Origin of the sequence: Vibrio penaeicida (assembly GCF_019977755.1) — a bacterium.
Classification (GTDB): Bacteria; Pseudomonadota; Gammaproteobacteria; order Enterobacterales; family Vibrionaceae; genus Vibrio; species Vibrio penaeicida.
In genome coordinates this window covers 1,897,791-2,013,133 of the sequence record NZ_AP025144.1, presented here as the reverse complement: position 1 = coordinate 2,013,133, position 115,343 = coordinate 1,897,791, and the positions used below count along the sequence as shown (strand labels likewise).

93 protein-coding genes, 2 tRNA genes and 3 pseudogenes (2 of these 98 cut by a window edge) are annotated in these 115,343 nt (G+C 43.3%); 35 read left to right on the top strand and 63 right to left on the bottom strand.

All coding sequences use genetic code 11. The annotated features are described in order from the left end of the window. Window positions 1–909, top strand: the 3' portion of a protein-coding gene (locus LDO37_RS09015; protein ID WP_126607091.1) for a sensor histidine kinase. It extends 804 nt beyond the left edge of the window; only the last 909 of its 1,713 coding nucleotides appear in the window; its start codon lies off the left edge, out of view; the stop codon is at window positions 907–909. A gap of 131 nt (window positions 910–1,040) precedes the next feature. Here the strand turns inward: LDO37_RS09015 and LDO37_RS09010 are convergent, their stop codons facing one another. The 8 genes from LDO37_RS09010 to LDO37_RS08975 form a co-directional block, all read right to left on the bottom strand. Then, window positions 1,041–2,006 (bottom strand): formate dehydrogenase subunit gamma, encoded by a 966-nt coding sequence (locus LDO37_RS09010; protein ID WP_126607092.1) that lies wholly within the window; start codon window positions 2,004–2,006, stop codon window positions 1,041–1,043. A 9-nt stretch (window positions 2,007–2,015) separates the two neighbouring features. After that, window positions 2,016–2,624 (bottom strand): formate dehydrogenase FDH3 subunit beta, encoded by a 609-nt coding sequence (gene fdh3B / locus LDO37_RS09005; protein WP_101113830.1) that lies wholly within the window; start codon window positions 2,622–2,624, stop codon window positions 2,016–2,018. 11 nt (window positions 2,625–2,635) lie between these two features. Next, complete coding sequence (locus LDO37_RS09000) at window positions 2,636–5,491, bottom strand: formate dehydrogenase subunit alpha (protein WP_126607093.1); 2,856 nt, start codon at window positions 5,489–5,491, stop codon at window positions 2,636–2,638. Window positions 5,492–5,502: 11 nt separating this feature from the next. Continuing rightward, complete coding sequence (locus tag LDO37_RS08995; protein WP_101113828.1) at window positions 5,503–5,697, bottom strand: transcriptional initiation protein Tat; 195 nt, start codon at window positions 5,695–5,697, stop codon at window positions 5,503–5,505. 68 nt (window positions 5,698–5,765) lie between these two features. Then, a complete protein-coding gene (locus LDO37_RS08990) occupies window positions 5,766–6,395 on the bottom strand; it encodes a TorD/DmsD family molecular chaperone (protein ID WP_126607094.1) in 630 nt (209 codons plus the stop codon). Window positions 6,396–6,404: 9 nt separating this feature from the next. Then, complete coding sequence (locus LDO37_RS08985; RefSeq protein ID WP_126607105.1) at window positions 6,405–8,096, bottom strand: 4Fe-4S dicluster domain-containing protein; 1,692 nt, start codon at window positions 8,094–8,096, stop codon at window positions 6,405–6,407. A gap of 205 nt (window positions 8,097–8,301) precedes the next feature. After that, window positions 8,302–8,934 carry a DUF3306 domain-containing protein gene (locus LDO37_RS08980; protein ID WP_126607095.1) on the bottom strand — a complete coding sequence of 211 codons (633 nt, stop codon included), beginning with the start codon at window positions 8,932–8,934 and terminating at the stop codon, window positions 8,302–8,304. Then, window positions 8,924–9,355, bottom strand: a complete 432-nt coding sequence (locus LDO37_RS08975) for a DUF3305 domain-containing protein (protein ID WP_126607096.1) — start codon at window positions 9,353–9,355, stop codon at window positions 8,924–8,926. The genes LDO37_RS08980 and LDO37_RS08975 overlap by 11 nt, the downstream gene beginning before the upstream one ends. Window positions 9,356–9,517: 162 nt before the next feature. On the opposite strand from LDO37_RS08975, the gene LDO37_RS08970 reads away from it, so the two are divergent. Together LDO37_RS08970 and LDO37_RS08965 are read left to right on the top strand one after the other, a co-directional pair. After that, a complete protein-coding gene (locus LDO37_RS08970) occupies window positions 9,518–10,345 on the top strand; it encodes a formate dehydrogenase accessory sulfurtransferase FdhD (RefSeq protein WP_185829751.1) in 828 nt (275 codons plus the stop codon). Window positions 10,346–10,625: 280 nt separating this feature from the next. Beyond that, window positions 10,626–12,533, top strand: coding sequence for a methyl-accepting chemotaxis protein (locus LDO37_RS08965; protein ID WP_185829752.1), 1,908 nt, complete (start codon window positions 10,626–10,628; stop codon window positions 12,531–12,533). Between the two features lie 94 nt (window positions 12,534–12,627). On the opposite strand, the gene LDO37_RS08960 is transcribed toward LDO37_RS08965, so the two are convergent. The 18 genes and pseudogenes from LDO37_RS08960 to LDO37_RS08875 all read right to left on the bottom strand — a co-directional run bounded on the left by LDO37_RS08960 (window position 12,628) and on the right by LDO37_RS08875 (window position 41,090). Further along, entirely contained in the window at window positions 12,628–13,110 is a 483-nt protein-coding gene (locus LDO37_RS08960) for a GNAT family N-acetyltransferase (RefSeq protein ID WP_126607098.1), read from the bottom strand. Between the two features lie 13 nt (window positions 13,111–13,123). Next, window positions 13,124–13,429, bottom strand: coding sequence for a DUF6506 family protein (locus LDO37_RS08955; RefSeq protein ID WP_126607099.1), 306 nt, complete (start codon window positions 13,427–13,429; stop codon window positions 13,124–13,126). A gap of 69 nt (window positions 13,430–13,498) precedes the next feature. Further along, window positions 13,499–14,014: an HAD family hydrolase gene (locus tag LDO37_RS08950; RefSeq protein ID WP_126607100.1), complete on the bottom strand. Its 516-nt coding sequence runs from the start codon at window positions 14,012–14,014 to the stop codon at window positions 13,499–13,501. Window positions 14,015–14,143: 129 nt separating this feature from the next. Then, complete coding sequence (locus LDO37_RS08945) at window positions 14,144–14,593, bottom strand: GNAT family N-acetyltransferase (protein ID WP_126607101.1); 450 nt, start codon at window positions 14,591–14,593, stop codon at window positions 14,144–14,146. A gap of 124 nt (window positions 14,594–14,717) precedes the next feature. Continuing rightward, window positions 14,718–15,020: a hypothetical protein gene (locus LDO37_RS08940; protein ID WP_126607102.1), complete on the bottom strand. Its 303-nt coding sequence runs from the start codon at window positions 15,018–15,020 to the stop codon at window positions 14,718–14,720. A gap of 112 nt (window positions 15,021–15,132) precedes the next feature. Continuing rightward, on the bottom strand, window positions 15,133–24,300 hold the full coding sequence (locus LDO37_RS08935) for a hypothetical protein (RefSeq protein WP_126607103.1): 9,168 nt from the start codon (window positions 24,298–24,300) through the stop codon (window positions 15,133–15,135). Between the two features lie 554 nt (window positions 24,301–24,854). Further along, window positions 24,855–26,531 (bottom strand): methyl-accepting chemotaxis protein, encoded by a 1,677-nt coding sequence (locus LDO37_RS08930; protein WP_126607104.1) that lies wholly within the window; start codon window positions 26,529–26,531, stop codon window positions 24,855–24,857. A gap of 227 nt (window positions 26,532–26,758) precedes the next feature. Beyond that, complete coding sequence (locus LDO37_RS08925) at window positions 26,759–27,664, bottom strand: AraC family transcriptional regulator (protein ID WP_126609522.1); 906 nt, start codon at window positions 27,662–27,664, stop codon at window positions 26,759–26,761. Continuing rightward, on the bottom strand, window positions 27,651–29,144 hold the full coding sequence (gene xylB / locus LDO37_RS08920) for a xylulokinase (protein ID WP_126609523.1): 1,494 nt from the start codon (window positions 29,142–29,144) through the stop codon (window positions 27,651–27,653). Before xylB ends, LDO37_RS08925 begins: the two co-directional genes overlap by 14 nt. A gap of 71 nt (window positions 29,145–29,215) precedes the next feature. Then, a pseudogene (locus tag LDO37_RS30340) lies at window positions 29,216–30,026 on the bottom strand (L-iditol 2-dehydrogenase). Further along, complete coding sequence (locus LDO37_RS08910; protein ID WP_126609525.1) at window positions 30,023–31,402, bottom strand: mannitol dehydrogenase family protein; 1,380 nt, start codon at window positions 31,400–31,402, stop codon at window positions 30,023–30,025. Before LDO37_RS08910 ends, LDO37_RS30340 begins: the two are co-directional and overlap by 4 nt. Beyond that, complete coding sequence (locus tag LDO37_RS08905) at window positions 31,392–32,501, bottom strand: ABC transporter ATP-binding protein (protein ID WP_126609526.1); 1,110 nt, start codon at window positions 32,499–32,501, stop codon at window positions 31,392–31,394. Before LDO37_RS08905 ends, LDO37_RS08910 begins: the two co-directional genes overlap by 11 nt. Continuing rightward, window positions 32,498–33,310 carry a carbohydrate ABC transporter permease gene (locus LDO37_RS08900; RefSeq protein WP_126609527.1) on the bottom strand — a complete coding sequence of 271 codons (813 nt, stop codon included), beginning with the start codon at window positions 33,308–33,310 and terminating at the stop codon, window positions 32,498–32,500. The genes LDO37_RS08905 and LDO37_RS08900 overlap by 4 nt, the downstream gene beginning before the upstream one ends. Window positions 33,311–33,318: 8 nt before the next feature. Then, a complete protein-coding gene (locus tag LDO37_RS08895; RefSeq protein WP_101113812.1) occupies window positions 33,319–34,179 on the bottom strand; it encodes a carbohydrate ABC transporter permease in 861 nt (286 codons plus the stop codon). A gap of 91 nt (window positions 34,180–34,270) precedes the next feature. Then, window positions 34,271–35,584: an ABC transporter substrate-binding protein gene (locus LDO37_RS08890; RefSeq protein WP_101113811.1), complete on the bottom strand. Its 1,314-nt coding sequence runs from the start codon at window positions 35,582–35,584 to the stop codon at window positions 34,271–34,273. A gap of 261 nt (window positions 35,585–35,845) precedes the next feature. Further along, the gene (locus LDO37_RS08885) at window positions 35,846–37,438 is read right to left on the bottom strand and encodes an ABC-F family ATPase (protein WP_101113810.1); all 1,593 of its coding nucleotides are present in this window, start codon (window positions 37,436–37,438) and stop codon (window positions 35,846–35,848) included. 138 nt (window positions 37,439–37,576) lie between these two features. Then, window positions 37,577–39,613 (bottom strand): sensor histidine kinase, encoded by a 2,037-nt coding sequence (locus LDO37_RS08880; protein WP_224055417.1) that lies wholly within the window; start codon window positions 39,611–39,613, stop codon window positions 37,577–37,579. Then, entirely contained in the window at window positions 39,603–41,090 is a 1,488-nt protein-coding gene (locus LDO37_RS08875) for a sigma-54-dependent transcriptional regulator (protein ID WP_185829882.1), read from the bottom strand. The genes LDO37_RS08880 and LDO37_RS08875 overlap by 11 nt, the downstream gene beginning before the upstream one ends. A gap of 318 nt (window positions 41,091–41,408) precedes the next feature. Between LDO37_RS08875 and LDO37_RS08870 the strand changes: the two are divergent. From LDO37_RS08870 to LDO37_RS08845, 6 genes and pseudogenes are all read left to right on the top strand, one after another. Beyond that, window positions 41,409–42,227: pseudogene (locus tag LDO37_RS08870) on the top strand (substrate-binding domain-containing protein); the annotation flags it as partial. Window positions 42,228–42,298: 71 nt separating this feature from the next. Next, the gene (locus tag LDO37_RS08865) at window positions 42,299–42,997 is read left to right on the top strand and encodes an ABC transporter permease (protein ID WP_101113808.1); all 699 of its coding nucleotides are present in this window, start codon (window positions 42,299–42,301) and stop codon (window positions 42,995–42,997) included. An 11-nt stretch (window positions 42,998–43,008) separates the two neighbouring features. Beyond that, the gene (locus tag LDO37_RS08860) at window positions 43,009–43,713 is read left to right on the top strand and encodes an energy-coupling factor ABC transporter ATP-binding protein (RefSeq protein WP_126608899.1); all 705 of its coding nucleotides are present in this window, start codon (window positions 43,009–43,011) and stop codon (window positions 43,711–43,713) included. Next, window positions 43,691–44,275, top strand: coding sequence for a molybdenum cofactor guanylyltransferase MobA (mobA, locus tag LDO37_RS08855; RefSeq protein ID WP_126608900.1), 585 nt, complete (start codon window positions 43,691–43,693; stop codon window positions 44,273–44,275). The genes LDO37_RS08860 and mobA overlap by 23 nt, the downstream gene beginning before the upstream one ends. Further along, window positions 44,272–46,086 carry a bifunctional molybdopterin-guanine dinucleotide biosynthesis adaptor protein MobB/molybdopterin molybdotransferase MoeA gene (locus tag LDO37_RS08850; protein ID WP_126608901.1) on the top strand — a complete coding sequence of 605 codons (1,815 nt, stop codon included), beginning with the start codon at window positions 44,272–44,274 and terminating at the stop codon, window positions 46,084–46,086. Before mobA ends, LDO37_RS08850 begins: the two co-directional genes overlap by 4 nt. A gap of 92 nt (window positions 46,087–46,178) precedes the next feature. Next, entirely contained in the window at window positions 46,179–46,445 is a 267-nt protein-coding gene (locus LDO37_RS08845; RefSeq protein WP_101113804.1) for a DUF2960 domain-containing protein, read from the top strand. 93 nt (window positions 46,446–46,538) lie between these two features. On the opposite strand, the gene LDO37_RS08840 is transcribed toward LDO37_RS08845, so the two are convergent. From LDO37_RS08840 to LDO37_RS08820, 5 genes are all read right to left on the bottom strand, one after another. Then, entirely contained in the window at window positions 46,539–46,841 is a 303-nt protein-coding gene (locus LDO37_RS08840) for a c-type cytochrome (protein ID WP_126608902.1), read from the bottom strand. Between the two features lie 77 nt (window positions 46,842–46,918). Next, window positions 46,919–49,615, bottom strand: a complete 2,697-nt coding sequence (locus LDO37_RS08835; RefSeq protein WP_126608903.1) for an arsenate reductase (azurin) large subunit — start codon at window positions 49,613–49,615, stop codon at window positions 46,919–46,921. Window positions 49,616–49,617: 2 nt separating this feature from the next. After that, window positions 49,618–50,217, bottom strand: a complete 600-nt coding sequence (locus tag LDO37_RS08830) for an arsenate reductase (azurin) small subunit (RefSeq protein ID WP_126608904.1) — start codon at window positions 50,215–50,217, stop codon at window positions 49,618–49,620. Continuing rightward, complete coding sequence (locus LDO37_RS08825) at window positions 50,214–51,431, bottom strand: cytochrome-c peroxidase (protein WP_126608905.1); 1,218 nt, start codon at window positions 51,429–51,431, stop codon at window positions 50,214–50,216. The genes LDO37_RS08830 and LDO37_RS08825 overlap by 4 nt, the downstream gene beginning before the upstream one ends. 10 nt (window positions 51,432–51,441) lie before the next feature. Further along, entirely contained in the window at window positions 51,442–52,524 is a 1,083-nt protein-coding gene (locus LDO37_RS08820) for a cytochrome-c peroxidase (protein WP_224055441.1), read from the bottom strand. Window positions 52,525–52,915: 391 nt separating this feature from the next. Between LDO37_RS08820 and LDO37_RS08815 the strand changes: the two genes are divergently transcribed. The 3 genes from LDO37_RS08815 to LDO37_RS08805 all read left to right on the top strand — a co-directional run bounded on the left by LDO37_RS08815 (window position 52,916) and on the right by LDO37_RS08805 (window position 59,203). After that, complete coding sequence (locus LDO37_RS08815; protein ID WP_185829883.1) at window positions 52,916–55,213, top strand: HEAT repeat domain-containing protein; 2,298 nt, start codon at window positions 52,916–52,918, stop codon at window positions 55,211–55,213. A gap of 134 nt (window positions 55,214–55,347) precedes the next feature. Then, window positions 55,348–57,870 (top strand): PAS domain S-box protein, encoded by a 2,523-nt coding sequence (locus LDO37_RS08810; protein WP_126608908.1) that lies wholly within the window; start codon window positions 55,348–55,350, stop codon window positions 57,868–57,870. A gap of 4 nt (window positions 57,871–57,874) precedes the next feature. Further along, on the top strand, window positions 57,875–59,203 hold the full coding sequence (locus LDO37_RS08805) for a sigma-54-dependent transcriptional regulator (RefSeq protein ID WP_126608909.1): 1,329 nt from the start codon (window positions 57,875–57,877) through the stop codon (window positions 59,201–59,203). A gap of 103 nt (window positions 59,204–59,306) precedes the next feature. Here LDO37_RS08805 and nagK read toward each other — a convergent pair whose 3' ends face one another. Both nagK and LDO37_RS08795 read right to left on the bottom strand, forming a co-directional pair. Further along, the gene (gene nagK, locus LDO37_RS08800) at window positions 59,307–60,215 is read right to left on the bottom strand and encodes an N-acetylglucosamine kinase (RefSeq protein ID WP_126608910.1); all 909 of its coding nucleotides are present in this window, start codon (window positions 60,213–60,215) and stop codon (window positions 59,307–59,309) included. 261 nt (window positions 60,216–60,476) lie between these two features. Beyond that, a complete protein-coding gene (locus LDO37_RS08795) occupies window positions 60,477–61,271 on the bottom strand; it encodes a tRNA-uridine aminocarboxypropyltransferase (RefSeq protein WP_126608911.1) in 795 nt (264 codons plus the stop codon). 117 nt (window positions 61,272–61,388) lie between these two features. On the opposite strand from LDO37_RS08795, the gene LDO37_RS08790 reads away from it, so the two are divergent. Then, window positions 61,389–62,177, top strand: coding sequence for a sterol desaturase family protein (locus tag LDO37_RS08790; RefSeq protein WP_126608912.1), 789 nt, complete (start codon window positions 61,389–61,391; stop codon window positions 62,175–62,177). Window positions 62,178–62,250: 73 nt separating this feature from the next. Here LDO37_RS08790 and LDO37_RS08785 read toward each other — a convergent pair. Then, window positions 62,251–63,564: pseudogene (locus LDO37_RS08785) on the bottom strand (methyl-accepting chemotaxis protein). Between the two features lie 108 nt (window positions 63,565–63,672). On the opposite strand from LDO37_RS08785, the gene LDO37_RS08780 reads away from it, so the two are divergent. Next, a complete protein-coding gene (locus LDO37_RS08780) occupies window positions 63,673–64,161 on the top strand; it encodes an NlpC/P60 family protein (protein ID WP_126608913.1) in 489 nt (162 codons plus the stop codon). A gap of 112 nt (window positions 64,162–64,273) precedes the next feature. Here the strand turns inward: LDO37_RS08780 and LDO37_RS08775 are convergent, their stop codons facing one another. The 3 genes from LDO37_RS08775 to LDO37_RS08765 all read right to left on the bottom strand — a co-directional run bounded on the left by LDO37_RS08775 (window position 64,274) and on the right by LDO37_RS08765 (window position 66,676). After that, entirely contained in the window at window positions 64,274–64,618 is a 345-nt protein-coding gene (locus LDO37_RS08775) for a DUF3802 family protein (RefSeq protein ID WP_126608914.1), read from the bottom strand. Window positions 64,619–64,757: 139 nt separating this feature from the next. Further along, a complete protein-coding gene (locus tag LDO37_RS08770) occupies window positions 64,758–65,714 on the bottom strand; it encodes a sensor domain-containing diguanylate cyclase (protein ID WP_126608915.1) in 957 nt (318 codons plus the stop codon). Further along, window positions 65,714–66,676 (bottom strand): response regulator, encoded by a 963-nt coding sequence (locus tag LDO37_RS08765; RefSeq protein WP_126608916.1) that lies wholly within the window; start codon window positions 66,674–66,676, stop codon window positions 65,714–65,716. The genes LDO37_RS08770 and LDO37_RS08765 overlap by 1 nt, the downstream gene beginning before the upstream one ends. Before the next feature lie 258 nt (window positions 66,677–66,934). On the opposite strand from LDO37_RS08765, the gene LDO37_RS08760 reads away from it, so the two are divergent. Next, window positions 66,935–67,795 (top strand): fructosamine kinase family protein, encoded by an 861-nt coding sequence (locus tag LDO37_RS08760; RefSeq protein WP_126608917.1) that lies wholly within the window; start codon window positions 66,935–66,937, stop codon window positions 67,793–67,795. Window positions 67,796–68,170: 375 nt separating this feature from the next. Beyond that, the gene (locus tag LDO37_RS08755) at window positions 68,171–68,374 is read left to right on the top strand and encodes a CPXCG motif-containing cysteine-rich protein (RefSeq protein WP_101113796.1); all 204 of its coding nucleotides are present in this window, start codon (window positions 68,171–68,173) and stop codon (window positions 68,372–68,374) included. Between the two features lie 115 nt (window positions 68,375–68,489). On the opposite strand, the gene LDO37_RS08750 is transcribed toward LDO37_RS08755, so the two are convergent. Further along, entirely contained in the window at window positions 68,490–69,098 is a 609-nt protein-coding gene (locus tag LDO37_RS08750; protein ID WP_126606698.1) for a riboflavin synthase subunit alpha, read from the bottom strand. A 159-nt stretch (window positions 69,099–69,257) separates the two neighbouring features. Between LDO37_RS08750 and LDO37_RS08745 the strand changes: the two genes are divergently transcribed. Together LDO37_RS08745 and LDO37_RS08740 are read left to right on the top strand one after the other, a co-directional pair. Then, a complete protein-coding gene (locus LDO37_RS08745; RefSeq protein ID WP_399481217.1) occupies window positions 69,258–70,571 on the top strand; it encodes an MATE family efflux transporter in 1,314 nt (437 codons plus the stop codon). A gap of 122 nt (window positions 70,572–70,693) precedes the next feature. After that, on the top strand, window positions 70,694–71,707 hold the full coding sequence (locus tag LDO37_RS08740) for a DUF3080 family protein (RefSeq protein WP_126606700.1): 1,014 nt from the start codon (window positions 70,694–70,696) through the stop codon (window positions 71,705–71,707). Window positions 71,708–71,722: 15 nt separating this feature from the next. Here LDO37_RS08740 and LDO37_RS08735 read toward each other — a convergent pair whose 3' ends face one another. Beyond that, window positions 71,723–72,565, bottom strand: a complete 843-nt coding sequence (locus LDO37_RS08735) for a DNA ligase (RefSeq protein WP_126606701.1) — start codon at window positions 72,563–72,565, stop codon at window positions 71,723–71,725. A 485-nt stretch (window positions 72,566–73,050) separates the two neighbouring features. Here LDO37_RS08735 and LDO37_RS08730 point away from each other — a divergent pair, with 485 nt between their 5' ends. Further along, window positions 73,051–75,006 (top strand): hypothetical protein, encoded by a 1,956-nt coding sequence (locus LDO37_RS08730; protein ID WP_126606702.1) that lies wholly within the window; start codon window positions 73,051–73,053, stop codon window positions 75,004–75,006. A 216-nt stretch (window positions 75,007–75,222) separates the two neighbouring features. Next, entirely contained in the window at window positions 75,223–75,462 is a 240-nt protein-coding gene (locus LDO37_RS08725; RefSeq protein ID WP_126606703.1) for an RNA recognition motif domain-containing protein, read from the top strand. An 82-nt stretch (window positions 75,463–75,544) separates the two neighbouring features. Here the strand turns inward: LDO37_RS08725 and LDO37_RS08720 are convergent, their stop codons facing one another. The 3 genes from LDO37_RS08720 to LDO37_RS08710 form a co-directional block, all read right to left on the bottom strand. Beyond that, window positions 75,545–75,913: a hypothetical protein gene (locus LDO37_RS08720; RefSeq protein ID WP_126606704.1), complete on the bottom strand. Its 369-nt coding sequence runs from the start codon at window positions 75,911–75,913 to the stop codon at window positions 75,545–75,547. A 212-nt stretch (window positions 75,914–76,125) separates the two neighbouring features. Next, window positions 76,126–76,202: transfer RNA gene (locus LDO37_RS08715), tRNA-Val, on the bottom strand. Window positions 76,203–76,255: 53 nt separating this feature from the next. After that, window positions 76,256–76,332, bottom strand: a tRNA-Val gene (locus LDO37_RS08710). Between the two features lie 322 nt (window positions 76,333–76,654). Between LDO37_RS08710 and LDO37_RS08705 the strand changes: the two genes are divergently transcribed. The 4 genes from LDO37_RS08705 to LDO37_RS08690 all read left to right on the top strand — a co-directional run bounded on the left by LDO37_RS08705 (window position 76,655) and on the right by LDO37_RS08690 (window position 81,195). Next, window positions 76,655–78,988: a GGDEF domain-containing phosphodiesterase gene (locus LDO37_RS08705; RefSeq protein WP_126606705.1), complete on the top strand. Its 2,334-nt coding sequence runs from the start codon at window positions 76,655–76,657 to the stop codon at window positions 78,986–78,988. Then, complete coding sequence (locus tag LDO37_RS08700) at window positions 78,975–79,553, top strand: hypothetical protein (RefSeq protein ID WP_126606706.1); 579 nt, start codon at window positions 78,975–78,977, stop codon at window positions 79,551–79,553. Before LDO37_RS08705 ends, LDO37_RS08700 begins: the two co-directional genes overlap by 14 nt. Before the next feature lie 54 nt (window positions 79,554–79,607). Then, a protein-coding gene (locus LDO37_RS08695; protein ID WP_224055501.1) for an IS3 family transposase occupies window positions 79,608–80,719 on the top strand; the annotation gives its coding sequence in 2 pieces (ribosomal slippage) (window positions 79,608–79,860 and window positions 79,860–80,719; 1,113 coding nt in all). A 29-nt stretch (window positions 80,720–80,748) separates the two neighbouring features. Beyond that, complete coding sequence (locus tag LDO37_RS08690) at window positions 80,749–81,195, top strand: GGDEF domain-containing protein (RefSeq protein ID WP_126606084.1); 447 nt, start codon at window positions 80,749–80,751, stop codon at window positions 81,193–81,195. Between the two features lie 102 nt (window positions 81,196–81,297). Here the strand turns inward: LDO37_RS08690 and hppD are convergent, their stop codons facing one another. Together hppD and LDO37_RS08680 are read right to left on the bottom strand one after the other, a co-directional pair. After that, window positions 81,298–82,371 (bottom strand): 4-hydroxyphenylpyruvate dioxygenase, encoded by a 1,074-nt coding sequence (gene hppD, locus LDO37_RS08685; RefSeq protein ID WP_126606085.1) that lies wholly within the window; start codon window positions 82,369–82,371, stop codon window positions 81,298–81,300. Window positions 82,372–82,609: 238 nt separating this feature from the next. Beyond that, a complete protein-coding gene (locus LDO37_RS08680; RefSeq protein ID WP_126606086.1) occupies window positions 82,610–83,278 on the bottom strand; it encodes an SH3 domain-containing protein in 669 nt (222 codons plus the stop codon). Window positions 83,279–83,509: 231 nt separating this feature from the next. Here LDO37_RS08680 and LDO37_RS08675 point away from each other — a divergent pair, with 231 nt between their 5' ends. After that, window positions 83,510–84,616 carry a M20/M25/M40 family metallo-hydrolase gene (locus LDO37_RS08675; protein WP_126606087.1) on the top strand — a complete coding sequence of 369 codons (1,107 nt, stop codon included), beginning with the start codon at window positions 83,510–83,512 and terminating at the stop codon, window positions 84,614–84,616. 127 nt (window positions 84,617–84,743) lie between these two features. Here LDO37_RS08675 and LDO37_RS08670 read toward each other — a convergent pair whose 3' ends face one another. After that, complete coding sequence (locus LDO37_RS08670; RefSeq protein ID WP_224055415.1) at window positions 84,744–85,115, bottom strand: ATP-binding protein; 372 nt, start codon at window positions 85,113–85,115, stop codon at window positions 84,744–84,746. Window positions 85,116–85,281: 166 nt separating this feature from the next. Further along, entirely contained in the window at window positions 85,282–87,258 is a 1,977-nt protein-coding gene (locus LDO37_RS08665; RefSeq protein ID WP_126606089.1) for a GGDEF domain-containing protein, read from the bottom strand. Between the two features lie 381 nt (window positions 87,259–87,639). On the opposite strand from LDO37_RS08665, the gene LDO37_RS08660 reads away from it, so the two are divergent. Then, window positions 87,640–88,470, top strand: coding sequence for a DUF481 domain-containing protein (locus LDO37_RS08660; RefSeq protein ID WP_126606090.1), 831 nt, complete (start codon window positions 87,640–87,642; stop codon window positions 88,468–88,470). 62 nt (window positions 88,471–88,532) lie between these two features. Here the strand turns inward: LDO37_RS08660 and LDO37_RS08655 are convergent, their stop codons facing one another. The 3 genes from LDO37_RS08655 to LDO37_RS08645 are packed head-to-tail and all read right to left on the bottom strand — an operon-like array spanning window position 88,533 to window position 90,291. After that, window positions 88,533–88,895, bottom strand: a complete 363-nt coding sequence (locus tag LDO37_RS08655) for a hypothetical protein (RefSeq protein WP_126606091.1) — start codon at window positions 88,893–88,895, stop codon at window positions 88,533–88,535. A 54-nt stretch (window positions 88,896–88,949) separates the two neighbouring features. Next, complete coding sequence (locus tag LDO37_RS08650; protein ID WP_126606092.1) at window positions 88,950–89,684, bottom strand: oxygen-binding di-iron domain-containing protein; 735 nt, start codon at window positions 89,682–89,684, stop codon at window positions 88,950–88,952. After that, window positions 89,662–90,291: a chemotaxis protein gene (locus LDO37_RS08645; RefSeq protein ID WP_126606093.1), complete on the bottom strand. Its 630-nt coding sequence runs from the start codon at window positions 90,289–90,291 to the stop codon at window positions 89,662–89,664. The genes LDO37_RS08650 and LDO37_RS08645 overlap by 23 nt, the downstream gene beginning before the upstream one ends. Window positions 90,292–90,478: 187 nt before the next feature. Here LDO37_RS08645 and LDO37_RS08640 point away from each other — a divergent pair, with 187 nt between their 5' ends. Continuing rightward, the gene (locus LDO37_RS08640; RefSeq protein ID WP_126606094.1) at window positions 90,479–91,354 is read left to right on the top strand and encodes a glycerol kinase; all 876 of its coding nucleotides are present in this window, start codon (window positions 90,479–90,481) and stop codon (window positions 91,352–91,354) included. A 50-nt stretch (window positions 91,355–91,404) separates the two neighbouring features. Here LDO37_RS08640 and LDO37_RS08635 read toward each other — a convergent pair whose 3' ends face one another. After that, on the bottom strand, window positions 91,405–92,061 hold the full coding sequence (locus LDO37_RS08635; RefSeq protein ID WP_101113776.1) for a DUF2726 domain-containing protein: 657 nt from the start codon (window positions 92,059–92,061) through the stop codon (window positions 91,405–91,407). 194 nt (window positions 92,062–92,255) lie between these two features. Here LDO37_RS08635 and LDO37_RS08630 point away from each other — a divergent pair, with 194 nt between their 5' ends. Then, window positions 92,256–92,657: an A24 family peptidase gene (locus LDO37_RS08630; protein ID WP_185829696.1), complete on the top strand. Its 402-nt coding sequence runs from the start codon at window positions 92,256–92,258 to the stop codon at window positions 92,655–92,657. A gap of 162 nt (window positions 92,658–92,819) precedes the next feature. Here the strand turns inward: LDO37_RS08630 and LDO37_RS08625 are convergent, their stop codons facing one another. The 3 genes from LDO37_RS08625 to LDO37_RS08615 form a co-directional block, all read right to left on the bottom strand. Continuing rightward, window positions 92,820–93,584, bottom strand: a complete 765-nt coding sequence (locus tag LDO37_RS08625) for a substrate-binding periplasmic protein (RefSeq protein ID WP_399481124.1) — start codon at window positions 93,582–93,584, stop codon at window positions 92,820–92,822. Window positions 93,585–93,602: 18 nt separating this feature from the next. Beyond that, window positions 93,603–94,403: a hypothetical protein gene (locus LDO37_RS08620; RefSeq protein WP_126606097.1), complete on the bottom strand. Its 801-nt coding sequence runs from the start codon at window positions 94,401–94,403 to the stop codon at window positions 93,603–93,605. A 90-nt stretch (window positions 94,404–94,493) separates the two neighbouring features. Continuing rightward, window positions 94,494–95,303, bottom strand: coding sequence for an EAL domain-containing protein (locus LDO37_RS08615; RefSeq protein WP_126606098.1), 810 nt, complete (start codon window positions 95,301–95,303; stop codon window positions 94,494–94,496). 481 nt (window positions 95,304–95,784) lie between these two features. Between LDO37_RS08615 and LDO37_RS08610 the strand changes: the two genes are divergently transcribed. The 3 genes from LDO37_RS08610 (at window position 95,785) to LDO37_RS08600 (ending at window position 99,592) form a co-directional block, all read left to right on the top strand. Then, the gene (locus LDO37_RS08610) at window positions 95,785–96,738 is read left to right on the top strand and encodes a phosphate/phosphite/phosphonate ABC transporter substrate-binding protein (RefSeq protein ID WP_185829709.1); all 954 of its coding nucleotides are present in this window, start codon (window positions 95,785–95,787) and stop codon (window positions 96,736–96,738) included. Next, window positions 96,735–98,888, top strand: a complete 2,154-nt coding sequence (locus LDO37_RS08605; RefSeq protein WP_126606332.1) for an EAL domain-containing protein — start codon at window positions 96,735–96,737, stop codon at window positions 98,886–98,888. The genes LDO37_RS08610 and LDO37_RS08605 overlap by 4 nt, the downstream gene beginning before the upstream one ends. Window positions 98,889–99,184: 296 nt before the next feature. Beyond that, the gene (locus tag LDO37_RS08600) at window positions 99,185–99,592 is read left to right on the top strand and encodes a DUF6795 domain-containing protein (protein ID WP_126606331.1); all 408 of its coding nucleotides are present in this window, start codon (window positions 99,185–99,187) and stop codon (window positions 99,590–99,592) included. Window positions 99,593–99,619: 27 nt separating this feature from the next. On the opposite strand, the gene LDO37_RS08595 is transcribed toward LDO37_RS08600, so the two are convergent. Further along, a complete protein-coding gene (locus LDO37_RS08595; protein ID WP_126606330.1) occupies window positions 99,620–101,176 on the bottom strand; it encodes a methyl-accepting chemotaxis protein in 1,557 nt (518 codons plus the stop codon). Between the two features lie 629 nt (window positions 101,177–101,805). Between LDO37_RS08595 and LDO37_RS08590 the strand changes: the two genes are divergently transcribed. Beyond that, complete coding sequence (locus tag LDO37_RS08590) at window positions 101,806–103,776, top strand: sensor domain-containing protein (RefSeq protein WP_126606329.1); 1,971 nt, start codon at window positions 101,806–101,808, stop codon at window positions 103,774–103,776. A 447-nt stretch (window positions 103,777–104,223) separates the two neighbouring features. Further along, window positions 104,224–105,108, top strand: coding sequence for an AEC family transporter (locus LDO37_RS08585; protein WP_126606328.1), 885 nt, complete (start codon window positions 104,224–104,226; stop codon window positions 105,106–105,108). On the opposite strand, the gene rlmF is transcribed toward LDO37_RS08585, so the two are convergent. From rlmF to LDO37_RS08570, 3 genes are all read right to left on the bottom strand, one after another. Continuing rightward, window positions 105,100–106,104 carry a 23S rRNA (adenine(1618)-N(6))-methyltransferase RlmF gene (gene rlmF, locus LDO37_RS08580; protein WP_185829708.1) on the bottom strand — a complete coding sequence of 335 codons (1,005 nt, stop codon included), beginning with the start codon at window positions 106,102–106,104 and terminating at the stop codon, window positions 105,100–105,102. The two genes, LDO37_RS08585 and rlmF, sit on opposite strands and share 9 nt — an antisense overlap. A gap of 3 nt (window positions 106,105–106,107) precedes the next feature. After that, window positions 106,108–106,692 (bottom strand): M48 metallopeptidase family protein, encoded by a 585-nt coding sequence (locus tag LDO37_RS08575; RefSeq protein ID WP_185829707.1) that lies wholly within the window; start codon window positions 106,690–106,692, stop codon window positions 106,108–106,110. 260 nt (window positions 106,693–106,952) lie between these two features. Further along, window positions 106,953–107,567: a glutathione S-transferase gene (locus LDO37_RS08570; protein WP_126606327.1), complete on the bottom strand. Its 615-nt coding sequence runs from the start codon at window positions 107,565–107,567 to the stop codon at window positions 106,953–106,955. A 124-nt stretch (window positions 107,568–107,691) separates the two neighbouring features. Here LDO37_RS08570 and LDO37_RS08565 point away from each other — a divergent pair, with 124 nt between their 5' ends. Next, the gene (locus LDO37_RS08565) at window positions 107,692–108,279 is read left to right on the top strand and encodes a TetR/AcrR family transcriptional regulator (RefSeq protein ID WP_126606326.1); all 588 of its coding nucleotides are present in this window, start codon (window positions 107,692–107,694) and stop codon (window positions 108,277–108,279) included. Between the two features lie 19 nt (window positions 108,280–108,298). Here LDO37_RS08565 and LDO37_RS08560 read toward each other — a convergent pair whose 3' ends face one another. The 6 genes from LDO37_RS08560 to LDO37_RS08535 are packed head-to-tail and all read right to left on the bottom strand — an operon-like array spanning window position 108,299 to window position 114,932. Next, complete coding sequence (locus LDO37_RS08560) at window positions 108,299–109,423, bottom strand: response regulator (RefSeq protein ID WP_126606325.1); 1,125 nt, start codon at window positions 109,421–109,423, stop codon at window positions 108,299–108,301. A 2-nt stretch (window positions 109,424–109,425) separates the two neighbouring features. Next, complete coding sequence (locus LDO37_RS08555) at window positions 109,426–112,647, bottom strand: response regulator (protein WP_126606334.1); 3,222 nt, start codon at window positions 112,645–112,647, stop codon at window positions 109,426–109,428. Next, complete coding sequence (locus tag LDO37_RS08550; protein ID WP_126606324.1) at window positions 112,640–113,227, bottom strand: SpoIIE family protein phosphatase; 588 nt, start codon at window positions 113,225–113,227, stop codon at window positions 112,640–112,642. The genes LDO37_RS08555 and LDO37_RS08550 overlap by 8 nt, the downstream gene beginning before the upstream one ends. Then, entirely contained in the window at window positions 113,224–113,649 is a 426-nt protein-coding gene (locus LDO37_RS08545) for an anti-sigma regulatory factor (protein WP_126606323.1), read from the bottom strand. The genes LDO37_RS08550 and LDO37_RS08545 overlap by 4 nt, the downstream gene beginning before the upstream one ends. Window positions 113,650–113,651: 2 nt before the next feature. After that, window positions 113,652–114,017, bottom strand: coding sequence for an STAS domain-containing protein (locus LDO37_RS08540; RefSeq protein WP_126606322.1), 366 nt, complete (start codon window positions 114,015–114,017; stop codon window positions 113,652–113,654). 18 nt (window positions 114,018–114,035) lie between these two features. Continuing rightward, window positions 114,036–114,932, bottom strand: coding sequence for a protoglobin domain-containing protein (locus LDO37_RS08535; protein ID WP_126606321.1), 897 nt, complete (start codon window positions 114,930–114,932; stop codon window positions 114,036–114,038). A gap of 216 nt (window positions 114,933–115,148) precedes the next feature. Here LDO37_RS08535 and LDO37_RS08530 point away from each other — a divergent pair, with 216 nt between their 5' ends. After that, window positions 115,149–115,343, top strand: the 5' portion of a protein-coding gene (locus LDO37_RS08530) for a glutaredoxin family protein (protein ID WP_126606320.1). Its footprint extends 33 nt past the window's final position; only the first 195 of its 228 coding nucleotides appear in the window; the start codon lies at window positions 115,149–115,151; the stop codon falls past the right edge of the window.

Genomic DNA, 115,343 nt, shown 5'->3' with positions numbered 1-115,343 from the left:
GAACAAGTGTCCACCCAATTGAATTCGAGCTTCGAAAGGCGCTATGCCATCACGGAAACAAGCCATAAGTATCAAGAGGCACAGGATTCACTAAGCCACATTCAATCGGATAATGAAGATCAAATCCAATCAGAGAAAATGCATTCCTTAAGCAGCATTGCCGTTGGTCTTTTGCACGAAATGAATAACCCTATTAGTTCTACTCTTGGGAATTTCGAGCCTCTAAAGCAATACATCGAGTCGATTCTTGCGCTTTTAGCGCTCCACAAACAGTTGTTTATTGAACCAAATAATGAACAAAAACATGAAATTGTTGCAACCTTTTATGAAGAGACGGATATCGCTGAAGTACTGGATGACATACACGCGGTGATTCAAGATTCAGAAGCAGGTTTATTGCGTGTCAAAGACGTGCTTCTTAGTTTGCGAGTTTTCGCAGATAAAGCGTTGGATGCAAAACTGACTCCCTTTAAGCTCCAGAGCGTCTTTTCTGACAACGACCTCTACATGAAGCCAGAAGGCATTGAGGTGATTAAGCAAATAGATGAATCACTTGTCGTAGTAGGCAACCGTAATATGGTACGCAAAGTCCTTGAGGTAGTGTTTAGGAATGCCATCGAGTCGATCGACAATAAGGGCCCCCAAGACAATGCGAAAATTGAGGTGGCAACTTCGTCTGATAACCAGTTTGTTCGGTTGTCGATAAAAGATAACGGTACGGGTATCGATGAAGAAACCCTGACCAAGGTATTCGACCCTTTCTACACCAACAACGGAAAGAAGAATGCATCAGGGCTGGGATTAACGATCGCGCAATTTGTAATGCAAAAATTACACGGCTCAATACGAATAGAGTCAGAACTGAATGAATTCACAAACGTGACACTAAAAATCCCTAAAGCCCAATGATGTTCAGTCAAACCATAGTCGCCATGCTTTGCGTAACAAATTTGAACGATTTGGCATGGAAAGCAGCATGCATCAAAAAAACGGTCCTAATTTAGGACCGTTTTTTTAAGTGAGAACGCGCAAGCTGAATATTAGCTTTCGCCCTCTTGCTTCTTCACCTTTTTATACCAGATGTTGTGGTGCTGTTTTGCCCATGTTTCATCAACATAACCTGTCTTCATGCCTTCTAGTGCCCCTTCTGTCCCGACAGTACCGATGTAAATATGCCCCAATGAAGCGGCTATCAGCCCTAGAGACGATATGGCGTGAAGCACATTAACAATCTGCATGAGTTCGCGAGTTTGGTTGAACATTGGGAAATCCATGATTAACCCTGTCACACAAACGGTCACGCCTGCCGTGGCGAGCAACCAAAACCATATCTTTTCACCGCCGTTACAAAAATCTGCCTCAGGGTGCTTACCATTGGGTAGAATGCCTCCACCTTGCCTAAACCATTCAAGATCGACTTTGTTGAAGAGGTTGTTTTTCATCCATTTGATGAGCATACCAACCAAACCAAATACAAATAGTGGTCCTAAATAGTTATGCGAAATCTTCGCCGCGCTAATGATAAATCCCCAAACGCTAGACGATACAACGGGCATCATAATGTATTTTCCATACATCAGCATAAGCCCAGATAACGCCAAAATGAGAAACAATGAAGCGGTATACCAATGGAGCGCACGCTCAAAAGGTGTCCAGCGCAGTACTTTATTGCCAGTCCGCTCCTTAGACAGTTTGATTTGCCCTGCCCATAGATAGAAGGCCAGCAGTGCACCAAATGCACCTAAGATCATGTAGCCGCCAATGGGTGTTATCCATTTATTTCTTATTTCACGCCATAGTTGCCCAGTCGTATTGATGAGCATACCGTGCTCCAATCCCTTGGACGTGGTGTACCCTTCTTCGCCATCTTTAACTTGTCGCCAGTAATCGGCACCCGCCAATTGGGCTATTTCTCTTTCCGCGTTGGCGGATTCGTCAGCAAATATAGGGTTGCTGACGAACACCAGAAACAACGCAAAAGTAGCGATCAATATGCGATGTAACATTATGCCTCTCTAACTTTTGGTCGCGTCAAATGCCAAATCTTCACCATTAGTCCAGCCTGCGCCTCTTCCGCCGCGCTCAACCATCCTCTGACGGAAAATGTCCGAAACGGTATTCGCATCGCCAGCCAACAAGGCTTTCGTCGAGCAAAGTTCTGCACACATGGGCAATTTCCCTTCAGCAACGCGGTTTGCACCGTATTTTGCGCGCTCCTCTGTAGAGCCATTTTCTGTCTCAGGACCTCCAGCACAGAAGGTACATTTGTCCATTTTCCCACGCTCGCCAAATGCCGACGTGCTAGGGAATTGTGGCGCACCAAACGGGCAGGCAAACAGACAGTAGCCGCAACCAATACAAAGATCTTTATTGTGTAGAACAATGCCATCTTCGGTTTGGCTGAAACAATCTGTAGGGCACACCGCCATACAAGGCGCATCGGTACAGTGCATACACGCAACAGAAATGGAGTTCTCACCGGATTGCCCATCGTTCAATGTGACAACACGGCGGCGTTGAATGCCCCATTCAAGGGCATCATCGTTTTCATTTTTACAGGCGGTGACACAACCATTACATTCAATACAACGCTTGGTGTCACATAGGAATTTCATCTTAGCCATTTTATGACTCCTTACGCTTTACTGATGTTGCAGAGAGTCACCTTACTCTCCTGCATTTGAGTAACGGGATCATAACCGTAGGTGGTCGCGGTATTCGCAGCTTCACCCACAACATACGGATCCGTGCCTTCAGGGTACTTATCGCGTAGGTCCTTACCCTGGAACTTGCCACCAAAGTGGAAAGGAACAAACGCCATACCTGGTTTCACTCTGCGTGTAACCATGGCTTTCACGTGAATTCTTCCTTTCTCAGCACCTTCTACCCAGACCATATCGCCATCTCTGAATCCTAAGTCGTTCGCGTCTTTCGGATTCACCTCAACAAACATTTCTTGTTGAAGTTCAGCTAGCCAAGGGTTTGAACGTGTTTCCTCGCCCCCTCCTTCGTATTCAACCAAACGCCCAGACGTAAGGATGATTGGGTACTTAGCGGATTTATCTTGGTCCTGAATGGATTTGTACATCGTCGGCAAACGATAGATGGATTCTTTGTCGTCCCACGTTGGGTAGTCGGCAACCAAATCACGACGTGGCGTGTAAAGGGGTTCTCTGTGCAATGGCACTCTATCGGGGAAAGTCCAAACGACGGCGCGTGCCTTCGCGTTACCAAAAGGAATACACCCATGACTGATTGCGACTCTTTGAATGCCCCCAGAAAGATCGGTTTTCCAGTTTTTTCCTTCCGCTGCGGCTTTCTCCGCTTCGGTGAGATCATTCCACCAACCTAGAGATTTCAGTAGTTTGTCGCTGAATTCTGGGAACCCATCTTCCAGTTCACAGCCTTTCGAGTAACTGTCTTCTGCGAGCAGGTTTTTGCCCTCAAACTCCACTCCGAATCGAGCGCGGAAATTACCACCACCTTCAGCCACGGGTTTGGATGTGTTGTAAAGGATGTGAGTTCCAGGGTGTTTCATTTCTGGTGTTCCCCAACAAGGCCAAGGTAGCCCGTAGGTTTCACCATGAGCGGGTCCCCCTTCCGCTTCTAGCGATGTTTTATGGAACGTGTGCCAGTTTTTCTGGTGATCTTTCAAACGCTCTGGGCTTTGTCCTGTATAGCCTATCGTCCACATACCGCGGTTGATCTCACGGGTGATGTCCTCCACCAAAGGTTCGTTCTTATTCACTTTGATGTTTTTGAACAGCTGATCAGAAAAGCCGAGCTTTTTAGAAAGCAGATACATGATTTCGTGATCGGGTTTCGATTCAAACAAAGGCTCAACCACTTTGTCTCGCCATTGCAAGGATCGGTTAGACGCCGTTACGCTGCCATAGGTTTCGAATTGTGTGGTGGCAGGCAACAAGTAGATACCGTCTTTACGATCATTCATTACAGCAGCAACGGTTGGATAAGGATCGACAATCACCATCATGTCCAACTGTTCCATCGCTTTCTTCATTTCAACACCACGAGTTTGGGAGTTTACGGCGTGCCCCCAATAGAACATGGCGCGAATGTTGTCTTTCTGCTCGATGGCGTCTTTGTTTTCTAGTACGCCATCAATCCAACGCGAAACAGGGATACCCATGTTGTTCATCGGCTTTTTACCGCGGTATTCGTCTTGATCGAAGCGCTTTTGTACCCAGTCGTAATCCAAATCCCACACCTTTGACCAGTGTTTCCAAGCGCCATTCGACAGCCCGTAATATCCTGGTAGCGTATGAGAAAGGACGCCTAAGTCTGTCGCGCCTTGTACATTATCGTGACCACGGAAGATATTCGCGCCACCGCCACTCTTACCGATGTTGCCCAGCGCCAATTCAAGCACGCAGTAAGCACGAGTATTGTTGTTACCTGTGGTGTGTTGAGTTCCGCCCATACACCATACTACGCACCCGGGTCTGTTCTCTGATAGGAGTTTGGCTGTTTTATAGACTTCTTTTTCACTTACGCCAGCAACACGCTCAACTTCTTCCGGTGTCCAGCGAGCGACTTCTTTCTTGATTTCGTCCATGCCAAAAACGCGCTGGCGAATGAACTCTTTGTCTTCCCAGTTGTTTTTGAATACATGCCATAAAATGCCCCAAATGAACGCGACATCAGAGCCAGGACGAAGGGATACGTAATGATCGGATTTAGCTGCGGTACGCGTACGGCGAGGATCCGCAACCACGATCTTACAGTTGTTCTTTTCTTTTGCGATGAGAATATGCTGCATCGCAACGGGGTGTGCTTCCGCTGGGTTAGAGCCAATAAACAGCATGGACTTGCAGTTATGCATGTCGTTAAAGGAGTTGGTCATCGCACCGTAACCCCAAGTGTTCGCTACACCAGCGACCGTGGTGGAGTGACAAATACGCGCTTGGTGGTCGACGTTATTGGTTCCCCACAAGGAGGCCATCTTACGGAACATGTAAGCTTGTTCGTTGCTGTGTTTTGCACTGCCTAAGAAGTAAACAGAATCAGGACCCGACTCTTTACGAATTTCGAGCGTTTTATTACCAATTTCTTCGATGGCATCTTCCCAGCTCATTTGCTTCCATTTACCGCCTTCTAACTTCATTGGGTATTTGAGGCGTCTTTCCCCATGTCCGTGCTCACGCAGAGCTGCACCTTTGGCGCAGTGCCCACCCGCATTAAATGGGTGATCAAACGCAGGTTCTTGCCCTGTCCACACGCCATTTTGTACCTCGGCGTAAATGCCGCAACCTACAGAACAGTGTGAACAGATGGTGCGCTTAATTTCGGTGGGTACCGTTGAGGCGACGGTTTTTGCGTTTGCCTTGCGCATCATCCCCGGCGCAAACATAGAAGCGCCGACAGCGGCTCCCCCTGCTGCCAGTGTCGAGTTCTTCATAAAAGAACGACGGCTCAATCCGATTTGGCTTTCTTCCTTGTTTACGCTATCGGAACGCTTGGTAAGTTTCATTCCATTGCTCCTTATAGGGTGTCGTAATAATCACGGATATGTTGAGTTTCTTTATATCCAGTGGTTGTCTCTTCCACCTCTGGCTTAGCTTCGTTTGCTGAAGCGGCCGTAGATGTCCCTGCGGCAAGCGTGCCGGCTACTGCTGCCGTACTTAATCCCTTAAGCAGATCTCGGCGGCGTGTATCGATGGCTTGTTTATCTTTCATAGGGTGCTCCATGATTCAGTGCCCATTGAGTGGATGCTCTGCATCTCTAGTTATTCATTCGTTTTCATCTACGCTTCTCGAACAGGTACTCGCGCAAAGCGAACCTGCTCAATAAGCAAGAATTGGTGTAATACGGTTGCCATAGCGGCGTAAAAACGAGCGCTTTCTGCTTCCCGAATTTGCCTAGCTAATGATTCAAACCAAGGTTGAATATGGCGGTTAAAAAACGCGTTTTGCTCCGTCTCAGAATCCAGTAAAGACATGACTTCGCACAATGCAGCTAAATGGTCTTCCGGTTCTTTCGTTTCATCGTTTCGAGTGAACCCCATTCGCATGAGATCTTGTCGAATCGCAGCAAGTGGTTTTTCCATTAAAGAACCGGTTAAGTGCCACGAAGCAAAAGGCATCACTTCACCTCGCCCAATTCCTATAAACAGATCTTGGTATTCCTGTTGAATATCTTCGTGGGTATACAAACCAGCGGCGTTTCTTAAGTTGTTCCATGCTTTCGCCATTTTGCTATCAGCGTGCTCGCTGACTTCGAGCTCTTTTATCCAATCCAGCACTTCTTGGCTGGGTGCAGCACGAAACACAGTGGCAAGTAGCGCATAGATATCAGAACGCATTGAGGTTTGAGAATGCACTGATTCTTGTGAATGGACTGATGTTTGAGGTTGGACTGGGTGAGTGTCGTTCATTCGCTTCCCTTACACATTGAGCTGCTTTTCAGGCTGGTCAGCCAAGCTATTAAACATATCGACGACACGGCAGTCCTCGCACATTGCAATCCTGTTAATGGCTAACTCATCAGAAAAATGGGAGTGACCGCGTAACTTGTTTTGAAGCATGTCGATCATAGATTGAGGGGCGAATTGTTTACCACATCGTAAACATTCTGCGGCTTTTTCTTGATGAATAACTTGAACCTGTTTGCGCTGGGTTGCGTCCCAGTTAAACCTTGGTGTAAGTGTTAGCGCGTTCTCTGGACAGGCTTTTTCACACATTCCACATTGAATGCAGTCTTGCTCCACAAAGTTTAGTTGTGGTGAAACACCGTCATTATGAAGTGCCCCTGTTGGACACACCGCAACGCAGCCCATGCATAAAGTGCAATCTTTACCGACACAACTTACATTGCCAAAAGGCGCACTGGTCGGAATGTTGGTAATGGTTTGAACGGGAATGTGGCTAGCCGCTAGTGAATCGAGTGCTAAGTAAAGGCGCTCTCTTTTCGAACCGTTTAATACACCAACTGGTGTACTTAAAAGAGAAGGCATTTGATGAGAATCTCGCAAAATAGGCTCACCGTCTTTCAGCTCTTCTAAATACAAAATTTGAATACGAGAAGGATCTAAGTTCATTTGGCTAAGCAGTGTTTGGGCGGTATCTACTTCTTGCCCTAACACTCTTAGAATTGTCGGAGGCATTTTTTTACTGGCAGCAAACATCACCTGACCTGCGCTATTGACTAATGCTGCGAACCACGTATCCATTCCTACTGAAGGCAGTTCCTCTAGTTCAACGGGTATAACGTTGTCAGGTAGCGAATCTAACGCCATCGCGTTGTAACTTTCGTGTCGACTGCTACAAAACAAAATGATGGGGTTCTCCCCACCCGCCTCTTTATAATTGGCTAGCAGCTTTTCAACGAACGATTGGGTTTGAACAGGTTCGGGAATGGCGTAGTGGATCGCTTCTGTTGGACAGGCTGTTGCACAAGTTCCAACGCCTTGGCATAGGTAAGGATTTATCTGAATCTTATGCCCAATTTGGTCATTACCATCGCTCGTAAGTGCGCCTGCTGGGCAGGCGTCTACACAGCGGTCACACCCTTTAATACCGCGCGAGCTGTGGGCGCATTTGTCGGTATCTAATCGGAAATACTTAGGCTTATCAAACGTACCCATGAGATCTGGTATGGACTCTAAGGCTTCAGGTAACGTTGGGTATCCACGTCCACATGGGAAATAACCGGGTACAGGCACTTCTTCGCTCATTATGCCGTTAAGAGTCATATCCAGCACAATATCGAAGCAGTCGTGACCAATAGCTGCCGTAGCTAAATTCACGTCAGTTCCATGATGGTTCACGGTAACCTTAAAGGCACCAAGAAAACCTTGAACGTTGGGCTGTTGACCAAAATAGAGGCGAGACGGATCGATCAGCTGGCTTCTATCGGCATCTTGTTCGGTACACAGCAGGGTAAGAGATGAAAGTGAATCAAGCTGCATTTCGATCTCGGAAAGGATTGAAAATGGACCAATAACCAGTGTGTGACCCCCACTGTGGTAGCTGACCGTTGGGGGAATTAGGTTGGTCAGCTCCACAGTGTTGGTTAACGCTGCTGCTCTTGCTCGTCCATTCACGCTAGAAGCATTTTGAATTTTTTGTTTTAACATTGCTTTTGGTTCTAACATCGCTTTATGTTCCATGTGTGAGCGTGTATTCCGCTCATTTAAGAACCAGTAAAGCAATTAGCGATCCAACCGCAGTCTATTGAAAAAATGGTGTATTTGATGTTTGCGTTTTGTGCGCAAGGTTAAATGGTTGTGACAATTTGTCGCAGGTTGTTTTATAAGCAAGGAGTCAAAATGTACCTACTTTCTATGTGGTATATTTTGTCTCGTTCACTCCTGAACTAGGCTCAATTTCTTCAGCTTGAGGCTTATTTTCTTCTATTTTTGGTTCACCAGAGTTTGCTTCAAGCGCTTCTGACTGCGGTAATAATTCTTCAGAGCTTGTACTTTCATTTTCCTTTAATTCCCTGTCTTTCTTAGCTATTTCTTTATTTTCTTCTTCAGTCTCTTCGTCTAACTGCTCTTTCACCCAGCCTCTTAGCTTTTCAGCGGCTTCTTGGGTGAGGTTGCCTACCTTCGAATAGTCGTGATCGTAGTCATTCAAGGCGTCGACCTCACTGAATTTGCCACTTAGGAAAAGCTTTTTTAATGCGGCTTTCTTAACGGCTGTTTCTGCTCCTTTGCTCAATAACGTTGCTACAGATGGCTCATCCGATGGATCTTCATCTTCTAGCGGAAGTTCTGTAGACGTTTTACTTTCGCAAGCGCCCGCATTTTCGTAAACGTCAGTTTCTTCAATAGCCTCAGCATCCGCGATATCGACTATGTCCTCGTCTTCTTTGTCTAAAAGGCTGTATTCTTCGCTTGTAAGCAACGTTTGTTGTTTGTCGTCTTCTTGTAATTTGCGCTGCGACCAACGCTTTAAAAAATCACTTGCCACTGGCTCTGCCCGCCCCTTTACGTTTTTTACGTTTCTGTTCTAAAAGTTCACCATGCCGCCCTATGAACGCTTCCATCCACGCTTGAATCGGCAAGGGCATTTCGATGGAAAGCACTAAATAATCGCCATCAAGGTAACTGGCAGCAACCGATTGAGATGCAGTGAGTTTCACTGGTTCTAAGGTGTCTAGGTTTTCTAAAGCGAGGAATAGCTTGGGTTGAACCGAGCTTAGATTAAACCGATAGTCTGTCCGTTCATCTTTATACAGCTCTAACGCCAGAGTTAATGGGTTTGGTTCGGTTGGCTTTAGATCCACACCTTTCCATTCCCATTGTTGGGTTACCCAGCGCCCTTCTCCTACGTTCTGGCTCTCGAGTTGGCATTCAATTGTCCAAAGGTTTTCACTCTTTTCCAATGACATTTCAATTCTCATCTTATACTCAGACTTTGATACTCATAGCAGTCGAAGCAATTCTTACGCCAACGCTATGAACAAAAGCTACGCACGAGCATTAAGGCAAAACAAAATGGCAGGGTTATTGCTGTAATGAACTCAAAAAGAACACTCTGTTAAGGAATCTCTGTGTCTTACCAACCCAAAATAATAAAAAGCGGAAATACCCCATCTCCAACTCAAGAAGTTGAGGTGTTTGATGAGTATGGCGAGCGCATGGTTAAAGAAATCGCATGTGAGCGCCCTATCACTGTCATGCTGAACTGGAAAGAAATTGTAACCTTGATGACGTTAGGTTCACGCCCTGAAGCTTTGGTTTTGGGTTACTTAAAAAACCAAAGCTTTATTGAAGATCCTTCGGCCATTGAGTCTGTCATTATTGATTGGGAAACTGGTACAGCAGCCGTGATCACCAAAGAAAATACCGATCACTTAGAAAAAGCGCTAAAGAAGAAAACAGTCACGTCGGGATGTGGCCAGGGCACCATGTACGGCAATGTAATGAAAAAGCTGGAAAACTACCAAGTTCCGAACGTAGTGACCAAACAGTCTGATATTTATGCCTCGTTAGAGGCGCTAACCCATCACAACGACACGTATAAAAAAGCAGGCGGTGTTCATGGTTGCGCTGTGTGCCGACGAGAAGACATTCTCTCTTTTGTTGAAGATGTCGGGCGTCACAATGCTGTGGATACCTTAGCTGGGGAAATGTGGCTAAATCAGGAGTCAGGAGAAGACAAAATCTTCTATACAACGGGTCGATTGACATCAGAGATGGTCATTAAAGTGGCTCAAATGGGTATTCCTGTTTTGCTATCACGATCTGGTGTCACTCAAATGGGTCTGGATTTGGCCAGAAAATTTGGTATCACGACCATTGCACGAGCAAAAGGATTGCGTTTTCAGGTATTTACTGGAGTAGAAAAAGTGGAATTTGATGTAAAAGGAAATCAATAAACCCTCGCCAGAAAATAAATTTTCTTCCTATTTAAGAAGGTGCTAATAAGCACCTTCTTGCATTCTATAAATATCATGCTATCTGTTAATAGTACTGCCTGTCATAAAAAATAAATATAACTGTAACATTTGAGATCGGTTGATCTTAGCCGGCAGTCGCTTATTTGATTTAACGAATCATGCCGTATCGTTTTATTTAACGTCAGTCCAACCAATGAAAGCGAATTTGCCTGTGCGAGTGCATACGGTAAATGACATCTTTTGGGTCAAGGAGCTAGGTATGCCATTGAAAAAAAACAGCGCAAGTGCACTCTCGCAATTCAAGATTAAGACAAAGCTGCTGGCGGTCACCGTATCGCTATTGGTTTGTATAGTTGCCTATGCGGCTTACGAAAGCAGCATCATCCAGGAACTAGAAAGCCTTCAATTTGCAGCAGAGCAAAATGCACAAAGTGAAACAGAGCTTCTCCTACTTCGACGACATGAAAAAGACTTCTTGGCACGTAAAGACCCGAAATACATTAAGAAATTTGAATCCAGTTACAATTCACTCCTTTCTAGGGTGAGTAACTTGGATAACCAGCTGGCACAATACGCAACCCAAAGTAATACCGATTTCGACCATATTGAACGTACTTTGGAGCAGTACCTAAACCAGTTCAATCGACTGGCTACGCAGATGTCTTATATTGGGCTAGATGAAACCTCTGGATTGCTTGGGGATCTCAATGCTAAAGAAGTAAAGCTCAATAACCTCCTAATATCGGCGGATCGCCCTAGCCTCTCCAATGATTTCTTACGCTTGGTAGACAGCCAAAATCGATTTTTCTTAACGCAGCGTCACGAACAATTCCAGCAGGTTCAAAAGCATTGGCAAACGTTCCACAGCAAAATTCAAGCTCAGCCATTATCAACGGCAATGGGTGATGCCATCAGCTTGGCATCAAACGATTATCGAGAAGCGTTTGGTGAACTTTATGAAGCCTGTAAAGCATTGGGCTTAGATCACAATAGCGGTATGCGTGGTGAGCTACGAAAGAATGTGCACGGAACAGAGGACAGCTTAAACAAAATGCAAGCTCAGATAGGCGCTCTGGTCAATCAGTTACGTGGTGAAGCCAAAGTCAAACTTCGCAGTTTTGGTATTGGCATTGGGCTGTTTATTTCGTCTTTGCTTATCTTGTTAAGTTTCCAGATATCCAATCGCCTTATTAATGTTCGAAACATGATGCGCAATATCGCGGAAGGTGAAGGCGATTTAACCGTTCGTATGAATGATGACGGGAAAGATGAACTTGCTCAGCTTAGCCAGTCGTTTGATAAATTTGTTGGCAAGCTTCAAGACAGTATCCTCGAAATGGCAGCAGTGACGGTACAACTTGCTCACGCTGCCGAATCTTCTCAGGTTGCTGCCAATACGAGTTTGGATAACGCAGAGCAGCAGCAGTTAGAATCCTCTTCTATCGCCACCGCTGTTAACCAGATGCTGATGACCACGAATGAGATTGCATCGAACATTGAAAATGCAGCAAGTACTGCTCACAAAGTGAAGATGGATGCAGAAGAAAGTATGCGCCTTAGTCACATTGCTGGAGACAGCATTCAAGGGCTCACCGACAATATTACCAACTCACAAAACTTGGTGCTGCAGCTGGAACAACAAAGCACCGAGATTCAATCCGTTGTCTCTGTGATCAGCGAAATTACCGAGCAAACGAATCTACTCGCGTTAAATGCTGCGATTGAAGCAGCCCGTGCCGGTGAGAATGGACGAGGTTTTGCTGTTGTCGCCGATGAAGTAAGGCAACTTGCAAAACGAACCACAGATTCCACAAAAGTCATCGAAGAGACCATCAGTGGCTTATCAATTGGCGTAAAAAACACCGTAAACCTAATGCAAGAAAGTTTGTCGCAAGCAGGAAACACGAATCAGCAAACCATCAATGCTGTTAAAGCTATTCAGCGAATCGTCGAGGAAGTCAGCGCCATTTTTGATATGAACTCACAAATCGCAACGGCATCGGAAGAGCAAGCCATGGTTTCGGCAGATATAGACAGAAACATCACTCACATAGCCGATTTGGCCAACAATACTAAGCAAGCCGTGAATGTATCTGTCCAAAACAGTGGAGAGGTAAGTCAAGCCGCAGGTCGATTAGAAATGATTGTTGGGCAGTTTAGGTATTAAGTCGCATTTTTTGATGTTTAGGAAGAGATTCTCTCGGTGGAAATTTGTTTGTCGGTTTCCTTGTATATCCAAGGAAACCCGTTTTATAGCGGATCTAAAGCCCCCGTTGGAAGCCATCTTCTTCTTGCTGAAAGCCTAGTTTTTCAAACAGTGCAATAGAGCTATGGTTATCACCATCAATGTCCGCCACAACGGTTTTAATTCCACTTTCCTTAGCGTGTTGAAAAAGTAACAGAAGCGCTTCGAACATGATCCCTTGCCGCCAAAATGACGCATTTAAGAGGCAACCTACTTCGCAAACTGTGCCACAATCACTAAAAGAGTGAATACCGCATGTCCCAATGACCTTGCGAGATTGGTTCTCCACAATCGCCCATTCATACGACTTCCCCGACGCCTTGAGTTTATTAACGCTCTCCATCATTTGTTTAACCATACTGATAGTTGTAAATGTAGGATCGGATGCGAACTCCATGACTCTCGCATCTCCATAAATTTCAAATAGATCATTGGTATCGTGTTGGGTAATCGCGCGTAAAGTCAACGTATGGTTTTTTAATGTAGGAGTGGGATTCATGATTCTCTTTTTGTTAGTCGGAATTAGGGATAAGGCGAGTTAACTTCTGCTGTTCTTCACTATTAAATGTGACATAACCAATGGGGACTTGAGTGTCTAATTGTGCGATAACAAACTCAGCACTTTCCTGACCAAATCCCCCGCACAACTCTATAACCTGAATGCCTTGGTTTACCATTGTTTCTGCTACGAGAATGGCTTCTTGGTCGGTACTCACACAAACGACTTGTGTGGAAAAGCCTTCAGTATCGAGCCTTGCACTATCTTTTGTATGGCGGTAGTTGTTTGCTTTGACGATAAATCCGTATTTTCCCAACATAGTGCGCTCCCTTCCTCTTAAAATCGTTTATCCAAACAAATTTAGCATCAACATAGGCTTAAACGTTGATCAAATGATTAAGCGCATTTTTGAACTTTGCTCTGTTTTTCCAGAAGGAAGGGTGACTTCATTCGCTTGACCAAAAAATGATGGTGAAGGCTTGGCAATACCGATATCAGACGAATTGATGACCTTATCAAATACCCCTTCTAAGGCGGAATTGGAGAGATCGGAATTTAAGCGGCTAGTCGCATTAGTAACTAATACAATTCGTATACTTGTATTTAAGTTGCGAATACTATTGACAAAATCTAGATCAATCACCGATTTTTGTTGTGACCATTTGTTTACCAAGCTCGTAGCTATTTCATCGCCGAACCCTTCAGCTAGCTCAATCTTAATATTTGCGCACCACTCTTCGTGAGTAATTTTTCCAGTTATTGCAGGCTGAAGTTGTTTTTCCGAAAATGCACATGAAAACAGTGGATTACTGTTTAGACCGAGTTGTATGGCTAATTCATCCAATTCAACGTTTGACCAGTGACGAATAACCCCATCAAAATCAATTAAAACCGTATTTTTCATGGAAACCTCATGAGCTTGATATTTATTCCAAAGTAACCTCAAGATACTTGGTTCAGCGACTTATCTAACAAAGAAGAGTTAACTTGGGTTATTGGTTGTCTGACGCCGAACTACCGGTTGTTAGCCTGATTACTCAAGATTTAAATAGAGCCTCAACATATCTTTATGCTGTATGCCATTTTCAAAGATTGCATCTGGATAATTAAGCAGGAAATGATCTTTAGCAACAGAATCGACTCTGAAGCCCATTCGTTGATAATAAGATAATTGGTATCCAAATGTGCCCGTACCGAGCTCTACTTTTTTTACATTTTTAAACCGTAACTCAGCCAACGTGTACCGCAATAGCTCTGAACCGATACCGCGCCCTTGATGGTTAGGTGTAATGGATATGTTGTAGATTTCCGCAACATCGAAGCTTTTCAACTTCACCACACAAGCGCCTATTATTTCGCTATTTTCTACAGCAGCGAAACACCAAGATCTTTCCAAGTACGACGAAATGCTCTTCTCAGAAGGGTCTGCTTCTAGTAATAGACGAAGGGGAACTTCATTACTTTTGACTTCCGTAAAATCCAATTGGCGTTCCTTGTCTGTTTAACACCCTATCTCTTATGCCATAGGTATCGTTTTTTTTGCGACTTATAACGCCTTGTTTAAGACGCACACGATGTATTCTAGGTAAACTTCTTTTCAGTGTGTGCTATTTATTTAGCCTATCGGCGAAATGACCATAGTATATGTCTTTGACAACTATACCTTGAAACGCCTTTGTACTTGGGAATGACGGCCACTTTTCTGTCGTTTCTTTGGCTGCTTTTTCACTGATCCATTCAAGGTGCCAGCAGATTTCTTCAGGGTTATCTGTTTTTACCAATATGTTGGATGAAATAATGACCTGTTCAGATTCATTCATTTCCAAAAATATGGTCTCGCTCAGTTCAATCGCTCTGCTCACATTGTCTTTTTCAACTTGAAATACCGCAAACTCAGTACACTTATTCATTTATCCTCCCATGAATTACTTAAGCTGAAACAAATAATACAGTTCGTTTCTTGTAATTTACTTCATTGCTGCTTTTTTCCATGTAGCGCAACACCGTAAAGACCGATCTTTTCTAAATACATACGGTAACGGTTTTCTTCAATTTCCAAACCCCAACCCTAACGCCAAAGCAGCCGTTAGTGCCAATGTGTACCGCACCTAGCGTGGTATCTGCAATCAAACGGAATTGCCCTAACGTGTTGAACGACATTTTCATCGTGGCATAAAAAGGGCCAAAGTTTCCTAAACTAACGCTACCATTCATGCTGGTACCACTCCGACCAAAGCTGGTATCTACCCCCATGGTTTGTCCGAAAATGTCAAAATCTGTTCGGAATGCAAAACTGCCGTCCAGCGCGATATTGAGAGTGACATCCGCTGCATCCATTCGATAGCTTGTTCCCGGTATTTTGACAATCAAATTGCCTTTGAACTGAATATCAGGAATGTCCGCACCACTTGATTTATAAATGGTCATGATCCCGCTACCTAACGCAATTGGGCTGTTATTTCCAAGAGCGCCATTCCCTACCCTTTGCCCAGTTGCCGACATAGCACCATTAGGTTGCGCGTGTATTACCCACCTGAATTCTGGAAATAACGGAACGGAAAATTCGGTGACCATCACTAGCCCAGTACTAGAGGAAAGCGTTACATTGCCATTTGCAGCGAAACCTAAAACATTCAGTGCCTTGTTCGTCGCGGTAAACTCCCAATCGGTAGGCGATTTATATATCCCAGACATCTCTACCGACACCAAACTGCCACCCGCTCCAATGGGCAGCTGCATTTTTCCAGACAGATGTAAGCCTTGTGATGGGAAAATACTTCCACCACGATTAGGCAAATAGGCTTGAGCAGAAGCGGTCACCTCTGAAAAGGTATACCCTCCAATCGAGACATTACCGGTCGCGCTAAAGCGTGCTCTTGGAAAGGAGAACTCTGTCGGCGAGTAAACACCTAAACTGGGTCTGTCTATTTCAATGCGTCCAGTCATGTCGCCTAGACCTGGAATATTGATGTTGCCTTCTGCTTTGAAGTCTTTATCCGTTACGGTTACTGTACTGCTGCCAAAATGCAGATTCGCTAAACTGGGTATACCGAAACCAGCTGTGGCCGTACCGCTAAACAGAAACTCTCCGTCAAAACCAATATCGCCCTCAATGGTTGTTTCGATCGGCTCTAGTTCGTAAAAACGGAAAACGTAGCGACCTTCTAGCTCCATACCGCCAGCTGTGCCATCTATGTAGTTAAATCGACCTGTATTAGGGCTGACTTTGATGGGCGGTGTTAACGTATAGGAGAGCTCACCAAATTGACCAGGCATTAAGGCAATTTGATTATTGCCCTGTACGATCCCGTTAGTTAAGTCGATCAGACCGTTGTTGACGCAATCACAAGTTGCCCCAGCCCTCACTGCCAGATCAAAAAGCGACTCCACGACAGGCACACCGCGCATTTTTATGCCTTGCTCTGTGTAGAACGACATAAATTGTGGTGTCGCGCCACTGTAGATCATAGCGACGCCCGCCTGCCCCACCTCTAAACCAAGCTGTACCGGCGAGTTTATGGCTTCTTCAATTTCAGCAGCTTTGCGAATATTGAGGTTAAGCGTGCCGTTCATACCAGTGAATAACGGATCCCCATCACGCGTACTGATGTCCGACAGCATCTGACCATCAAGTCGCCATTCTAGTGGCAGATTGGTCACGGGCACCGTGAGGGTTCCTGTGAAATCCAATTGTCCGTTGTCTGAGTTTGGTATTTGGCTGGCTATCGGTTGATGATCAAAGACCAGATCTCGCCATGATCTATCAGGGTTATTTGCCCAGTTACCGACAAACTGCAAGCGCCCTGCAGGGTTAACGGAAATCTCTCCCTCTAATTCATACGCGCCTTGCTTGGTTCGTTTGATCTTGCAGATGAATGTTGGGTCGCTGAAATCTCCTTCTATACGACATTTACCGCCCTTAGATAGGTCTATGTTCAAATTGCTCAACAAGCCACCGTCGGAGAACTTTCCAAATTCGATGGTAAAGCTATCTCCCACGGTTAAATCAACCTTAGGGACAGACGTGGTGATGTCTTCGAATGCAATGGGCGAGTTGTACGGCAATATCGGCTCGTCGGAAAGTAGTGGCATTAATATGGTGCCGTTCCCCATCAAAGAGCCTAACTCTGGGTTAAAGGTTAAATCCCCCACATAGTCGACATGATAAAGTGAGGCTTGCTCTGAAGGCGTACCTGCTGGAACAGGTATTTCTTGCCTTAAACGCAATACTTTAAATTCTTCCGTGGCGGTCGAGAGTTTGATATCGCTTAGAGTATATTGTGCCACTGATGCTCCGTTCCCAGAAACAGGTGCTGGCAGTACAAGTGTCCCACTTGGCTGTGTTAAGACAGGGCTACATACGTCTATTGAGGTCAAACGACCAAACCGCAGTTTTGATCCGTCTGAAAGATCGAGTTCCATACCTGGCACACTGAAATCTTCAATGGCAACAGACGCTGTTTGGTAATTTTCATCAAAGCTGGTCGCGCCGCTGTTTACTTGTGTCCACAGCTTAGGCTTGCCATAGCCGCTCAAATACATATCTCCGACCACATTCATAACGTAGCCTTGCTCGGTTGAACGAATACGAATTTCACCATCGATATAAGTGGGTGGAGACGGCAGATTGAAGCAGGTTAACGGGATTTCTGAACCTGTTCGAACAAAAACACCGTCGTTCAGCGTGAACTGTCTGAGATCGAAGACCAGACCGTAAGTGCCAATATACACAATACTAGGTACATCGCTTACGTTGTTTGGGTTGCTCCCTTGCCCCACTTCAACCCCATCGTTCACGCTGTCTTTATCCGTATCGTATTGTCTTGGATCCGCAAGCCAGCTTTTGCGAAGAGGTGGTAACGTATAGTACTCAACGTGATCGCTTAACCCATCTCCATCGGTGTCGAGATTGTTTGGATTGGTTTTCGACAAAGTTAATTCACGTAAATCGGGCAATCCGTCGGCATCTGAATCCTTCTGGAGGGGATCGGTTGGCGAAACCTGACAGGTCGCGTAAGAGCTTAAACACTGCGCTTCTGTCATCGCCGTTTGCTGTGCGCAATACGCATCAAAGTTGCAAAGGAAAGCACCTGTCGACGACCCAGACCCACAAATTGCTCTAGGAATACAATTCCCTTCGTCACCGCAAATTTGATGGAAATCCGTTCCGCACTGATACCGGCTAGATGTACCCAGTATTTCTTCTTCGTCGTTTATGCCATCGCCATCTGTGTCGGCATTTCTAGGGTTAGTGGCTCCACCAGCACGATTGACCTCAGCACCGTCAATTAACCCGTCACCATCCGTATCGGCAACGAGCGGATCGGTGTTGAATTGATTGATTTCGTCGTAATCACTGAGACCGTCGCCGTCGCTGTCCGTATTTTGAGGATTGGTGCCTGCAATGCGCTCGCTATTATCGGGGTAGCCATCGCCATCTGTGTCTTTAAGAGATGGGTCACTTTCACCTATGTCTACGCGCCCATTACAGTTATTGTCTTCCCCAAAATAGTTTCCTCCAACATGCAAGCCTAGCCCATCCGACCCATTACCATCGCTGATGCCATCACCATCAGTGTCCACTAAAGCTGGGTTTGAAGTCGTATTACTGTCTGCATCAGGAGTAAATCCACCGTAACCGGTTGTCGCCTCGGGCTTACCGCCAACAGTCACATTGGTGTAGGTATTGCCGTCGCAGGTTTCAGCGCCAACAGGCATTAACGTATGTTGGCCAATGGGGCAGCTGAGACCAAGTTCTACACCATCAGAAATACAATCGTTATCTGTGTCCAGTTTGTTGGGGTCGGACTCATTCGCTTCAACCAATCCGTTTCCGTTACGATCTTCCAAACCATCCGGAATACCATCATCATCTCTGTCGTCATCCACGTAATCGCAAAGTGGCAATGCACCAGACCCATCGAGTGCATCAGTACAATAGGTTGAGAGATCAGAGAGGTCGTCAAAATTCGACTCTGGGCAATCAATATCAGGAGCAGCGCTTGCGGCGATACAAGCGTTTCTTAAACGCAGTAACTGGGAAGCTTGCTCGACGGCGTCATCGATTCCATCTGCGTCACTGTCTAGCGGTGTCGGGCTGGGATCGTTACTATCCGTAAAATCGGCAACCCCATCGGGTGTGCCTACAACAATCAATGAATTTCCAGACACAGTTACAGATTCAAATCGATCGGGATCCTCTAATCGATAATCCAGATCAGAATCAATATCAAAGCTGTTTAGACCTAATTGCCGTTCAAAGCCATCCGTCAACCAGCCCACTGAGCCAGCGAGAATACCTGCGTTGGTGCGATAGCCGTCGCCATCGGTATCTGCTTGCATTGGCGCACTTAAGCCCCAGGGTAAATCACGATGTAATTGAACGGTTCCAGTTACATTGGGAATACGTCTGGTTTCTTCAAAATTGTCGTAATTTTCTAAAGTAATGGTACTTGGTGTAAAGCTTTGCGGAACAAAAGCGATCTCATCAATAAACGGGCTGTCCCCTGTCATATTGGTTTTCACGTCTATTTCAAATTCTGATGTGGCATCAACACTGCCCACGTACTTCCAATCATAATGAAGTGACAGATCGGTAATGCTCGTGCTGCTATCCAAAACACCGGAATAACGTAGATCCACGTCGATAGACTGAGAAACACCTAAATTATCCTCAGACGCTCGAATGTAGAGAGCGTAGTTCGTGGCTTTTAGCCCGGAAATAAAGTGATCGGAAGACGTTATTGTTAGGATGGGATCTCCTGCTGTCGCCCCTTGAATTTGAATAGCTTGACCATTTAGTGCGTTGCGGTTGCTCGTTACCGTCGCAGATTCACTATTGTAATGCTCGGCTGACAACCAAAGTGTTTCTAACGATTCTTGATTATCAACAATACCGTCTAGGTCAGAATCTTTTCGGGTTGCCAGTGTTGGAATTGCTGGTATTACGTCCAGCTCTGAGTAGCCAATTAGGTAGACATTCAAAACTCGAATGTGGTTACCACTCAAGTCGACATCAATACTGGTTTGTCCGGATACCGTTTCGATGACATTGTTCGCGATAAACTGTGTACCATATGGATGAACGGAATGGTTGGTAATCTCACCCGGTAATCCGGCTAAAAATGCGTCGACATCTTGATTGATTACTGTCGGTTCAAGTTCCACCAATATTCGATAAGCGATCGCGTTATCAGGAATACCCATTGTGAAAGTGCTTGGTATGAAGTCGCTGCCAGCGGACGAGCTGAAATGTTGAGTTGAAACGTTGTAACCAACCGTTAGCTCTTTGCCGTCTAGGATTCCATCTAAATCGAAATCGGGGTTGAGTATGTGAAGATCCTTGCCATCTGGAATGCCATCAGCGTCAGTATCGGTGCCGACGGGATTACTCATTCGGACCAAGTCGCCTTCCCTACATCCTGCTTCATCCCTGCCGCAAATACGCACTTCTTGGTTATCAAGCAGACCATCACCATCGCTATCATTAGACGTTGTCGACATCCCATTGTCACACTCGATGCCATCGCTTAAACCGTCTCCATCAGTATCCGCTTCGAATAGGTTTGAATGACAGCTTCTTACGGTGTCGAAAGAAGAGATGAAGTTTAGCGGATCATTTGCCCCGCCAACGACAATGAAATCTGGCATCGCTTCGCGATTGTCACTTACTCCATCGTTATCGGTATCATTGCTTTTCGGGTTACTGCCAAGAACCAGAATTTCATAGGCATCGGACAGATTGTCGCCATCAAAATCGGCATGTTGATAAGCATCCAACCCCAAGTCTTCCACCACTTTTTGGCTCAAGCAGTCTTTGCGGTCGATGGTCTGAAAAATATTCGGAATCCCATCTGCGTTGCCATCCCACGCGACGAATATGGGGACTTCCCCCGCTGCTTTGCGATCGATGATGTATTGTCGACTCGGCGAAGCCAGTTGACCGATACGAAGAGAATAATCGGCACCGCTGTTATCGAAAATAACGATATCGTACCCGTCGGCATCATCTGGGTCGTTGGTTTCATATATGGCAAATATGGCATCACCCGGATAAGGGTCACCAAATAATTCTTGGCTAAACAGTAAAGCACTGGCAGAAGCCGAAGCCTCTAAAAAGCCTTGATCGATACCAAAATTATTTTCTTCACCATCTTTTAATCCATCGCGGTCGACGTCATCAATGAGCGCATTATGTGTTGTAAGTGTATACGCTTCACTCGGTGCATAATGAATACACGACATGCTAGGAAAAGCAGGAAGGCCAACAGGACCCGTTGGACCACCGCCTGGGTTAGTCGGATCGGTGTCGTAAGTCCAATGCGCGGCTAACGTAGCAAAATTCAGATTTTCAAATATACTGTCTGTCTCGTAGAATTCGAGGGTGTCTCCATCTAAATGGCGAACTTGAAATGCGCCAAAATTGGGTTCTTCATTTAGGGTATAGCCACGCCCACTCGGTATATCTTTGTTGCCGAGTCTGAAAACAATCAGTTCTATGTAATCACTTAACCCATCATCATCACTATCGAAGTCTTTTAAATCCGTACCCAGTAAAAACTCTTGTATATTGCTGAGCTTGTCACCATCAGCATCCAATGCAGCATCCGCTGGGTTAACCGGATCGAAGCCGTTGTCCAACTCATATTTGTCACTTAAGCCGTCGTCGTCAGTGTCGGCTTTATTTGGATCGGTGCCGTTTACAAATTCGTTGACATCCGTAATCCCGTCGCCATCACTGTCCGCTATGGGATTATTGTCACTGCTGTCTAACGGGTTCTTGCCTAGTGCGATTTCTTTACCATCAGGAATAACATCGTTATCAGAATCACTGTCGATCATATTGGCGAAGCCATCACCATCAGTATCCAACAAGGCATCGATTTCATCGGCATCAAGCCAGCCATCGTTGTCTGAATCGATATCAGCTATGTTAATTAGGCCATCTTTATCTGAATCGAAGAGTGGACGACTTTCCTGATCGTCGTTAATGCCATCGCCATCGCTATCGGTGCTCAATGGATTTGAGCCTAGGCTGACTTCTTGCCCGTCGGTGTGCCCATCACCATCAGAATCTTTAACGAGTACACTGGTGCCTAAGGCAATTTCATCGCCGTCATTGAGCAGGTCACCATCACTGTCTGGATCATTTGGCAAGGAGTTGTTATTTTTTTCAGCCAGGTTGGAAAGACCGTCTGAATCAAGATCGTCATTGGCGTCATTAACGTTTATATTCAGGCCGTAGAGCAGTTCATAGTCATCACGTAAACCATCGCCATCACTGTCGACTAGGTTGGGGTTAGAGTTTTGTGTGTTTACTTCATTGCCATCCAGTAAGCCGTCGTCGTCTGAGTCATTATCATTTGGGTTTGTATTGGCAGTAATCTCTGCGCTGTCGCTCAGTCCATCAGAATCAGTATCTCGTTTTAGCGGGTTTGACCCCGTTGTTTTTTCCGCGCCATCGCTTAGCCCATCACCATCGGTGTCGGACACAAGCGGGTTAGTTCCATCCCCCACTTCTTGAGCGTCACTAACGCTATCCATATCGCTATCTGCCAATAGGGGGTTAGTGCCAAGATCGTACTCTTCACGATCACTTAAACCATCACTGTCAGTATCGGTAAGTAAAGGGTTGGTGTTCAATTCCGCTATTTCAAATTTATCGAGTAACTCATCACCATCTGTATCGGGTTTTAATGGGTCTGTGCCATGTGTATTGACTTCAGCATTATCGGACAGGCCATCCATATCACTATCTGCTACGCGGGGTTTGGTTCCAAGCGTAATTTCCTGTCCATCATTTAGCCCGTCTCCATCGGAGTCTGCGACGTTAGGATCCGAGCCATTATCAAATTCTGCCCCGTCACTTGCGCCATCGTCATCGGTATCGGCAGATAAAGGGTTCGTATTGAAGTAGTCGACTTCAATACCGTCTTCAAGCCCATCACCATCGGTATCGGGCAGTGCAGAATTGGTGTTGTACGTCGCTTCTCTGGCGTTCGAGAGTTCATCACCATCATCATCCGCTTCACCTGTACAACTGGCAGAGCGAGGGTTAGGGCTACAAGGTCCTTCAGGGTCAAAGGCATCTAACGGGTTTGTGTTGTTTTGATTCTCTTCAAAATCACTGAGATTATCGCCATCGGTGTCTGCCTTCGTTGGATCAGTCCCCAATGCGCGTTCTTGCGCATTAGTTAATCCATCACCATCCGTATCACAATCGTCTGCCGAACTATTAGGGCTGCATGAATCTAGTGGGTTACTGCCATCTCGATTCTCATCAAAATCGTTAACGCCATCTCCGTCAGTATCCGCTACATTTGGGTTGGTTCCCAGCGTCTGCTCTTGTTCGTCACTTAAACCATCGCCATCGCTGTCTTTTGCTGCTGGTGAAGGAGAAGATGAAAGGTTGTCTTGAACCGTTTCAATGGTGAGAGAATCGATATTGCTTCCAGCACCCGAATCACTCGTTGATAACACCACTAAGCTATTTAGCAGTTCATTTTTAACTGAATCTGGATTGGCTTCAATCCGGCTTTCATAATTTTTAATGAGATCGGTTATCGCCTGAACCGAACCGCCATTGCCTTGCCCTTTCGTGACTTGACTTAAACCCGCGAGAATCAATCCATAGCGATCCGCGTCGGAACGCCCATCTGATTGCTGGGTGTTAAAATCTGTAGGTACAACTTGCGTTATGTCGATGTTCGTTAAGCCAACACTCTCAGCGACTTGTTTTGCTTGTAGATCAAAATCCGATAGGTCGTTATCTTTTTCGGCACGCTGAACCGCCATTTCTGTCAATGGTGTAACGGCCGTAATAACCGTTTGCCCTGCAGTCACATTAATAACAGATCGAAGAACTAGTGAAGAGGCGTCAACACGTTGCCCTGTCGATTCATCCAAATATTCCCCACCCTCACACCGAACAGTAAACCGACCAGAAGTGGTCAGTTGTATCTCTAACTGCCCGTTAACACTTAATTGTGGACCGCCAACAACGTTGCTTTCATCGTCCAACAAAGTACAGGATGCACCGTCTACGGGTGCTTTAGAAATCGAGATATTAAGTGTGGTAGATTTAGAGGCATTGTCGCTACTGTTGGTATGGCTTCCTCCTGTATCACAGGCACTAAGCAATAGAGCAGATGACAGCCCAACGGCAGTCATTAAGTATTTGTATGTGTACATAGAAACCATTCCTTGGCTTTTGACGTCTTTTCCATGCTTCTAACTGTTATGCAGAACTAGAGCTAAAATTTGAATTTGAAGCTCAATTTTTAATCGCTAGAAGATACGCATTAAGGTAACTGATAAAGCAGTCAGCTTTTGAGACAAAAGAAAAAATAGACGATTTTTTGCTAATTTAGGAATGGCTTAATCGGTGCTCTTAGAGTGCCTTGTACAGATAGGGTAGGTTATGGTGTCGATTGGGTTTTAAGCGCGGCATAAACCTGCATTCTAATCTTCCAATTCGAAAAATCAGATCAGGTACCCAGCCCAAAGGAGACCAAAAATGGCTAAGCGACGTACCAACCAAGAATGGCAAACCCTTATCGATCACTATATGACCAGCAACGCCATATCAGGCTGCGAAGATTGCATTTTGTATTCCGAGTATTAGTTAAGAAAATCAATTGATTGAATCAACCAGTTTTTACGTCTTTATACTCAAACAACTTCAAGTCGTGAGGTTGTTTGAGTATGGTATTTAGTTTGACTATTACTTACATAAAATTCATGCCCTAAATCTGAAACTGATTCAATTGCGAATTCATTAACCTAACTTTCTCATTTACTATGCTTGCTTCTTCAACGCTTTCTTGGCTCTGCTTGGATAGGGTTTGTGCAATATCTTTTACTTCTGTTGTATTCTGCGCTATTTCCCTACTCACCGCGCTTTGCTCTTCACTTGCTGTTGCAATTTGCGCTGACATTTGCTGTACACACTTCATAGAGTTAGTGATTGAATCAAACTGAAGCTCAACTTCGTTGATGTATTGAACTGACGTAATTGCTGTAGTGCCAGTCGTCTTGATACTTTCCGTTGTACTTTCAGTTATAGACTGAAGTTCCAAAATCATATCTCTTATTTCTGATGCGGATTCGGTCGTCTTTTGGGATAGGCTACGTACTTCATCAGCAACAACGGCAAATCCTCGCCCAAACTCCCCCGCTCTTGCTGCCTCAATCGCGGCATTCAGAGCGAGTAGATTCGTCTGTTCAGCAATGCCTTGTATAGTCTCAATAATTTGAGAAATATCACCAGTATTTGTGTTTAGCTTTTCTATATATTTTGCGGTTGAACGAATTTCATGATTGAGCTGTTCTACAGCTTTCTTGGTCTTACTTGTCAATTCTTGACCTTGACGAGTATTAGTAAAACATTTTTCTACTTCCCCTGCTGAAGCTTCAGAATCTCCGGCTATTTCAACGCTAGCTGAAGACATTTCTTCAATAGCGGTAGCGACCATGTTTACCTGATCTAATTGTTTATCTATCTGTGATTGTGTTTGATGATTAGAAGACTCTGCTTTAGATGTACTCAAAGATAAATGGTGCGAAACCTCTGATAGTTTATGCAGCATATCCTGTAACTTATCCACGAAACTATTAAATGAACTAGCAACTTTTCCAATTTCATCGTTTGAAGATATATTGAGCCTTGCTGTTAAATCACCGTTACCTATACTTAGTTCTTCTAGCTGAGCACCAATCTCCTCTAAAGGCTTCATAGTTCTAGATATAACTACATAACCAATAGAACTCACTAAAAGTGCAGCAATCGCTGTAACGAACGCAGTAGTGAAAATTAAAGAGAAATATTTATCATCCAATATGGCTTTCTTCTCCTCAACTATCTCGTCAATATCATCAATGTAAAAACCAGTTGTAAGCGCGTAGCCTTGCTCGGGAATATAGCGACTAAATGTCATTTTTGGAAAATACTTATCTTCCGTAGGTTTATATCCATCAAAAATGGTAAAACCATCACCAGATTTTGCACTTTTAACGATTTCACGAACTATATACTGATTCTTAGAATTTTTAAGATCCCACTGTGATTTGCCCACATTCTTCGGATTTGAGCCATGTGCGATTACCACGCCTTGCATATCATGAATATAGAAGTAGCTATTGGGATCACCATCTACGAAACGCAACTCTTGAACACGTGCGGCTAGTTTCTGTTTTAACTCTTCACCTTCCGTGTTCGATAAAGTGGGTTTTAGGGTACTGTAAGCGGTGTCAATAACAGCCTTAAGCTTTTCCTGCTTTTCGGACATCATGGTTGTTCGAACATCTTCTATAAGCTTGTTTTGATAGACATTCATCCGATTTGATAGTACGAGTAAGAGCACTACTCCCAAGAGGAAGATTGACAACAAGCTCACTACAAATATCTTATTTTTTAGCCCCATAATTACCCTATCCTAGCTTTTAACGTAGTTATTACGTTGAGGGTGTAAGGATACAAAGGTATCGGACAATCATTAAAATACTTGACTTTTCTAACGAAACTAAGATGGGGGTAACTAAAGAATTATAAACTTCTCAAATATTATCATTACTGAAACAAACCGACGAGCAAGCCATTCATTGTACAATATATTACCTTTTGCTACGTTTTGATTTTAAGTTGAGCCTTCTACCCATCCACCGTATTTTTCTTTCTGTAAGCCAATGGAGTAAGGCCTTTGATTCTTCTGAATTGGCGGCTGAAATTCGCTAAATTGCTGAAGCCAACCTGTTTACTGATATCAGCAATACTGTCTTTCGATTCAATCAGCTTGATGCACGCCCGCTGCACTCGAATTCGGTTAACAAAATCGGTGAACCGATGCCCCGTAGATTTATGGAAAAAGCGGGAAAAGTACGACTCCGTCATGTCGATAAGGTCGGCGACCTCTTTCACTTTTATCGGTTTTTTGTAGTTCAACATGACAAAATCGAGCACCAGATTGATTTTGCTGTTCATCATCTCCGAGTCTTTCTTCAGCGTAGGTGGCAAAGTCGACAATATTCGCGTTTTTTGAACGTTTAAGAACACCATGAATTTCAAAAAGTGAATCAGCTTTTCAACGCCCTGAGAACACCGGACGGCATTCATGTATTCCATGCTGACTTCCATTGGAACATCAATGAATTCAATCCCCATTTTTGCTTGCTCTATTAGTCGCAAAAACTGAGAAAGCTCTGGGAAAATTTGGGTTGCTCGTTGAATGAGTTCGGGTTCAAAAAGAATCACCATATCTCGCAGCTTGTGCGTTTCCCCTTCAGATAAATAACTTACCCAGTTATGAGGCAGCCAGGGACCAACAAGCGTTAAGTGACCAGGGGAAAAAGGACCGACATGATTGCCTATCATGGCTTTTCCGGTGGTTTTCACAATTAAGTGCAACTCATATTGCTCATGAACATGCCATTTTATTCGATGATGAGGTACGCCGTGCTCGGTGTAGCCCACCGACTCTTTATCGAATTCGACAAACTCCCAAACAGGGCGTTCGCCGATACTTTCGTGGTTAAAGGGCTTAATTTCATACGTCGACATACGAAGCTCCTACTCTATTCGAACGTACGGATTCATACCCTTTATACAACGTTCGAAATTCTTCATATTTTTTGTGATACACGTTGGCACAACTTGTATCAGGTGTGATTTCTTCAATCACCTTTGGCGAAGTGCAAACCGACTCGACTGAATCTCCGGTATGACAAATTTTAGCGAGCCTAGCCGCGCCGAACGCAGGACCGCTTTCACCACCCTCATATCGAATGATTTTTACATTCAGAATATTGGCGACAATTTGTAACCATAAGCGGCTTTTGGCTCCGCCTCCTATTGCACCAAGGCATTCCACTTGCGTACCGCTTTCTTTGATCGCGTTTTGGCAATCCAATAAGGAAAATGCCACGCCTTCTAGAATGGCTTGCACCATATGGTGCCCCCGCGTTGCCCAAGTCATGTGGTGAAAGCTTGCAGTGGCAAATGGGTTATTGTGAGGGGTTCTTTCACCCATCAAGTAAGGAAGAAACAAAGTAGGCTGAGCTGGATCGTAGTGTGACTCAAGATCGTTAATCAGCTCACCAATATCTTGCTGCGTGAGGTCTGCAAACCATTTGAGAGGGCTCGCACCGTTGAGCATGCACGCCATTTGAAACCAGCGATCTGGAATGGCATGAGCAAAAGAATGGACCAATGCAGCCGGATACGGTTTGTAGGTGTCTGTCGTTACAAAATACTGCGCAGACGTACCCAGTGAGATAAACGCATCACCTTGATTGATTGCCCCTATCCCCAATGCACCACAAGCAGCATCTCCCCCGCCTGCACATACCATGACATCAGTGTTAAGTGCCGTAACGTCTGCCGCCAGCTGGGTTAGATTCCCCGTGGACTCTGTCCCTTCTTTCAATGCCACCATCAAGTCTTGTGAAATGCCTGAAAGAGTGAGCATGTCATCCGACCAACAACGGTTTGCTTCATCCAGCCACAAGGTTCCCGCTGCATCGCTCATGTCGGTCGCCAACGTGCCTGTAAGCTTAAAACGTACATAGTCCTTTGGAAGCATCAAATAGCGAACAGATTTCAACACCTCGGGTTCGTTTTTTGCCATCCAACGCAGTTTAGGGGCAGTAAAACCGGACATGGCAGGCACACCGGCAATCATCCCAAGGGTTGGATTTTCTTGATTCATGGCATCTGCATCCAAATGCGAGCGGCCATCATTCCACAAAATCGCTGGGCGCACGGGCTTGAATGATTCATCAAGCATCACAGCGCCATGCATCTGCCCAGATAGCCCAATGCATTTGATGTCGTTGAATGGCGCAGGGTATTGGCTTCTCAGGGCTTGCATGGTACGCAGCGTGGCTTCCCACCATAAGTCGGGCTCCTGCTCTGACCATAACGGATGAGGCGTTGACGCTGGGTAAGATTCGCTCGTTGAATCCACCACTTGCCCACTTCCATCCATCAACAAGCATTTAACTGATGATGTACCAATATCAATCCCTAAATAGTGCGCCATTATCCTTCCTTTTGTTATTGGGTTTAGCGATCCCTGAAAGATGCTTAAACCCTCAAGATACTTAGTTTTGGCTAGTTCATCGCATTTCCGCCGTCGACATTAAATGTCTGAGCGGTAATATAATTTGCCATCGGTGATGCTAAGAACAGCGCCATGCCTGCCATGTCCGCTGGAACCCCCATTCTACCCAGTGGTACCTCTTCTCCAACCAACCGCTTCTTCTCGCCAAGCGGGCGGTTTTCGTATTTCGCGAATAAGCTATCGACATGTTCCCACATCGGAGTATCAACCACCCCGGGTGATATACCATTTACGTTGATCCCCTGTTCTGCCATGGCTAAGCCTGCGGATTGGGTATAACTGATAACAGCCGCTTTGGTGGCACAGTAATGGGCAACTAGGGGCTCACCCCGTCGACCCGCTTGAGAAGCCATGTTGATCACTTTGCCTCCTTGCCCCTGCCGATACCATTTCTTTTAAAACCGCCTGCATCACAAAGAACATACCTTTTACGTTAACGCTGTATAACTTATCGAATTGCTCTGGGCTTGAATCTAGAACAGGGCCCATATCGAAAATAGCCGCGTTATTGAACAATATATCTATACCGCCAAATTGCGCTTTTGTCTGAGAGACAGCTAACTCAATTTGATTAATGTCTGTCACATCTGTTGAACAGTACTGCACAGAGTTGGGATATTCTTGCATCAGTGCTTGTAACTCGGTTGAAGGGGTTTCACCGAGATCCAATACCATGCACTTTGCCCCATTCGACGCATAGATTTCACAAACAGACAGTCCTATCCCGCCATTTGCACCGCTGAGTAGTGCCACTTTGCCTTGAAGGATGAGTTGATCATCTTGATACGCGGTAATGCTCATTGTTGCTCCTCATACGCTTTGGACAGATCTTGGATCTTAGCTCGTATTTGCTCGGAAAAATCTGGATATTGCGCCGTTAACCCTTGCCAGACGTCTTCATTTTTCAAGAATGAAGTTACGGGGTCACCACTCTCAAGCCATTGTTTTGCCTTGTTGAAGTGTGGATCCTTGTAGTTAAACGCTAATTTTCCATTGTAGAACCTTTCAAGAAAGCAGTACCAGTGAGCAATCAACTCAATCGCGTATTTAGGCATGTGGCTTCTTTCCAAATTGAAACGCACTGTGGGCAAGATGAATTGCGGAAACTTGCTTACGCTATCCATCGCGATGCGCTCGATTGAATCGGCTATGTGACTGTTACCAAATCGTTCTACAATTTTTTGGCGATATTGCTCTAAATCCACTGGTGGGTTCGCAATGGTTGGGATGACCTCTTTTTGATGGTATCCCTTCAGCCACTCAGCCAGTTCGTCATCAAGCATGTTTTCGTCGAACGTTTGATACTCCCTAAGGGCACCGACATAAGAAAGCAAAAAGTGCCCACCATTTAAGATACGAATTTTGGTTTCTTCAAACTCGTGCACTTGGTTGGAAAAAGTAACGCCTACTTTTTCTAATGATGGAAAACCTGCAGCAAACTTGTCTTCAATAACCCACTGCTCAAAATCCTCCCCCATAATTGGGCATCCGTCTTTTTCACCAACCACCATAGAAAGCTCTTGCGCCAAATTTGGGGGTGGAACTGGGGTGATCCTATCCACCATGCAACATGGAAAGGTGACGTGCTTATTAACCCATTCCAACAGTTCATTATCTTGTATTGCGGTAAGGTACTGCTTAAACGTATTTTCCAACACAGTTCCGTTATCGCGTAAGTTGTCACACGTCAGCACCGTAATGGCGCCTGCATTCGATGTTGCTCGGGTTTCTAATGCATGCTTCAAATATCCGTATACCGTTTTCGGCTGATCTTGATGTGCAATATCCCAAGCCACTTCTGGATCGTTTAGGTTTAAATCATTGGTATCGGTTAGGTAATATCCCCCTTCCGTGACCGTGATGGTCAGTGCTTTGGCATCTTGATCAGCAAACAAGCCGTCTATGGCACCGACGTTATCTGAAGCGTCAATCACACTTTCTAATGCTTCAATTTTTCGGATCTCTATATCGCCATACGCCGATATTTTCTTTAGGTGATATCGACCATTTTGTTTAGCCAATGCCTCGATAAGACCGCGAGAATCTGCACGTAAGTTAACCCCTGTGTAATACCATCTCTCATTGGGTTCAACCAATCGATTGTAGCGGTCGATATAGTAAGCTTGGTGACCTCGAAAAAACGATCCGACACCAAAATGAATGATTCTATTTGGCATGATCGCTCTCCTCGTAAATATTTAAGGCGAGATCATTACCATCGAACAAATACACTTGTTGCTTATCGAGATACAAACCCACTTCTTGCCCCAAAGTTGGGCTATCTGCTGGTGTGTGTTTTGCCACGACCGTTTCGCCATTTTCAATGCGGACGTAACTTAACGTCTCTGAACCGAGTTGTTCAATGACTTCTACAACACCAGACATATCACCTTGCATTGGGTCGGTTAGCTTGACCGATTCAGGTCTAATTCCGAGTGTTTTTGCTTCTAGAACACTACCACTGTATTTATGAACAGGTAGCTGCATTTTCGCATTTTCGGTTAACTGAACGGTTAATTCTTGCGCTTCTGAGTGCACCGTCCCCAAGCCTAAAATGTTCATTTTTGGCGTGCCAATGAATGAAGCCACGAATAGATTTGCTGGTTGGTGATAGAGCTCTAACGGTGTTCCAATTTGAGCGACTTCTCCCTCCTTCATGATCACAACTTTGTCCGCTAAAGTCATGGCTTCAACCTGATCATGCGTTACGTAGATCATTGTGGTGCCTAACTCATGATGCAGTCTGGAAAGCTCTATTCGCATCTCCACACGCAAAGCGGCATCTAGGTTAGATAAAGGCTCGTCAAACAAAAATACTTTAGGGTTACGAACAATCGCCCGACCAATGGCAACACGCTGCCTTTGCCCGCCCGACAGTGCTTTGGGCTTTCTATCGAGCAAGGGTTCTAACTTAAGCGCTTTCGCTACTTTCAGAACTTTGGATTCAATTTCATCTTTTGGCGTATTCGCCAATTTCAAAGCAAACCCCATGTTTTCTTTCACCGACATGTGTGGGTAAAGCGCGTAACTCTGAAACACCATGGCAAGGTTTCTTTTGGAGGGATGCGTCTCTGTGATGAGTTCACCGTCCAAATGAATGCCGCCAGCAGAAGACTCTTCTAACCCTGCAATGGTGCGAAGTAGCGTAGATTTGCCACAGCCTGATGGGCCAACGAATACAACAAACTCGCCTTTTTTGATCTCGAAGTTAATGTTTTTCAGCGCCAGCGCGTCGCCGTATTTTTTATCTAGTTGGTTAACGGTTAAATAACTCATTTTACTGCTCCGAACGTCAATCCTTGTACGAGTTGTTTCTGACAGAACCAGCCGAGCACGACAATAGGTGCGCAAGCAAGCGTGGATGCTGCCGATAGTTTTGCCCAAAATAGTCCTTCTGGGCTGGAGTATGTGGAAATCATAGTGGCAAGAGTTCCTGCATCTGCCGAAGTTAAGTTGATAGCCCAAAAGGCTTCGTTCCAACTCAAAACAATCGACAGTAATGCGGTTGACGCAATACCACCAAACGAAAGCGGAAGCAGCACATGGCGAATCTCACCTAACGTTGACGCGCCATCAAGTCGGACGGCTTCCAGAATGTCTTTTGGAATGTCTTTGAAGTACGAAAACAGCATCCAAACAATGATGGGTAAGTTAATAAGTGTGTAAATGATGGTGAGCGCTAAACTGCTGTCCAGCAGCCCTGCTTCCTTACACAATATGTAGATAGGCACCAGCACCCCAACGGCGGGTAGCATTTTGGTGGACAGCATCCAAAGCAACATGTCTTTAGTACGCTTTCCTGGGTAAAACGCCATTGAATACGCAGCAGGTATGGCAATAATCAACGCCAAAATAGTGGAACCAAAAGCGGTAATCACAGAGTTTTTAGCGAATTTAAGGTAATCACTTCGTTCCTGAACAATGCCGTAGTTTTCTACCGTAGGTTCAAAAATAAACGTAGGTGGAACGGCAATCGCTTGTTGCTCTGTTTTGAACGACGTAATTAGCATCATAATAATTGGGAAAAACACGATTAGTGCGTTCACCCAGCTCAATATGGCTCTAAATCGATGTGTCTGATTCATAAAACCTCCTAGGCGACTAAGTTTTTGCCAATGGCACGGATTAAGAAGAACGCGACGATATTTGCGAGGATCACGGCGATCAATCCACCAGCCGACGCGACACCAACATCAAACTGCATCAAGGCTTGCGCGAAGATCAAGAACGCTAAGTTTGTTGATTCATACCCCGGTCCACCGCTGGTGGTCACGAAGATTTCCGCAAACACAGAAAGCAAGAAGATGGTTTCAATCATCATCACGACTGCTATCGGTCTCGCTAGATGTGGCAGCGTAAGGTATCGGAATATCTGAAATCCCGTCGCGCCATCAAGTACAGCGGCTTCTTTTTGCTCATTGTCCATGGACTGCAACGAGGTGATAAAAATCAGCAGCGCAAAGGGCATCCACTGCCAACTCAACATCGCAATGATGGAACCAAGTGGATAATCGGCTAACCAATCAATGGGCTCTAGCCCGATGGATTCCCAAATAGATGCGAGTACGCCATAAACCGGATGCATCATTAGATTTTTCCAAATCAGCGCATTAACAGTCGGCATAATAAAGAACGGTGAGATCAGCAAAACGCGTACAATGCCGCGGCCTTTAAATGGTTTGTCGAGCAAAACGGCAAGTAATATTGCAAATACAACCGTCACGACAAGTACCATTCCAACCAGAGTGAGCGTGTTTGTCACTGCTGGCCAAAAGGCCTCATCGGTGTAGAAAAATTCAAAGTTCAGTCCGCCGATGTAGTTATTTTCTCCCGGATACAACAAGTTGTATCGGATGACGGAAAAGTAAATGGTCATGGATAAAGGGACGACCATCCACAGCAATAAGCTGATGAAGGATGGGAATACCAATAATTTGGGTAACCACCTTTGCATAAAGACTTCCTTGTAAATACAGATATGGGGAAAAAGTGCCCCGAAGTAAACAGGAGCAAAAACGCTCCTGTTAATACTCAATCAATACTGATTACTTGTAGTAACCTGATTTACGCATTTCGCGGTCGGCAGATTTGTTTGCAGCTTTCAACGCTTGTTCCACAGTCACGTTTCCTGCCAGTGCATTCGTGAACTGCTGACCAGCAGCGATACCGATAGCTTGGAATTCAGGAATAGCCGCGAACTGAACACCCACGTAAGGGGTTGGAAGGAGCGTACTGTTTTCTGGATTTGCAGATTGAATGGCTTTCAGCTCTGCTTCTGCGAAAACAGCGGCTTCTTGGAACTCAGGCGTTTCGTAAGTAGATTTACGTGTACCTGTAGGTACGTTTGCCCATCCATTCTCTTTCGCAACCAGTTTGATGTAGTCTTGCGACGTTGCCCATTTAACAAATTTCTCGGCTTCAACTTGGTTTTTACTGCCTGCAGGTACTGCAAGAGACCAAGCCCAAAGCCAGTTCGCACCACGATTAGTGACCGCAATGGGTGCCTGTGCAAATGCAACTTTGTCGGCAACTTTGCTCTGTTTTGGATCCGAGATAAATGAAGCGGCGATGGTGGCATCTATCCACATGCCACACTTACCTTCGTTGTATAACGCTAGGATTTCGTTGAAGCTGTTGGATGTTGAGCCCGGTGGTCCGTAAGTAGATAAAAGGTCGATGTAGAACGAAACAGCATGGTTCCACTCCGGAGAATTTAACTGAGGTTTCCAATCTTCATCAAACCAACGAGCACCAAACGAATTGGCCATGGTTGTGATGAATGCAGCGTTGTCGCCCCATCCAGGCTTACCGCGAAGACAGATTCCGTAAACACCATTATCAGGATCATGAATCGCACCGGCTACATCACGAATGTGACCCCAAGAAGCGTTATCTGGAACCGTCATGCCCGCTTTATCGACCAAGTCTTTACGGTACATCACCATAGAACTTTCGCCATAGAACGGAACGGCGTACATTTTTCCATCTACCGATAACCCAGAACGAATGGCTGGTAAGATGTCGTCGGCATTGTAGTTGGCGTCGTCTTTAATTTCGTTGAGCCAACCTTTTTTGCCCCAAATTGGAGCTTCATACATACCAATGGTCATGATATCGAATTGCCCACCTTTGGTGGCGATATCGGTTGTCACGCGTTGGCGAAGCACTCCTTCCTCCAAGGTAACCCAATTGAGTTTGATACCTGGATTAGCCTCTTCGTATGCGGTACTAAGCTTCTGCATTTCGATCATGTGACCGTTATTCACTGTCGCGATCGTTAGCTCTGTTGCGGCCATAGCGTATGTACTTGTCATAGCGGCTAGAGCGATAGAGGCAGAAAGTAATGTCCTGGATTTCATGTTCATTCCCTCGACTGTTTTTAGTTTATTGTTAAGCTCGACTAATTAACAAGCTCGCAACAATCACAATTCAAAATTAGTCAAAAGAGAATTTTTTTGGTGCAGAAAAGTACTTTTTACCATTCGAATGTACTTTTTCTGATCTAGGTGTCTCATAAATGAGATGGGAATGGAGGAATTTGAACGAAAAAAAACGCTCAAAATTTTGAGCGTTTTGATTGAATTTGAGGCAGATTTTGTTCGAAAATCTACCCTTCTTTTTTACTCTTCCACACCACGGGATTTTAGGAATTCAGCGTACGTTCCTTTGAAATCTGTGATCTGATTGTCTTTGATTTCAATGATACGTGTCGCCAAAGAATCCACAAATACGCGGTCATGAGATACGAAGAACAACGTCCCTTTGTATTGTTCCAGAGCGTTATTCAAGGATTCAATAGATTCCATATCCATGTGGTTGGTTGGCTCGTCCATTAGAAGCATATTTGGTTTATGCATCATCAGCTTACCTAGCAACATACGACCTTGCTCACCACCAGACAGAACTTTTACCGACTTTTTGATGTCATCTTGCGAGAACAACATACGACCTAAGAAACTGCGAATCACTTGCTCGTCATCGCCTTCTTGACGCCATTGCCCCATCCAATCCATAAGGTTCATGTCTTCGGCGAATTCTTCCGCGTGATCCTGAGCGTAGTAGCCTACGTTTGAATTTTCAGACCATTTGAATGAACCGTTACGAGGTTCAATCGCGCCAGCTAACGTATTAAGCAATGTCGTTTTGCCCACGCCGTTTTCACCGATAATGGCAACACGCTCACCCACTTCAAAAATCGCATTGAAATCGGTGAACAAGTCGTTTTCGAAGCCTTGTGTCAGGTTCTCAACAATCAATGCGTTTCGGAACAATTCTTTCGATTGCTCAAAACGAATGAATGGGTTTTGACGGCTAGATGCTTTTACTTCATCGAGCTTGATTTTATCAATCTGTTTAGCACGAGAAGTAGCCTGTTTTGCTTTAGAGGCGTTTGCAGAGAAACGCGCAACAAACGTTTGCAGTTCAGCAATTTGAGCCTTTTTCTTCGCGTTATCAGCTAATAGACGATCACGAGCTTGTGATGCCGCTGTCATGTATTCGTCGTAGTTACCTGGGTAAACGCGCAGTTCACCGTAATCGAGATCCGCCATGTGTGTACAAACACTGTTTAGGAAGTGACGATCGTGCGAGATGATGATCATCGTACAGTTACGCTCATTAAGCGTATCTTCCAACCAGCGGATAGTATCGATATCCAAGTTGTTGGTTGGTTCGTCGAGTAGCATGATGTCTGGGTCTGCAAATAGAATTTGCGCCAAAAGCACACGCAGTTTCCAACCCGGTGCCACTTCGCTCATCAAGCCAAAGTGTTGCTCCAATGGAATACCTACAGCAAGAAGAAGTTCTCCTGCTTTAGATTCGGCCATGTAGCCGTCCATTTCTGCGAATTCTGTTTCAAGATCCGCGACTTTCATGCCATCTTCTTCGCTCATTTCAGCCAAAGAATAAATGCGGTCACGCTCTTGTTTTACTTCCCAAAGTTCTTTGTGTCCCATGATAACAGTGTCGATAACTGTAAATTCTTCATAGGCAAACTGATCCTGGCTCAGCTTGGCAACACGCTCATTTGGGTCGTAGCTGACGTTACCAGAAGTTTGGTCGAGTTCTCCGCTAAGGATTTTCATGAAAGTGGATTTACCACACCCATTTGCGCCAATCAGGCCATAACGGTTGCCTTCGCCAAACTTAACTGAAATGTTTTCAAATAGTGGCTTCGCGCCAAATTGCTGTGTGATATTCGCGGTAGAAATCAAAACCTAACCTCTTAGATAAAAAAACGCGGTGCAACGGTACTTGGCAACGCGGTCTGATGCAAGTGTTAATTGGGCTCTGGAGCGTCAATCTTCGCTTGGTTAGGTGTATTACTTGTTTGGTTAAGTACGCTTGGGATCCTAGTTCATAACAACTAAATCAACGGCATTCGATTTCAACGGTAAGTAAATTGAAAATTGACTCCCTAAACCCACTTTAGACGTGACTTTAATTTCCCCGCCCGTTTGGCTTAAGATACTTTGCGAAACCGACAAACCAAGCCCAGTACCATCTCGTTTTGTTGTATAAAAAGGGTCAAAGATACGTTTTATTTGCTCATCTGGGATACCACATCCTTGGTCTACGACATGAACAATCGCGCCTTTTGATTCTTCATCGTCATCCATCCAGTCTTCTGTGCGAATGGTGAGAACCCCTTCTCCGCTCATGGCATGAATGGCGTTCATTTCTAAGTTGACCAAAATTTGCAGCAAGTGGTGGCGGTTTACTTCTACAACGGACTTGGCGTTAAGCTCTGTGACAAATTGAACGTCCCGCTTTTTAGCGCCTGTTTTCACTAGAGTGAGGCTCTCTTCCACGATAGGGTTAACGTGTTGCCAAGTGACTTCGTCTTGAACGCCACCTTGGCGGCTGTATTGCAGCAAACTGCGCGTGATGTTTCGGATGCGATCTATTTGATCAAGGATGGTTTGAATTTCTTCTTCTATCGAGCCGGCTTTATCGCCAAGAGCAAACTTAAGAAGCTCAACATTCCCTAAGATGACCGCTGTTGGGTTGTTGATCTCATGCGCGATGCCCGCGGTAAGCTCTCCTAGCGCGGCAAGCTTTTCGTTCACCACAAGCTTATCGCGAGTTTGATTGAGTAATTGTATGTGCAGTTCGAGTTGTTCCGTTTTTTCTCGCAATTTCGCCGTACGGTTTTGTACTTTCCCTTCGAGCTGATCAGCAGCCTGACGAATTTCAGCATTTCGTTGCGCCAACAAATCGAGCATGTTGTCGAATTGCCGTGCCAGTTGGGTTAACTCGTGTTCATCATCCAAGCCTAGTTGGCCAATTCGCTTGTCTCGCCCTGCTTGGACGGATTTAACGACATGGTGAATCCGCTCGATTGGGTGAAATAAGTCACGAGAGCCTCGATAAACAATCATGCCGGAAATCAATAACAAAGCGAGAATAGTTAAGCTGATTTCACCGAGGTTGGTAATGTAAATTTTAATGAGAGGCCAAATAAGATAACCGGTATACAGCATCCCAATAACATCGTTGTATTGGTTATAAATGGGTTGATAAGCAGTTATGTACCAATCGTCATACACGTAGGCGCGATCTATCCAGTTTTCGCCCCTTTCCAAAACAGCCTGTTTCACTTGAAGCGAAACCGTTGTACCAATCGCTCTTCCTTTGTGGGCTTGGCTATCTAGCGGTACGTTGGTACTTATGCGTAAATCGTCCATAAACAGGGTTACGGTTCCGATTTGCGGCTGCAATTCAGTTGGTTTTGCGTAAATTAAGTCACGAATCTGATCAACTAAACCAGTACTGTTATTTAGCAGTAACCCACCATCTAAGTAACCCAGTACGTGTTGGTCTTCATCTCGTACTGGTAATACGCTACGGCTGATTAAACCGCGAGATTCGACGCCGTTTCCACTCAGCAATGGGATTTCTGCGCGAACAGCCAAATCATCGTCGTACTCGTTCATTTGTTCAGTATTAAATACTTCAAAAAACGACGCTTTTTGTGCGAGTAATTGATGGTTCGTCGCTTTGTCAATCGGCACCCAGCGCAGAAAATCGAGCTGATACTTGTTCTTTTGGGACCCGACCCATTCTTCAAGTTCTAACGCATCTCGGTAAACCGACATCAAACGAACTTGAAATGGGTAAGAATTGGATAAGGATTTAACACTTTGGAACTGACGTTCCTGAAGAATTTGAATACTATTGTCTGCTACGGAGAGTTTTTCAGACACGTTAACCAAGGCGTTTTGCCACGTATAATGTGTCGACCAATAGAAAGTGATGCCCACCAACGCGAGTAATGTGAGTAAAATGGGTGCAGACGTTAAGAACAACAACCGATAGCGAACCATCGATTTGAGTCGCAAGCGCCATAAGGTAAAAACGTTAGACGTTCCAGATTTGTTATTCCGCATCGTCTGATCCTTCTAATTCCCACTCTTTGTATTTTCTCTCTAACGTTTTCCTTGCAACGCCCAATTGGCGCGAGGCAGCCGATTTATTTCCGTCGTGATGGGAAACCACTTGTTTGATGTGCCGCTTTTCGACTTCTTTTAAACTCCATTCATTGGGGTAACCTAATATCTCGTCGCTCCGGTAATCCGGTAAACTTGGCAATGCAGTTTCTAGTGACGTTGTCACTGTTATGCTTGCCTGAGCAGGCTGAGAGTAATCTGCGTTGAGTTCTCGCCAATGATGTGCCGGAGGTTTTCCGAGCAAAATACAGCGCTCCATTAAGTTTTTTAATTCCCGAATATTGCCTGGCCAATCGTAGTCGTGCATTGCCAGTATGTCTTCATGTGCCCATTTTGGTTCCGGCATACCTAACTCTTTGGCTAACGTTTTGGTAAAGAAAGGCACCAAATCGATTAAATCTGTTTTTCTTTCTCTTAAAGGCGGTACGTCTATTTTTAAAACGTTTAGCCGATAATAGAGATCTTTTCGAAACGTCCCAGCATCCACTTCATCTTTTAAGTTTCTATTGGTTGCTGCGACAACACGGACATCAACGCTGATTTCTTTTTCACTGCCGACAGGTCGAATGGTTCGTTGCTCTAACACACGTAAAAGTGAAGACTGCATGGCAATGGGCATTTCCCCTATTTCGTCCAAAAACAGTGTGCCTCCACTGGCGACTCTGAATAGCCCTTCCCGGCTTTTCTTTGCACCTGTAAACGCTCCAGCTGTATGACCAAACAACTCACTTTCCAGCAGTTCTGGGGCAATGGCTCCGCAGTTGATAGGGACAAATGGTCCCGTTCGACCACTGGCAACATGGACACCACGTGCTACCAGTTCTTTTCCTGTTCCCGATTCCCCTTCCACTAATATGGAAGCGCGAGATGGCGCAAATTGTCCCATTAACTGTTTGAGTGATTTGGTTTTTTCCGAATGACCTATCATTTCGCTGCTAATTAGACGTTTAACATCTCGCGTTAATGCGTGGTGAAGCCGCTGCGATAAACGCTTGTCCATGCAGCGTTGAACGGATTGCAGCATTTGCTCTAGGTTAAATGGCTTGAGTATAAAATCGGTCGCGCCCAGTTTTAATGCGCTGATCGCAGTTTCCAAATCGGCATACCCAGTCATGAAGATGACGTCACAACGACGGTCATCGTCGTTAAAAGCTTCTGTCCATTCGATCCCGGATCGACCCGGTAAATTGATATCTAGGATGATCAGGTCGTAGTGATTTTCTTGTCGCAATTTTTCCGCTTCTTCAATGCTGCCTTGGCAGTCGACTTTAGAAAACCACTTGCCCAGTGCTTTCTTCAGTATCGTTTGCATTCCCACTTCATCATCTACCACCAAAACCGAGAACGCTTGATATTTTCCGACATGATTTGGGTTGGCATCTTTGTTCTGCATGAATGGATCCTGGGATACTGACATATATGGCTCATCTTTGGGTTCGGAAAAACTGGGACAGAGTGTACCAATCGAGATCAATTGGAAAACTAAGTATGTGCGACATTTTGTCCTAGCTCAAATTTTTCGGATACGGCGCGGTCACAAAACTGATGACTTCCCTCACAAAAACAAGGGGTTTTTACTCAAACCAACTTGGCACTGGGATTGCACTGTCTATTGGGTATCTGTTTGTCGCGTCTACACGCCAAGGCTATCGATTCTTTGTCTTTGGCTTCGTTCAGTATAGAGCGATCGGTACAAACCAATGCATTCAAAAACTAAAATAAATGGAATTAAGTAATGAATTACACTGCGACTGCCCTCGCCGTTTCAGCGACTATTTTTGCAACAACCGTCAGTTCTTATGTATTTGCCGACCAAACAAAGCCCCATGTTCGCTTGGCTACTACAACCAGCACTTATCATTCTGGCCTTTTGGACTACCTACTTCCTGAATTTGAAAAAGATACCGGATACAAAGTGGATGTCATCGCTGCTGGAACGGGTAAGTCACTGCGAATGGGGCAAAATGGCGATGTCGACCTAGTAATGACACACGCCCCAAAGGCCGAAGCGAATTTTGTTGAAAAAGGTTACGGCATTTTACCTAGAGCCTTAATGTATAACGATTTTGTTGTCGTCGGACCGAAAGGTGACCCTGCACAGGTTTACGGTGGAGACGACGTAGCCAAAGCGTTTAAGAAAATTGCGAACACCGAATCAACGTTTGTTTCGCGTGGCGATGATTCTGGAACGCACAAAAAAGAACTCAACCTATGGGCGCAAAGCTCGATAGAGCCGAATTTTGGCGGCTACCGATCCGTGGGGCAAGGAATGGGACCAACCTTGAATATGGCTTCTGAAATGCAGGGCTATACTTTAACGGATCGTGGTACGTGGTTGGCGTATCAAAATAAAGTTGAACTGGGTATAGCAATTGAGGGAGATAAACGCTTGTTCAACCCGTATCAAGTAATTCTTGTGAACCCAAAACGCTACCCAGACATCAATTATCAAGGCGCTAAGGTGTTCAGCGATTGGTTGGTTAATCAAAAAGGACAAACACTCATCAATAATTTTAAGCGGCAAGGTAAACAACTTTTTGTTGCTAATGCTAAGTCCGTTGCGAATACCAAGTCTGTTGCCAATACACAAGCGGTTGTGAAGAACAAGGCGGAGAGCAAGTAACCATGTCGCTTTGGCAAACCACTCTAGAAGCACTTCAACTGCTGATCAGCTTTGACCCACAGTTATGGACGATTGTGACGGTCTCATTCAGTGTGTCACTTTCTGCTTTGATGCTGGTTTTGGTCCCTTCCCTGCTGTTTGCTTTCATCCTCGCTTATTGCGATTTTCCGGGACGTTGGTTGATTTTGTCTTTAGTAAATACGCTTCAGGCAGTGCCAACCGTAGTTATTGGTCTACTTCTTTACATGATGCTATCGCGAGCCGGCCCTTTGGGTGATTGGCAAATGCTGTTTACGCAAAAAGCCATGATTTTCGGGCAGATGCTGATTTGTTTCCCCATTTTAGTCTCGATGATGCATGGTGCATTGCAGGCGAGTGATCGTCGGGCTTTGGAAACGTCCTTAACGTTAGGTGTTTCCATTCCTCACGTTACGTTCACTTTACTGTGGGAAAACCGGTTCCCGTTGATCGCCGCAACCATTACTGCATTTTCAAGAATCATTACGGAAGTCGGCTGCTCCATGATGGTCGGCGGAAATATTATGGGGGTCACGCGCAATATCCCCACCGCAATAGCAATGGAAAGCCAAAAAGGTGCATTTGCTCAAGGCGTTGCTTTGGGTATTGTTCTGCTTTGTTTGGCGCTGCTATTAAACTTCTCTCTTTCCTCAGTGCGTGGGAAAGGGTATTTGCGGACATAGGAGGCACACGGATGACGCTTAAACTGTCTGCTCGCAATCTCTCAATGAGATTTAAAGATCGAGTGCTGTTTTACATTCCTGAAATCAAAATTGGACCCAATGAAGCGGTTTATCTTCAGGGAGATAACGGTGTAGGGAAAACCACGCTACTTAAGATCATGGCGGGCTTAATTGAGCCAACCAGCGGAGATATCGATTTCCCCTTACCTTCCCTGTTAAAAAGAATGTTGGGCGCGCGAACTCGTTCCGATATCATTTATTTGCATCAGTCACCCTATCTGTTTGATGGCTCTGTGTTTCAAAATGTTGCGTATGGCGTAAAATACACATCAGAGAGCAAACAAGAAAAACGCAATAAAGTCATTAAAGCCTTGAGAATGGTTGGGCTGGAAACACTCGCCGATGAGCATGTCTCTTTACTCTCCGGTGGAGAAAGGCAGCGTGTCGCGATGGCAAGAGCGTGGATTCTTAACCCATCGATTTTGTTAATGGATGAGCCAAGTGCCAGTCTGGATCAAGAATCGATTGAACGATTGGTGTTAATGTCAAAAGACTTATTAAGTCGAGGTGCCAGTTTGGTGATCACCAGTCACCAAAGTAATTCGTTAACTCGGCTATGCCAAAAGCAGTGGTGTATTGAAGATAAGTCTTTGACTGAAAAGCCATTATTACAATTAATACAAGAGAAGCAGTATGCAATTTCCAACGCCAATTAGTTGGGTTATTTTAGCTGGCGGTAAAGCAACACGTATGGGCGGGCAAGACAAAGGATTAATCACCCTGAATGGTCGCCCTTTGATTGAACATGTCCACTCCATTTTAAGTGCCCAAACGCACGATTTATTGATTAATGCCAATCGCAACATTGACGCCTATCATGAATATGCGCCTGTTGTTGGGGATGAATTTCAAGATTTTCCCGGTCCCCTTGGTGGTATTCACGCGGGTCTAAAACACGCAAATTGTGATTGGGTTGGGTTTGTTCCTTGCGACAGCCCATGTATATCATCCGATCTGGTTGCGCGTTTTCAAAACGCCATTCAAGCCGACTCTGATATTTTAGTCGCGCACGATGGTGATCATTTACAACCCGTGTTTACCCTTTTCCATAAGCGCGTTTTACCTAAACTCGAAGCATTTCTTAAACGTGGCGATCGTAAAATTATTCTTCTTTATCAGGAGTGTGTGACTCATCGCGTCGATTTCTCTGATGCCGCACAATGCTTTATCAACCTGAATACGCCTGAAGAGTTGGAACAATTAGGTACTGTATTATGACAAAAAACCTCCCTACTTCGTTACCCGTTCTCGGCTTTGCAGCGTACAGCGGTACAGGCAAAACGACTCTGCTTGAAGCGCTTCTACCGAAATTGACTGAAAAAGGGTTGCGGATCGGTGTTCTGAAACACGCTCACCATAACTTCGATGTCGATAAACCTGGGAAAGACAGCTACCGATTGCGCAAAGCTGGAGCAAGTCAAATGCTGATCAGCTCGCGCTATCGCCATGCTTTGATGACAGAAACCCCAGAAAATGAAGCCAATTTTGAGTATTTAATTTCTAGGTTTGATGATACTCAGCTCGATTTAATATTGGTTGAAGGGTGTAAAAACATTGCTTTCCCTAAAGTTGAATTAAACCGCGAAGAAGTAGGAAAACCTTGGCTTCACCCAAGCGATGAAAACATCATCGCGATTGCAGCGGACCGATCTGTTGGTGCACGCCTTCCTCAAATGAACATCAATGATCTCGATGCCATTGCAAGCTTCGTGATGGATTATGCGAACGGTAAGGTGGATGTAAAAGACGTACATGCAGCTCAACCATCATGCTCCTCCGTGCCGTCAGAAGCATCAAGTTGCTGCGACATTGTGTCGCCTGCTTTCTTATCGGTAGAACAAGGGCGTGATGCCATTTTGTCTGCGGTGACGCCCATTTCAGACACAACTCATATTCATGTTGAAAAATCGTATGGAAATGTACTTGCACAAGCAGTGTATTCTCCTATCAATGTTCCGGCGTACACCAATTCGGCTATGGACGGTTATGCCATTCGCAGCGAAGACATCGGGAAGAAGGCATTTAAAGTCGTTGCTGAAGTCATGGCTGGCAATGCCTATACACAGCCATTACAAGAAGGCGAAGCGGTAAAGATCATGACGGGAGCACCTACTCCACATGGCGCTGATACCGTCATCATGCGTGAACAAGCCAATCAGGAATGTGACATTGTCACCTTTTCAACATCTAGTATTAAAGCAGAACAAAACGTACGCCAGGCGGGTGAAGACTTGTCTGAAGGACAACAAGTATTTGAGGCAGGAAAACGCATTGGCTCGGCTGAAATGGGAATGGTAGCGTCGCTCGGTATTAACCGTTGTCACGTCGTGCGCCCTGTTCGTGTTGCGCTATTCTCTACTGGCGATGAAGTCCAAGCGCCGGGAAACGAATTAAAAGACAATTGCATCTACGATTCCAACCGCTACACATTGAAAGGGCTTCTAGAGCAGCTAGGTTGCGAGGTGATGGACCTAGGCATTTTGGAAGACGATCAACAGGTCATTATGAAAGCTTTGAAAGATGCAGGGGAAACAGCCGATGCCATCATTACATCAGGAGGTGTATCGGTTGGCGATGCGGATTACATAAAGCTCGCTCTAGACGCGCTCGGTCAGATCGATTTTTGGCGCATCAGTATGAGACCGGGTCGCCCTCTCGCATTCGGAAAAATTTCTGATAAACCTTTCTTCGGATTACCCGGTAACCCCGTTGCTGTTATGGTTTCGTTTATTAATTTTGTGGAGCCTGCCATTCGAAAACTCCAAGGAGAGAAGAATTGGACGCCGCTTAAAGTGTCGGCCATTGCCAGTGAAAACTTACGTTCTCGCCAAGGAAGAACAGAATTCAGCCGTGGAATTTACAATGTAAACTCAAATGGGCAATTAGAGGTAAAAACCACAGGCAAGCAAGGTTCAGGGATACTCCGCTCCATGAGTGAAGCCAATTGCTTGATAGAAATTACGCCAGAAGTCGACACGGTAAAAGCAGGTGAAAGCGTCACCATTATTCCACTGCAAGGTCGAGTCTAGGACGATATCAGTAAAAAGGGTTTGGCATCACTCTACCCAATTGATAGAGTGTGCCAAAATTACTCAGGTTAAACCCTAACAGGCAGAAATTTATGGCTCGTACCATTATTTATACCTATAAAGACGAAGAAAAAACGCTTCTATTTTCTTACGAGAAATTTCGTTCTATTCATGAAGCCGTCGCGGACGCAGAAGGTATCGACATTTCCAACTATTTGAAAATGGAACAACAAGTTGAAGCTGTCTCCGACACGAAAGCAGTACGTGATTACCGTGATAACCATTTTAGAAAGCTTGGTTTTGGTAAGATCACACTAGCACAGAAAGAAAACCTAGGTGTTGGTAAAAAGAAAAGCTAAAACCTGCTTCCTCGTTGAGAAAATACATCGTTTTAAATAAAAAGTGAGCTTCTAAAATTAGAAGCTCACTTTTTTTATTGTTGGAAAGGTTTATTATTTCATCGATGCATAGAATGCTGCAAGGTCCTCCATATCTTGATCACTAAGCACAGCCACCATCGCATTCATGGTTGGCTCTTTTCGCGTTCCATCTTTAAAAGCTTTCATTTGCTTCACCAAATACCCCGCTTTTTGACCAGCCAAGTTCGGATACAAATCCGTAGGTGAAATACCATTTGCACCATGACACGCGGTACAGGTTACTGCTTTGGCTTTTCCAGCCTCAATGTCTGCGCCCAGAGCTACGTTGGCATACAGCCCTAAAAGTACCAGCGCCAGCCCAATTATTTTTTTCATATCCATTCCTTAATTAAAACCTGAACTCAGGATAAAAAAGAAGCGCCAAAGCCCCTACACTTTGGCACTTCATAGGTTTAGACGATGTTCCTTGGCGCAAAAGAGAACGCCCTAAACTCACTTTTGTATTTGGATTCGCCAATTTTTTTAATGTTGGCGACCCCCATCTTGAAGTTGTAATTACCGGATATTTGATCCACAACCCTCGTCGTCAGTGAGTTGGATGGCTGACGCATATCAATCATATTGGCGTAAAGCGCGCCTTTTTTAACGGCTGGCGTAACAATGGCCACAGCGGTAACCGCTGCTTTATCCAACTTAATATGACCATTTTCCATCAGCTTGCTGAATTGGAAATCGTCGCCATGAACGCCTAAGATCGTATCTTTGAAGTTCGCAACACGGTCGGAATACATCATGACTTGGTCACCCGACTCGATCCCCCTAGCCTTTGCATCCTCTGGGTGTATTTCTACCCAGTTTTCCGGCCAGCGCTGAATCACGTAAGCTCGTCTTTCCACGTCGTCAAAGCCCGACTGCCAAATTTCATTTATTCGACCGTTAGAGAACCAAAGCTCTTCGCCTTTTGGTTGCAACCATGCATAAAAATCGCTAAACAAATCCCAAGGGTGTTTTTGTAAATTCACCTTTCCGGTTTGGCTGTTAAACGCAGTGAGTTGCTTTTTAAGCACGTTCGCACCTTGCGGTCCGTCTGTTAGCCCCTTTTCTGCTAATGCGATTGCACTCATCTCGGTATCATGGAGCCGCTTCGTACCGACAAGCTGCTTAGTATCGTAGTTATAAAAAACGGGACCTTGGATACCATCCGTACCGTATTCACGTAATTTTTCATGCAGTGTTTTTCCTTCAGCATGCGCCGCGACTTTGATCATGTGAAAATCTTTGCGACTTCCTCGGCTAAAGCGGGAGGCTTCTTCCGCAACTTCATTGGAATTGCTCCAATCAAAGCCATCGTAGCCAATTCGTTTAGCAAGCTGGCTGATGATCCACCAATCCGGTTTTGCATGGCCTGGGGCATCGGCAAACTTTTGATACAAGCGCAAACGGCGTTCTCCATTAGCTCGTATGAAGTCTTCTTCTCCCCATGTTGCCGCTGGGAAGACAATGTCTGCAAACTTCGCTCCTATTGGTTCGCGTAAGTAAATATCTTGGTTGATCACAACCATACCGCCTGAATCAGCTCGTTTTTTCAGGGTATCGATGATTTCCTGCTTGTCATAGGTGTAAACCTGATGAGGGTTAGCGGTCGTGAGTTCCCAGAATTTCCTTTGCAACCCTTGGCTTCCGCACATTGCTTGAATCCAAGTGGTACCAATCACATGAGCAAAGCGCGTATGCCCTGAATAGAGATAGCGGTCGGTGTCTATAGAGCGGCGACGACGACCCGGTACTTTTTCTGGTGATTTGTTACGCGGTAACTTACCACCAGACTGACCACCACGTTGGTGCCCGCCCATTCTGCCAATGACACGTCCTTCACGCCCTCCTGCACCAATGATTGTCCCAAGCGACGAAATGGCGTTGGTGTTACCTGTATTGTTTGACCAGTAGAACCCTTTCTCAATCGCGATAGACGATTTAGGTCGTTTCCCACCTACAGGTTTAGCCAGCATTTCTGCCGCTTGATGAATTTTGTTTACATCGATTCCTGCCATTTCCGCTGCGTATTTAGGGTCGTACTCTTTCTGTTTCAAATTCCATTTTTTGTAGTCTTCAAAACTATTGGTTTGGAACTTGCCCCAAGTGGTTCGCCACTGCCATGGAGTATTTCGGGTGCCTTGTCCAAAGCCAGAGCTCGACTCCCACTTATTGTTCACCCAGTTTTGAATCCACTCGCTGTCTTCCCAACCGCTCTCGAGAATGACACGAATGATGGCACCTACGACCAAGTTGTCGGAGCCGGGGTTTAAATCGATGTGCAAACCACCATGTTTCTTCAACCACGCAATACCCGCGGTTTCACGCGGATTCAAAATCACTGTTTTCATGCCTCGCTGAACGGCCGGCATGATGTACTGAGTAAAAATAATGGTCTTAGTTTCGTAAGGATCGGTACCACACAACATAAGCGTGTCTGCTGCACCCCAATCGTCGTAACTTGGACCAAAGTTATCAAACCCTGCATCACGAAAGCCCGGTGTAGAGGTTACGTCCGATGGTGTATCGTGGAACGTAAAGTTCGCAGTATTAATGTGCCGAAGGGCGTACTTGGTAATGGCGTAGGTGTTTTCAATGTATTGGTAAGAGAACGTTTTAACGCCGTAGGCATTGGCGCCGTGGTTCTCAATCACATGGCGTCCAACTTCTGCTGCAATATCCAATGCAAAGTCCCAGGGCACTGGTTGCAAACTGCCTCCGATTCTCACTAAAGGTTGAGTTAACCGGTCGCGAGTTCCTGTTGAAGGGTTATACAGCTTTTGTGCTAGCAAGCCTCCGCGCATCGACGAATCACCAGTTTTATTTACGGCTTTTGCATCTTTGTCGGGTACGACTATGATGTTGTGAGGTTTGCCTTTATGCATCACAACGTTATGTTGCGCTGGGGCAACCCAAGCTTGTAAAGGTGCGCTCGGAAAATCGATACCAAAGGCGTTTTCGCTCGCTTTTTGTCCTCCACTGCCTTGTTCTAATGGCCAACGATAGACTTTGTAACCACATGCGACCACGCAGTAGTCGCAAGCAGTCGTGATCACCTCTGCATTTTTAGGGGGCAGCGGTGCATGATCTTCTGGGATGTAAAAGTTAGTAGTCATGGTTATGCCTCCTGCATCGCGATGATGTTGTCGGTTCTACCGAATAGAAGCCCCATAATGCCGACGGCGTATATGTCATCACCTTCCAGTTCCAGCAATACTTGGGGTAAACTTTCGTACGCTTGACCCGACACGATGATGCCGTGTCTTCGCATATCAAACGTGGAAAGGTGGAACGGGCATTGCCCCAATACGCGGTGCTCATCCACGACCTTGTACTGTCCATTCAGTGGACCGCCTTGGTGGGTACACATAAGTGAGAAGCCTACGACATCTTGCTTTGGTCCTAACCCTCCTCCCGCTGGTACTCCCATTTTTACCAAGATGCCTTGTGAGTTCATTCCGTTATCTGGGTAGTTAAAATAGACAGGTTCATTGGTTTTCAACTCACTGAGTTTTCCCAAAAGTTTACGAGGGTAACCAACCACACGGGCTTGTGTTTCTACCGCTTGAGCTGTTCCCGGAAACAAAGTGATCGACATAACACTGGCAGCACCTGCCGAGACACTGGAATACATAAGAAAGTCACGTCGCGACATCATGCATTTTTTGTGCTCTGCTGCGCTTTCTGATTTTTTGGCTTTGCTTTTGTTAAAGATCATTTTTTCACCTCCGCCAATTCTTCCTCGCTGAACAAGCGTTGATATTTCGGTAACGTTGGGTAATCCATCGTGATGCGTTCACCAGAGAATGCCCCTAAGAATGCAAGGAGTTGTTTTTTCTCGCTTGCGGTCAAACCCAGTGGCTTGATTAAGGCACTTTTGGTTTGCGGGAAACCCGTCGTTCTTCCGTCTTTTGCAACGCCACCACGGTCATAAAACTCAATAACATCTTCTAACGTAGCAAAGGTGCCATTGTGCATATAAGGTGCAGTGTATTGGGTGTATCGGAGACTTGGTGTACGAAATTTCCCCTTCATCTCTTTTCGTTTACCTCGGAAATAAATGCCGGGATCCGCTTTGGTATTGCGGTACATTTTTTCGTTGGAACCTTTTGCGTAAAGTTCATATCGGAAGGTGATTTGCGCCATTGGATCGCTTTCCCAACGTTTGTTCGTAGGGACGCCAATGTTGTAGTTTTTCTGGTCTGACGCCAATGAACCATTGTGGCAAGCGATACAGTTAGCTTTATCTTCGAATAATGCTTTTCCTTTTATTTGCTCGTCGGTGAGTGCGCTTTCGTCGCCGCGTAAATAGTTATCAAGTGGTGTGTCAGTTTGAACGAGGGTTCTTTCAAATGCTGCAATGGCCTTCCATGCGTTACTCACTTTGGGGTAATTATCGCCAAACACAGTGTTAAAACGTTCAACGTATTCCGGCACGAGTGCTAAACGCGCTTCCATGAGATCGTCTTCACCATTGCCCGCAACGGCCCCTTTTGCTGCGCTTTTTGCCTGACCTTCCAAAGACTTGGAAGATCCTGCCCAAAATAGCTTTTGGTAATAGGCGGAATTAATGATGGTTTGGCTATTACGCCAATGCACCGTACCTGGGTAACCCAAAGACAGATCAGCGGGAAAATCCCAGCCTAACGCGGGGTTGTGACACGCTGAACAAGGAGTGGACGTGTCACCGCCTAATCGACCATCAAAAAACAAGAGTTTTCCAAGCTCGACTTTCTCTGGTGTGGTTGGGTTGTCCGCCGGTGTGGGCACATCGCCTAACGGAGCAAGAGCGGGATAACTTACCCCATTGAGCACCACCAATTGATGTGCGTTTGATGTATCGTCGGTACTTTGATTAGCAAAGGCTGAACTAGTGTAAGCGGTGAGCGCCAGCGTGCTAATGATAGATAAGGTGATTGCTTTGGTTTTCATCTCATCCTCCTTAATTTTTCACGTTGCGCCAATCAGAGATCAGCTGATAGTTGTAATCATTTGCCTTCCAAACATGCTTGTCTGATGTGAGAGGCTCGCTAGATAGGGAAGACAAAAAGGCCACCAAATCCGATTGCTCTTGCGCGCTCAGGTTAAGCGGTTTAAGGCGCTTATCTTTGTTGCTGTCTTCCCCTCCACCTTGGTTGTAAAAGGCAACCACATCTTCAAGTGTTTCGAGCATGCCGTTATGCATGTAAGGCGCAGTGAAGGTGAGCTCACGCAATGTTGGCGTTATGAACTTACCTTTGTCGGTACCATCCGCTTTATGCGTCTGAACATGAGCACCCACGTCCCTTTTTTGGTTCATGTAGTTCTCTGTCCCCATAAACATGTTGAACGCGATAAACGTTTGATGACGCATGGGATCGCGGAAAATATCGAGGTTTTCAGGGACACCGATGTTGTAAGGTTTACCATCGCTAAACAAAGGACCGCTGTGGCAAGCACTGCATCTGCCCTTTCCTTTGAAAATCTCAAACCCTTTTTGGGCGCTAGTACTGAGCTTTTGCTTGTCAAAAGGTGTGGTGTTTGCTGTTAGGGTTTTTAAATATTCTGGAATGGCCTTGCGTACGCTTCCGTTTGACGGCTCTCCGTATCCAGCCTCTTTGAACATTTTTATGTAAGTTGGATCTTGTTTTAACCGTTCTTGCATCAAACGCATGTCCATGTTCATCAACCAATCTTCTGTGATATTTTCACGCGTGACATCATTCAGATTGGTGCCGATTCGACCATCGTGAAACCAAACCTTCTTATAAACGGTATTGATTAAGGTCGGCACGTTTCGAAAGCCTTTGCTGCCGGTATATGCAGGTCCAAGTGCTTCTGGGTAGGAATACCCGTTTTCAGGTTGATGACAGGATGCGCAAGACAGCGCAGTATTTCCCGATAACCGAGTATCGAAGAATAGGCGTTTTCCCAATTCTGCTTTTGCAGCGTCGATTTTTAGTGTGGGTAGCGAACCGAATTGAGTGGCATCGGTTTGGCTCCATGCTGAAAATGACAAACTGACTGTAGCAGCAAGGATCAACATTCTTTTCATTGTTTTACTCCTTAGCTTCCAGCTAAAACTGCGCATTTGTGTAGGTCACTTGCGCAGCATTATTATTTTCGCCATCTCCACAAGAGCATTTTTTGTTCCACATTTATCGGTATGAAATTTTTCTTTATTTTCAATTAACTACATACATTTTGAGCGGGATCACACACGGATTTATTGAACGTTTTGTTAAAAGTGAAGTGATAAAAGTGAACGTTTCATTCAACTGCGCATCAGCGTTATTAAAGTAATACACCCTACAAGTACGTAAGCCGTTGTTTATTCGTATGTATTTTTAAGTCGCCGTTTAGGCATGGAAACTGCAAAACTCAATAACGTGTTCATTTCTAACAAGCCTTTCATCTTCATCAAACGGGGAGTAACCATGGATAACCTGACTGCATTGGGCTCACGTAATAAAGTGGAACTGCGAGAAGCAAAGCATCGCTCAGTTGAAATACTTAAACACTTTCTTGAAACAGGCGACGAAGCCATGCGCTGTTATAGTGCAAGAGCGTGTGGCGCAATCAAAGCGGAAGACTCGATTCCAGCGCTCAACCAATGCTTGTACCACTCAGACCCCGATGTGGTTATCGATGCCGCTGATGCTTTGTCTGCAATGCAATCAGGGGATATTCATGCCTTAGAAGATGTCGCTAGGCACCACCCAGAAGGTGATGCTCGGCTTGCCGCGCTTATTGCGCTAGGACGCCATACTTCATTCCACCGTGTTGACTCAATTATTATCAGTTTTGCAAAAGGGCGAAAAGAAAGCGACAGTTTGGGCATGAGCACGGGGTGGGACGACTGGTGGGACCTACAATTGACAGCAGTAAAGATTCTATCGAGACAAGATAAACCGGAATACCTTGATATTTTCCTAACCATCTTAGAACAAGACCCTGAACCTGAGCTTGAGTTCGCCCTATATAAAGGGATAGCGAGGATGAATGCGCAATGGGTAATCTCCCAACTTCCTAAAGCAAAGCGCATGAAGAAGCGGAAATTGTTAAAAGCCTTGGGGGAAAACAATGAACAGATTTCAAAAGCATTTCTGTTTAAACACCTTAAGGATGCCGATCCTCTTTGCCGTTGCATAGCCATTGAAGCAATATCAAAACAAAGGGCGAATGAATATTTTTGGGACATATTGGAATGCATCAAGGACGACAGCCTAGATGTTCAGAAATGTGCCCTTTTTGCCATCGAACAGTTCAGCGCGTGGAGCGAAATCGATAATAAACGCCTGATTCGATATGTTTCCAGCTGCATTGATACATCCCGAATTGAATTGTTTAAGCTTATTTGTCAAACAAACATCGTCGAGAGTGAAGTGAACGATCTTGTTGCTTTGCTATCATTGGATACACCAGAGTTGTGTGTTTGTTTCATAGAAAACATCAATCCCGCAATTCTTAGTGCAAAGAACATTAAAGGTATTGAAGCGCTCATATCAGAGGTATTGACTCGTAATACGCTCGATATCCTCCACCACACTCAACTCATTCGGGCACTGGATCGTTTACCATCAAGCATAGAAAAACTGTTTCCTTTGTTAGAACGTCGTATCAATGAGGTCGATCACAATCAAAACCACACCTTCGAAGCCAGCATCAGGCAAGCATGTTTAGACGTGATTAGCCACTCCGAATTGCCAGCCTGCCGGCACCTCCTTAAAACCACTTTGTTTGGTCTTAATGCATACCCAAACAAAATAGACGTTACTCAGCCACCTTTAGCATTGCAGGACGACGAGCTTGCTGTCCATTCTGCGTTGCGAGGTCATATCGTCCCTGAGCAACAAGCGACTGAAAACGCTCCGAAATCCACGTTAAATGCGATTTTCCAAACCAACTTAGAACAAAAGCTTGCTCCAGCGCAATCGGAAGACGAACAGCAAACTAGCATCGTGGAAATGGTCGACAACCTCGACGACCAATACTCGGAGTTTGCTGACGTTGTTAAATCGAACTTTTCCGCTGCAGACAATCTGAACCTGAATAGAAAGAAAATCGCCCGTTTACCTGAATTCGAAAACATAACCTTAGCATTGCGTGCTCTAGGCCAGTCTCGCCAACCAAAAGCCGTCGGTTGGATCATTGAATCAATTCTTGGCGCATCTGACGAAAATATGCGCGAAATTTTCCAAGCTTTGACGTTACAGAGGCAACGTAACCCAAAACAAAAAGAGTGTGAAAATGGCATTGGTGCAGCTGCAAACGTATTGCTTTCAGGGCACGAGCTCACTCAACAAAGTGCGTTAAAATATCTCGCTAATACAACAACTTCAAAAGCTGTTCCGTTGATCATTGAAGCGTTAGAAAATACCAGTGAACACGTACGTATCTCTGCGCTATATGCGCTCGAAAATCACTATAAAATGCTAGGTCTACTATTCAAGCCCCTTGTAAAATCAGCGGCTAAAATCGCACTGAAGGATTCGGCATCTGGAGTACGAAAGCAAGCACTTAAGCTAGCATGTTTACTTTGGGAATATGGTGAAGAAACATCACCCATGATTGAACTTGCGCTGCAGGACGATGAATGCCATCCCGTCGCCTATGCACATTTTCTACCTTTTAAATATGAAGCTCTCTCTATGCTCAATAACCAAATAGCCACGATGTCGAGTTCACAACAACCAAATGCGATAAAGTTGATTGGGGCGTTAGCGGAAACCTAAAGTGTTGCCGAAAGTATGGGGAGAAACACATATTCCATGAACGAAAGACCATAGAATGATAAAGGATATTGTGAGATCCGCGGATCTTTCTAAAGTGAATGCCTTCTGCAAGGGACGCTTCGTTAGTAGAGCTTATGAAAACAGACTCCCACCGCCCAAACATTAACGCTTTTCTGAAAGAATGGATGGTTTGGGCATTGCCTGTCTATATCGTTTTGGCGGTATGGATTAGCCTGCACTACTTGATCAGCATCGATAACGATAAGCAATATGCCCTTCACAATGAAAGAGTGATCGTCGATCTCATCGATGAGGTATTAGGGGAAACCCTATTTCGAATGTCTGCGGATGCGAAGAACCTTAGCTATGTCACACAGAATATTGTCGAAACACAGCCTCAGCCCTATAACGCTCTAAAAGATTACTTTGTACAGTTAAGCCTAAATAACCACAGCTATGATCAAATTCGATTTATCGACACAAAAGGGTTGGAACGTCTTCGCGTTAATAACATTGAAGGGCACGTAACGGTCGTCCCTCCTGAGCAACTTCAAAACAAGTCGCACCGATATTATTGGAAACACTCTTCTACTTTAGATTCTGGCGAAGTCTACATCTCTCCTCTCGATTTAAATGAAGAAGCTGGGGAAGTGCAAACGCCTTTAAAGCCGACCATCCGGGTTGGAACCCCCGTATTTAACAAGCAAGGTGTGCGTTTGGGCAGTATCTTGCTGAATTACAAAGGCAACCAGTTAATCAATAAACTCTTAGCAGTTGCTCCAAGTTTCACGAACCATGTTTACTTGTATAACCCACAAGGGATTGCGGTAATTCATCCTGTCGACTCGCAAGGCAGTCGCTTCGCTGTTTCACCTAACCGAGATATTCCGTCTCATATCATTGAGTCGATACTACAAAACCATCGAGGGCAACAGCTACAAGAAAACAGCTATTACACCTATTCAATGATCGGTGCACCGAATAACGGCAATTGGACGATTGTATCGGTCTTCCCTATCGAGCGATTTAACCTTTCACGCCTCGATTTTCATGACCGCTATAGCATGCCCTACTTTCTGCTTTTTTTAGTTATCACTGTCGCCATCTTTCTAGTGAGTCGATTTCGTGTTCAAACACGATTCTTGCGCCAGCAACAACGTTATGAACAACAATTTCGCCATACTTTAGAAAACATCCAATTGGCCGCTGTCAGTATCAACCAGCAAGGTAGCATTACGTTCTGCAACGACTTTTTTCTTAATATGGTGGGGTACGAAAAAAATGAAGTGGTTGGTCGTAGGTGGGTTGAGCGATTTATCCCTACTGAACTTCATCAACAAGCAGAAGAAGCGTTAAATGAAGCCATAAAGCTGCAAGCCCATCAGCCACACAGTGAAAGCGTTGTATTGAGTAAAACAGGTGAAATCCATTTGGTGTCGTGGACATCAACTTTCACTGAGACCAATGATCAACAAATCTCCCTCACGCTGTTAGGTGAAGACATAACTGAACAAAAAATGGCGCAAGATAAAATTCAGCGCCTTAGTCACGCAGTAGAAAGCAGCCAAAATTCTGTGGTTATCACGGATTTGGATGGACGCATTCTTTACGTTAATCCTGTTTTTTGTGAGCTTTCTGGCTATACACGTGAAGAGGTACTGAATCGTACACCCAGTTTTCTTCAATCGGGAGAAACCGCTAAGGACGAGTATCTGGCGCTATGGGAAACCCTACAGGCGGGAAAAGAGTGGCGTGGTGAATTCCACAACAAAAAGAAAAATGGTGAGCTGTTCTGGGAGCGTGCTCGGATTTCCCCCGTAAAAGATATTGAAGGTCGCTTGCTCTACTATGTTGCTGTGAAACAAGACATTTCAGAAGAAAAGCGACTCGCCCAAGAAGTAGAGAAGCAAACACGTGAACGCATCCATCATGAGAAACTCGCCGCTATAGGTAAAGTCGTTAGCATGATCGCACATGATCTTCGTAATCCTTTAAGTTCAATAAAGATGGTGCTTCAAATTCACGCACGGAGCCAACGAAACGAAATGTTTGATATTTCTTTGGAACAAGTACGTTATATGGAAGCGATACTCGAAGAATTATTGGCCTACTCAAAGCCCGATCAGCTTAAACCGGATTGGATAGATTTAAACAAACTGCTTGAATCCTTGGTTGCTGGTCAACAAAAACAAGCAAAAGTGAGCAATGTAAAGATGGTTTTGGCACTTCAACCTAACCTCCCTACATTGTTTGCTGACCCACTAAAATTGCGACAGGCGTTACAAAATCTGCTATTGAACGCCATTCAGGCATCTCAATCTGAAACAGAGAACCGACCAAAAGTAAAAGTGAGCTCTAACGTCATGTTCACTGAATCTGAAACCCACCTTTTGGTTGACATAGAGAACAATGGCCATGTAATCGACCCTTGTTTAACTGAGAAAGTCTTCGAGCCTTTTTTTACAACGAAAGCCAAGGGAACAGGGCTTGGGTTAGCCATAGTAAAACGTATTATTGATGCGCATACTGGCGACATTCATCTGACTCCTCTAGTAAGTGGCACGCAAGCAAGGATACGAATACCTGCCTCACCCAAAATATTGAATCAACGAAAACAAGAAAAACCAGAAGAGTACGAACAAACAGAGGAAGTTTAATTTAATGAGCAAGTTGCTGATCGTCGATGACGATACTGGAATTAGTCGAACCTTACAGCTCCACTATCAATCGCAGGGCTATACCGTGGAAGCTGCACACCGCGTTGATACAGGTGTAGAAATCGCCAAAAGGCTGCAACCAGACGTTATCGTTCTAGACATTCGAATGGAAGGAAAATCCGGTATTGAGGGAATCGCTGATTTTAAATCTACTTGTCCAGAAGTACGCATCATCATGATCACTGCCTACCACGATATGGAAAGCACCATTATGGCGATGCAAAAAGGTGCCGACGAATACATCCACAAGCCTATCGATATTGACGAACTCGATAAGGCCGTAAGAACCGCTTTGGAGTACCACGCCTCGACTTCGAAAGACGCTGTTACGATTCCAGACACATTAGGGCGCTCTATGGTTGGTTCATCTCACGCGATGAAAGAGATATACAAAACCATCGGTCGTGTCGCACTCACGAATGCGTCTGTCATGATTACTGGTGAATCTGGCACGGGTAAAGAAATGGTTGCGCGTGCCATTCATAACGCAGGTCGTCCTAAGTCCTCCCCATTTGTTGCATTGAACTGTGCAGCACTAGTGGAGAATTTATTGGAATCTGAAATGTTCGGGCATAAAAAAGGAGCATTTACAGGGGCGATATCGGATCAACCCGGTAAATTTGAACTTGCCAGTGAAGGCACATTGTTTTTGGATGAAATCGGAGAGCTCTCGCCACAAATTCAAGCAAAGTTACTCAGAGTTCTGCAAGAAAAAGAGATGACGCCATTGGGAGGAAAGATCCCAATAAAAACGACGGCACGAATCATTTCCGCAACCAACATCGATTTTGCTCAAGCAATACAAGATAGAATGTTTCGCGAAGACTTGTTCTACCGATTGCAAGTGGTAAAAATTCACATCCCACCATTAAGGGAGCGTCCAGAAGACTTGCAGGAACTAATTCCAGCCTTGCTTGCGAGAGCAAATAAGGAGTTGGGAACCAAAGTCACCAAAGTGGCTCTCAATGCTATGGGATTACTGTGCAGCTACTCTTGGCCAGGTAATGTGCGTGAACTTGAAAATACACTCACCAAAGCCGTTGCACTATGCCCCGGCGACATTCTTACGAATGAGTTGTTTGAAGAATTGAAACAAAATTTGCCGCAAATTGAGGAGCAGTACCCTTCTTCTTCGCTAAGCCTACAAGATATGGAGTATCAACATGTCCTGAACGTACTTGAATCGGTTGATGGTCATAAAGGAAAAGCGTGTGATATTTTGAAAATCAGCCGACCAAGATTACAAAGGATCTTAGAGCGCCTAGAAAGTTAAGCGACGCCCAGTAAAGACATTCAAAAAAGTGAGCTCAAAGGCTCACTTTTCGTCTAACCAAGGTGGCACTGTGATTCAGTGCTTTGGAAACATGGCACTAAGGTTATTTAATATTCAAAAACGCTGCACCGCGCACACCGCCAGAATCACCGTGTTTCGCTTTGATGATCTTTGGTGGTTTCGCAACAGAAAGTAGATACTTAGGTATGCGCTTTGGCATCTCTTCATAAATCAGTTCGAAGTTCGACAGCCCACCACCCAATGCAACAACATTAGGATCGAAAGACGTAAACAAGTTACCAAGACAGATCGCCAACAACTCCATGAAGCGCTCGACATGCTCAACCGCTTTGGCTTCACCTTCAGCGTGAAGTTTGATCAGTTCAACCGCTTTAATTCGCTTGCCGTAGTAGTGCTCGTAGAGTTGCTCGAAACCACGACCAGACAAGTAATTATCTAAGCAGCCTTTCTTGTCACATCCACAACCAAACAAAGGCGCATTTTCACCCAGATGGAACCAAGCATCGATTGGCAGGCGTGCATGCCCTACCTCTCCTGCTACGTGATTGCGACCAGAGAACACTTTACCGTCGAACACAAAGCCGCCACCAAAACCAGTGCCGAGGATCAAACCCATAACGGCAGGTTCATCTTTCAACTCATCGTCCCAAGCTTCCGACAATGCAAAACAGTTTGCATCGTTGTCGATTTTCACTTTACGACCAATTTTCGCTTCCAGATCTTTACGTAGAGGCTTTCCTTTTGCCGCAGGAACGTTTGTTGTTAGTACTGTTCCGTCATCGGCGTCTTCCATGCCAGGAATACCTATACCAATGGTGCCTTCTACGCCCAATTCAGCATCATACTTGGCAACCAGACCCGCTATGGTTTCAACCAACTTTTCATAGTCGTCACCTGGAGTAGGTACACGTTCCGTTGCTTTACGTTCTAACTTCTCATTAAACGCGCCAAATTCAATCTTGGTGCCACCGACATCAAAGCCGTAGTACATGTTTCTCTCCTGAATCCCAAAAATTAATGCATGCTCAATGTAAGCAGAAGTTGCCCGACGGACAGTACGATCTGACAGAAAGAGCATAAAATTATCTAGCTACGCATTATCCATAAACTGGCTGAATAGTCCGTGATACAACACAAATTAACGTTGTCAGTAAGGCTAAGTGGTGACTCTCTGCTCAATATTTATAGGGTCTGTAGACTTTGCATGACTAATTTTCGTTCAAACTCTATACGTTTTTCTCAAGGCGCGAGGTCAACAGGCTCTTACATATTCATTATATTTTGCCAACATTGGTTTTGATAGGTCGTGTTTTAAGCGGGTTTTACTCAGTAGGTAACCCTCTTTAAAGGCTTCAAACCAGAGTGAAAGGGTTTGTGCGGCAATTGAATCCCCTAACATATCAAACACCAGACTTGCGACTTCTGCAGTCGCAAGGTGCTTTTCATTATCTGACTTTCTCATCATATAATTTGATACGGTGTCTGGGTTTACAGACAAGACAGGCAAACTAGAAAGGTAATCGGACTTTCTAAACATTTTTCGAGCTTCTCGCCAACTTCCGTCTAGAAATATGAGCAGAGGTTTTTTACTTGGAATGCTGTTCGCATCTTTTGGTAGACCCTGTTCTTTTGGTAAGGCTTGCTCTGTAAGTTTTTCTTGCTTAACAAGGTCTTCTACTTGAATGAGTCTTGATTTTTCATCGACATAGTCTTCAGGGAAGATTATAACGGGTTGGTATTTGTCATCTTTTAGTAGAGCTAACAATGCCTGTTCAGGTTCAGTGCGTGACCATTGAAAAGCATGTGTATCTTTTAGGATATCCGCTATTAGCCTACCAGTGTTACTGGGCTTGAGGATTTCGTTATCTGACATGATGATCAACGCCGAAATATCCGATTGAATATTGGGCTGGTGTGAACAAATACAGTGCTTCTCTGTTACTTGGCAGAATTGACACCGTACAACTTTAGAACCGCGAGCATTAAAGGGTTTGGTCGCTCTGTTGAGCCGAGATTGATATAGGCTGTGAACCTGATGTATGCGCATGGTAATAGTGTCAGTAATACAGGAAATTTGGCAGATTATACCCAAACAGCATCAAGATGCTAGATTCCGTAAGTGACCGGAACTCGAGATAAGTAAGAAATACAAAGGTAGGAATGAATGGAAGATCCAGCGATTGTTCGGTTGAGCTTTTTTATTGGCGGATTGATACTTTTTGCTTGTTGGGAGTATTACGCACCTAGAAAATCGCTGACTCAAAGTAAGTTAACCCGTTGGGGAAACAATTTGGGGTTAGTTGGACTGAACAGTATCTGCTTAGCGGTTATTATGCCTATTGTTGCATTTGATAGCGCATTGCAAGCGCAGCAATTTGGATTCGGGTTGTTTCATTTCTTCGAAGTGCCGGCTTTAGTCAACATTCTTCTTTCTGTGTTAATTCTTGATTTTGCTATCTATGTTCAACATGTGATGTTTCACCGCCTGCCTTTTTTATGGCGACTTCATCGAATGCATCACGCCGACCAAGATATTGATGTAACTACGGGTAGCCGGTTTCACCCTATTGAGATCATTTTGTCCATGTGGATTAAAATTGCACTTGTGCTCGCTTTAGGTGTGTCTCCCATTGCTATTGTCGTATTTGAAATTATTCTCAACGTGAGTGCGATGTTCAATCACAGTAACGGAAAACTCCCCCTTAAATTGGATTCTTGGTTACGAAAGTTCCTTGTTACTCCTGACATGCACCGTGTTCATCACTCGGTAGAAGTGAAAGAAACCCATTCTAATTTTGGCTTTTTCTTGTCGGTATGGGACCAATGGTTCGGCACATACAGAGATCAGCCGAAAAAAGGACACGATGAAGTAGAAATTGGGCTTCCTCTATTCAGGAAACCCAAGGAACAACAATTATGGAAAATGCTAACTCAACCGTTTAGGCATGATTAAGTATACCCAAGTGACCTCAAGGTGCAGGATTCAGAACCTAGCATCTTGAGGTTACTTGGGTATATAACAAAAGCTATGCGAAATCATACTTGTGTAACATGGCTTGCTGGTGACCACCGATGTCTGCCACTTGTTCTGAACTCTTGATCATGGAGTCTAATTGAATTGTGGTGTTTTCCCCGAGTTCGGAAATAGATTGAATGTTGTTGTTCACATTCGTCGTTGAGCGCTCTTGCTGTTCGGTAGCGACTGATATTTGTTCGACACGCAGTTTTATCGCCTCGACTGACGTCTCTATTTTGCTGAATGTTTCCTTAACATCCATGCTCGATTTCATTGCCTGAGACATTTCTTTTCGGCTTTCAATAACGGCGTCTTTGGAGTCTGCAGCAGCTTGTTGTAATGCAGCCATCATCTCTCGAATATTCGTTGTTTGATGACTTGTATCACTTGCCAGTTTTCTGGCAACAACTGCAAAACCTCTTCCCTGCTCTCCTGCTCGTGCTGCCTCTATTGCGGTATTCAACGCGAGTAAGTTGGTGTTCTCTGCGATCCCACTGATCAAATCGACCAGTTCGGTAATCTCTCGAACTTTGCCATCTAGTTTAGCCATGGATTCTTCATTTATTGTTAACGAACTATCTAGAGTCGCCAATCGATGTGCGTTTTCTTCAATGACTTTCCCACCTTGAATGGAGTCTGAAGCTGCGACTCTCGATTCTTCATCTCTGGTATTCTGACGTCGCTTGCTCTAGATCCTCTGCAATCATCATCACGAGAAATGTGCTTTCCATAGAGCTCGCACTGGCGATAAAGCGATTAGCTGCCTGATGCTTCTGGGTTATCTTGAATCAAGAGACGATACTCGGTTCATTTCAGGGCCAATTGAACTGACTCCATAACGAAATGTGGGAATAAGATCATTTAAGGTAACTTGAATAGCAAAGATATCTCGCTGAACATTAAGCACTTGAATAGAATTTTGCCTTAACGATTCAACAGAGTGAATGAGCTGCTCTTTCTGCTGATCGGAAACCACGCCTCCAAAGGCATCGGAAAGGTTAAATAAGGAATCGAGCTCCTCCTGACTTTTTATCGTAAGAGCATCCAGTTCCGCGACTGCGGAGCTAAGCTCACTCTTATTTTCGCTTTGCATTCCTTGATTTAAGCGTTTAACTTGAGTCAGTATCGTTTGAGTAAGCTCTGCATTATTAATTGCTAGTGGCAGTGCTTGCTCGGATAGCTGGCTAAATTCTGAACCAACAGTGTCAATTCCGTGTTGGCTGATACTTGAGAGAGAAACTACCATTAAAGTAGTAACGGCTAATACAGCCACAATGGCTTGTATTAGTGAAATTGAAATCCGGTTCGATTTGGTATTTCGCATATGAGCGCTCAGCTAGAACTGTCCTTAGTGCTCTTTATGCGAAAGAGTTTATGGCTCACTCATGACAGCCATATTTCAAAAAAAATATAATTAACAATAAGAACGAGTATGTGTTTTAAAAGAATTATTTCGACGAAATTTCTGATAGTAAGTGTGTTCTTGGCGGGTTGTTCAGCGCCACGACCTGATTTTTCAACTGATGCTTATGAGCCAAATAGTAAGCAAAGTACAGCCACGCAACGAGCGCTAAGCGATGTGTATGTAAGGTGGGAAGGCGTACCCTATCAATTTGGAGGCAACGATCGCTATGGCATAGATTGCAGCGCGTTTACCAAAGTCGCTTTCAATGAAGCTTTTGCTATGTCGCTACCAAGAACGACGGAAAACCAAAGTAAAGTTGGAAAACAAGTTTCTTATAAGGACGCCAAACCCGGTGATCTCGTTTTTTTCAAAACAGCATACAAGCAGCGTCATGTTGGCGTGTACATGGGTAACAAAGCATTTATGCATGCTTCTACATCGAAGGGAGTCATTATCTCGCGCTTAGATAACCCTTACTGGGCTAACGCGTTTTGGCATTTCCGGAGAGTAAATTAGCTAGCGTGCTTTTTAGTTCAATATAATAAAGGGGCTGGTCACAACCAGCCCCTTTTGGTAACCCATTATATACATGTTTATGTATGCTATCTTGAGTTCTGTGTTATCAAACCTAATCGTATATTGCTACAGCCGTATCAAATAGGTTTTTAACAAGCGCGATATATTCATCTAGAAAACCAATTTGCTCGTTTGTGGCTTTCTTGTTCCACGCACCAGCAAGTACTTCTCCTAAATCTTCAACAACAGCATCCGCTTCCTTAAGAAGTTTAAAACGTACGCTTGAATGCAATTCAGGATTTCGTTCAAAGATAGCCATAATATTAGTCGCAATGAGATCAGTAACGACATCCTCGATACTCTCATCACCAGTATCACCTTCGACTTGGGCAAAAATGTCTAGGTTCATTGTTAAATGCTCAATAAGAGCAAGATAGCCATCAGTTTCTACTACCACTATTCGTCTCCACCATGTTGGTGTTTTATTGCTTCTCGCTAAATTCTAAGACATATCTGACGAATTTGATATATCAACAAGACCAAATGACCAACAAATAACACGCTTATTTGATCTCGTTACGGTTATTCAAACCCTGTTATGTGTGGATTGTAGACTTATTTCGCCCACTTTGTTTTGAGCTATACAGTGCTTTATCGGCAGACTCTAGCCAAGCTAAGTAATTTTCCATTTCGGAACTAAACTCACTGATTCCTAAGCTTACTGTAAACCTAATATCGCCTTTTTCAGTTGCAACCAATGTTTCTTCAATACGCTTTCTGAGCCTTTCAGAAAAATAATACGCCTGATCAGAATTGGTATTCGGTAACAGCACCGTAAACTCTTCACCTCCATATCGACCACAACAATCAGCTTGCCTAGCTGTTTTCTTCAGCAGGTGCGCTGTTTGCCTGATGACGCCATCACCAGAACTGTGTCCGTAGGTGTCATTGACCTTCTTAAAGTGGTCAATATCGAAGATGACTAACGATGCTGGAGTGTTTAAGGTTTGACACTGAATAAATTGCTCACTAAGACACTGCTCCCAGTGCGCTCGATTGTACAATCCGGTTAGCCCATCTGTCCGGCTGAGGTGGCTCAGTTTTTGGTTGGTTTCTCGTAAATGTAGTTTCTTTTTTGCTATGTCAGACACGTCGTGAATCATAAGGCAAATGTGTGTGACTTCTCCTGTTAACGCCTTAAGAGGTGTAATGACGACATTTTGGTACATCATAGACAAGCCATTTGATACAGGAGAAAAGTTATTGAATTCGAATAGGTAAGGTCTGTCTTCCCAGCTAGAGAACCCTCGCATTTTTAGCTTTACCGACGCTTCTATCTTCGACTTTAACCATTCAGAAGGAAGTTGTGGAAAGAGATCAAATAGGTTATGTCCCATAATAATGTCAGCAGTGATACCACTGTAAGATTGCATGAAGCTATTCCACGTACACACATTGTAATGTCTGTCGAGAACCACCAGCCCAGAATCCATGTTATCCATCACTTGCAATGCCCAGTGAAAATCTGAGATATCAAGCGTTATATCTGACATTACATCGTCTCCAGAATGCGTTTAATTTTGCCAACCGACCGTGAATCAATAAGAAAGAGCACTTCACATTCAAAGTTAATGGATTCGGCAAAATACGTGTATTCAATGGTAAATAGCTCGCCCATTCCACCGACGTTAAGAGAATTAATTTCTTGATGAAAATGATCGATAACCGCAGGTTGACGCAACGCAAACTGTGTACACATCTGCTCACCAAGCGAAACAAGGTAAGACGCCACTAATAAGTTGGCGATATTGATGACCACTTCATTATAAGAAGATTCTTTAACTTGAAACCCGAGACTTTGCCCCATTTCCTCTATCTGATTCCCTCGCATACAAACCAGAGCTTCACCATGTATCCCTCCGCCTACAAAGCGCTGGGCAACCGCAATTGCCCCTTCTCGATGGAGTACGTCTTCTAATGTCATGGCGAGTTCACCAGAGCTTAATAAGCCGACATTGGGAATTGGGATATGGATAAATTCACCCAGATGATCTGAAATAATCGCAGCACCTCGACCTAAAGAGATATTGGTAAGCTCTTTGAACTTTGTCATTGGATCAAGCTTAGGAAGAGGGTCAGAAGAATCGCTTTGGGAAAACGTCAATCCAATAAGTGGAAACAAAGGTCTGGCGATTTCAGGATTGAGTGGCTTTTCTATAAATTCATAAGCGCCAAGGTTTCGACAACGCTCTTTTGCAGCCTGCTGTACATCACCGGATACAACGATAACTTTTGTTGGGTAATTATTTACTGGGAGAGCGGAAAGTACTTCGTAACCATCCAGAACTGGCATAGTAAGATCCAGAAACATAACGTCGATGTTCTGCACTTTGAGTATGTCCAGAGCTTCCTGACCGTCACCAGCAAATAGTATTTGTTGGTGCTCAGAATTCGCGATACAACGAGCTACCGACTTTCTCGCCAAAGCCGAATCGTCACAGATTAGTACTTTCATAACAAACGCATGGGATTATTTTCCTGAATCAACATCACACTATAATGTATTGATTTTACAAACCTATGCTTTAGTTTAGTTTTTGTGCTCAAAATCGGAGTTGCTTCACATCTGCTAATGAAAAGAAGATCTTGATCAGATCATTTGATCTTATCGCCGTCAGCGTATCGGCTATATGTGGCATATATAACAGTAACAACAAAAAGTTATGGGCTACTATTGGTGTGAGGCTATTCAATTTATTAATAGGGACCGGATATGTGGCAATCTATAGCGCAGCAACTTTCTGAAGTACTCGTTTTCGATTACAAAATTTCCGAAAAAGTCCGTTTAAAAGGCGGTGACATTAGCCAGAGCTATATGATTAGCGATGGTGAGCAACGTTATTTTATTAAAGTTAACGATCGTTCTTTCCTGCCTCGATTTGAATTGGAATCGGAAGGTCTTACCGCACTAAAACAATCCGACACACTGTTTTTGCCAGAAGTCGTTCACGTTGGTCATTGTAAAGATCATGCGTTTCTTATCCTTAACTACATACCTTGCAAACCTCTAGAAAGTGCTAAAGCGAGTTATCGCTTTGGTTTACAGCTTGCTAAACACCATAGTTGGGGCGATCAACGCGAGTTTGGCTTTGATGCAGATAACTACGTTGGTGCTACGTTACAGCCAAATTCTTGGCATAAAAACTGGGCTCGTTTCTTCTCTGAACAACGTATTGGTTGGCAACTTCAATTAATGCAGGAAAAAGGGGTTGAATTTGGGCAATCAGACGAGATAGTTGCTACCGTATATGAACGTCTTGCGGCGCACCACCCTACCCCCTCATTACTCCATGGTGACTTGTGGAGTGGAAACATATCCAATACGCCTGTTGGTCCAATGCTATACGATCCTGCGCCTTATTGGGGAGATTCCGAATGCGACATCGCCATGACGGAGCTCTTTGGTGGATTTATGTCGGACTTTTACCAAGGATACGAAAGCTTAAAGCCACTCGACTCAGGTTATCAGTCGCGAAGAGACGTTTATAATCTTTACCACATTTTGAACCATTGCAATTTGTTTGGTGGAAGTTATCTAGATGATGCCCAAAATATCGTAGACAGCTTACGCTAGGAAAATTCGTAAGGTTAACGGCTCAAGATATATCTATACGGCGGGGCAATTTAGAGCACCAAATTGATTGCTCTGGTGAGTCTTTCAAACTTCTTTGATTTCGATACATAATTAATATTTCAAATTATTACGTGCACGATTTTATATAAAATGGCGAATAATCCGTCCATTTTTGCAACGTTCTTACAAACTTTTACTCTTCACTTTTCAGCTCAGATGCATTTTTCTGACCGCCAACACGTGATCCAAGTCATTTTTCTTTGAAAATTTGCACTTAAGCATGTTTCATACTTAATTCAATTCGATTAGTAAGGCAACGAGCTAGTATGAATAAGAATTCATCAGGGGATTCTAAGTGGTGTAAGGAAGGGTGTTATGAAAAATTACACAGAGAAAAGTGTAAAGTGTCCACATTGTGGATACACAATAGGCATTACCTTGGACTCATCAAATGGCAGCCAAGATTTTTACGACGACTGCCCAGCTTGTTGCCATGCAATTCATTTGAATATGTTTGTCGACGAGCAGCATGATAAGGTGCAGTTAACCGTCGATGCGGATGACGAACAAATATTCTAACTTCATAAGTTTAAGACTGTTTTTCAACGTTTCAATCATGTCAAAAACCAAAAGCGCACTGAATACAAATTAGTGCGCTTTTTTAATAATTATTATTAAATCAATGTATTACTAGTTAACTTCGATTTGCTAGCACTCTTTCTACTGTATCGACAATGGCTTGCGTTTGTGGGTCAAACTCTATATTAACCAGCTCGCCAATTGTGCGATTTCCGAAAAGAGTACGCGTTAGCGTTTCTGGAATAAGGTGGACACAGAAAGTGTTATCTTTCACGCTGCCAATAGTGAGTGAACAGCCATCAATGCCAATGTAACCTTTTTCTAATACGTAACGCATTTGATCCGGCTCTAGCTCAAACCAGATGGTTCGATTGTTTTCGGTGCTTTCAATGTCAGAAATTTTAGCGACGGTCGAAATATGCCCAGACATAGAGTGTCCACCAATTTCGTCTCCAAACTTAGCAGCCCTCTCGACATTTACGCTGTCGCCCGCCTGGCATGCCCCTAAATTAGTTAGCTTTAAAGTGGCTTGCATTAAATCAAACCACACATGGCTACCTTCTATTCTTGTTACGGTTAAACAGCAGCCGTTATGGGCAACTGACGCACCAATTTGTAGGTTTTCACCTAAACTGCCATTCAGCTCAACAATGTGAGTTTGGAATTCCTTTTTCTTTTCTATTGATATGATCTTCGCTGTACCTTGTACAATCCCAGTAAACATATGGCTCTCTTTTCTATACTCAACAAAGTTATTGGTATCTTACGATCAATTCTTTATCATGCGCCACTCTATCCCGATTTATATGCAGTATCGGAGTAATCTGTGCATCGTTATCAAAAAGAAGCCTCTCAGTTAATTAAGTTAGCCACTCCTGTCCTCATTGCGTCCGTTGCCCAGACTGGCATGGGGTTTGTCGACACAGTCATGGCTGGCGGTGTCAGCCCAACAGACATGGCTGCAGTTGCTATCGCGACGAGCGTCTGGCTCCCCTCTATCTTGTTTGGGATTGGTCTTCTCATGGCACTCGTTCCCGTAGTAGCACAATTAAATGGCTCCAGTCGTCAAGTGAAGATCCCTTTTGAGATTCAACAAGGGATCTATTTATCCCTACTGCTGTCGATCCCTATTGTTGGCGTGCTTTTTCAAACTCAGCAAATTCTTGATTGGATGCAAGTTGAAGCGCTCATGGCTGAGAAAGCAAATGGGTACATGTACGCCGTAATGCTTGCAGTACCTGCGTTTCTGTTATTTCAAACACTGCGAAGCCTTACTGATGGTTTGTCTTTAACAAAACCGGCAATGGTTATCGGCTTTATTGGCTTGCTGCTTAACATTTCACTTAACTGGATATTCGTCTACGGTAAGTTTGGTGCGCCTGCGTTAGGCGGTGTTGGCTGTGGTGTTGCTACCACGATTGTGTACTGGATCATGTTCGGCATGATGTATTTTTATGTCGCGAACGCAAAGAAGCTTCGTCATATCAATCTTTTTGGCACATTTCATCCACCACAATGGAAAGCGCAACTTCGCTTATTTAAATTAGGTTTGCCTGTCGCGGCAGCTTTGTTCTTTGAAGTGACTCTGTTTGCGGTAGTCGCATTGTTGATAGCGCCTCTTGGCCCGACAACCGTTGCTTCTCATCAAGTCGCCATCAACTTTTCTACCCTAGTCTTTATGCTCCCCATGAGCATCGGTGCAGCAGTCAGTATTCGAGTTGGACACAAGCTTGGAGAAAAGAGTACAGAAGGCGCTAAGATTGCGTCTCGTGTCGGTATTATTGTCGGCTTAATCACTGCGTGTTTTACAGCATTGATGACCATTGTTTTCAGAGAACAAATTTCTCTGTTGTACACCGACAACCGAGAAGTGGTCTCTGTTGCAAGCGCCCTTTTGGTATACGCAGCGGTATATCAGTGTACGGATTCAATCCAGGTTATAGCTGCTGGTGCATTACGTGGCTACAAAGACATGAAAGCTATTTTTAACCGAACGTTCATCGCGTACTGGGTACTTGGGTTACCAGCGGGATACATCTTAGGCATGACGGATTGGGTTACTGAGCCTATGGGCGCAACGGGTTTCTGGATAGGTTTCATCATTGGGTTGAGCTCCGCTGCCATTATGCTTGGTCGTCGTCTTCATTGGATGCACAAGCAGCCCGACAATGTTCAGTTGGTGTTTTCGTCGCGTTAGAACACCGAAAGCAAACAATAACAACAATGCCCAGGTATTCTGGGCATTGTTGTTTTTATTGATGTATCTTTGCGTTTAGCACGTATCTAAGATGCGTCTTAACAAGTTTACTCGAGGAAAATATGTCATCCCGCGTACTGGCTATCGTTTGTGTAACAATGCTTTCAGGTTGTACCGATCCTGTACTTTCCATGTATGACGATTACATAACTCGCATAGCCCGAGTTCAGGATGTTTCCTCTCTAAGCGTACCGGATACTATTTATATAAGTTTGCCAGACAAAAAGCTTCTCCAAACACCCATTCCACGCATTTCCATTGGGCTTCTTGAATCTTATGAATTAAGGCGTTGCGGACTTTTTGAACTGATAGCAGAACGGAATTCATCACTGGGCAAAGTTCAAGACGAGTTTCATTTGTTTGATTACGAAACGCGGTTTATTACTGGCGTAGACAAATGCTTAAATCACCCAGATATATCTGAAGAGGTTCAGCGTAAGCTCAGCATCGCTCACACAGAAAAGAAGCGACATTATCCGCTACATCTGCAACATGTTATTACTCAAAGTGACGCTTGGCGTACACAGCTCAGTGGCAAGGAATGGTTGCCTATTAAAGGGGCTTTCGGGTTAACGGAGCTAAATCTGGCACTTAAACCGTTTTACAACATTACATTGCAATTGTCTGAAACCTCAGAAGACGAAGAGCATAGTACATTGAGCGAACATTTTGTTACGCCGTCACAGGAAGTAATAGAAACAACTAATGTGATTGGTTCTCTGAGTTTTAGCTTAGTTAATAGTACCCTATGGCTCAATCAAGCAACGGAACAACTTAACCAATTCGATGGAAACATTCGCTGTGGAGAGAAACGAGACAATACCCAGTTTACGTACATGAAAAACGTGTTTCAGAGTCAGTATGTCGAGAAAATTCAACCGTATTTATCAAAGCTTGATACAATATACAGAAAGCTGAATGTAGAGCTGGCGGTCATTCTGAAAAAGACCAATGAAAGCTACCCAAATTTTTACGAAATAGAGCAGCATCATAAGGGTTTTAAATCGGCGATACTGAGTCATGTTAAATACTGGCAAAGGCTGTTCGCTAGATGCGGAGGCGCACCAGATTCTTAAACTCGATCGCTTTAGTTACTCTACTCTTTCACGCAGGAAGCGAGCGAATCGCGGTTTTCCAGATTCAGTACGTCCGTTGAAGCGGTAAGTAATCGTCGCACCAATGGGCAGTGGTTGTTTTCTCATTGAATCTTTTAGCCCACTTCCAATGTAAAACTCTTTACCGTTGGCACAACGCACCAAATACGAGCCCAGCATTCCGTGGTACTTTCCCTCTCCCGGTTTGTATCCAATGATTGTTGCTTCCGCATCTGCGTGTTTTTTTAACTTGAGTAAATCGTCTGAACGCCCCGCTCGGTAGCTTTTGCTCACCTTTCGAAGCATTAAACCTTCGCCATAATTGTCATCGACTCTATCGAGCATTTTCATCAGCTGAGAATGGTTGGAGGCGGAAATATGCTCTACATATTGAATGTGGTGTTGATCGACGGTTTTTACCCAATTTTTGATGTCGTAATAACGCTTAGCATAGTCGCCAGCAGAGTGAGGTAAATCGAAGATCATAAATTGGATGTTTTTCCAGGCGGTGTCAAATGGGGTTTTGTCCATAACCGTTTGCTGAACAACATGGAACTTCCCTCTTCCAGCCCATAACTCGCCCTCCATTTTCAAAGAAGGGAGCCCTTCTGTGAACCAAGCAGGCGCGTGAATCTTAGTGCCTTTCCGAGTGTAAAGCGATGTACCATCCCAGACAGCACGAATACCATCTAATTTTTCTGATACCCAGTACTCATCTAGGTTGATTTCCGACGAATACTCATTGGCAAGTAACAAAGCGGGTTCTGCTGGTCTTTGTGCTATCGCCGATGCACCCGAGACTGCAGCCAAAATAACACACGCTAAAATCCTTTTTCTCATTTCTACCCCTTATATAACCCACTTGAATTCAGTCACTTGAATAAATAGGATTACTCAGGGTATTTGTATCAAATTGCTCGCTATTTTCGCGACGTGTTCATACGGTATATGCGAGCGGTTCACTTCAATACATTACGCTGGACGTAAACAGTTGCAAAAAATTCAGAGAACAATCACTTTTTCTCTTCGAGATGGCATTAGCCATCAATATCCAACACTTAAAAGTGCATATTGTGATATCCATTCCTGTTAAATTTTTAAATATTTTCTTACTCAGTTAAACACCAATATTCTTGTGACACTCATCCAATAACCTTCATATTTATTAGTGGGTTAACCTACTCCCCCTCCGTCAGACTACCAGTTTACACCCCAATCAGACTAGCCAAAACTACTAACAATAGAATTAAGTTTTCGTGTATTTACTTGATCTACCTATTACCTTTCTAATCGTCGAGAAATTAATGTTCAATCAGGAATAAACGATGAAAAATACCAAAAAGCTGATGATTGTCTCGGCAATACTAAGCTCATTTAGCACCTTCGCTAACAGTAATATGATTCACTTCCCGGGGAATGAGGCATCCCAACCAAGTACGGAGAGATCAGACGCAAACACGATTTCTGTAAGCCAATACTATTCTCAAAATGGAGCCACACCGCTCGGACTAAAAACACTCAAGCTCGAATATAAGAAGCAATCAGACGGCACTTACCTGTATTATTTTTTACGTGACGGTATTAAGAAAGAAATCGTCCCAGCTCTCATGGGTCAGTACCTGGCAGCCTTTCGAGCAGAATTTCAGCCGCCTAGTAATACATCTGAATATTTTGCGTGGGTAAATGCTGTAAAAAATTACTCGTTTGATTTACTTCCTTCAAACGCTACTGAACAGCCCAACCCTTCTCCAGTTCCACCAACTCAAGTAGTCACTGCCTCCACCGGATTGAAAGTTGGACCAGCAACGGAAGGGCTTAATACAACGTTGGATAATTTTGATGTTAATCTCCGCTTAGAATCGGTCACAACCATACTGGACCTTATCGCGCTTTCTGAGCAACTTGGTACAAACATCAACATATACTCTCATATAGAAAGCAATCCAAAAAAGGATCAACTGCTCACCGCTGGTATTCAAAAGCTTCAAGCAGAAACTGGGCGTGATTTCTCTCGTTTCTACACAATCATTAAAACAGATAACGGTCCTAATAGCTCATGGGTTGAAGATGCTCGAATCATGAGCCGTGATGGTAAGGCTGTCTATATTCCTGCGGATATTTCCAGGAAAGCTTCCTACGATGCGCAAAGGTTTATACAAACCTACTTGCCTAAAACCAGCGCAAACTTTGGTCTTGAGGGAAATACTAAACGTAAAGTTGGTCTTACTGTAGATCAAGGCGAGCAACACAACCGTACAATCAAAAACCTCGAAAGTACTCAAAGCCCGATCACTATTTATCGAGGAAACAGTTACATTGAAGGTGGTAACCTGCTTTCTGGCACCATGCAAAACGGAAATCCGTATGCTGTCGTTGGTACAGATTCAGTCGTGTTAACTACTCAACATATGAGCGAGAAATACCTTAAATCACCTGAGCTAGCACCCTCGTTCTCTCCTGAGAGTATCGCAGCAAGAATATCGAAACTAGCGATTGATGAACGGGATCCTTCATTTCAATACACGCTAGGAAAACTAACAAAAATTCATAATAACCTCGGCGACCAAGCACTTCGTACCATGGCGCGAGAAATGTTGGCGAAAGAAGATCTCGCTAAAGACATCATCGCAGAAGATATCGGTTTAGTTCGAAGCGCAGTAGCGTTTGTTCCTCAACCGGGTTTCCACTTAGACATGAAAATGCGCCCGTTAGAAAATGGGGACATCTTGGTCAATGATGAAGCCGAAAATCAAAAGCTCTTGTCACAAGCGCTTAGATTCGCAGCAACAGACGTGGAGCGTAGCCAACTTAATGACATGTTGGAACAATCTCGTATCAAGCAAGAAAGTGCCAAACATTACACGCCGTTAATTAAGGCTGAATTAAGGAAAATTGGGCTTAACCCTATCTCCTCTCCAGGCGTATTCGAAGGTAAGTCAGCTGTACAACCGGGAGGAATTGCAAACTTCATGAACAGTGTCCTTGTTGAAAGTAATGGACAGAAACTTTACCTGACAAACCATGCAAGAAACTCTGCGCTACGTAAAGCGTTCCAAGAACACATGTACGTGCTTGGTTTTGAAACTAAGTTCTTAGGCGAGAGTACGCCAATGATTGCGCAAAACCCATGGATGCTGTTTGAGTACGCGCAATATCTAGTTAGAAAGAACTTCGGAACTCAAAAAGAAATGGAAAACGTGATAAAAAATATGACCGAAGCTGAATTCAACTTAGCTGTACGTTCTGGTGGGTTGGATTGTTTAGAGGTTCATTACCCATAACTTCTTATCACTGGTATTAGAATCGAAATACACCACTGTAAGGCTTTGCAACACGCAAAGCCTTTTAAGCGTGCATATCTAAGAAACATACTTTTGACCTGTGTGCCAACAAACTCTGCCAGCAAGCCTCTTGCAAGTACCGTAAAAAATCATTCCTTGGTTTTAGTCAAATTAGCTGCGACAATCCACGCGTAATCAATACACCAACGGATACTTATGAAACTTTTAGTTCGCAACCTCGCTCGCTCCACTTCTGAACAAGATATTCGAGTTCTATTTTCTTCTCATGGCGCTGTCGCGGAATGCAATCTTGTATTGGATCAAGAAACGGGAAACTCAAAGGGTTTTGCGTTTGTTGAGATGCCGAACGATGACGAAGCAAAAGCAGCAATCAATGCGCTAAATATGACAAGCGTTGATAAGAGTAAGATTCGCGTTAAGCGATCAGAAAGCTAGAATATAAAATCAAAAGCCAACCAACTTTCGTTGGCTTTTGGTTGTCTGAATGACCCTTTCAATCTTATTCCCCTTGGCTAACTTAAGTTCCAAGCAATGCCAGCACACTAATCGCAAGAAATACAATCCAAGATAAATGACGCCCTTTTGAACCAAACAATGCAATCAAAAAGTGGATAAAGAACGTCAGCGCAATAATTTGCCCAATCACTTCTTTCGAGAATGTCGACTGAACTGTTACCAGCAAAATAGCTGCAAACCCTAACCACGCTATCGACGTAACGTGCCATGCAAAGCGAAGCGTTTTTTTAGTAAATTCATCGCTCCCCAATACTTTAGGAAGATCGTCTCGCCTAAAAAGACGAATTAAGATGTATCGCTCCCCTAGATATGAATGCGCAATGGCAACCATAACCAGCAAAAAAGCCCCAAGATAAATAAGTATCTCCATCGAAACCTCTACTTACTCTATTCGTGCCAAATCAACCTTTCGTTACTGTACGTTAGCACCATCAGTGTAAATTCAGATTAATAATTTCAATACAGCTGATGCTCACAGTCATTCTGGTGTGGTTATTCGTAAGTAAAGCAGAGAAAAGCGAAAGAGATAAACATATTACAGACACAAAAAAGCCCGCTTTAAAAGCAGGCTTTTTGTTAATTTGGTGGGTCCGGGCGAACTCGAATCGCCGACCCCCGCCATGTCAAGGCGGTACTCTAACCAACTGAGCTACGGACCCAAATTTAATCTTTCACAAAAACGGTTTTGAAACCTTAATTATGAAGCAAGGAATGGTGCGTCCGAGTGAACTCGAATCACCGACCCCCGCCATGTCAAGGCGGTACTCTAACCAACTGAGCTACGGACGCATTCCCTTGGAACGAGGAGGATATTACCCATTGCAGCTCAGGGGTGCAAGTGGAAATTTTAGGTTTTTGAACTGGTTGGCGTCTTTGTCATCAGGTTGGTTACAAAATGATCCAGCCAGCGCGCCAATTCGGCATTTGACCCGTACATAATGGAGTGCATTCCAGATTGGGTTATCAATGAAAAAGAGTCAATTAAAATGTAAAGTTTAGCATGTTGCTACCAAACTGACCAAAACAAGCTGTTTGTATAACAGGCTTTTCCAATTGAGCGACTGTTCTCTCTATAATCCTGCCGCGACGTTGTTTTTCAGGATGTAAAGTGATGCCTACTCTTTTGATCTCGTTATTTTTTACAATATGTACGCTATCTGTATTTTCTCAATTTAACCTTGAACATCAGAATGTTGTGCATAAGAAGGCTGGATTTGGAAGTTTAGCAACTGAGCAAGCATTTCCAAGTACCCATGACCGATGGGAACGAAAAGGTCAATGTACGCCTAGCAGTGTTGAAAGTTGTTGGTTTCGTCTAGATATTTTGAAGTACGAGCAAGATCTTTATTCTATATACCTTGTAAACAAAACACTTTCTCAAGGCACCATTTATTATTTATCTAAAAATACAATGGTTGAGCAGCATGAGTTCGACAATATGCGTTCAATCAGTTTGGATAAGCACTTTGTTTATGACCAAATATATCTAAAAGCGCCTGAAGGTCAGTTCAGCATTTTCAACGCGCTGATGATTAAAAACGATAACTTGTTTGATCAATTGATAGCCAGAGACACTTTCGTTGTTGCCCTTATGACGGCATTTGCCGTTCTCTGCCTTTTTTACGCACGATTTAAATGGTATGAAAGCAAGTTGTCGTCGGTTGCTTGCCTTATCTATATGATGGCATTCACCACCTTTTGCTTTTATGGTTTTGGCTTTTTGCCGTTAAGCCATATCAATGAGATTGGGATCTCGAACAGTCATTGGCTTTACAACGACTTACTCTACTCCTGCTACATCATTTCAATTTTTTCATTTCATTTAACCATTTATTGCAAAGAAACAGGAAAAATTGGCGTAAAGCATGCCACGGTTATTGGCTCCGTTATCGCAACACAGATTGCGGTACTGAACATTTTCCAAGCGAGTGAACTCAATTTGTTCATTAACATGTTGGCTGGTGTTTTAGTTTTCTACCATCTGATTTCACACAAAGATACGCGCTACAAACCCTTCATTATTAGTATGTACGCTGTTTGCTTTAGCATTTCACTTCTGATCGCAATCGCAACCTATCGTAATACCGACGTTACGAATTATTTGTTTCTCATTCAGACAATGTATTACCTGTTTCATGTCCTGATAATCGTGCTTTGTATATACGAGTTGGCTGATATGCGTGTTGTTAACTTCAATGATTATTCAGCACGTAAAGGGGGTAAAAACATAGATCCTCTAACTGGTCTAATGGATGCAAAAATTCTTGAAAGTAAGGGACACCTACCCTCAAGAAAATTCATATACTTTATCGGCATAAAAAACATCGACACAATCAACCGTCGTCAAGGACGAGCGTTTGGTAATCATGTTTTAATCAAGTTATCACGTGAGCTAAAGCAGATCGCGTTAATGAATGCGGGGAATTTATATAGAGTAAAGTCTTCAAGCTTTCTACTGATAACAGACACTTCATCATCTAAAAAACTTATACGCCTGTTTAACGATAATCTAAATTGCCCGATAGAAACAAAGGTGGACATTTGTTTTGGGCGTTATGAGGCAAAACCCGCTGATTCTTATAAAGACTGCTTATTCAAAGTACAATTTTGTTGTAAAAATGCATGTGATTCCAATGTGCTATATAAAGATTGGAACGAAGAAGATCATTTTATGATCTACTGTTTACCTGAACGGAAAAAAGACGCAATAGCCCTTATCCAATCACCTAGCCTTAAATGTTACGCGCAACACATCTTCCCAATAAAAGAACATAGCAATAGACAAAAATACGAAACCTTGTGTCGACTTCACTACGGCACCCACTGTCCACGCGTTGTACCTGCACCCCAATTGTTGAAGGTGGTGCGTTTTCACGGCATTGAATCGGTTTTAGATACAGCGATGCTAATGAAAGCGGCTGACGTTCTCACTCAATTTAAAGAGATCGAATTGTCCGTCAACATCACGCCTAGCTCTCTTCTGAAAACCGATATCCTTACATACTTATACTCCCTACCCCATGACGTGCGAACAAGGTTGTGCTTAGAGCTGACGGAGCAAGCATTCTATTCCATGGATGACGACTTCTCTTCAGCGTTACAAAACCTCAGAAAAACAGGGGTAAAGATAGCGTTGGATGATTTCGGTTCGGGGTTTTCCAGCTACGCCACGCTTTCAAAAGAGGTTTTTGATTTCATTAAGATTGATGGCTCATTAGTCCAAAACGTTGAGCAGTCTAAGTTTAAACAAAAAATGATCCAATCCATTGTTGAATTGGCCGAGCTTAACGGTTCTCAAATTGTGGCTGAATTTATCGAAACGGAGACAGAGCGTTCCATTCTAAAACGATTGGGGGTGCAGTTCGGACAGGGATACCTGATTCATAAGCCTCAGCCTATTGAATTTGCGTTAGAAAACGGAGAATACGCCGATGAGTCAGCATAAAGACATCGAAAACTTTCGTGAACGAGTTTTCATTCGGTTATCGATGGTTTTAGGATTGCTTTGCATCCCGTTAGCCATTCTAAATTACGTTTTGAAAGATTACGCTCTCGCCACGTTTCAGGCGACATACAGCATGATCGCTCTTATTACGCGATTTACGTTCGACGTCTCACCAAACAAAAAGAACATCATTCGCGCCCATACACTCATGTTTAGTGTCGTGATTCTCTATGCGGTTGTCACAAAACCGGTAGAAGAAGGTGTTTTTCAATGGTCCATATGTTTACCGCCTATCTACTATTTCCTTCTAGGTAAAAAAGAAGGCAGTTTCAGCTCTATTTTCTACTTAGTGTTAGCGATTGCTGCGTCGTTATTTTATTGGGACAACACACTAAGTATTACCATGGTTAACTTTGTTTTTGCTTATGCCCTTGCGACATCCATTTGTTTTACCTACGAATGCAAACGAAACACTCACCAAGTCCATTGGGAAAAACTGGCTCACTTTGACTTTTTAACGGGCGCGTTAAACCGTCGAGCGTTGTGTAATCATCCCCTAAACTAGGGACATTTAGAATTAGAGTTCTTCGGTTTAAACTAAACCAAATGGAGAACACTGATGAAAAAATCACGCTATACAGAAACGCAAATCGTCAAGATTCTGAAAGAAGTTGAGGCTGGCAGGTTGGTCAAAGAGGTCTGCCGAGAGTATGGCATATCAGATGCCACTTACTACAACTGGAAGTCCAAGTACGGCGGCATGGAAGCCTCAGACGTGAAGCGACTGAAGGAGCTTGAGGATGAAAACCGACGCCTGAAGCAAATGTTTGCTGAACTGAGCCTCGACCATAAAATCCTTAAGGATATCGTCGAAAAAAAGCTGTAAAGCCCACGATTCGGCGAGAGTGGGTGGATTACGTCAATAATTGTCACTGTGTGAGTCTGCGTAGGGCTTGTCGTTTAGTCGGCATCAGTGACTCGGTCTATCGGTATCGACCAGATAAGCACCGAGATACCCCTGTGATTGCCGCCTTGCAAGAAGCCGTTGAACGTTATCCTGCATATGGTTTTGGCATGTTATTCAAAGTGCTTAAGCGATGGGGGTATCGCTGGAACCACAAACGAGTGCATCGACTCTACTGCGAACTGAAGTTGAATAAGCGCCGTCGTGGAAAGAAGCGGCTACCAACAAGAGAGCCTGCCCCTCTCTGTGTGCCAGAAACGTTCAATCAATGTTGGTCAATGGATTTCATGAGCGATTCACTGATGTGTGGTAGACGCTTCAGGACGTTCAATGTTATCGATGACTTTAACCGTGAAGTGCTGGCCATTGAAATTGACTTGAATCTTCCCGCTCAAAGAGTTGTTCGCGTGTTGGAACGCATCGTCGCCTGGCGAGGTTATCCGAGTCAGTTACGTATGGATAACGGTCCAGAGTTTATCTCAACGGCTTTAGCTGAATGGGCGGAACAACATGACATACAACTCGAATTCATACAGCCAGGCAAGCCCACACAAAACTCGTTTGTTGAAAGGTTCAACCGGACCTATCGAGATGAAATACTCAACATGTATGTGTTCAGAACGTTAAAAGAGGTACGTGAGCTAACAGAAAACTGGGTTCGAGAATACAACGATGAACGTCCCCACAGCTCGCTGGGTGACCTGACCCCTTGGGAATATCTTGCTAAGTTGAAATTGCCGGAAGACTCTAATTTAGGGTGTCACTAAAAAAGGGATGTTTACAGTTGGATTGCTACATGATAGGCAATGAGAACACCAATACCCAGGCTCCCGCAATTGTTTGCTTTGATATCGATAATTTCAAACACATTAATGATAATTTTGGGCATGATGGAGGCGATAAAGTTTTGATTGATATCACTAAACGCCTACAACGGTTTTGCGGTACGGACTCGGTATACCGTATAGGTGGTGAAGAATTCGTGATTACGCTTTCACATGAGCTGGTTGATTATTCTGGCTCAGTGAAAACTGCGATCGAATCCATAATGCGTTGCATTTCTGTTAACCCGATTTTGCATAACCATGAGCATATATACACAACCGTGAGCGGCGGTGTCGTCACGTCACAAACTTATGATGCGCTAATGTGGGCAGAGCTGGATGAAAATCTTTATCTGGCGAAAAACGAAGGAAAGAGTCGTATTTATAAAGATAAGTCACTTTTCTGTCATTTTAAGTGAAGACAAAAAAAGCTGCCTATTGAGGCAGCTTTGACGTAGTGCAATGTGACTATTGCTTTTGCTCTCTTAATTGTTGAGAGCTAGAATATATTTTTAATAGAATTAGGCATTTTGAAGAACACCACGTCTGATTTGATCTTCTTCTATTGATTCAAACAGCGCTTTAAAGTTACCTTCTCCAAACCCTTCATTACCTTTACGTTGAATGATTTCGAAGAACACTGGGCCAATAACGGTTTGTGTGAATATTTGTAGGAGGATGCCATCTTTCAAAGGAGCACCATCAATAAGAACTTGCAGTTCTTTAAGGCGATTCACGTCTTCTCCATGCCCTTCTACGCGTTGATCAATTTTTTCATAATACGTATCAGGCGTAGGCATGAAATCCATACCGCGATCACGAAGAGTCTTCACGGTTTCGTAAATATCGTCTGTCGTCAGAGCAATATGCTGAATCCCCTCGCCGTTGTACTCTTTTAGAAACTCTTCGATTTGCGACTTGTCATCAGAGGATTCATTGATTGGAATACGAATTTTGCCACAAGGCGCAGTCATTGCACGGCTAACAAGCCCGGTTAGCTTACCTTCAATGTCAAAATAACGGATCTCTCTAAAATTTCCGATGCGCTCATAAAAACCAGACCAAACATCCATATTGCCTTGATGTACATTATGGGTCAGATGATCGATAACGTTGAGCCCGACGTCTTTCACTTTTAAGCGCTCATCTGCATCTTCATAAAAGGTAAAATCAACATCATAAATTTCATTTGTGCCATAACGGTCTACAAAATATAAGATGCTTTCTCCAATACCATAAATACCTGGGATGCTTAGTTCCATTGGTCCGATTTCAGTTACATATTTTTCACCGCCATTTTCTAGAGCGTGAGTAAGTGCTTTCGCCGCATCCTGAACTCTAAAGGCCATACCACAAACCGATGGTCCATGCTCTTCCGCAAACTTTTCAGCTTGACTGTTAGGCTGGCCATTTACGATAAAGTTGATGTCACCTTGGCGATATAACCATGCTTCTTTGGAGCGATGTTTCGCTATTTCCGCAAAACCAAGTGAAGAAAACAAAGATTTTAAATCGTTAATGCCTTTTTCATTTGCTGCTGTGTATTCAACAAATTCAAATCCGTCGGTGCCAAGTGGGTTGTATGAAGTATTCACTGCCCTTTTCCTCCATGAGCTGAGTATTCGCTGAATCGCGAAGTTATTAACAACATGGATGAAAAAGCACTAATTGAAAATAGATGTTAACAAAATGATAATTTCATTAAATAAAATCGCAGATGTATAACAATATTTACACTTAAAGGAGACGGGCTAGATTTAGCTTAAAAACAAACAAATAGAATACATTTTAGGTCGTAAATTAAAGTGGTCACGCCCTAAATCCTCGTTACATCTAGTTAACATTCAACAGTTCACCATTTTCTGCATCTAGATAAATTTTGTGCTCTCTTTCTATTCCACCGCAATAGGTGTAATACACATCACGTGGGCGATAATCTACCGACTTTAGCCATCCACCAATCTCTTTGAAATCGGTATTCGTGCATATTCCATCGTTTATGAGAAGTTGCGATACTGAAAGAAACAAATCTCGGTGATTCAAAAAATTGTCGGACCCTTTAATCGCAATTTCCAAGCGACCAGAGCGAACTTCCGCTAGATTTTCTGGGACAGAGGAAGAGAGAAATTGTTCAGAAACCCATTGAGCGAATTCACCATCACCATACTTATGATATTCAGAAATTCGAGCCCAACCTTGATTCGACTCTAACACCTCCACTTTATCGCCTATGTCCAGAACACGAGAGATCGACGCGTTTGTGCCTGGTTCCCGTCTAACATTTAAGCTACTCGACGAAACGTAATATTCACCAAGTTCGATTGTGGCCAGGTTCTCTTTGTTTTCAAGATCCATAATGGCGCCATTGGGATCGGGTTCTTTATCAACCATTGTTGTTTCTGTGTTTGCTGCCATCATGGCTTGAGGCATCATGACAAAATAGTAGTATGCCCCACCACCACCTAGGCCTAGTAAAACCAATAACAACAACAGTTTTTTCATTTTTTTATCCTTTCACTACTTCTTTAAAGAATAGCAGCGTTTGTTTGATATTTACTATCGAGACCAACTTTGATCTAAGGCATCCTTATAATAATGAGATTTAATGTAATGTTCTGATTTAAACGTGACTTTGGAAGGCGAACGGTTATTTTGTGAAAAAACCGAAAGAAGACACGCTTGTAATACCAAATCACTCATCCAATTCCACTCTTATCCATATACAGAGGTCTCATGCCACAAGTGAACCAACAAAGACTTGTCGAACATTTCATGTCATTAGTCAAAATCGATAGCGAATCTAGAAACGAAAAAGAAATGGCTGAAACAATTTCTGAACAACTCGGTCAATTGGGATTTGAAGTTAGAAAACAACCCGTTACCGAAGATATCTCTAACGGATTTAATGTGTATGGAAAATTAAAGGGAACACTCGATGGCAGTGTTCTTGTGAGTTCGCATTTAGATACTGTTACTCCTGGTAATGGAATTGTGCCTATCGAAGAGAATGGCATTATTCGAAGCGCGGGAGACACTATCTTAGGTGGGGATGATAAATCTGGAATCGCAGCATTATTTGAAGCGGTTCGAACACTTCAAGAAAATGACCTCCCCCATCAAACTATCGAAGTCGCTTTTACTGTTCACGAAGAAGGTGGACTTCATGGTTCAAGACAGTTCGAACTTGATTGTGTCGAGTCTGAGTATGCCATTGTATTGGATTCTGGTGGTCCCATTGGCACCATCATTACAACGGCACCTGGTCAGCAAAATTTAAAAGTAACCATTAAAGGAAAACCTGCACATGCTGGGCTAGCACCAGAAGAAGGGATTAATGCAATGGTGGTTGCTTCAGAAGCCATAGCCAACATGACATTATCTCGTATTGATTTTGAAACGACAGCAAACATCGGCGTGGTTTCTGGAGGTCAAGCAACCAACATTGTGATGCCTGAGATCTACATCGAGGCTGAAGCAAGATCACTCGATGATGTAAAGCTCACCACGCAAGTTAAGCACATGGAAGATACCTTTAAACAAGCGGCAGAAAAGCATGGTGCTTCAGTAAACATTGAGTCTACCCGCGCTTATAACGCATACAAAATAAGCGACAATGATGAACATGTCTCTTCTATTAAGGCGAGCTTTGAATTAGTTGGGATTACAGCAGCAACAAAATCTACTGGTGGTGGCAGCGATGCAAACATTTTTAACAGTAGAGGTTTAAAAACCGTAAACCTGTCGACTGGTATGGCAAAAGTTCACACTACTGAAGAATTTATTAAGGTCGAAGACATGGTTGATATCACGCGCTTTCTGGTAAAACACCTTTCGTCGTAATATTTTGATTTTTAGGTAATATATACCGCATTAAGCGACACATACTCTACAACGGTACTTTACAGTGCCGTTGTCTTATATAGACGTGCGATTACTTGAAGTATGCGTTTGACCTTAACGAATACTGTTAATCCTGCCATTTGAATTTCATTTTTTTAATGGTGCTTTTGGGCACATCATGTATTGAGGTGAAGTTTCCGGTACAGACAACCACTTCGACATCCACATTGAAATAAGTAGCCATTTCCAAGTACGGAGCCATTTCCCAGTGCTCCACAAACGTATTAGAAACAACAACGTCCTGCCCATTTTTTAGCAATTGTTCAGTTTGACCTTGGCACCACCTGTGGGCTTGATGGAGTTTGTGGGGGTTAAATTGATAAGTGCCGTGCTTATTTACAAAATACATATCCGCTTCGACATGGTGGATAGATAAAGATTTTGCGTAAGTTGATTTCCCAGAACCAGGTAAACCACGAACTAAAACTAATCGAGGCACAGAAATCCTAAAACACGTTAAGAGTTGATAATGATATCTCTGTAAGATCAGAAGCAGAGAACAAATTTCATTTGAGGATTTTACTGCTCAAAATAGGAATCCTCAATAGGCAACAAAGGGATCTCAATGATTGAGCTAAGAAACCTTACGTCGTTTTAACAGCGTGTTATTGTGAGTACACGCGGTCACGACCCGACATCTTTCCTTTATAGAGTAAATCATCGGCACGAAGCATGAGCGTATCTATAGAGTCTCTGTTTTCAATAGCTTCAACTAAACCGATGGTAATCGTAATTGAGGTTTCATCCCCTTCATGGTGAATCACGGTGGTACTTACTTTTTTCCTAATATCCTCCGCCAGTTGGACAGCGCCAATGATATTGGTATCAGGTAAGATGACACTGAATTCTTCTCCCCCTACTCGAGCGAGTACATCATTGTGACGAAGTCGGCTTTTAATAATGGATACAATTTGTCTTAGCACTTCATCCCCAAACAAATGACCGAAATTGTCATTCACTTCCTTGAATTCATCAAAATCGATCATCATCAGGCAAAATGAACGCCCACTCCGACAAAACCGCTCAAACTCCGCATCTAGCCTCTCAATGTAAAAGCGACGGTTATAAGCTCCGGTTAATGGGTCAGTTATGGCTTGTTCGCGAAGCTGAAGCTCTAGGATTTTCTGTTCGGTAATATCACGGATGGTCCCAATTAACGTATTGGTTCCTATTTGAAAATCGGCCATTTCATGAACCCAAATGAAGGTTCCACTGGAGTGTTTGATCATGTGCTGAACATTGTACTTACCGCTTATCTGAGCGGCCTTTTCACTCTCATTGACACGACGCTGATGTTCTTCTGCGATCAAACTTTTGAAAAAAGAAAGGCTTGGGTGCACTTGACCTCGTTCATAACCGAGAATGGTGTAAACCATGTCCGACCAATAAACGTCACCCGTATCTAAGTTGCATTCCCAATGCCCTAACCTACCAATTTGATGCGCGGTTTTAAGCCTGTGTTGGCTACTTTGTAATTGGATCTCAAGTTCTTTCTGCGACGTGATATCAGAAAGGGATCCAATATAACCCTTTGTTTTAAGTACTGGGCTTTTGAACTTTCTAATGGAATCCAATAGCCAAATGTCATGCCCATCTTTGTGCCGAAATCGATACTGACGTTTGAGAATCTCCCCTCTATTCGATTTTTGCCATCCAACAAAAAGGTCACTTTCTGTTTTGCACACACTTAAAGGGAGTTGTTTTCCCCAAAACCCTTTTGAATTCACGATTTCAGATTTTTTATACCCAGTCATTTCTTCTACGTCTTTGGATATAAATTCAATGTTCTTTAACGGGTCGTCTTGGCATCGATAAATAACATTGGGGCTGACGTCTATCATGGCGTCAAGTTCGGTGTTCATAGAGGCTAGATTTTGGGTCATCGTTTTACTCGTCGTGATATCAATATGCGTACCAACCACCCATTCTGGATCTCCATGTTCATTACGCGTCATTAACTTTCCGAAATCTCTAACCCAGATCTCTCGACCATTTTTGTGGGTCATACGAACTTCACATTCATAATAAGGAAGTTCACCGGAAAAGTGACGCATAAGGACTTTCTCGGATTTAACTAAGTCATCTTCATTGCAATGCGCTATCCACGTATCAATACTGATGGGCATTAATTCTTCTAATTCATACCCAATAATCTGTGCCCATCTTTCGTTAAAGATGACCTCTCCAGTTTGTACGTTCCACTCCCATGTTCCAGCTCGAGAACCCTCAAGCATGGTTCGAAACTTAAATACGTCAGACGATTCCTGATAGTTGGACTGATCACCTATTTGAGCAAACCTTACCTGCCACAAGGTGTTTTTCCCTACTTGAATAACGTCAATTCTACCTTCGCTTGTCCCTTCTGGACTTTCAACCATGACTCGTCCATCCTGAAGAAAGCTCTCTACTGGTAGGTGAGTTGGGTGAATGTCTTGGCCAGATAGAAGCCATGTAATTTTAAGTTTGGAATCGGCAATGGTTCCTGGAGTTGGGCTTAACAGCCCACTTCGCTCCAATTGCTCATTTTTCCCTAAGATGTTCAGCTCGCTGTCGAAAATAACGGCGTATTCACTGTACGGCATGCCCTACCTCGCGAAGGTATTTTGTTTTGCATCTATACCCAAGTAACCTACCCTGTTATACCAAACATTTAACAAAAGATTTGTTGGGATTGCTTTGTGTCCGCACGTTCTTGTCCTCAAATTGAAACAGAATATGAGGCTATAAGTCCTGTATCTTGCGGTCGCTTTGGGTATAAATGTAGACCGTTTGTGAAGTATTCCCATTAAACTCATGGACCTAACTCAGATTTATTCCAAAACAGAGAAGCTAAACACAATTTCCAATTAAAGGCCGAAATATATTTACAAATTTCATGAATAAAATCGGGCGTGCAATATTGTTTATGCAGCTCATTGCTGTTATTTCTATGTTATTTTGATTTAACCAAGGAATGGATACCTGTGAACGCAAACAAAAAATGGCTAGCAACTGGGTTAAGTGTATTGTTCTGTTCGACTGCACAAGCAGGGAATGTGAGTGTGACTGCTGGCGGTTTTTACTCTAGCGCAGATACTTCGATGGGGGCCTACTCCCCCAATCTGCGCAAAAGTTTTGACCTCGACTTTGAGTCGGACTTGCGCCTTAAAGAGCGTGAAATGCTTCCTTACCTTCAAATTGAATATGCATTTAACTCAAAACACAGTGTTTATTTAGATTGGAGAAGCCTCCATCGAAACTCATCCGTTTCCGCCGCTCGCTCTTTTGCTGTTTCAATAGACGACAAATTGTATGAAGCAGAGGTTGGCGCAACGGTTCAATCTACTCTGAATATCGATCTGGCGCGGCTTGGTTATTCGTATTCTTTCTATGAAAGCGATAAATGGGACCTGGATGTAACGGCAGGCATCCATATTATGCAACTACAAATCGGTATTGGTGGAGAACTATACCTACAAGGTGGAAATACCAATAATGTGCTTGGTCTCGGCAATTATGCTTTTACTGATGTAACGGCACCTTTACCCGATATTGGGCTAGAGGCAGAGTATTCAATAAATGACGATTGGAAAGCGATTTCACACGCTCAGTTTTTCTACATTGAATTCGATGGCATTAAAGGGCTTTTGGTTGATGCCAATTTAGGGCTTCAATACAGTTTCAGTGATAGCTGGCATGCCGCTGCTACTTATAGCTACTATGAAGTGAATGTCGATTATGGTGCGGATTTGGCTGATTTAAATGTCAACTTTCAGTTTTACGGACCGATGCTCACATTGGAATATCAATTCTAGCGAATACAATGAAAAACCCAGGCGCTTTTGCCTGGGTTATTTTTGACTAAGACTAACTTGCTCTAACTGGCGACCGCTATCCTACCCACCAGCATGTCATGAATGTATTGTTCTATAAAGTCATCTAACGCTTCCAGCTTTGAACCAACAACCCAAAAGCTTTCATATTCAGCAACCAGGTACTCATTCCCTTTAGCTGTTATCTGATAATCTGAGAGAGCCGTGTTATCGGGTGTTTCTTTCCTTTCAATGATCCCAGCTTCAATTAAGTCTTCAAAGCGAATACCAAAATCTAAGCAAAAATCAAAAAGTGGCTTACTTCCTCGTTTTAGTTGCTTGTTCTTCCACAGATCACGCTTTTCAAAAAAGCACGCTGAAATGTTCACCTGTTCGATGTCGATTGTTTCTACGTTAGATACAGACATAATATGTGTTCAAACCTGATAATGAGTTATGTCATACCCGAAGTAGAAATGTGGCTACTTGATCGCAACACCTACATCGAGCTTATCCAGCCACATGAGAAAACGTTTCACGTCGTCTCCTTTGAATATGCCACCATGCTGAGGGCAAAGCATATCAATTTCCAGCTTACTGACCTTCTCTATCCATGCAGTCTTAGCTCTATTTGAGGGCATCCACCTTTGGTGAAAATACTCCATTTTTGGTATATGAGCATCAAAATCTTGAACAAACATGGGGGCATCGACAGCATCCAATGCTGCACCGATGTCTCCTGACATTAATATTTTAGCTTGTGGATCGTAAACTGAGAAATTTCCGGACGAATGCATGTAATGAGCAGGTATAAATTGGATCTCGATTCCAGAAATATTGAGACTACGTCCTTCATCAGGAATTGGGGCATAGTCCACTTTTTCCATACCAAAATGGCGAATAAAGCCCTCCCAAAGCCATGGAGAGTGTAATTTGGCTTTAGTTAGCGCTTGATCCCATAAACCTAATGAAGAAATAATATCTGGATCTTGGTGTGATGCGAAAAGATGAGTGATGTTTTCTATGGGTACTTCTTTAACAACGCAGCCTAGCATGGCTGAAAAAAGCTCAATGCCTCCCGGATCAAGCAGTATGGCTTCATCTCGATTGGTTATCATGTACTGATTGGTGTCCACGATACCATCTGGTTTCTCTGGATCACGACCGAAAACAACCCAACGATGAGAACCTTGATTAAAGAGAACTTTTGCTTGCATAAACTACCCTAGTCAGTTCAGAAAATAGATTTAAGGATTGAAGAACATGGCTTTGAATGGAATTAGCAGACTGCGATACGCTAGTCGCGATACTATTCAGTTGATCTTGATAAACTTCACCAGCTTGTGAAGCTTCTACGCTGAGCATGGTTGAAATAATTTGCGCTGTTCTTAGTTCACTGTGTAACACCCTCAACATGTCATTTAACCCCTTGGCTTCGCGTTTAAATTCAGCCATGAGCTCATTGTGATGTGTATGCGTTTCAGCAATGGTAGGTTCCAAGCTACAGATAAATTGTGCATTCGTTGCGGTTTTATAGACGTCTTCAAACTTGATTAACGCCGACGCCGCGCGCGTTTCTGCCGTTGCGATTCGGCTTAGCTTTTGGGCTTTTTTATTGATGACTTTGGAAGACTGAAGTGTGGTTCGAACTAGTTCATCGATGGAGTCGGTAATAGGCCTAAACCCCGCGGCACTTACTCCAGCTCTTAGCGCTAAAGCCCTTGCGTTACTCGCTATCAGCAAAAGCCGTTTCGCAATAACCATGCCTTTATTGAGCTCCGCTGCTACTTCCGCGGCAATGACAAAAACGCGTTTTTCTGACATATTTTTTCTTATATAAGCCAACCTTAATATCAATATAGTTCAATATTGCTCATTACATGCAACGTTAGTGTGGTTATTAAATTCACAGTGTTCTTTCCGTGAACTAAATTATGAATTAGCGCTCTGCATCTTGAGGTCACTTGGGTATACAATAGTTAAACTTTCATGAACTTCCCGATAAACAAAAATGATTTCAACCAGTAAACTCGCTGAAAAATTGAATGTTAAATCAGGTGCTTTGTTTCAAGCGCTAGAGAAATACGAGTTCGTCTTCAAAGAAGAAGAACATTGGACGTTAACAGAAATAGGCTTGGCTCAAGGCGGGCGCTATAAAGAGTCAAAGCAATACGGGCGTTACATCGTTTGGCCTCAGGACTTATATGTTCCTTTATACGACTCAAAAGAAGACAAACTGACCGCAGCTCAAGTGGGTGAACGACTTAAGTTAACTTCCCAGCAATCGAATCAACTGCTTGGTGAGTTGGGGTGGATTCTCAAATCTGATGGAGGATGGGTAGCAAGTACATTGGGCAAACGAATGGGTGCGGAACAAAGGCATAACAAAGCTTCTAACATTGATTACGTTGTTTGGGATAAAAGTATCATCATGAATACGCGGTTACTCTCTTCTGCAGAAGAATTATTGGGGTGCCATGTTAGCCAACGATCCACAGATAAATCTTACTCTAATTTCCGACAAAAATTTGAAGCCAAATTTCACTGTGCAGATGGTCATTACGTGCGAACAACCGAAGAAATGCATTTAGATAACTGGTTGTATCTCACTGGTATTGCACATGCGTACGCTAGAACGTTACCGATCGATATCGACGTTCAATCTTCATTCTACTTACCTAGAGTAAACCTCTATTTAGAAATACACCCGAATAAAACGGATACAGAATTGGAAGCCGAATTTGAGCTTAAAATCCAAACATACAAACGTTATGGTCTTGCGGTTGTCATTATCTCTGCCGAAGACTTAGAAAACTTGGATAAATCTATGCCAGCACTCTTTGCTAGTAATGGAGTGACAATGTCACAAGTGAAAGGTAAAAAATAACCCGAGTTTGAGAATCTTCAACTCGGGTTACGCTTTTATCGCCCTAGGGTTTAGGACCAATTAATTTCTTCAATAAAATCTTCTGTATGGCGACAATTCGGATAGCGGCTGCATGCATAGTACCGTTTTCCCTTGTGTGGACCTTGCATCCCTACTTTCACCACCATTGGAGATTGGCATTCCTTACAAAATCGGACCTCGGGTTCGATATCGATAGTGTCGACATATTCAGCTAGTACCTTTCTTAATCTTCCTACTTGATAGGCGTACTTTTCGTTGGCGCCGATTAAAGGTATGCCCGACGTTTTGCAAACGTGCATCAGTAACTTTTCTCTCTCCGCCTTGGTTTTGTTCAGCTCTTTGCCGTTATCAAACTCAATAATACACAATACTTCGAGCGTACCAGGTCGGCAGACCACAAAGTCGAGGTGTTTTCTCGCAATTCGATTAAATGCCGCTAACCACTTTTTCTTATCTTTGTTTGGTGCCGGCATCAATACGTCTGCCATGTGCACTTTTGCGAATACTAAAGCGCGATTATCAACAGCGGTGATCAGTGCATTATAAAATGCCACCTCAGGACCGCTCATTAAGTTTCCAACCTTCTTATAAGGATAGGTGATCGGTGCATAGCGTTTCGCAAAGTATTTTTGATATACAAGAAATACGGTTACCAAGACAAAGAGCAAAATCGCAACGCTCTGCATATTTAATCCTTTTAGCTAATCTAGTTCGTCGTTATACCCACTAACACGATCTGATTATACCCGAGTCATCGTAAGTCGCTAGGAAGGATTGGGGGTTTGCGGTTGTTTTTGCTGTACTTTGTTACGCGAGTATTTATATACTCCACCGCATGAACGCAGAATTTATCTTTCAAGTTATACTTTTTTTGGGGCTTGTGTCAGCGGGGTTAGCGATATGCGTCTCGGATGCTCGTCACAGAATTATCCCCAACAAGTACGCCCTCATCATCGCGGCAATATCCATCACTTTAGCACTAATGAATGGGTTTATTCTTGAGTCATTACCCTATGCGGCTTTGGTTTTCATTGTAGGGTTTATCGCCACAATTATAGGTATTTGGGGTGGTGGTGACACCAAGCTTCTAACGGCTTATACACTCGCTATCAAGCCAGAATTTCTCGCCCTTGCGCTTATCTTAATGTGCTTGGTCGGAGGGTTACAAATTGTCGTCATGCTAATTAGATACAGAGGTTTTCAGACAATTCGAGAAAAAGGTATAGCCTATGGTATTCCGATAGTACTGAGCTTTACTTTTTTTGCGTTCGTCAGTTTATAGCCACTTCGCTCGAAAAGAAGGATCTTTGACTTTATCTTCTGATAAGCCTCAAACTAAAAAGAGAAGGAAAACGGTAAAGCGCCCTTCCTTCTCTTTTATTGTGAAATGAAATAATAGTCTGCGATTATCAATAAGTTTATTGTTCGACGCTAATAAATACGATCAGTCGGTTTCGAAATGTAACCTCATATATGTCGACATTATCTTGTCGACATCAATTTTTGTGAGACCCTGGTTAAAGATGTCTAACCATTTTTCACCTTGCTCACCTCGGTTAAACGCAATGTACAAATGTTTGTTCACTAAAGGCTTTTTATTCATTTGTACTTTGTCTTTCACTTTAGAAACATTTTCATCATGCAGCTTCAGAAACTTCAAAACATTTTCATCGATGACTGCGACATCTAATCGAGCATCAGCGACTTTGAGCACATTTTGCTTATCAGTGAGAACAGAAACAGCCGACAATTGACCACTTTGCACCATGTCATCAAATTCAATGGTATTTCGGTACCCATTTACAACGCCTATCTTATAAGGAACCAAGTCTGTCAAAGCACGCCACTTAATTGGATCGTCTTTCTGTTCTACAAATCCGAGCATACCGCTTCCCATAGTGTCGGAAAACAGCAGCTTATTGGTTCTAAAATAGTAAGCAGGGAAATAGCCGGCATACCGCTCGTTATTTTTCGCAAGGGATACAGCGCGATTCCAAGGGTAAAACTCAACTTCAAGCTGGTGCCCCATAGCGGCGAAAGCCGCACGAGCGACAGCCACACTGGCACCTTGTTCGGCAAGATTTTCTCCCGTATAGGGAGGCCAATACAATGATGTAAGCCGTACAGTGTCCGCCACTGTGTAGCATGACAAAACTGAGGCAGCACTATACATGCAGCCCAGCCAAAGCCTTTTAAATTTTAGGTTCATTTTTCTAGCAACTAACTTTTATGGTGAGGTCAAATCAATAATCGTTCGACCTTCGGGTTTTATAATTTTTAAGGTATTTTTCCAATGCTTATCTATAAGCCTCTGCATTAAACCACTGTCTTTTGCATGGTTCAATGCCCTTTCGATAAGCAATTGATGTTCTAACGACAATTCACTCATGTAGAACACCATACTGCGGTCATACTTTAGAATCAGGCTCTCTTCGATGTCTAATTGATGTTGAGCTTCAGCTTCTGCAACAACCTCGTGCATGCCTCTGGGGAAGTAGTTTACCCCGCCGTCTACACTGAGCATCTCGTACAATTGTCTCCATTCACCATCTTTAACATGGTAAGGAAGCTTGTTAGCATTCCAGACATCAATATCGTACCAATTTGCCCCTAAGCCTGCGACAAAACCCAGCTTACGAAACTCTTCAAGAGTCGATATATCATCGTATCGAGCTTGAGCGCCTTTCGGAATAAGTAACACTCTCTGCCCAATCATGCCTTCAGTGAGTGGAACATCGATTATGTGGTATTTGGCATTACGTTCAGGCGTTTTAACTAACCAATACATAGAGAGCTGGTTTTTATTCAGCATATGCACGGCACGTTTCTGAGGTGTATGTCTAGAAGGTGTGACAATATTGAGTTGTACTCCTTGAGCTTTTAATGATTCCACTAAAAGCTCATGAAAGTAGGATTGACCATTATCACTAAATGCTGGCAGCGTCAGGGTGACTTTGTTGACAGCCATAGCGCTAGTTGAAACACTGCATGAAAATAAGATGCTTACCACCCAGTGAAAACGGTTCATTCTACCTTCCTTATTCAATCCCTTATTGTTTACTATATACCTTAATAAGCTCTATGCTTACTTGCTGGACACTTTTAGAGCCTAAAATTACTAAGGTTGAGTGCTTTTCAGCTTTATTGCAGGATCTTGTGGCGAAAGTGGCGCAGGCTTTCCAAGGTAGAACCCTTGAAACATATCAATGTCGAGATGAGCCAGCTTATCTAGTTGCTCTCTTGTCTCTAACCCCTCAAGTATGACTTGCGCACCAATGCTTTTTGCTAACTCAATGGAATCAACTAGGTCTAGATCATCGCGATTAATAAAGTTATCAAGCAAAGATTTATCCAGCTTGATGATGGAAGGAAGCAAGATTTTTGCCCGAGAAGCATTCGAAGCACATTGCCCAAAGTCATCCATCGCAACGGTAATTCCGTATTCACTTAGTACTTTTGCCCCATTAAGAATCTCTTGTATGTTTCCTTCATCAAACTCCATGATTTCATAAACCAGCTGAGATGGGTGCAGAGAGAACATTTGCAAAAAGCTCAATAGGATTTGAATAGACTTCTCATCATGTGACAACACCTGAAAAACGAGCGGTGAAGCATTGATAAAGATTTTTTTATCGCTTTTCCCTGATTGAGCAAAGTTTCTAAGATGAATACTGGCACATAGAAGTGAGGTATTAATGATATCAATGAAGCTTAGTGAAGGGTCTCTGAAGAAAAGATCCGGTCTTATAATATTTGAAGTTTCATCTTTGATTCGCACCAACCCCTCATAACCAAACACATTACCATCTGTTGTTTTAATTGGCTGAAATACACTAGAAAAGGTATAACCTTGGTATTCAGCACATAGAAATCCGTCTTCATTCCTAAACAAATGTTTCTGAAAGTCTTCGGGATTAGAAAGGTACATGCAATCAGTCCAATAGATAGGGTTCAGTATCAAAACATTATGCGTCTGCGTTTTTGCAAAATCAAATACCCAAATCTCAATTTTGGATACGATAACTCTTTGTTTTCCTTATTTTGGGGTTTAATTAGTATTTCGTCAGGCTTGGTCAAAAACAGGCATCGCTTCGACAAAGATATGACTATCAAACTCGCATAACCTCATTAATCCCATCTAACACCACACTCTATCGTTTAATTTATAAATAGTCAGAGATTCTCATTTTTAAAAGTAAAGTTTTAGGTAAATCAAATCTATTAATGAGCCAATTAGAAAACATTATGATTCCCTAAACGCAATAGAAACATCTTGCAATACTTTATTGCTCAATTTTTGTTAACTTACTTCCATTTATTATTTACAGAAAATGTCGTTATCCCTATCCTTTCAGATTAGTTTCCCCACCTAATTTTCGATATTGAGCTCTGTCATTATGATAAAACCTATGACTTCTTTTTTAGCTTCAAAAGCACTACTCGTGCTAGTGAGTTTAATCTCAATGCCCGCGATCTCTGTAGAAAATAGAGATATCAAACTGAATAATAAACCTTTTATTATTGGTGCCGTATCTGAAAAAGTTAAATCCAGGATTAAGTGGAGCCTTCCATTAGCTGACTACCTTGCAAATTCCTTAAAGGAATATGGCTATACACATGGGGAAGTTGTCGTTGTTCCAACGCTAGAGGAAATGTCTCAACAGCTTAAGAATGGGCATGTTCATCTCGTACCAGCAACGGTTTATAGTGCACTAATTTATGAAAATAGAATTGATGCGAATATACTTGTAAGGCGTTGGAAAAAAGGCAGATCAACCTATCACTCTATAATATTTGGCAGAAATGATGAGCAAAACCTAAATTTCAGTGAGCTAAATGGGAAAACAATTCTATTTGAAAAACCAAGTTCAAACAGTTCGTTTTTTATACCTGCTGTAGCACTTATTGGTCAGGGATACGAATTGCAATATCTTGAGAGCCATGCAGAGAGACCAGATCCAGACAAAATTGGGTATATGTTTATGAATCAACAGCTTAAACAATCCAATGAAATAAACATATCGTCTTGGGTTTACCAGCAACGTGCCGACCTTGGTGCTTTTAGTGACAGAAACTGGGATTCAACAGAAGATCTTCCAAATAGAATTAAACAATCTGTCGAAATTGTATACGAATCATCCCTTTATCCTCGAGACCTTATGATATCGTCACCTTCTTTATCAGCAGAAGTGAATTTAGCGATTAAAAATACATTAAAAACAATGCATTTAGACCCCAGTGCTAAAGCAACGCTTGTGCGGTTTCAGAAAACGTCGCAATTCGATGAGTTAAACCAAGACATGTTAAATGTCATTGATGAAGCTCGTCAGCACCTTCCCAAAATTGAAGCATTGCAAAAATGAGTCGGTTTTCTTCGATAAGGCTGAGCACAAGATACATTATTGCAACTGCGAGTATTATCGCTACGCTCTCTCTTAGCCACTTTGTACTTCAACAAAAATTATATACTCAGCACACAGAGAGTATTATCGAAGAACTCAACAACCATACTCGCACGAGTTTGAGTCAGCAGCTTGAACTTAGGGGTAAGTCCATTGCTCACTATCTTGCGGAGCATCTGTTTGATCCTCTGTATAATTTTAATTTAGAAGCCACCTACTTAGCCATTCAACCTGCAATTTCACAGCAAGAAGTGAAGATAGTTCATGTCATCGATCAAAATGGCAAAATCTTCCACGACGGAACGGAATCAATGCTTCTTTTTGGTGCCACACCGCCCAATGAGTCGTCAATTAAATTGTCGATGGAAAAGAATACCGCTTTCATTAAACAAACTAATTCCGAATTAATCTACATTCAGCCGATCTCACAATCAGGTGTATCAATGGGGGCTGTCTACATAGAATTAAGTTTAGACAAGTTACTCACCGACATTTCCGCGAACCAAGTCGTCATTGGCGATGTGTATGAAAAGAATATACACAGTTTATATCGAAGCCATTTTTGGGTTACGACCGTCAGTTTCATTGTAAGTCTTTTTCTTGCTGCTTTGATGGCGCGGTCACTTACGCAGCCCATTAGAAAGCTCACCGCTCACATACAAGAAACGGGGCAAGGGAACTTTCGTTCGATGCCAGTACTACGTCGTTCTGATGAGATAGGGAAACTTGTGACCGCCTATAATGACATGGGTATGCGTATCGAAAAACATACCGAAGACATCCGATTCATGGCCTATCACGATGCCTTAACAGGGTTACCTAATCGCTCTTGCTTTATTAAGCATGTGAACCAGCTTATCGCCTCTGAAAGTCATGACAATATTGATCTTTTCTTTATAGATTTGGATGAGTTCAAGCAAGTCAACGACCATTTTGGCCATGCATCTGGCGACCATTTGCTCGAAATCGTTTCATCTCGGCTAGCCCGTGAAGTGGGGTTCAGCTTTGTAGAGCCCACATCGAATATGGTTGCTCGTCTTGGTGGTGACGAATTCCTAATTTGTTGTACAGGCTTGAGTGGTGATCAACGCGAGCATATGGCTAATAATATTCTGGATACTTTGCAAAAAGGAATATTAATTGAAAGCGACTCTATTGTCGCAGGAGGAAGTATTGGACTCGCTTCTTTCCCTCAACACGGGCTCGATGCAGATACATTAATTAAAAATGCCGATATAGCGATGTATCACGCTAAAGATCAAGGCAAAAATACATACAGTTTGTTCACTCATGCCATGAACAAAAAAATTGAACAACGAATAGACATAGAGCAAGAGTTAAGAAAAGCTCTGGCTGATCCAAGCCAATTCGAGCTATGGTATCAACCCAAAATCGACATGAGTTCGGGGAAAATCATTGGTGCTGAAGCGTTGGTGCGCTGGCGCCACCCTACTCGGGGTATCATTATGCCCGATCAGTTCATCCCAATTGCAGAAAATACGGATATGATTTTGCCTTTGGGCTCACATTTAATAGACCTCGCCTGCAATCAATTAGTGAAGTGGGAAGACAACCAAATTACCCCAGACTTTTATCTAACAATTAACCTGTCTGCAAAACAACTTTACCGGCAAGACATTGGGGCGATTTTGGCAAAAAGCATGATGAAGGCAGGATGTAAGCCAAACCAACTTCAGCTCGAAGTAACAGAGAGTCAGCTATTGCATGATATTGATGCGGCAAGGGATATCATTAGAGGTCTAAGAGAACATGGTATTCAAGTTCTCCTAGATGATTTTGGAACAGGTTACGCTTCGCTGAGTTATTTGCAGAAACTCCAATTTGATGGCGTGAAAATCGATCGGTCATTTGTGTCAAACATGCACACTAATGCAAATAACCGCTCGTTAGTGAAAGCTATTGTGTCGATGGCACGCAGTTTAGGGATGAAAACTGTAGCCGAAGGCATAGAAACTCAAGAACAAGCGGAGTATATAAGAAAAATCAATTGCGATATTGGGCAAGGGTTTTATTACTCAAAAGCTCTCCCTCCGTCAGAGTTCACTAAAGAATGGTTACTTCCATCTTTGGATTCCAGTGAACAAAGCTAAGCGTGTGCTGACAACTCTAACTCGATTGCGATTAGCGCAATTGCAATTGTTTGCACGCTGGTAAGCCACCACCTCAATTGCGAAGATTTGACAGAATGGAAGTAATAATTTTGCCATTTTGTCTTTTGACATTTTTCACAATGAGTTTTGAACGTTAACGTATTCATATCATTTTTGTTATTCAATGCGTCTCTATGTTCAAAAGGCTTTTGGTGATCTGTCTGATCCCGTATTCAAACTTGATACTCAGCGATACACTTTCCCTTTCTTAAAACCCACATAAGCTTGCACCACCAGTGTCTGGAAAAATCTTTCTAGAAGGTAAACCGTTATCGGGCATTACGGTAATCAGGGAAGTCCAAACGTTAGGAAAGGTTGTCGATATTGTAAAAACCGATGAAAACGGTGCTTTTTATTTTCGAGCATTTCACTACGATTTTCTGATACCGACTAAAAATGAAAATACGCTCAAGGCTATTATTAGCATTACAGCAGAAAAAGGTAATAGCAAAAAAGCACTCTGGTCTTCAGAACACACTGGCATTAACTACCTACCCTTTATGGAACCAGCCATGTCCACGATGACGTGTGATTTTAACAATGGTGTTAGCCAAATAGAGTTTCAATCGCACTTTGAACAAGATAAACGTACTCAAGTTAAGAGTATTTGCCAATTCAAAAACAACAAAAGCCCTACTATGTAGGGCTTTGAACCAAATTCTAGGGTTTATTTATAGTCTACGGAATTGCTTAACCAATTGTCCTTGAGAACTTAGATTGGTTACAAGACCTTCACATTCATCGCGTGTATCACTCGCCAGTATGTTTGTCGCAGAGCACACTTCACTGATTGACTGAACACTCGAGTTCATGTCTTCCGTCACCCTAGCCATTTCCTCTACCGCCGTAGCAATTTGGCTGTTTCTATCCGAAATATCTGAAACCTGCCCCATCAACGTATCAAGTTTGTTTCCTGATACTTCTGCGCTTTCAACACACTGTTTGGACAACCCATTACCTTCTTGCATAGCATTAACGGCACTTTGGGTACTGGTTTGAATTTGGGTAATAACCGACTGAATTTCTTCTGTCGACTCGTGGCTTCGTTGAGCCAAGGTTCGTACTTCGTCTGCAACGACTGCAAAACCACGACCTTGTTCACCTGCACGTGCTGCCTCAATGGCTGCGTTTAATGCAAGTAAGTTCGTTTGCTCTGCGATGCCTTGGATAACTGTAAGCACATCCCCAATGGTTTTTCCGTGTGCTTCAAGCTCGCTAAACAGCCCTGAAGCTTCATCTAACTGAGCGGACAGCTGATGGATTGCGCCTTTAGTTTGGCTAACGGCCTCTAACCCTTCAGATGCCGCCGTGCTGGCATTCGTTGTTGCTTCACTGGCGCTTTGTGCATTTTCAGCAATTTCGTTTGCAGTTGCATGCATCTGGTTTACAGCGGCGGCGACTTGCTCGGTCTCAGCCGTTTGCCCTTCTAGATTGGACGCGGTTGTATCGCAGTTATTGGATGAGGATTGCGCCGCTTCTCCAATCTGTTCATTCGAATCTTGAATTCGTCCAACCACCGCATTCAGTTCTGACTGTCTCATTTTGAGAGCCAGTTGTATTTCAGAAATGTCATCAATATGGTCGGTATACACCAGCTCCATCAATGGGTTATCGAACACTTTTCTCGACTCTTCACTGAGCGCTTCCAATCGTCTTGATACTTGGTATACCGCTAAAATAGATAGCAATAGTAATGCCCATACTCCAACACCAGACATGAATGTATCGGCAACAGCGGCGATAACAGCTGCAGGCACGAATAGCATAGCTGCGCGCTGCCAAAGCCTCGTACGTGGCAACTTAAGCTTAAATGGTGTTTTACCATTACGAATCTGTGCGTAGACTTTCTCTGCGTTGTCCACATGGTTTCTATCGGGACATAGACGAACAGATTGGTATTCAACAACTTGACCATTTTCTTTGATTGGAGATGCAAATGCATCCACCCAATAATGATCACCGTTTCTGCATCTATTTTTAACGATTCCCATCCACGACTTGCCAGATTTCAAATGCTCCCACATATCTTTGAAAGCTTCGGGCGGCATGTCTGGGTGCCTAACCATGTTATGCGGTTCGCCAACCATTTCATCTAACGAATACCCTGCCACCTCGCAAAATTCTTTACTGGCGTACTTGATGTGGCTGCTTGTTGATGTCACTGATAATAAATTGTAGCTCTTGGGGTACGTTACTTCTTTCTGTGTTACGGGTTGATTTACACGCATATAAACCTCAGTTTTAAGTCATACTTTCCAATTGAAACTTTCAATAACACTTTGTTTAGCAAAATCTAATTTCATTATTATTAATAGCTCTAGTATTTCTATAGACGTAAAATTTATTAAACTCAAATTGCCGCATGGCTATTTCTTAAAAATCAGTTCAATTTAGCTCGATTCACTCAAATAGGAGCCAATTAAACTCCCTTAATTAAGTAAGGGCATTGTATTTAAACACTTACTAATTAACGAAGTTGAGTAATAAACAGCAGAACTTCTCTTTACTAACGAGCTCTCGCCAAAAAACCAAGCTTTGTAAAAAAACATCATACTGATAGTCAGTTTTTAACTTCCCATCGTAGCCTTACACACACTTACAATTCAGACATACCAACATTGCGCATAGTCAAAGAAATAAAAAAGAATTATATGTCTATGATTACTGCTTTTTCGAAATTAAAGTCCGTTCATTATATTTTATAAAAATATAACTCTAATAAACGCTACTTTAACTAACTGAGAGAAAATCCTTTAGCCAATACTAAATAAGTTTGATATGGATCATTTATTCGAATGCGTACAATATTAAAAAACGTTTCTAAAACGTTTCGTGAAAATGGCAAAAGGCGTCTAGCATGCGAGCATATGAAGCTTTCGAATTACTTCATAACCCAATTTGGATTTTTGACCTCGACAGTAAACAAGTTGTTTGGGCTAACAAACCGGCTCTTCTTCTTTGGGAAAGCGGATCTTTACATGAGCTCGTAAATAGAGATTTACGCGCTTCTATGTCGATGGCAGTCGAAGCAACGCTAGAACAATACCGGAAGAAATTTCAAAAAAACGAAAAGATTCGTACATGGTGGAGCTTCACTCCAAAGCACAAGCTAAAGTGTGCTTTGTGCGTTTTTTCCGGTATTGAAATCGAGCCAAACCGTACAGCAATGCTGGTAGAAGTTGTTGCAGAGCAAAATAGCTTAAAACGCGATATCGCCTTTTCCGGTGGCGGACGTCTATCCCTACTTTTTGATGACCAAGGCGAGTTGATCAGTGCGAATGAAGCCTTTCGGCTTACTTTTAATTCTAACTTTCACAGCTTAGGTGACTTCCTTTCGAGTCAATCTAGAGCAAAGCAATGGATTCAAACTGCCTCTTCAAAGCAAGAATTAAAAGATGAAATCTCTTTCAATTTGAATGGAAAGCCTCATCATTTCGAAATTTCAGCGCAGTGGTTGGCCGATAACAATCAGCTTTTGCTTAATCTGACAGATATCACCGAAAAAAAACAGCGTTTGGAAGAAGCGCGCTTCAATGCTCATCACGATTATCTCACTGGTCTTTTTAACCGCCGAGGTATGTTGGATGTTATCTCCGAATATGTGATTCAAAAAGTCCCATTCGTTCTTGCCTTCCTTGATCTAGATGGCTTTAAGCTAATTAATGACACCTATGGACATGGCGTAGGTGATGAACTTTTAAAGTCGGTAACGAAAAGGCTTAAAGAGATTGTCGATCCATCTTGCTCATTGGGTCGATTTGGTGGAGACGAGTTTGTTGTTCTTTTTCCTGAACAAAGCAAACACCAAGTAGATAATAAACTTCATCAGATCATACAAATGGCGAGTATCGACTACCCTATCCCCAATATAGGTGAACTCTCGATCACCTCAAGCATTGGTGCAAGCCATTTCCCGACAGATTGTCAAAACGTCGAAGAGCTGATCAAGCAAGCCGGTATGGCGATGCATTATGCTAAAAGTGAAGGTCGAAATAGGTTTGAACTGTTTTCGCCTGAACTTTCCTATTCTTTAAATCGAAAAGTACTCATTAGAAACCGTTTGACGAAAGCATTCGATAAGCGCGCATTTAAATTAGTCTTTCAGCCAATAGTACAAACTGAAAATACCAAAATTAAAGGGGTTGAAGTACTACTGCGCTGGGATGACAGCGAATTGGGATCTGTCCACCCAGAAGAATTCATTCCTATTGCAGAAGAAACAGGGCAAATCGTTGAGATAGCCGATTGGGTATTCGACGAGGTAGGAAGAACGCTATCAGAATGGAAGCGCACCCTTCCTGAAGAATTCGTTGTCAGTATCAATGTCTCGCAAATTCAGCTTAATTCTTCTTTGCATACCAGGCTCAAGGCCTTACTGCATCAATATGGTTTATCAGGAAAGAATTTAGCGCTAGAGATCGCTGAACCTTCTATGGCACTTAAACATGCCGATTGTGTAAAGTGGCTGGAAAATATCAAAGAGTTAGACATCAACATTTTCCTCGATAATTTTGGGACAGGTTATTCCTCTCTTGCGTCATTAGATTTGCTTCCTATTGATGCAATTAAACTCGACAAGCGCTTTACTAGCCAGACGAGTGACCTAAGCCAAGAGGAAATGACCAATAAGACAGTCCTCAAAGCCTCGGCTGCTTTATCTAATGCCTTGAAATTAGACCTTATTGCTGTAGGTGTCGAAACAAATGAACAGAAACAACTTCTTTCTGAACTAGGCTGCCGTTATTTCCAAGGCTACTTAGTGAGTAAGCCACTAAGTAAAACCATTATAGAGCAACGGTTTCTAAATGTTATTGATGCAGAGGCTTAATTATTCTATGCGGGCATTAGCCCTTAGTCTTAGGAGGCGATAAGCCTTTGCAGCTATAACTCTTGCGTACTGAATGAAATGAGAAGAAAACAACCTGTTTCCTTAGACTTATGTCTAACAATTCGCTCTACAAGACATTGATTTAGATCATGAATCTTCACCAACCAATTGGGATAAAGTAGCCACCAGTCCCACACGTTGTGTGTAGGTTTCCTAAAACACCAGTAGGTGTTTATTTTTTAAGCTCAGGTCTATGCGGGCTCCTGAGCTTTCTTTTTTCCCCTTATCCCCTATCTTCTATCTTCTATCTTCTATCTTCTATCTTCTATCAAGCATAAATTTCAACGAGATAACAAAGAGCATTCACTGCAAATACTTATACCCAAACTCCTTCTGTGTTAACTTGCTTATTCTTTTCGAAACCACGTCAAACTGAAAAGGACAGCAATGTTTGAACAGGTCGTCAGTATAATATTTCCGGTATTTGCACTTGTTTTGGTGGGGTTTATCGTCACTAAATGGCAAAAACCCGATTTTAAGCCTATCAACCGTATAAACATGGATGTGTTTACACCCGCACTCGTTTTTTCATCGCTTTCTGCGATGCCTTTGGATGAGCAACAGTTTCCCTTAATTGGTGCAGCACTGATCGCGATATTGGTTCCCGGTATTCTCATGGTTCCAATATGCAAATTGGCTGGTTTGAATTTCAAAGCTTGGGCGCCACCGCATATGTTTAGAAATAGCGGTAATCTTGCCATTCCTTTATTCACCTACACTTTTGGTGACACAGCTTTAGCACCCGCGGTATTGCTGTTTGTTATGTCGGCGTGCACACACATCAGTGTTGGATTGGCGTTATTGAGTAATGGAAACCCGTTCAAGCAAGTTATTAAAATGCCTGTCTTTCTGGCTGCTGCTCTCGCCATGCTCGTGAACCTTGCAGACATTCAAGTTTGGCAGCCCTTTCACAACGCCACCACTTTGCTTGGGCAGGCTGCTATTCCTGTCATGCTACTGTCGCTAGGGTCTCAAATGTGCTTTATGCGTTTATCAGGATTAAGAGCTGGGATCATTTGTACGCTTCAATCATTAGGGACAGGAGCCATTGCTCTTCTATTGATTTATTGGCTTATACCATTGCCCACCATGCAGCTTCAAATGATGGTGCTTTTTAGCATGCTCCCACCTGCCGTCATGAACTACCTGTTTGCAGAGCGATTTGATGTAGAACCTAGAAACGTAGCGTCAATGGTATTGTTCGCAAACTTTTTCAGTTTGATTACTCTACCGTTGCTTCTTATGTTTGCACTGTCTATCGGTTCACCCTAAAGTGAACCATTGAGCTTGTTGTTGTTCGGTATGGTACGTCCAAGCAACAAAACGGGTAATCTTTTGCCCGTGAGTCATTTCTATAATCCTCACTTCACAAGCGCCAAGTTTTTCTAACGTTTTTCTTAACGGTCTTACGTTTTCTTTTTTTGATACTAGCGTCGTAAACCACAGGCATTGGCGAGCAAACTTTTTACTTTCATAAGCCATATTTTTAATGAATAACACTTCTCCACCCGGACACCATAGCTCGGCTTTTTGACCACCGAAATTAAGCTTAGAATGAACATCTTTTTTAGTAACACCGCGCTTTTTACGGTTCTCTGCTAAGTTTTTTAGCTTCCTCTCACTGCCTTTATTCGCTTCTTCCAGAGATTTATGAAATGGAGGGTTACACATGGTGAAATCGACACGCTCTTCAACATCAATGATGTTTTCAAAATATTTCTTCGGATCTTTCTGTAACTTAACTGAAAGCTTTCCTTTCAATATGGCGTTATTTTTAGCGATTTTTTTAACGTTAGAAATGGATATCGGGTCTATGTCGCTCGCACGCATTGCCCAGTTGTATTGGCTTATTGCAACAATAGGATAGACAGCATTTGCTCCAGTTCCGATATCTAGCCCATTAATTTGATAGCCTTTCGTCTTTTCAGTAAACAAATCGGCAATGTGATGAAGATAATCCGCTCTTCCAGGAAGCGGTGGACAAAGAAACCCGTCAGGTATACTCCAATTTATGACACTGTAATGGTGAGCAAGTAACGCCCTGTTTAACATGATGACGGCTTTGTCATCGGAAAAATTGATGGATAAGTCACCCTTTATGTTTTTTATAACATAGGGTTTCAATTCAGGAAGGGTTTTAACAAGCGCAGAGAAATTATATTTACCTTTGTGCAGGTTACGTTTGTGTAAAGCACCAAAGCGCTTCTTTACAACCTTTGCCTCTGAGGTGCTATTTGTGTTTGATGTTTTGTTAAGTTTTGAAGACACAAATTAACCTTTTTTATTTGTTTGAGATTTTTGGTGAAGCTGTTCTTGAGCTGCAGGCTCTTGCTGATTGAGTTCTTGCTGATTGAGACCTTGATGAGTTAGCTCTTGGTGAATGAGGTACAAACGCGCATCTAGCTCTAACTGATGATATTCCGGCTCCATATGACAACATAACTGATAGAAAGCCTTGTTGTGCTCTTTCTCTTTTATATGAGCCAACTCGTGCACCACCAGCATTCTTAAAAATGGCTCTGGTGCCTGTCGGAATAGATTGGCAATTCGAATTTCATTCTTTGATTTAATTTTGCCGCCGTGCACTTTAGATACATAGGTATGAAGGCCGAGCGCATTGTTGACCATATGGATCTTTTTGTCATAAACCACCTTGCTCAAGGGCGACGACTTTTTGAGATACCTATTTTTAAAATCCATTGTGTATTCAAAAAGCGCTTTGTCAGACGTAATGGAATGATTATTCGGGTAGCGTTGCTTCAACCATACACCAAGCTTTCCTTGCTGAATAAGTTGCTCTACCTGATCGAGAATAGGCTCTGGATAACCTTGGATATAACGAAGGTGCGTACTCATAATCTCCTTTACCGTGCATTTTATTTTCGAGGGAATTATCGAAGTAAATTTGAGTGCGCGACATTTTATACTTTTAGAAACACTTACCCAAGCGAGAAGTTAACAGATGCGATTCCGTAGAGAAGTTCTTACAGACAAGTGCCCACAGAAATAAGGGCTAAGACTCTACTTACCATCAAAGGGGGAATCACTACAAATAAAAAACCCCAGCAAAAGCGCTGAGGTTATTTCTGTATCGCACCGATTTGGTGTTATTGAATTTACGCCTGAAATGAAGGACGAGAAGATATGTTATCAAACCATGACTTAATGGACGGATATTCATCAAAAACATCTAGCTCTAAACCATTCGCTGCGAAGCTAATAAAAATATGCCCAGTGATGTCTACGATCGTAAAGCGGTCACTCGCAATGTAATCAGATTCACTGAGGCGTTTCTCAAGCTTTGGTAGGAAATTGGCTACACGGCTTTTCGACTCTGCACCCCATGCTTCTACGCACGTTTCGCGATCACTATAAATCCCAGTTAGGTTTCTGAATGCTTGAAAACCTGCGTATAACCCTTCAAATTCGACCACTCGGTGCCACATCTCGATTTGAGCTTCTTCTAAGGCATCTTTTCCAAAAAGTGCAAACTCATTGTCGTTAACGCCATCTAAATAGCGACAGATAGCAACACTTTCACTAATTGAGTCGCCAGAGTCCAGTTCCAACAATGGTACCTTTCCGTTTAAAGATTTCGCCAGATATTCAGGTGTTAGGTTATCGCCAGCTTTGACATTAAGTTGCTGCTTTTCGATATCAATCCCTAATTCTTTCATAAAGATAGAGACACGACGGCTACTCGGTGTCATGGCTGTTTCATAAAGTTTCATTTTCTTACCCTTAATTACTAAACGTTCGTTTAGATATAAAATACATAATATCTAAACGATCGGTCAAGTATTAATTTTCTATTCTAAAGATGTTATACTCACGGAACGCAAAGTGAGAGTGCCCATGCCTAGAAAGAGTAATTTTGATAAACAAGAGAAATTGATCGATGCTATGAACCTTTTTTGGCAAAAAGGTTATGCAAATACCTCGATTGCTGATTTAGTCGAGACGCTTGGTATCAATCGCTTCAGTCTTTACAACACTTATGGTGACAAACAAGCACTGTATTACTCAGCTCTTGATTTTTATCTCCAAAACATTTCTTTTCCTTCAATGAAAAACCTTATTGAAGACGATGCAGACCTTGTAACTATAGAAGAATTTTTAACGCGCTTTGCTCGAATTCAGAAAGATCAGAAAAGCGGATGCTTTATGCAAAACGCTCTTATGGAGCATGGCGGTAATGACAATACGGTGAAAAACCGAGGTGAGGGTGTTTTTGATTTACTTCTTAGTAATTTCAAACGTGCACTGGATAACGCTCAATTGAAGCATCAAATTGCTGAAAGCTGCAACACAGAAGCACTTGCTTCTCTTTTACTCACACAAGTTCAAGGAGTAAGGGTTTTGGGCAAAGCAAGAGCATATGCAGAGCTAGAGCAAGCTGTTGATGCACTCTTTGTTCTCATAAAAGCGTACACACCAAAGTAGAGCTTCGCTCAATATAGGTTTAGGTGCCGTTTTGTTTTTCTGGGTTGTCTGCCAATTCATCGGAGAATTGTGACGCTATATCAGCAAAGCGGTCTTCTACCTTTTTAAATGCTTCTATTACCTCTGGATCAAAGTGGCTGCCTGCAGACGACTCAATGATTTCCACTGCTTTACTGTGGGGAAAAGGTGGCTTATAAACTCTCGATGAAATAAGCGCATCATAAACGTCTGCCACTGCCATAAGCCTTGCACTTAATGGTATTTGTTCTCCTACTAGATGTTCAGGGTAGCCAGATCCATCCCATTTTTCTTGATGGTAGTATGCGATATCTTTAGCGTGCTCTAAGAATGCACAAGTAACACCCAATGTTTTTTCAACGGTGTCAATGGTGTCCCCCCCTAACCTTGCGTGATCCTTCATGATCTCAAATTCTTCATCAGTCAGTTTGCCTGGTTTCAGTAAGATATTGTCTGGAATACCCACTTTGCCGATATCATGTAAAGGTGCCGATTTGTAAAATGCTTCGATGGTTTCTGGCGTCAATTCCTCAGTGTACTTGGGGTTATGAGACATGGTCTCCGCTAGCACTTTTACATACTTCTGTGTTCTGCGAATGTGATTACCTGTGTCGTTATCTCGTGTTTCTGCTAATGAAGCCATAGCGAGAATAGTCGCATCCTGCAGCATTTCTAGTTCTTCTGTCCGCTCTTTTACTCGTCTTTCCAACTCATCATTGTGATCTTTTAAGCTATCTAAAACATATTGAAGTTTTAGATGCGTTTGAACTCGTGCTAATAATATTGGAGGGCTGATGGGTTTCAATATGTAGTCTACTGCTCCAACATCGAACCCTTTTTGTTCGTCTTCAATTTGTGATTTTGCGGTTAAGAAAATGACAGGAATAGATTCTGTCTTTGGATTTTTCTTTAGTTGATAGCAGACTTCGTATCCATCCATTACGGGCATCATTATGTCTAACAACACCATATCGGGCTTAAAGCGTTCGCATAATTCTAGTGCCTGCATACCGCTCACTGCGGCTAACACTCTATACTCGTCTTTAAGCAAACCCGTAATCAAGGTACGATTTTCTGCCGTATCATCAACGATTAAGATGGTTTTTTTATCACCTTGCTGAGACAATTTTAAGCTCCTTGCACTTTTCCCATATCCAACGGATATAAGTTCACTAAGCTTCTTAAAATGGATGCCGCTTGATCAAAATCGCAGTCATGAATCAATTGACAGCATCGAGCAAACTCTTCGCCGCCTAATACGGCTTCAAAATCTTGGTGGTGTTCTTCAAGAAAGTCGATCGCGCTCGCATCGAAGTTTTGTAGTAGCTCATCTAGCCTGTGAGCCCTTCCAAGAATGTCTCCGTCCACTTCTTGTTTCTGTGTCGGGAGCGCGTGACCAATCACTCCAGATATGTCCGCAAATAAGACATGTACATATTCTTCTATTTCATCGAGAAGATTCGTCGTCTCATCTTGCTTTTCACCATCTATCAATATTTCGAGCCGGGATGCCATATCTGACAGCCGCATCAACCCCATATTGGCTCCCGAGCCTTTTAAGGTATGCGCTGCCATTGAAGCGCCTCCTTTGTCTTGCTTCTCGATCATAATGTCGATTCGCTTGCGAAAATCGATCTCTTTGTTAATCAACTGCCCAAGGAGTTTTTTAAATAGCGTTTCATTTCCACCGACCCTAAGTAGGGCATTTTTATAATCAATTGCATCCAAGTCATAGAGAGTTCGATTTTCTCTTTTAACCGGCCTCTCATTTTCCTCACGGTCAACGTTGACTGCTTTAGGCAATGCCTCGTGATTTAAAGTTGTTTGTTCAACCTCTTCTTGCTCGACATCAGGTTTTGGTAACGCCATTTGCAGCGCCTTAAGCTTTGCTCCAGCCCACTTACGAATCAATTGGTATAACGTTTCAGGGTCAATGGGTTTGGATATGTGGTCATTCATCCCTAAGTTTAAGCATCGTTCTCGTTCTTCGACCATGGCGTGAGCTGTCATAGCGACTAAAGGGGTACTTGCGTATCGGCTGTTAGAACGAATACGCTTACTGGCTTCATACCCATCCATCACCGGCATTTGCAAATCCATAAAAATAATATCGAAAGGCACTTCGCCATCGCCACTAGCGGATAAGTTATCCAGTGCTTCTTTACCGTTATTGGCTATCGTGACCTCCATACCTTTACCTGACATAAGCTCAAACGCAATCTGCTGATTGATCTCGTTGTCTTCGGTTAACAGTACTCGTAGCCCTTTAAATTCGTCGGTATCTTCTGTGCGAGCCGTTTCCGACAGTTCAGCGAACCGATTTTCACTAGAAAATAAATCGATTAGACAGTCATAGAGAGACGATTGACTGACCGGTTTGGTTAGGTAATGGGCAATGTCTATGCTGTTGGATGCCTTTTTAACGTCATCTTTGTCGTAGGCTGTAACCATCACAACCTTAGGCTGTTTCTCACTTTCTAATTTTTCTCGCATCAGCGTAACGGCTTCAATCCCGTTCAGCTCTGGCATATTCCAATCCATCAGTACCAACGAATAGGGGTTATCCTGATTGATATGCGCCTCAATCATGTCATACGCTTCTTGACCACTACTCGCTGTTTCCGGCTGAATAGGCAGGGTCTCCAGCATTTCAGACATGATTTCAAGCGCGTGGTGATTGTCGTCGACAATGAGTACTTTAAGTTCATCAAGCATGTCTGGACGAAGCGACGTCCATTTGTCTTTTGAATTTTGCATTTGGTCAGCTAAATCAAACCAAACATTAAAGACAAATGAACTTCCAACATCAGGCTCACTGTCTACGCGGATATTACCGCCCATTAACTCTATCAGCCGACGACATATTGATAGCCCAAGCCCAGTACCGCCATATTTCCTTGTTGTACTACCATCAGCTTGAGTAAACGCAGTAAACAGCCTACTCGACTGTTCAGGTGTCATTCCGATACCTGTGTCTGCGACTGTAAACTCAAGCTCAATTCGGTCACCAATTTGTTCAAGGAGTTCGACAGATAACGTAATTTCTCCTGAATCAGTGAATTTCACAGAGTTGTTGACCAAATTAATGATCACTTGACCGATTCGAAGTGGGTCACCAATAAGTTGTTGCGGAATAGTTCTAGGAATATGGAATAGAAGCTCTAGGTTTTTCTCAAAGGCTTTTTGACCCGTTACTGTAGAAACGTTTCTGAATACGTCATCAAGCGTAAACTCGATATTCTCCATTTCCAGTTTACCCGCTTCAATTTTGGAAAAATCGAGAATGTCGTTAATGATTCCAAGCAGCAACGTACCGGAGCTATGAATTTTCGAAACATAGTCGCGTTGCTTGGGTGACATGTCCGTTTTTAATGCGAGGTGCGCCATACCTATAATGGCGTTCATTGGTGTACGTATTTCGTGGCTCATATTCGCCAAGAACATGGATTTTACTTCTACCGCTTCTTCAGCCTTTGCCATAGCTGCGTTGAGTTCTTGCTCCGCAAGTTTTCTTTCTGATATGTCTCGAATGAACAACGTTGCCTGACATAAATCTCCGAGCTGAAAGATGGTCATACCGATTTCTGCGGGGATTGTGCGGCCAAATTTGTCTTTTGTGCTCACTTCAAAGAACTGACCAGCGAGGCTTTGCTGGACTTGTAAATCCAAGACATGTCCAAGAACTCCCTCTAGGCGAGACTCCCCTTCCATTTGTAACAACGTTTTTATCGGATGGCTGACCGCCTCTTCTGCAGAGTAGCCGTAGAGCTCCTCCGCGTTTTTGTTCCAACTGATGATCTTGCAATTTTTATCTAACAAAATCACACCTATGGGGGCACTATCAACAATGGTTCGAGACAATTCTTCCGATTTTTGTAAATCAATCGTTTGGTTTTCTATTTCCTTCTCTAACCCTTCTTGATGGCGCGCTAAAGCAGAGTTCTTTGCTTGCAGGTCAAGCATCAACTCATCGACCGTTTTAACAGAGAGTTCACGCTCTAACAGATCAAGTTCAAACAAATCAAAGGGAATTTTTGCCTGTATATCGACTTCGAGCACACCATTAACGTAACGAGAGGCGATGCGGCTTTGGCTGAGAAGACTAGTATCGATATTATGCTCAGTCGAATTGCCGGATAAGCGAATTAAATCTGTATCAGCAAGTATTTTAAATGTAATCGGTGAGTAATTGTCATTAATTGCTCTTAAATACTGAGCAAATTTAAACCCCAAATTATCGGTTTCTACGTTCGTATATCCGCTACTACGTAAAACACTGATTATCTTTTTACGCGCTAATAGCAAGCTCGACTCGCTACCATCAATTGTCAATATTCCAATTTCATTCATCATCACACCTAACTACAATTACCGTGGCGTCATCATGTCTTTTACTAAACCTTTCCATGATAATACTCGAAGCATTTTCGGCGGTTTCGTATCTCAATGTTGGGCATTCGCTTAAACAGAAATGTTCTTTAATTCCATCGGTTGTTAAGACGAACATGTCTCCAAATTGATAGTTGTCAGAAATGGGCATTAAAGATGGAATTCTTTCTCCAACGATGCCGGGCTGTGCGCTTAAGCTGGATGAAGAATGAGAAATAATCCTAACGCAGTTGTTACCAATATTGATGCATTCGAATTTTTTATTGATCCTATCCAGGGTGAATAACGTAACGGCAGCACCAATACTGCCTTTGAACTCTTCATTCAACTTTTTAATCAACCATTGCAAATCAAATGAATTTTCTTTGTTGATTGAATCTTCCATTTCACGAGAAAGCTTTGCTGCATTCTGCCCATGGCCTAACGAATCGATAATGGCAACAAACAATCCTTTGTCACTTTCCAATATGACTGAGCCATCTCCACAAACAACTTCCCCAAAATAGGGTCGGCTTCTCACGCCATATGTGAATGCACTCATATTAACCATTTTCTCGCCACTACCTGAGTGCCCGCTGGAGAAGATTCAATATAAAACTCATCCATCATGCGCTTCACTCCTGGTAAACCTAAACCCAGTGTTCCAGATGTACTCTCACTATCACGCAGTGCTCGCTCGATGTCTTCAATGCCCTTTCCCTGATCTTCTGCGCGTATTTCTATACCTGTTTTTGTACTTGTCATAATTCTGTGCAAATAGATGTTTCCCTTTTGAGCATACTTAACGATGTTCATTGCCAGTTCTGAAACACTGGTAGAAACCTCATTCACTTCTACCGCATTGAATCCAATCTCCTTAGCTAAGACAAATGACGCCATAACCACTGTCATCACTTCAGATTCAGATGAAACGCTATACATTTCTTCGCCGAGAGTGTTGTTCGGTCTCGTTAAGCTCTGCATCATTACACTCCTAAACGACTACGATTAACCAGCTCAATACCTTGCTCTAAACTGGTCACCGTTTTAAGCCCGCTGGTTTCAACACCTAATTCAACCAGTGCACATACAACTCCTGGTCTCAACCCAACAAGTACACACAAGGTGCCCATTACTCCGGCGGAATCGATTATTTTTTTCAATTGCTCAAAATTATCTTTATCGAGAGTCCCCATCCCAGAGAGATCTAACAACACTCCATCCACTGATCTTTGATAAACCTGATCCAACAATTGCTGCTGAAAACTGAGAAGAACCGAATGCGTCAAATCGACCTGAATCGAAGCGATTAGTATTGAGTCCAAGCTATTGATCGTGATTGCTGAATCCATATCCCCCTCCCTCAAATGCTACTTCTCTTTCACATCTAAACCGACGATATTAAAGGCCTCTTCTAGCGCATCCCTTAATGTTGCATTGGTCCTCACTTCGCCCACATTGATACCAAGTTGAACCATAGTTTGCGCAATTGCAGGAGACAGACCAGAAACAAGGCACTCGCACCCCATGAGGCGTGTTGCTTTGGTTATTTTAATGAAATGATTCGCCACAGCTGTATCGACAATTGCTACGCCAGATATGTCCATAATGAAGATTTTGGCTCGAGCATCTGCAATTTTTGCCAATACTGCACTCATAATGTCTTGTGCTCGCTTGGAATCGATAATCCCCACGATAGGTAGCATTAGAATGTCCTGCCAGATCATAGTAACCGGAGTAGACATGGCTAAAAGCGCTTCACTTTGTTCTGAGATCCTGCGGTTAACCAAACTGGTGTAAGTTTCGACCACTAGCGTTGTATCCATGTTCAGAAGTTTGGTAAAGGCTGTTACAAAATCGCTATAGTCGGAATCGCTTTGTTCCCCGTCATACAGTCGCCTAATGAAAATCACCATGGACATGTTCATTCCAGCAAAGTAGATGGAAAGTGGAAGACCAACCCTCGCATGAACTTCACCAAGATTGATCCTATCAGCAACATAAGCTTCATCGACTTCAGCGCCAAAAAATCGCTCCCAATACTGAACTTGCATGTTTTGAACACGGTTTAATCGATTACCGTCGCTAAAATACTGGGTATATTCGGGGATATTTTCTAACCAGGCGTAAAAATGCTTCACATATTCATCTAACCTCGGAACGATGGATCTTCCAACCTTTCGTATAAGGGTCAAATCTTCTTCCGAGATTTCATGCAATTGCATTAAATAACTAGGGTCGGCATTATTACCTTGGACTGAGTCCATATTCTCCTCCAGTGTCACAATAACCATGTACAGTGTGATGTTTTAATTAGGTGACAAGAACCGCACTATTTTTTTAATAGTAGTCAAAGATCTTGTTGTTGAGAGGTTTTTTAGGCAATCGATAGTTTAAACCTGAGCTGTATACGCAGGTAGAATGGGTTTTTCAAACACACCTTTTACGTTAGAATACGTTCTTTTCTAAGCTCAGAGGCTGTTATGAAACGCGTTGTGCTGTACGTGAAAGACAAATGCCCACACTGCAAATCTGCACAACAGTATCTTGATTCAAAGGGAATTAAGTACAGATTGTGTAACGCTAAAATGCAACGTGGCAGAAAAGAATTGGATGCTATCGGCGCTCGTTCTGTTCCTGTGGTAAAAGTGGGGGATCAGCTTTTGATTGGTTGGAAC

Coding starts and splice junctions, on each gene's coding strand:
- LDO37_RS08965 (WP_185829752.1), top strand. CDS start 10,626: ATGCCATTGAAAAAAAACAGCGCAAGTGCACTCTCGCAATTCAAGATT.
- LDO37_RS08575 (WP_185829707.1), bottom strand. CDS start 106,692: ATGAGTACGCACCTTCGTTATATCCAAGGTTATCCAGAGCCTATTCTC.
- LDO37_RS08665 (WP_126606089.1), bottom strand. CDS start 87,258: ATGCCGTACAGTGAATACGCCGTTATTTTCGACAGCGAGCTGAACATC.
- LDO37_RS08810 (WP_126608908.1), top strand. CDS start 55,348: ATGAAAACAGACTCCCACCGCCCAAACATTAACGCTTTTCTGAAAGAA.
- LDO37_RS08735 (WP_126606701.1), bottom strand. CDS start 72,565: ATGAGAAAAAGGATTTTAGCGTGTGTTATTTTGGCTGCAGTCTCGGGT.
- LDO37_RS08755 (WP_101113796.1), top strand. CDS start 68,171: ATGAAAAATTACACAGAGAAAAGTGTAAAGTGTCCACATTGTGGATAC.
- LDO37_RS08770 (WP_126608915.1), bottom strand. CDS start 65,714: ATGTCAGATATAACGCTTGATATCTCAGATTTTCACTGGGCATTGCAA.
- LDO37_RS08975 (WP_126607096.1), bottom strand. CDS start 9,355: ATGTCATTGGAAAAGAGTGAAAACCTTTGGACAATTGAATGCCAACTC.
- LDO37_RS08880 (WP_224055417.1), bottom strand. CDS start 39,613: ATGCGGAATAACAAATCTGGAACGTCTAACGTTTTTACCTTATGGCGC.
- LDO37_RS08925 (WP_126609522.1), bottom strand. CDS start 27,664: ATGTCGACGTATGAAATTAAGCCCTTTAACCACGAAAGTATCGGCGAA.
- LDO37_RS08655 (WP_126606091.1), bottom strand. CDS start 88,895: ATGTCTGTATCTAACGTAGAAACAATCGACATCGAACAGGTGAACATT.
- LDO37_RS08900 (WP_126609527.1), bottom strand. CDS start 33,310: ATGAATCAGACACATCGATTTAGAGCCATATTGAGCTGGGTGAACGCA.
- LDO37_RS08550 (WP_126606324.1), bottom strand. CDS start 113,227: ATGAGTGCATTCACATATGGCGTGAGAAGCCGACCCTATTTTGGGGAA.
- LDO37_RS08640 (WP_126606094.1), top strand. CDS start 90,479: ATGATTTCAACCAGTAAACTCGCTGAAAAATTGAATGTTAAATCAGGT.
- LDO37_RS08765 (WP_126608916.1), bottom strand. CDS start 66,676: ATGAAAGTACTAATCTGTGACGATTCGGCTTTGGCGAGAAAGTCGGTA.
- LDO37_RS08595 (WP_126606330.1), bottom strand. CDS start 101,176: ATGCGTGTAAATCAACCCGTAACACAGAAAGAAGTAACGTACCCCAAG.
- LDO37_RS08875 (WP_185829882.1), bottom strand. CDS start 41,090: ATGTCAGTATCCCAGGATCCATTCATGCAGAACAAAGATGCCAACCCA.
- LDO37_RS08805 (WP_126608909.1), top strand. CDS start 57,875: ATGAGCAAGTTGCTGATCGTCGATGACGATACTGGAATTAGTCGAACC.
- LDO37_RS08835 (WP_126608903.1), bottom strand. CDS start 49,615: ATGACTACTAACTTTTACATCCCAGAAGATCATGCACCGCTGCCCCCT.
- LDO37_RS08625 (WP_399481124.1), bottom strand. CDS start 93,584: ATGAACCTAAAATTTAAAAGGCTTTGGCTGGGCTGCATGTATAGTGCT.
- LDO37_RS08705 (WP_126606705.1), top strand. CDS start 76,655: ATGCCTACTCTTTTGATCTCGTTATTTTTTACAATATGTACGCTATCT.
- LDO37_RS08540 (WP_126606322.1), bottom strand. CDS start 114,017: ATGGATTCAGCAATCACGATCAATAGCTTGGACTCAATACTAATCGCT.
- LDO37_RS08820 (WP_224055441.1), bottom strand. CDS start 52,524: ATGTTGATCCTTGCTGCTACAGTCAGTTTGTCATTTTCAGCATGGAGC.
- LDO37_RS08865 (WP_101113808.1), top strand. CDS start 42,299: ATGTCGCTTTGGCAAACCACTCTAGAAGCACTTCAACTGCTGATCAGC.
- LDO37_RS08760 (WP_126608917.1), top strand. CDS start 66,935: ATGTGGCAATCTATAGCGCAGCAACTTTCTGAAGTACTCGTTTTCGAT.
- LDO37_RS08830 (WP_126608904.1), bottom strand. CDS start 50,217: ATGATCTTTAACAAAAGCAAAGCCAAAAAATCAGAAAGCGCAGCAGAG.
- LDO37_RS08740 (WP_126606700.1), top strand. CDS start 70,694: ATGTCATCCCGCGTACTGGCTATCGTTTGTGTAACAATGCTTTCAGGT.
- LDO37_RS08910 (WP_126609525.1), bottom strand. CDS start 31,402: ATGCCAAATAGAATCATTCATTTTGGTGTCGGATCGTTTTTTCGAGGT.
- LDO37_RS08610 (WP_185829709.1), top strand. CDS start 95,785: ATGACTTCTTTTTTAGCTTCAAAAGCACTACTCGTGCTAGTGAGTTTA.
- LDO37_RS08545 (WP_126606323.1), bottom strand. CDS start 113,649: ATGCAGAGCTTAACGAGACCGAACAACACTCTCGGCGAAGAAATGTAT.
- LDO37_RS08890 (WP_101113811.1), bottom strand. CDS start 35,584: ATGAAATCCAGGACATTACTTTCTGCCTCTATCGCTCTAGCCGCTATG.
- LDO37_RS08850 (WP_126608901.1), top strand. CDS start 44,272: ATGACAAAAAACCTCCCTACTTCGTTACCCGTTCTCGGCTTTGCAGCG.
- LDO37_RS08780 (WP_126608913.1), top strand. CDS start 63,673: ATGTGTTTTAAAAGAATTATTTCGACGAAATTTCTGATAGTAAGTGTG.
- LDO37_RS08590 (WP_126606329.1), top strand. CDS start 101,806: ATGCGAGCATATGAAGCTTTCGAATTACTTCATAACCCAATTTGGATT.
- LDO37_RS08645 (WP_126606093.1), bottom strand. CDS start 90,291: ATGTCAGAAAAACGCGTTTTTGTCATTGCCGCGGAAGTAGCAGCGGAG.
- fdh3B (WP_101113830.1), bottom strand. CDS start 2,624: ATGGCTAAGATGAAATTCCTATGTGACACCAAGCGTTGTATTGAATGT.
- LDO37_RS08615 (WP_126606098.1), bottom strand. CDS start 95,303: ATGTACCTTTCTAATCCCGAAGACTTTCAGAAACATTTGTTTAGGAAT.
- LDO37_RS08680 (WP_126606086.1), bottom strand. CDS start 83,278: ATGAAAAAACTGTTGTTGTTATTGGTTTTACTAGGCCTAGGTGGTGGT.
- LDO37_RS08635 (WP_101113776.1), bottom strand. CDS start 92,061: ATGCAGAGCGTTGCGATTTTGCTCTTTGTCTTGGTAACCGTATTTCTT.
- LDO37_RS08995 (WP_101113828.1), bottom strand. CDS start 5,697: ATGAAAGATAAACAAGCCATCGATACACGCCGCCGAGATCTGCTTAAG.
- LDO37_RS08585 (WP_126606328.1), top strand. CDS start 104,224: ATGTTTGAACAGGTCGTCAGTATAATATTTCCGGTATTTGCACTTGTT.
- LDO37_RS08860 (WP_126608899.1), top strand. CDS start 43,009: ATGACGCTTAAACTGTCTGCTCGCAATCTCTCAATGAGATTTAAAGAT.
- LDO37_RS08950 (WP_126607100.1), bottom strand. CDS start 14,014: ATGAAAAATACGGTTTTAATTGATTTTGATGGGGTTATTCGTCACTGG.
- LDO37_RS08955 (WP_126607099.1), bottom strand. CDS start 13,429: ATGTTGGGAAAATACGGATTTATCGTCAAAGCAAACAACTACCGCCAT.
- LDO37_RS08605 (WP_126606332.1), top strand. CDS start 96,735: ATGAGTCGGTTTTCTTCGATAAGGCTGAGCACAAGATACATTATTGCA.
- LDO37_RS08940 (WP_126607102.1), bottom strand. CDS start 15,020: ATGAATAAGTGTACTGAGTTTGCGGTATTTCAAGTTGAAAAAGACAAT.
- LDO37_RS08555 (WP_126606334.1), bottom strand. CDS start 112,647: ATGAATGAAATTGGAATATTGACAATTGATGGTAGCGAGTCGAGCTTG.
- LDO37_RS08815 (WP_185829883.1), top strand. CDS start 52,916: ATGGATAACCTGACTGCATTGGGCTCACGTAATAAAGTGGAACTGCGA.
- LDO37_RS08725 (WP_126606703.1), top strand. CDS start 75,223: ATGAAACTTTTAGTTCGCAACCTCGCTCGCTCCACTTCTGAACAAGAT.
- mobA (WP_126608900.1), top strand. CDS start 43,691: ATGCAATTTCCAACGCCAATTAGTTGGGTTATTTTAGCTGGCGGTAAA.
- LDO37_RS08730 (WP_126606702.1), top strand. CDS start 73,051: ATGAAAAATACCAAAAAGCTGATGATTGTCTCGGCAATACTAAGCTCA.
- LDO37_RS08845 (WP_101113804.1), top strand. CDS start 46,179: ATGGCTCGTACCATTATTTATACCTATAAAGACGAAGAAAAAACGCTT.
- xylB (WP_126609523.1), bottom strand. CDS start 29,144: ATGGCGCACTATTTAGGGATTGATATTGGTACATCATCAGTTAAATGC.
- LDO37_RS08675 (WP_126606087.1), top strand. CDS start 83,510: ATGCCACAAGTGAACCAACAAAGACTTGTCGAACATTTCATGTCATTA.
- LDO37_RS08690 (WP_126606084.1), top strand. CDS start 80,749: ATGATAGGCAATGAGAACACCAATACCCAGGCTCCCGCAATTGTTTGC.
- LDO37_RS08570 (WP_126606327.1), bottom strand. CDS start 107,567: ATGAAACTTTATGAAACAGCCATGACACCGAGTAGCCGTCGTGTCTCT.
- LDO37_RS08895 (WP_101113812.1), bottom strand. CDS start 34,179: ATGCAAAGGTGGTTACCCAAATTATTGGTATTCCCATCCTTCATCAGC.
- LDO37_RS08700 (WP_126606706.1), top strand. CDS start 78,975: ATGAGTCAGCATAAAGACATCGAAAACTTTCGTGAACGAGTTTTCATT.
- LDO37_RS09000 (WP_126607093.1), bottom strand. CDS start 5,491: ATGAAACTTACCAAGCGTTCCGATAGCGTAAACAAGGAAGAAAGCCAA.
- LDO37_RS08790 (WP_126608912.1), top strand. CDS start 61,389: ATGGAAGATCCAGCGATTGTTCGGTTGAGCTTTTTTATTGGCGGATTG.
- LDO37_RS08990 (WP_126607094.1), bottom strand. CDS start 6,395: ATGAACGACACTCACCCAGTCCAACCTCAAACATCAGTCCATTCACAA.
- LDO37_RS08620 (WP_126606097.1), bottom strand. CDS start 94,403: ATGAACCGTTTTCACTGGGTGGTAAGCATCTTATTTTCATGCAGTGTT.
- LDO37_RS08960 (WP_126607098.1), bottom strand. CDS start 13,110: ATGAATCCCACTCCTACATTAAAAAACCATACGTTGACTTTACGCGCG.
- LDO37_RS08825 (WP_126608905.1), bottom strand. CDS start 51,431: ATGAAAACCAAAGCAATCACCTTATCTATCATTAGCACGCTGGCGCTC.
- LDO37_RS08935 (WP_126607103.1), bottom strand. CDS start 24,300: ATGTACACATACAAATACTTAATGACTGCCGTTGGGCTGTCATCTGCT.
- LDO37_RS08650 (WP_126606092.1), bottom strand. CDS start 89,684: ATGCAAGCAAAAGTTCTCTTTAATCAAGGTTCTCATCGTTGGGTTGTT.
- LDO37_RS08905 (WP_126609526.1), bottom strand. CDS start 32,501: ATGAGTTATTTAACCGTTAACCAACTAGATAAAAAATACGGCGACGCG.
- LDO37_RS08720 (WP_126606704.1), bottom strand. CDS start 75,913: ATGGAGATACTTATTTATCTTGGGGCTTTTTTGCTGGTTATGGTTGCC.
- LDO37_RS08985 (WP_126607105.1), bottom strand. CDS start 8,096: ATGTTAAAACAAAAAATTCAAAATGCTTCTAGCGTGAATGGACGAGCA.
- LDO37_RS08930 (WP_126607104.1), bottom strand. CDS start 26,531: ATGGGGCTAAAAAATAAGATATTTGTAGTGAGCTTGTTGTCAATCTTC.
- LDO37_RS08565 (WP_126606326.1), top strand. CDS start 107,692: ATGCCTAGAAAGAGTAATTTTGATAAACAAGAGAAATTGATCGATGCT.
- nagK (WP_126608910.1), bottom strand. CDS start 60,215: ATGTACTACGGCTTTGATGTCGGTGGCACCAAGATTGAATTTGGCGCG.
- LDO37_RS08535 (WP_126606321.1), bottom strand. CDS start 114,932: ATGGACTCAGTCCAAGGTAATAATGCCGACCCTAGTTATTTAATGCAA.
- LDO37_RS08795 (WP_126608911.1), bottom strand. CDS start 61,271: ATGCGCATACATCAGGTTCACAGCCTATATCAATCTCGGCTCAACAGA.
- LDO37_RS08840 (WP_126608902.1), bottom strand. CDS start 46,841: ATGAAAAAAATAATTGGGCTGGCGCTGGTACTTTTAGGGCTGTATGCC.
- LDO37_RS08750 (WP_126606698.1), bottom strand. CDS start 69,098: ATGTTTACTGGGATTGTACAAGGTACAGCGAAGATCATATCAATAGAA.
- LDO37_RS09010 (WP_126607092.1), bottom strand. CDS start 2,006: ATGTTACATCGCATATTGATCGCTACTTTTGCGTTGTTTCTGGTGTTC.